The 101,129-nt window shown below is 63.0% G+C and carries 101 protein-coding genes and 4 pseudogenes; 58 read left to right on the forward strand and 47 right to left on the reverse strand.

What is annotated here, in order from left to right; genetic code table 11:
• Positions 1-181 precede the first annotated feature (181 nt).
• Positions 182-793, reverse strand: coding sequence for an LOG family protein (locus AC1D1L_RS28415; RefSeq protein ID WP_192256764.1), 612 nt, complete (start codon positions 791-793; stop codon positions 182-184).
• Positions 794-917: 124 nt separating this feature from the next.
• Here AC1D1L_RS28415 and AC1D1L_RS28420 point away from each other — a divergent pair, with 124 nt between their 5' ends.
• The 4 genes from AC1D1L_RS28420 (at position 918) to AC1D1L_RS28435 (ending at position 5,523) form a co-directional block, all read left to right on the forward strand.
• On the forward strand, positions 918-2,378 hold the full coding sequence (locus AC1D1L_RS28420; RefSeq protein WP_477344568.1) for a LysM peptidoglycan-binding domain-containing protein: 1,461 nt from the start codon (positions 918-920) through the stop codon (positions 2,376-2,378).
• 264 nt (positions 2,379-2,642) lie between these two features.
• On the forward strand, positions 2,643-2,978 hold the full coding sequence (locus tag AC1D1L_RS28425; RefSeq protein WP_477344569.1) for an ArsR/SmtB family transcription factor: 336 nt from the start codon (positions 2,643-2,645) through the stop codon (positions 2,976-2,978).
• 24 nt (positions 2,979-3,002) lie between these two features.
• Positions 3,003-4,883, forward strand: a complete 1,881-nt coding sequence (locus AC1D1L_RS28430; protein WP_477344570.1) for an ABCB family ABC transporter ATP-binding protein/permease — start codon at positions 3,003-3,005, stop codon at positions 4,881-4,883.
• A 292-nt stretch (positions 4,884-5,175) separates the two neighbouring features.
• On the forward strand, positions 5,176-5,523 hold the full coding sequence (locus AC1D1L_RS28435) for an antibiotic biosynthesis monooxygenase (RefSeq protein WP_477344571.1): 348 nt from the start codon (positions 5,176-5,178) through the stop codon (positions 5,521-5,523).
• Here the strand turns inward: AC1D1L_RS28435 and AC1D1L_RS28440 are convergent.
• Positions 5,502-6,380: an SMP-30/gluconolactonase/LRE family protein gene (locus AC1D1L_RS28440; RefSeq protein ID WP_477344572.1), complete on the reverse strand. Its 879-nt coding sequence runs from the start codon at positions 6,378-6,380 to the stop codon at positions 5,502-5,504. The genes AC1D1L_RS28435 and AC1D1L_RS28440 overlap by 22 nt on opposite strands.
• A 230-nt stretch (positions 6,381-6,610) precedes the next feature.
• On the opposite strand from AC1D1L_RS28440, the gene AC1D1L_RS28445 reads away from it, so the two are divergent.
• The 3 genes from AC1D1L_RS28445 to AC1D1L_RS28455 all read left to right on the forward strand — a co-directional run bounded on the left by AC1D1L_RS28445 (position 6,611) and on the right by AC1D1L_RS28455 (position 8,559).
• Entirely contained in the window at positions 6,611-7,309 is a 699-nt protein-coding gene (locus AC1D1L_RS28445; protein ID WP_477344573.1) for a phosphatidylserine decarboxylase, read from the forward strand.
• 2 nt (positions 7,310-7,311) lie between these two features.
• Positions 7,312-8,127, forward strand: a complete 816-nt coding sequence (locus AC1D1L_RS28450; protein ID WP_477344574.1) for a CDP-alcohol phosphatidyltransferase family protein — start codon at positions 7,312-7,314, stop codon at positions 8,125-8,127.
• A gap of 168 nt (positions 8,128-8,295) precedes the next feature.
• Entirely contained in the window at positions 8,296-8,559 is a 264-nt protein-coding gene (locus AC1D1L_RS28455; RefSeq protein WP_112560775.1) for a hypothetical protein, read from the forward strand.
• An 11-nt stretch (positions 8,560-8,570) separates the two neighbouring features.
• Here the strand turns inward: AC1D1L_RS28455 and AC1D1L_RS28460 are convergent, their stop codons facing one another.
• Together AC1D1L_RS28460 and AC1D1L_RS28465 are read right to left on the reverse strand one after the other, a co-directional pair.
• Positions 8,571-10,793 (reverse strand): AMP-binding protein, encoded by a 2,223-nt coding sequence (locus AC1D1L_RS28460; protein ID WP_477344575.1) that lies wholly within the window; start codon positions 10,791-10,793, stop codon positions 8,571-8,573.
• A gap of 167 nt (positions 10,794-10,960) precedes the next feature.
• A complete protein-coding gene (locus AC1D1L_RS28465) occupies positions 10,961-11,368 on the reverse strand; it encodes a tautomerase family protein (protein ID WP_477344576.1) in 408 nt (135 codons plus the stop codon).
• Positions 11,369-11,479: 111 nt separating this feature from the next.
• Here AC1D1L_RS28465 and AC1D1L_RS28470 point away from each other — a divergent pair, with 111 nt between their 5' ends.
• On the forward strand, positions 11,480-12,343 hold the full coding sequence (locus tag AC1D1L_RS28470; protein ID WP_477344577.1) for a LysR substrate-binding domain-containing protein: 864 nt from the start codon (positions 11,480-11,482) through the stop codon (positions 12,341-12,343).
• Positions 12,344-12,494: 151 nt separating this feature from the next.
• Here the strand turns inward: AC1D1L_RS28470 and AC1D1L_RS28475 are convergent.
• A pseudogene (locus AC1D1L_RS28475) lies at positions 12,495-13,384 on the reverse strand (DMT family transporter).
• Positions 13,385-13,765: 381 nt separating this feature from the next.
• On the opposite strand from AC1D1L_RS28475, the gene AC1D1L_RS28480 reads away from it, so the two are divergent.
• Entirely contained in the window at positions 13,766-14,197 is a 432-nt protein-coding gene (locus tag AC1D1L_RS28480) for a nuclear transport factor 2 family protein (protein WP_352585038.1), read from the forward strand.
• A gap of 10 nt (positions 14,198-14,207) precedes the next feature.
• Here the strand turns inward: AC1D1L_RS28480 and AC1D1L_RS28485 are convergent, their stop codons facing one another.
• On the reverse strand, positions 14,208-15,713 hold the full coding sequence (locus AC1D1L_RS28485; protein ID WP_477344578.1) for a S10 family peptidase: 1,506 nt from the start codon (positions 15,711-15,713) through the stop codon (positions 14,208-14,210).
• Positions 15,714-15,849: 136 nt separating this feature from the next.
• Here AC1D1L_RS28485 and AC1D1L_RS28490 point away from each other — a divergent pair, with 136 nt between their 5' ends.
• Positions 15,850-16,356, forward strand: coding sequence for an OsmC family protein (locus AC1D1L_RS28490; protein ID WP_352585041.1), 507 nt, complete (start codon positions 15,850-15,852; stop codon positions 16,354-16,356).
• A gap of 196 nt (positions 16,357-16,552) precedes the next feature.
• On the opposite strand, the gene AC1D1L_RS28495 is transcribed toward AC1D1L_RS28490, so the two are convergent.
• The 14 genes from AC1D1L_RS28495 to AC1D1L_RS28560 all read right to left on the reverse strand — a co-directional run bounded on the left by AC1D1L_RS28495 (position 16,553) and on the right by AC1D1L_RS28560 (position 31,001).
• Positions 16,553-16,774 carry a hypothetical protein gene (locus tag AC1D1L_RS28495; RefSeq protein WP_023689120.1) on the reverse strand — a complete coding sequence of 74 codons (222 nt, stop codon included), beginning with the start codon at positions 16,772-16,774 and terminating at the stop codon, positions 16,553-16,555.
• A 139-nt stretch (positions 16,775-16,913) separates the two neighbouring features.
• Positions 16,914-17,543, reverse strand: a complete 630-nt coding sequence (locus AC1D1L_RS28500; protein WP_477344579.1) for a hypothetical protein — start codon at positions 17,541-17,543, stop codon at positions 16,914-16,916.
• 79 nt (positions 17,544-17,622) lie between these two features.
• Complete coding sequence (locus tag AC1D1L_RS28505; RefSeq protein WP_477344580.1) at positions 17,623-18,378, reverse strand: SDR family NAD(P)-dependent oxidoreductase; 756 nt, start codon at positions 18,376-18,378, stop codon at positions 17,623-17,625.
• A gap of 220 nt (positions 18,379-18,598) precedes the next feature.
• On the reverse strand, positions 18,599-20,080 hold the full coding sequence (gene purF / locus AC1D1L_RS28510; RefSeq protein ID WP_112397309.1) for an amidophosphoribosyltransferase: 1,482 nt from the start codon (positions 20,078-20,080) through the stop codon (positions 18,599-18,601).
• Between the two features lie 129 nt (positions 20,081-20,209).
• Entirely contained in the window at positions 20,210-20,881 is a 672-nt protein-coding gene (locus AC1D1L_RS28515; RefSeq protein WP_477344581.1) for a CvpA family protein, read from the reverse strand.
• Between the two features lie 48 nt (positions 20,882-20,929).
• Positions 20,930-22,333 (reverse strand): DNA repair protein RadA, encoded by a 1,404-nt coding sequence (gene radA / locus AC1D1L_RS28520; protein ID WP_477344582.1) that lies wholly within the window; start codon positions 22,331-22,333, stop codon positions 20,930-20,932.
• A 230-nt stretch (positions 22,334-22,563) separates the two neighbouring features.
• Entirely contained in the window at positions 22,564-24,054 is a 1,491-nt protein-coding gene (locus AC1D1L_RS28525) for a replicative DNA helicase (protein ID WP_112560787.1), read from the reverse strand.
• 219 nt (positions 24,055-24,273) lie between these two features.
• Entirely contained in the window at positions 24,274-25,251 is a 978-nt protein-coding gene (locus AC1D1L_RS28530; protein WP_477344583.1) for a small ribosomal subunit Rsm22 family protein, read from the reverse strand.
• A gap of 2 nt (positions 25,252-25,253) precedes the next feature.
• Positions 25,254-25,577 carry a YnfA family protein gene (locus AC1D1L_RS28535; RefSeq protein WP_477344584.1) on the reverse strand — a complete coding sequence of 108 codons (324 nt, stop codon included), beginning with the start codon at positions 25,575-25,577 and terminating at the stop codon, positions 25,254-25,256.
• Between the two features lie 75 nt (positions 25,578-25,652).
• Complete coding sequence (locus tag AC1D1L_RS28540) at positions 25,653-26,981, reverse strand: class I SAM-dependent methyltransferase (RefSeq protein WP_477344585.1); 1,329 nt, start codon at positions 26,979-26,981, stop codon at positions 25,653-25,655.
• A gap of 177 nt (positions 26,982-27,158) precedes the next feature.
• A complete protein-coding gene (gene rplI / locus AC1D1L_RS28545) occupies positions 27,159-27,743 on the reverse strand; it encodes a 50S ribosomal protein L9 (RefSeq protein WP_142867758.1) in 585 nt (194 codons plus the stop codon).
• A 269-nt stretch (positions 27,744-28,012) separates the two neighbouring features.
• Entirely contained in the window at positions 28,013-28,261 is a 249-nt protein-coding gene (gene rpsR, locus AC1D1L_RS28550; protein ID WP_006203718.1) for a 30S ribosomal protein S18, read from the reverse strand.
• Positions 28,261-28,761 carry a 30S ribosomal protein S6 gene (gene rpsF / locus AC1D1L_RS28555; RefSeq protein WP_112560792.1) on the reverse strand — a complete coding sequence of 167 codons (501 nt, stop codon included), beginning with the start codon at positions 28,759-28,761 and terminating at the stop codon, positions 28,261-28,263. The genes rpsR and rpsF overlap by 1 nt, the downstream gene beginning before the upstream one ends.
• A 314-nt stretch (positions 28,762-29,075) precedes the next feature.
• Complete coding sequence (locus tag AC1D1L_RS28560) at positions 29,076-31,001, reverse strand: LTA synthase family protein (RefSeq protein ID WP_477344586.1); 1,926 nt, start codon at positions 30,999-31,001, stop codon at positions 29,076-29,078.
• A gap of 281 nt (positions 31,002-31,282) precedes the next feature.
• Here AC1D1L_RS28560 and fabD point away from each other — a divergent pair, with 281 nt between their 5' ends.
• From fabD to gmk, 9 genes are all read left to right on the forward strand, one after another.
• Positions 31,283-32,230: an ACP S-malonyltransferase gene (gene fabD, locus AC1D1L_RS28565; RefSeq protein WP_477344587.1), complete on the forward strand. Its 948-nt coding sequence runs from the start codon at positions 31,283-31,285 to the stop codon at positions 32,228-32,230.
• A gap of 87 nt (positions 32,231-32,317) precedes the next feature.
• A complete protein-coding gene (relB, locus tag AC1D1L_RS28570; RefSeq protein WP_477344588.1) occupies positions 32,318-32,539 on the forward strand; it encodes a type II toxin-antitoxin system RelB family antitoxin in 222 nt (73 codons plus the stop codon).
• Positions 32,523-32,789, forward strand: coding sequence for a type II toxin-antitoxin system RelE family toxin (locus tag AC1D1L_RS28575; protein WP_477344589.1), 267 nt, complete (start codon positions 32,523-32,525; stop codon positions 32,787-32,789). Before relB ends, AC1D1L_RS28575 begins: the two co-directional genes overlap by 17 nt.
• Positions 32,790-32,831: 42 nt before the next feature.
• Positions 32,832-33,569 (forward strand): 3-oxoacyl-[acyl-carrier-protein] reductase, encoded by a 738-nt coding sequence (gene fabG, locus AC1D1L_RS28580; protein ID WP_112560795.1) that lies wholly within the window; start codon positions 32,832-32,834, stop codon positions 33,567-33,569.
• Between the two features lie 221 nt (positions 33,570-33,790).
• On the forward strand, positions 33,791-34,027 hold the full coding sequence (locus tag AC1D1L_RS28585) for an acyl carrier protein (RefSeq protein ID WP_006203723.1): 237 nt from the start codon (positions 33,791-33,793) through the stop codon (positions 34,025-34,027).
• Between the two features lie 34 nt (positions 34,028-34,061).
• Positions 34,062-35,324 (forward strand): beta-ketoacyl-ACP synthase II, encoded by a 1,263-nt coding sequence (gene fabF / locus AC1D1L_RS28590; RefSeq protein ID WP_112560796.1) that lies wholly within the window; start codon positions 34,062-34,064, stop codon positions 35,322-35,324.
• Positions 35,325-35,527: 203 nt separating this feature from the next.
• Complete coding sequence (gene mltG / locus AC1D1L_RS28595; RefSeq protein WP_477344590.1) at positions 35,528-36,787, forward strand: endolytic transglycosylase MltG; 1,260 nt, start codon at positions 35,528-35,530, stop codon at positions 36,785-36,787.
• Between the two features lie 247 nt (positions 36,788-37,034).
• A complete protein-coding gene (locus AC1D1L_RS28600) occupies positions 37,035-37,925 on the forward strand; it encodes a YicC/YloC family endoribonuclease (RefSeq protein ID WP_477344591.1) in 891 nt (296 codons plus the stop codon).
• 6 nt (positions 37,926-37,931) lie between these two features.
• Positions 37,932-38,606 carry a guanylate kinase gene (gene gmk, locus AC1D1L_RS28605; RefSeq protein WP_162712060.1) on the forward strand — a complete coding sequence of 225 codons (675 nt, stop codon included), beginning with the start codon at positions 37,932-37,934 and terminating at the stop codon, positions 38,604-38,606.
• A gap of 207 nt (positions 38,607-38,813) precedes the next feature.
• Here the strand turns inward: gmk and rsmA are convergent, their stop codons facing one another.
• From rsmA to lptF, 6 genes are all read right to left on the reverse strand, one after another.
• Complete coding sequence (gene rsmA / locus AC1D1L_RS28610) at positions 38,814-39,653, reverse strand: 16S rRNA (adenine(1518)-N(6)/adenine(1519)-N(6))-dimethyltransferase RsmA (protein WP_477344592.1); 840 nt, start codon at positions 39,651-39,653, stop codon at positions 38,814-38,816.
• Entirely contained in the window at positions 39,650-40,678 is a 1,029-nt protein-coding gene (gene pdxA, locus AC1D1L_RS28615; RefSeq protein WP_477344593.1) for a 4-hydroxythreonine-4-phosphate dehydrogenase PdxA, read from the reverse strand. Before pdxA ends, rsmA begins: the two co-directional genes overlap by 4 nt.
• A gap of 13 nt (positions 40,679-40,691) precedes the next feature.
• Positions 40,692-41,621: a peptidylprolyl isomerase gene (locus tag AC1D1L_RS28620; RefSeq protein WP_477344594.1), complete on the reverse strand. Its 930-nt coding sequence runs from the start codon at positions 41,619-41,621 to the stop codon at positions 40,692-40,694.
• A gap of 76 nt (positions 41,622-41,697) precedes the next feature.
• Positions 41,698-44,142: an LPS-assembly protein LptD gene (locus AC1D1L_RS28625; RefSeq protein WP_477344595.1), complete on the reverse strand. Its 2,445-nt coding sequence runs from the start codon at positions 44,140-44,142 to the stop codon at positions 41,698-41,700.
• Complete coding sequence (gene lptG / locus AC1D1L_RS28630) at positions 44,142-45,224, reverse strand: LPS export ABC transporter permease LptG (RefSeq protein WP_112560802.1); 1,083 nt, start codon at positions 45,222-45,224, stop codon at positions 44,142-44,144. The genes AC1D1L_RS28625 and lptG overlap by 1 nt, the downstream gene beginning before the upstream one ends.
• A gap of 2 nt (positions 45,225-45,226) precedes the next feature.
• The gene (lptF, locus tag AC1D1L_RS28635) at positions 45,227-46,426 is read right to left on the reverse strand and encodes an LPS export ABC transporter permease LptF (RefSeq protein ID WP_477344596.1); all 1,200 of its coding nucleotides are present in this window, start codon (positions 46,424-46,426) and stop codon (positions 45,227-45,229) included.
• Between the two features lie 373 nt (positions 46,427-46,799).
• Between lptF and AC1D1L_RS28640 the strand changes: the two genes are divergently transcribed.
• The 8 genes from AC1D1L_RS28640 (at position 46,800) to AC1D1L_RS28675 (ending at position 55,039) form a co-directional block, all read left to right on the forward strand.
• Positions 46,800-48,290 carry a leucyl aminopeptidase gene (locus AC1D1L_RS28640; protein WP_477344597.1) on the forward strand — a complete coding sequence of 497 codons (1,491 nt, stop codon included), beginning with the start codon at positions 46,800-46,802 and terminating at the stop codon, positions 48,288-48,290.
• A gap of 8 nt (positions 48,291-48,298) precedes the next feature.
• Complete coding sequence (locus AC1D1L_RS28645; protein WP_477344598.1) at positions 48,299-48,748, forward strand: DNA polymerase III subunit chi; 450 nt, start codon at positions 48,299-48,301, stop codon at positions 48,746-48,748.
• A gap of 95 nt (positions 48,749-48,843) precedes the next feature.
• Positions 48,844-49,833, forward strand: coding sequence for a 3-oxoacyl-[acyl-carrier-protein] synthase III C-terminal domain-containing protein (locus AC1D1L_RS28650; protein ID WP_477344599.1), 990 nt, complete (start codon positions 48,844-48,846; stop codon positions 49,831-49,833).
• A gap of 2 nt (positions 49,834-49,835) precedes the next feature.
• Positions 49,836-50,834: an NAD-dependent epimerase/dehydratase family protein gene (locus AC1D1L_RS28655; protein ID WP_477344600.1), complete on the forward strand. Its 999-nt coding sequence runs from the start codon at positions 49,836-49,838 to the stop codon at positions 50,832-50,834.
• Complete coding sequence (locus tag AC1D1L_RS28660; RefSeq protein ID WP_477344602.1) at positions 50,831-51,655, forward strand: MBL fold metallo-hydrolase; 825 nt, start codon at positions 50,831-50,833, stop codon at positions 51,653-51,655. Before AC1D1L_RS28655 ends, AC1D1L_RS28660 begins: the two co-directional genes overlap by 4 nt.
• Entirely contained in the window at positions 51,652-52,908 is a 1,257-nt protein-coding gene (locus AC1D1L_RS28665) for a F390 synthetase-related protein (RefSeq protein WP_477344603.1), read from the forward strand. The genes AC1D1L_RS28660 and AC1D1L_RS28665 overlap by 4 nt, the downstream gene beginning before the upstream one ends.
• A complete protein-coding gene (locus AC1D1L_RS28670) occupies positions 52,905-54,038 on the forward strand; it encodes a GNAT family N-acetyltransferase (protein WP_477344604.1) in 1,134 nt (377 codons plus the stop codon). The genes AC1D1L_RS28665 and AC1D1L_RS28670 overlap by 4 nt, the downstream gene beginning before the upstream one ends.
• Complete coding sequence (locus tag AC1D1L_RS28675; protein WP_477344606.1) at positions 54,035-55,039, forward strand: Rieske 2Fe-2S domain-containing protein; 1,005 nt, start codon at positions 54,035-54,037, stop codon at positions 55,037-55,039. The genes AC1D1L_RS28670 and AC1D1L_RS28675 overlap by 4 nt, the downstream gene beginning before the upstream one ends.
• Positions 55,040-55,244: 205 nt before the next feature.
• Here AC1D1L_RS28675 and AC1D1L_RS28680 read toward each other — a convergent pair whose 3' ends face one another.
• The gene (locus AC1D1L_RS28680) at positions 55,245-56,402 is read right to left on the reverse strand and encodes an ATP-grasp domain-containing protein (protein ID WP_477344607.1); all 1,158 of its coding nucleotides are present in this window, start codon (positions 56,400-56,402) and stop codon (positions 55,245-55,247) included.
• 144 nt (positions 56,403-56,546) lie between these two features.
• Positions 56,547-59,822: a DUF6212 domain-containing protein gene (locus AC1D1L_RS28685; RefSeq protein ID WP_477344608.1), complete on the reverse strand. Its 3,276-nt coding sequence runs from the start codon at positions 59,820-59,822 to the stop codon at positions 56,547-56,549.
• A gap of 157 nt (positions 59,823-59,979) precedes the next feature.
• Between AC1D1L_RS28685 and AC1D1L_RS28690 the strand changes: the two genes are divergently transcribed.
• Positions 59,980-60,978, forward strand: a complete 999-nt coding sequence (locus AC1D1L_RS28690; RefSeq protein ID WP_477344610.1) for a glycosyltransferase family 2 protein — start codon at positions 59,980-59,982, stop codon at positions 60,976-60,978.
• Positions 60,979-61,028: 50 nt separating this feature from the next.
• Here AC1D1L_RS28690 and AC1D1L_RS28695 read toward each other — a convergent pair whose 3' ends face one another.
• The 3 genes and pseudogenes from AC1D1L_RS28695 to AC1D1L_RS28705 all read right to left on the reverse strand — a co-directional run.
• A complete protein-coding gene (locus AC1D1L_RS28695; protein ID WP_477344611.1) occupies positions 61,029-61,316 on the reverse strand; it encodes a hypothetical protein in 288 nt (95 codons plus the stop codon).
• A gap of 161 nt (positions 61,317-61,477) precedes the next feature.
• Positions 61,478-63,571 (reverse strand): glycosyltransferase family 2 protein, encoded by a 2,094-nt coding sequence (locus tag AC1D1L_RS28700; RefSeq protein WP_477344654.1) that lies wholly within the window; start codon positions 63,569-63,571, stop codon positions 61,478-61,480.
• A gap of 12 nt (positions 63,572-63,583) precedes the next feature.
• Positions 63,584-64,159, reverse strand: a pseudogene (locus AC1D1L_RS28705) (glycosyltransferase family 4 protein); the annotation flags it as partial.
• 235 nt (positions 64,160-64,394) lie between these two features.
• On the opposite strand from AC1D1L_RS28705, the gene AC1D1L_RS28710 reads away from it, so the two are divergent.
• From AC1D1L_RS28710 to AC1D1L_RS28720, 3 genes are all read left to right on the forward strand, one after another.
• Positions 64,395-64,913: a hypothetical protein gene (locus AC1D1L_RS28710; RefSeq protein ID WP_477344612.1), complete on the forward strand. Its 519-nt coding sequence runs from the start codon at positions 64,395-64,397 to the stop codon at positions 64,911-64,913.
• Positions 64,914-65,175: 262 nt separating this feature from the next.
• Complete coding sequence (locus tag AC1D1L_RS28715) at positions 65,176-67,665, forward strand: sulfatase-like hydrolase/transferase (RefSeq protein ID WP_477344613.1); 2,490 nt, start codon at positions 65,176-65,178, stop codon at positions 67,663-67,665.
• 229 nt (positions 67,666-67,894) lie between these two features.
• A complete protein-coding gene (locus tag AC1D1L_RS28720) occupies positions 67,895-68,470 on the forward strand; it encodes a DUF995 domain-containing protein (RefSeq protein ID WP_477344615.1) in 576 nt (191 codons plus the stop codon).
• 186 nt (positions 68,471-68,656) lie between these two features.
• Here AC1D1L_RS28720 and galE read toward each other — a convergent pair whose 3' ends face one another.
• Both galE and AC1D1L_RS28730 read right to left on the reverse strand, forming a co-directional pair.
• Positions 68,657-69,736 carry a UDP-glucose 4-epimerase GalE gene (gene galE / locus AC1D1L_RS28725; protein ID WP_477344616.1) on the reverse strand — a complete coding sequence of 360 codons (1,080 nt, stop codon included), beginning with the start codon at positions 69,734-69,736 and terminating at the stop codon, positions 68,657-68,659.
• Between the two features lies 1 nt (position 69,737).
• Entirely contained in the window at positions 69,738-70,775 is a 1,038-nt protein-coding gene (locus AC1D1L_RS28730) for a UDP-glucuronic acid decarboxylase family protein (RefSeq protein ID WP_477344617.1), read from the reverse strand.
• A 1,214-nt stretch (positions 70,776-71,989) separates the two neighbouring features.
• Between AC1D1L_RS28730 and AC1D1L_RS28735 the strand changes: the two genes are divergently transcribed.
• The 5 genes from AC1D1L_RS28735 to AC1D1L_RS28755 all read left to right on the forward strand — a co-directional run bounded on the left by AC1D1L_RS28735 (position 71,990) and on the right by AC1D1L_RS28755 (position 74,886).
• Positions 71,990-72,604 carry a hypothetical protein gene (locus AC1D1L_RS28735; protein WP_477344618.1) on the forward strand — a complete coding sequence of 205 codons (615 nt, stop codon included), beginning with the start codon at positions 71,990-71,992 and terminating at the stop codon, positions 72,602-72,604.
• 7 nt (positions 72,605-72,611) lie between these two features.
• Entirely contained in the window at positions 72,612-73,460 is an 849-nt protein-coding gene (locus tag AC1D1L_RS28740; protein WP_477344619.1) for a 23S rRNA (adenine(2030)-N(6))-methyltransferase RlmJ, read from the forward strand.
• On the forward strand, positions 73,442-73,564 hold the full coding sequence (locus AC1D1L_RS28745; protein ID WP_477344620.1) for a hypothetical protein: 123 nt from the start codon (positions 73,442-73,444) through the stop codon (positions 73,562-73,564). The genes AC1D1L_RS28740 and AC1D1L_RS28745 overlap by 19 nt, the downstream gene beginning before the upstream one ends.
• 158 nt (positions 73,565-73,722) lie before the next feature.
• Positions 73,723-74,175 (forward strand): hypothetical protein, encoded by a 453-nt coding sequence (locus AC1D1L_RS28750; RefSeq protein ID WP_477344621.1) that lies wholly within the window; start codon positions 73,723-73,725, stop codon positions 74,173-74,175.
• Positions 74,176-74,304: 129 nt separating this feature from the next.
• Positions 74,305-74,886, forward strand: a complete 582-nt coding sequence (locus tag AC1D1L_RS28755) for a TetR/AcrR family transcriptional regulator (protein WP_477344622.1) — start codon at positions 74,305-74,307, stop codon at positions 74,884-74,886.
• On the opposite strand, the gene AC1D1L_RS28760 is transcribed toward AC1D1L_RS28755, so the two are convergent.
• Entirely contained in the window at positions 74,858-75,010 is a 153-nt protein-coding gene (locus tag AC1D1L_RS28760; protein WP_477344660.1) for a hypothetical protein, read from the reverse strand. The genes AC1D1L_RS28755 and AC1D1L_RS28760 overlap by 29 nt on opposite strands.
• On the opposite strand from AC1D1L_RS28760, the pseudogene AC1D1L_RS28765 reads away from it, so the two are divergent.
• Positions 74,949-75,720, forward strand: a pseudogene (locus tag AC1D1L_RS28765) (EamA family transporter). The gene AC1D1L_RS28760 and the pseudogene AC1D1L_RS28765 overlap by 62 nt on opposite strands.
• 31 nt (positions 75,721-75,751) lie before the next feature.
• Here AC1D1L_RS28765 and AC1D1L_RS28770 read toward each other — a convergent pair.
• Positions 75,752-76,378, reverse strand: a complete 627-nt coding sequence (locus AC1D1L_RS28770; RefSeq protein ID WP_477344623.1) for a TetR/AcrR family transcriptional regulator — start codon at positions 76,376-76,378, stop codon at positions 75,752-75,754.
• 62 nt (positions 76,379-76,440) lie between these two features.
• Here AC1D1L_RS28770 and AC1D1L_RS28775 point away from each other — a divergent pair, with 62 nt between their 5' ends.
• A complete protein-coding gene (locus AC1D1L_RS28775; RefSeq protein WP_477344624.1) occupies positions 76,441-76,971 on the forward strand; it encodes a DinB family protein in 531 nt (176 codons plus the stop codon).
• 248 nt (positions 76,972-77,219) lie between these two features.
• On the opposite strand, the gene AC1D1L_RS28780 is transcribed toward AC1D1L_RS28775, so the two are convergent.
• Entirely contained in the window at positions 77,220-78,092 is an 873-nt protein-coding gene (locus AC1D1L_RS28780) for a hypothetical protein (protein ID WP_477344625.1), read from the reverse strand.
• 254 nt (positions 78,093-78,346) lie between these two features.
• Here AC1D1L_RS28780 and AC1D1L_RS28785 point away from each other — a divergent pair, with 254 nt between their 5' ends.
• On the forward strand, positions 78,347-78,943 hold the full coding sequence (locus AC1D1L_RS28785; RefSeq protein ID WP_477344626.1) for a glutathione S-transferase family protein: 597 nt from the start codon (positions 78,347-78,349) through the stop codon (positions 78,941-78,943).
• A 115-nt stretch (positions 78,944-79,058) separates the two neighbouring features.
• Here the strand turns inward: AC1D1L_RS28785 and AC1D1L_RS28790 are convergent, their stop codons facing one another.
• Positions 79,059-79,709 (reverse strand): outer membrane protein, encoded by a 651-nt coding sequence (locus AC1D1L_RS28790; RefSeq protein WP_192259000.1) that lies wholly within the window; start codon positions 79,707-79,709, stop codon positions 79,059-79,061.
• 412 nt (positions 79,710-80,121) lie between these two features.
• Between AC1D1L_RS28790 and AC1D1L_RS28795 the strand changes: the two genes are divergently transcribed.
• The 7 genes from AC1D1L_RS28795 (at position 80,122) to AC1D1L_RS28825 (ending at position 85,722) form a co-directional block, all read left to right on the forward strand.
• A complete protein-coding gene (locus AC1D1L_RS28795; RefSeq protein ID WP_477344627.1) occupies positions 80,122-80,886 on the forward strand; it encodes an SDR family oxidoreductase in 765 nt (254 codons plus the stop codon).
• On the forward strand, positions 80,883-82,961 hold the full coding sequence (uvrC, locus tag AC1D1L_RS28800; protein ID WP_477344628.1) for an excinuclease ABC subunit UvrC: 2,079 nt from the start codon (positions 80,883-80,885) through the stop codon (positions 82,959-82,961). Before AC1D1L_RS28795 ends, uvrC begins: the two co-directional genes overlap by 4 nt.
• Before the next feature lie 100 nt (positions 82,962-83,061).
• Positions 83,062-83,658 (forward strand): CDP-diacylglycerol--glycerol-3-phosphate 3-phosphatidyltransferase, encoded by a 597-nt coding sequence (gene pgsA, locus AC1D1L_RS28805; RefSeq protein ID WP_027034531.1) that lies wholly within the window; start codon positions 83,062-83,064, stop codon positions 83,656-83,658.
• 1 nt (position 83,659) lies between these two features.
• Positions 83,660-83,917 carry a molybdopterin converting factor subunit 1 gene (gene moaD, locus AC1D1L_RS28810; RefSeq protein ID WP_112560833.1) on the forward strand — a complete coding sequence of 86 codons (258 nt, stop codon included), beginning with the start codon at positions 83,660-83,662 and terminating at the stop codon, positions 83,915-83,917.
• Positions 83,918-83,936: 19 nt separating this feature from the next.
• Positions 83,937-84,398: a molybdenum cofactor biosynthesis protein MoaE gene (locus tag AC1D1L_RS28815; protein ID WP_477344656.1), complete on the forward strand. Its 462-nt coding sequence runs from the start codon at positions 83,937-83,939 to the stop codon at positions 84,396-84,398.
• Between the two features lie 86 nt (positions 84,399-84,484).
• Complete coding sequence (locus AC1D1L_RS28820; RefSeq protein WP_477344629.1) at positions 84,485-85,252, forward strand: YbaY family lipoprotein; 768 nt, start codon at positions 84,485-84,487, stop codon at positions 85,250-85,252.
• Between the two features lie 200 nt (positions 85,253-85,452).
• Entirely contained in the window at positions 85,453-85,722 is a 270-nt protein-coding gene (locus AC1D1L_RS28825) for a hypothetical protein (RefSeq protein WP_477344630.1), read from the forward strand.
• Between the two features lie 80 nt (positions 85,723-85,802).
• Here the strand turns inward: AC1D1L_RS28825 and AC1D1L_RS28830 are convergent, their stop codons facing one another.
• A complete protein-coding gene (locus AC1D1L_RS28830) occupies positions 85,803-86,279 on the reverse strand; it encodes a cupin domain-containing protein (RefSeq protein ID WP_477344631.1) in 477 nt (158 codons plus the stop codon).
• Positions 86,280-86,382: 103 nt separating this feature from the next.
• Between AC1D1L_RS28830 and AC1D1L_RS28835 the strand changes: the two genes are divergently transcribed.
• A complete protein-coding gene (locus tag AC1D1L_RS28835) occupies positions 86,383-86,799 on the forward strand; it encodes a MarR family winged helix-turn-helix transcriptional regulator (RefSeq protein WP_477344632.1) in 417 nt (138 codons plus the stop codon).
• 2 nt (positions 86,800-86,801) lie between these two features.
• On the opposite strand, the gene AC1D1L_RS28840 is transcribed toward AC1D1L_RS28835, so the two are convergent.
• Both AC1D1L_RS28840 and ndk read right to left on the reverse strand, forming a co-directional pair.
• A complete protein-coding gene (locus tag AC1D1L_RS28840; protein ID WP_477344633.1) occupies positions 86,802-87,413 on the reverse strand; it encodes a class I SAM-dependent methyltransferase in 612 nt (203 codons plus the stop codon).
• 130 nt (positions 87,414-87,543) lie between these two features.
• On the reverse strand, positions 87,544-87,966 hold the full coding sequence (gene ndk, locus AC1D1L_RS28845) for a nucleoside-diphosphate kinase (protein ID WP_192259008.1): 423 nt from the start codon (positions 87,964-87,966) through the stop codon (positions 87,544-87,546).
• Positions 87,967-88,257: 291 nt separating this feature from the next.
• Here ndk and AC1D1L_RS28850 point away from each other — a divergent pair, with 291 nt between their 5' ends.
• Positions 88,258-88,416 (forward strand): hypothetical protein, encoded by a 159-nt coding sequence (locus AC1D1L_RS28850; RefSeq protein WP_477344634.1) that lies wholly within the window; start codon positions 88,258-88,260, stop codon positions 88,414-88,416.
• 26 nt (positions 88,417-88,442) lie between these two features.
• Here the strand turns inward: AC1D1L_RS28850 and bluB are convergent, their stop codons facing one another.
• On the reverse strand, positions 88,443-89,078 hold the full coding sequence (gene bluB, locus AC1D1L_RS28855) for a 5,6-dimethylbenzimidazole synthase (RefSeq protein WP_477344635.1): 636 nt from the start codon (positions 89,076-89,078) through the stop codon (positions 88,443-88,445).
• Between the two features lie 114 nt (positions 89,079-89,192).
• The gene (locus AC1D1L_RS28860; protein WP_477344636.1) at positions 89,193-89,885 is read right to left on the reverse strand and encodes a glutathione S-transferase family protein; all 693 of its coding nucleotides are present in this window, start codon (positions 89,883-89,885) and stop codon (positions 89,193-89,195) included.
• A gap of 70 nt (positions 89,886-89,955) precedes the next feature.
• On the opposite strand from AC1D1L_RS28860, the gene AC1D1L_RS28865 reads away from it, so the two are divergent.
• A complete protein-coding gene (locus AC1D1L_RS28865) occupies positions 89,956-90,468 on the forward strand; it encodes a DinB family protein (protein WP_352585144.1) in 513 nt (170 codons plus the stop codon).
• Positions 90,469-90,527: 59 nt separating this feature from the next.
• Here AC1D1L_RS28865 and AC1D1L_RS28870 read toward each other — a convergent pair whose 3' ends face one another.
• Positions 90,528-90,974, reverse strand: a complete 447-nt coding sequence (locus AC1D1L_RS28870) for a hypothetical protein (protein ID WP_477344637.1) — start codon at positions 90,972-90,974, stop codon at positions 90,528-90,530.
• Between AC1D1L_RS28870 and AC1D1L_RS28875 the strand changes: the two genes are divergently transcribed.
• From AC1D1L_RS28875 to AC1D1L_RS28885, 3 genes are all read left to right on the forward strand, one after another.
• Positions 90,973-91,596, forward strand: coding sequence for a hypothetical protein (locus AC1D1L_RS28875; RefSeq protein WP_477344639.1), 624 nt, complete (start codon positions 90,973-90,975; stop codon positions 91,594-91,596). The two genes, AC1D1L_RS28870 and AC1D1L_RS28875, sit on opposite strands and share 2 nt — an antisense overlap.
• 274 nt (positions 91,597-91,870) lie before the next feature.
• Positions 91,871-92,659 (forward strand): GGDEF domain-containing protein, encoded by a 789-nt coding sequence (locus AC1D1L_RS28880; protein WP_477344641.1) that lies wholly within the window; start codon positions 91,871-91,873, stop codon positions 92,657-92,659.
• A 219-nt stretch (positions 92,660-92,878) separates the two neighbouring features.
• Positions 92,879-93,706 (forward strand): sterol desaturase family protein, encoded by an 828-nt coding sequence (locus AC1D1L_RS28885; protein ID WP_477344643.1) that lies wholly within the window; start codon positions 92,879-92,881, stop codon positions 93,704-93,706.
• Positions 93,707-93,740: 34 nt separating this feature from the next.
• Here AC1D1L_RS28885 and AC1D1L_RS28890 read toward each other — a convergent pair whose 3' ends face one another.
• The 3 genes from AC1D1L_RS28890 to AC1D1L_RS28900 all read right to left on the reverse strand — a co-directional run bounded on the left by AC1D1L_RS28890 (position 93,741) and on the right by AC1D1L_RS28900 (position 96,535).
• Entirely contained in the window at positions 93,741-94,043 is a 303-nt protein-coding gene (locus tag AC1D1L_RS28890; RefSeq protein ID WP_477344644.1) for a DUF982 domain-containing protein, read from the reverse strand.
• Positions 94,044-94,199: 156 nt separating this feature from the next.
• Positions 94,200-96,281: an ATP-dependent helicase gene (locus AC1D1L_RS28895; RefSeq protein ID WP_477344646.1), complete on the reverse strand. Its 2,082-nt coding sequence runs from the start codon at positions 96,279-96,281 to the stop codon at positions 94,200-94,202.
• A gap of 89 nt (positions 96,282-96,370) precedes the next feature.
• Complete coding sequence (locus AC1D1L_RS28900; protein WP_352558027.1) at positions 96,371-96,535, reverse strand: hypothetical protein; 165 nt, start codon at positions 96,533-96,535, stop codon at positions 96,371-96,373.
• Positions 96,536-96,674: 139 nt separating this feature from the next.
• Here AC1D1L_RS28900 and AC1D1L_RS28905 point away from each other — a divergent pair, with 139 nt between their 5' ends.
• Positions 96,675-96,848, forward strand: a complete 174-nt coding sequence (locus AC1D1L_RS28905) for a hypothetical protein (protein ID WP_477344648.1) — start codon at positions 96,675-96,677, stop codon at positions 96,846-96,848.
• A gap of 319 nt (positions 96,849-97,167) precedes the next feature.
• Here the strand turns inward: AC1D1L_RS28905 and AC1D1L_RS28910 are convergent, their stop codons facing one another.
• Positions 97,168-98,136: a LysR substrate-binding domain-containing protein gene (locus AC1D1L_RS28910; protein ID WP_477344650.1), complete on the reverse strand. Its 969-nt coding sequence runs from the start codon at positions 98,134-98,136 to the stop codon at positions 97,168-97,170.
• Between the two features lie 111 nt (positions 98,137-98,247).
• Here AC1D1L_RS28910 and AC1D1L_RS28915 point away from each other — a divergent pair, with 111 nt between their 5' ends.
• From AC1D1L_RS28915 to AC1D1L_RS28935, 5 genes and pseudogenes are all read left to right on the forward strand, one after another.
• Entirely contained in the window at positions 98,248-99,081 is an 834-nt protein-coding gene (locus tag AC1D1L_RS28915; protein ID WP_352585158.1) for a hypothetical protein, read from the forward strand.
• A gap of 49 nt (positions 99,082-99,130) precedes the next feature.
• On the forward strand, positions 99,131-100,057 hold the full coding sequence (locus AC1D1L_RS28920; protein ID WP_477344658.1) for a DMT family transporter: 927 nt from the start codon (positions 99,131-99,133) through the stop codon (positions 100,055-100,057).
• Complete coding sequence (locus AC1D1L_RS28925) at positions 100,050-100,271, forward strand: hypothetical protein (protein WP_477344652.1); 222 nt, start codon at positions 100,050-100,052, stop codon at positions 100,269-100,271. Before AC1D1L_RS28920 ends, AC1D1L_RS28925 begins: the two co-directional genes overlap by 8 nt.
• Positions 100,272-100,439: 168 nt before the next feature.
• A complete protein-coding gene (locus AC1D1L_RS28930) occupies positions 100,440-100,886 on the forward strand; it encodes a Ros/MucR family transcriptional regulator (RefSeq protein WP_477344653.1) in 447 nt (148 codons plus the stop codon).
• An 81-nt stretch (positions 100,887-100,967) separates the two neighbouring features.
• A pseudogene (locus AC1D1L_RS28935) lies at positions 100,968-101,129 on the forward strand (IS5/IS1182 family transposase); the annotation flags it as partial.

The raw sequence follows: 101,129 nt of genomic DNA on the forward strand, positions 1-101,129 counted from the left end.
CAGTAGGGCAGTAGGGCAGTAGGGCAGTAGGGCAGTAGGGCAGTAGGGCAGTAGGGCAGTAGGGCAGTAGGGCAGTAGGGCAGTAGGGCAGTAGGGCAGTAGGGCAGTAGGGCAGTAGGGCAGTAGGGAGAGGCTCGAGGCCTTCTAAACATACCGCCTTACTGCCGTACTCCCCTATTCCCTACATCTTATCAATCACCGACTGCACGCCTTCCGTCGGCGCATCGACCGACGATCCCGCCACCATGATGGCGGCGACGATGGCTTCGGGGTCTTCGATTACCAACGGTTTGACCCGCTGCGCGGTGTGAATGAAGCCTTCGCTCGACATATGGTCGAGCAGCGCCAGCATCGGATTCCAGAATCCTTTGACGTTGGCGAAGACGATCGGCTTGCGGTGATGGCCGAGCTGGCCCCAGGTCATGACTTCGACGATCTCCTCGACCGTGCCGATGCCGCCCGGCAGCGCCACAAAGGCGTCGGATTTTTCGAACATCTTGTGCTTGCGCTCGTGCATGTTGTCGGTGATCAGCAACTCATCGAGCCGGTCAAGCGCGGTTTCGGTCGCCTCCTTGTTGATGAGGAAGCGCGGAATGATGCCCGTTACCTTGCCGCCGGCCTTGAGCGCGCCTTCGGCAACGGCGCCCATAATGCCTTTGGTGCCGCCGCCGTAGACCAGTCGCAGGCCGGATTTGGCGAGCGAGCGGCCAAGCAGGTGTCCGGCCTTGGCGTAGATCTCATCGCGGCCCGGAGACGAGCCGCAGTAGACGCAGACGGATCGAATCGTGTTCATGCGTGATTGGTGATTGGGTCTGAATGCGGGGTCAAGCCCCAGAGGCTTCCAAGCCAGGGCTTTTTCTTGTCGGTTCCGGCAAAACACGCTAGACCGGCGTTAGGTGGCTAAGGGGCAGGGGAATATGGCTGTTAATCCATTGAAGGCGTTTCTGTTCGCGGCGGGTGGGACCGTCGCGGTCGTCGGAACGGCCTATGTATCGGGTGCACTCGACCCGTATCTCAATCCCACGCCGCCGGCGGAGATTGCGTCACTGACGCCGCCGGCCGACTCCGGGACCGAGGGAAGGCTGCCGCCGGCGCCTGCCGCCCCGACCGATGCCAAGGCTACGCCGGCACCGGCGCCTGCCGGCGCAACAGCTCCCGCGACAGCCCCGGCAGCCCCGGCAGCGCCGGCTGCGGCCGGCTCGGTTGTGCCGAGCTTCGATGTCGTGCGCGTCGAAAGCAACGGCTCGATCGTCGTTGCCGGCAATGCCGCGCCCAATTCAAAGGTCGAAATCCTCAACGGCTCGACGGTGCTCGGGTCGACCGTCGCCGGTCCGGACGGCGCTTTCGTCATCGTCCTCGACGATCCGCTGAAGCCCGGCGACTATACGATCGCGCTGCGCTCGACAGCCGGCGATGTCGTAACGCCTTCGGTGCAGACTGCCGTCGTTTCGGTTCCCAAGGATGCCGCCGGCCAGGTGCTGGCGATGGTCGAGGAACCGGGCAAGCCGGCCGAGCTGCTGACTGTTCCCGCGCCTGAGACCAAGCCTGCGGCACCGGCTGCCGGCGATCAGGCCGCTGCTCCTGCTGCTGAGGCACCTGCCGCCCCGGCTGAAACTGCGCCGGCCGCTCCGGCTCCGGCGACACCGCCGGCTGCGGCGGTGGCTGAACCCAAGATCGTCGTCGAAGCGGTCGAGATCGACGGCAACAAGATCTTTGTTGCCGGTCTGGCTGACGCCGGCCGCAAGGTGCGCGCCTACGCCAACGATATCCTGCTCGGCGACGCACTGACCTCGCAGGACGGCCATTTCCTGGTTGAGGCGACGCGCGACATCCCGGTTGGCAGCTACACCATCCATGTCGACGGTCTCGATGCTGACGGCGTGAAGGTGGTTGCCCGCGCCGCCGTGCCGTTCGAGCGCGAACCGGGCGAAGCGGTTGCCGCCGTGGCGCCTGCAGAGACCAAGCCGGCCGAGGCAAAGGCGGCCGCGCCAGCCGCATCGGCTCCGGCTACCACCGCACCGGCAGTTGCCGAGGCACCGGCCACGACGGCCCCAGCCGCACCCGCTGCCGAGGCTCCGGCCGTGGTCGCTGCAGCGACGCCCGAAGCGCCCGAGACGGTTGCACCGAAGCTCGAACATGCCGACGGCGCCGTCATCATCCGCCGCAACGACACGCTGTGGCGGATTTCGCGACGCGTCTACGGTCACGGCGTGCGCTTCTCGACCATCTATCTCGCCAACCAGGACCAGATCAGCAATCCCGACCGCATCTGGCCAGGGCAGGTGTTCAAGGTCCCGGAAAAGTCGAAGGAAGGCGAAGCCGCCGACCTCAAGGCGATGGGCGAGCAAGCGACGACGGCGCCGGTGAAGGCGCAGTAGGCGGAACTGCTAATCTCCCCCCTTGTGGGGGAGATGCCCGGCAGGGCAGAGGGGGGCGCTGTCCCGTCGACCTGTCGGTTGTTCCAAGACGCGTGCCACTTTTCGGATAGTCAGACTCTGCTGATTAGAGGCCGCGATCCTTCGCGCCCCCCTCTGGCCTGCCGGCCGTCTCCCCCACACACGGGGGGGAGATTAGCAGTTCCGCCCTTCTGCCCATCGGGTTAGCTTGCCCCGCGCCCGTTCATCGTCTATCGCCGATGAACGATGGCCGACTCTTTCACCGAACCAGACCACGCAAACCGCGCACCGCCCGAAAGCCGCGCGGTTGCCGCTCGCTTTGCAGCACTCTCACACCCGGCGCGCATCGAGATCCTGAAACATTTGTCGGCCAGCAATTCCTGCTGCTGCCGCGAGGTGGTCGATCATCTCGACCTGGCGCAGTCCACCGTTTCCCAGCATCTGAAGATTCTGGTCGAGGCCGGCCTGGTCCGCTTCCAGCCCGACCGCCAGCGCTCGCGCTATGAGGTTGACCGCGCAGCGCTGGCAGACGTTTCCGCATCTTTGACCGCGCTCGTCAATTCCTGCTGCTCCGGCCGCTGAACTCCCACCCAAAAGGCAAGACAAGTGGCAGAAAAAACCGTCTCCGATAGCTCGACCTTCGGCACCTTGCGCAATCTGTGGCCGTATATGTGGCCGGCCGACCGCGCCGATCTCAGGGCACGCGTCACTTGGGCGACGCTGCTTCTGGTCGTTGCCAAGCTGACACTGGTTGCCGGACCCTATTTCTTCAAATGGGCGACCGATGCGCTGGCAGGCGACGCCAAGTCGCCGCCGCCGCTACCGTCCTTCCTGCTGGCGCCGGTCATGCTGGTCGTCGCCTACAATGTCGTACGGCTGGTGCAGCTCGGCTTCAACCAGCTGCGCGACGCGCTGTTTGCCCGCGTCGGCCAATATGCGGTGCGCCAGCTCGCTTTCCGCACCTTCGTCCACATGCACCAGCTGTCGCTGCGCTTTCACCTTGAGCGCCGCACCGGCGGCCTGTCGCGCATCATCGAGCGCGGCACCAAAGGCATCGAGACGATCGTGCGCTTCATTATGCTCAACACGGCGCCGACCATTCTCGAATTCGCGCTGACTACCGGCATCTTCGCCTACACCTATGGCTGGAAATATGTGGTCGTGGTGGCGGCCACCGTCTGGCTCTATGTCTGGTTCACGGTTCGCGCCAGCGACTGGCGCATCTCAATCCGCCGCGACATGAACGACAGCGACACCGACGCCAACACCAAGGCGATCGACTCGCTGCTCAACTACGAGACCGTCAAATACTTCAACAACGAGGGTATGGAAGCCGAGCGCTTCGACCGGTCGATGGCGCGCTATGAGATGGCGGCGACACGGATCTGGACCTCGCTCGGCTGGCTGAATTTCGGCCAGGGCATCATCTTCGGCCTCGGCACCGTGATCGTCATGTGCATGTCGGCGCTGGAGGTGCAGGCCGGCACGCAGAGCGTCGGCGATTTCGTCTTTATCAACGCCATGCTGGTGCAGCTGTCGGTGCCGCTCAATTTCATTGGCTTCATCTATCGCGAAATCCGCCAGGGCCTGACCGACATCGAGCAGATGTTCGACCTGCTCGATGTGCCGCAGGAGATCACCGACAAGCCCGATGCCAGGCCGCTTGCCGTCTCGGCCGGCAAGGTCGAATTCCGCGATGTGCACTTTGCCTATGATCCGAGCCGCAAGATCCTGAAGGGCATCTCCTTCGAGGTTCCGGCCGGCAAGACGGTGGCCATTGTCGGCCCGTCGGGCGCCGGCAAGTCGACCATCTCGCGGCTGCTGTTCCGCTTCTATGACGTCCAGGGCGGCCAGGTGCTGATCGACGGCCAGGATGTCCGTGATGTGACGCAGGAGAGCCTGCGCGGTGCGATCGGCATGGTGCCGCAGGACACCGTGCTGTTCAACGACACCATCGCCTACAACATCCGCTACGGCCGCATCGGCGCCAGCGAGGAGGATATGCAGAAGGCCGCCGAGCTTGCTCAGATCGGCCCGTTCATCGAACGGCTGCCGGAAGGCTACCGCTCGATGGTCGGCGAGCGCGGGCTAAAACTGTCGGGCGGCGAAAAGCAACGCGTGGCGATCGCCCGCACCATTTTGAAGGCGCCGCCGATCCTGATGCTCGACGAGGCGACCTCGGCGCTGGACAGCCACACCGAACAGGAGATCCAGGCGGCGCTCGACCTGGTCAGCAAGGGCCGCACCACCATCGTCATTGCGCATAGGCTGTCGACGGTGATCACCGCCGACGAGATCATCGTGCTCAAGGACGGCCAGATCGCCGAACGCGGCACCCATGCCGAGCTGATGCGCCAACACGGCCTCTACGCCTCGATGTGGGACCGCCAGCGCGAAGCGACGGAAGCCGAAGAGAGGTTGCGTATTGCGCGCGAGAGCGATGAGCTCGGGGTGATCGTGCGGAGGCGCACTTCGGAGGTGAGTTAAGCGGTGGAGCGCCTTCCCCTTCTCCCCTTGTGGGGGAAGGTGTCGCCGCAGGCGACAGAGGGGTCGTTGCGCGTGGAGTGCTAACCTTCATCGCTCGCAAGAAGGTCGCGTCCAGCCGAACCGACCCCCTCTGGCCTGCCGGCCATCTCCCCCTCTCAAGGGGGGAGATTTGCAGCGTCTCTGCCGCGCCACCCTTCACCAAAAATTCTCTCTTGACCTCAACCTAAGTTGAGATCGCAAACCCGTTCCTGAGCCACCGAATCCAAGTCGTTCAAGAACGGAGACAATTGAAATGGATCAACTCAATCAACAGCTTGGCAGTGAAGCCGTGTTCAGGGTCGACAAATTCGTCGTCCCTACCGAGGCACGCGAAGAGATCCTCAGCAAAGTCAGGGCAACGCATGAATTGCTGCGCCAGCAGCAGGGCTTCGTGCAGGATTTCCTGCTTGAGCAGTTCTCCGGCCCGGGCGAGTTCAACCTAGTCACCATCGTCGAATGGGAGAGCCAGGCGGCGGTCGACAAAGTGGTGCCGATCGTCAAGGCGGCACAGGAGCGGGCAGGCTTCGACCGGCAGGCGACGCTGACCCGGCTCGGTGTTCGTGCCGATATCGCAAACTATCAGCGGATTCCGGGACTATAAGACGGCCAGCCCGCGCCAGGTGCAGGCGCTTCGGCGCTCAGCACCTGGCCGGTGCGCGCATCGCTGACCATGTGTTCGAAGCCGCGCCATTCGGCGGCGGCGATGAACAGCGTCGTGCCATCAGGTCCGCCCAGCATGCAGGCAAAGCAGCCGCGATCGACTGCAACGGTCTGCAGGACCTCACCACCCTCGCGCACCCGCACGCAGCGCTTGTTGGGAACATCCGCATACCAGGCAGCACCGTCGGCATCGAGGCAGATGCCGTCGGGAAAGCCATCGAGATCGGCCCATACGCGGCGGTTGGCAAGGCTGCCGTCCGCAGCGATGTCGAAAGCGGTCAGCCGGTTGGCATGCGATTCCGCGACGATCAGTGTCTTGTTGTCGGGCGTCACAGCCATGCCGTTGGCGAAGGCGATGTTGTCCGCCACCTGGCGGATTGTGCCGTCGGGCGTGATCAGCACGATGGTGCCCGGCCCGAAATGCTCGCCCGGCGCCGGCGCTGGCCCGCCGCCATTGACATAGATATTGCCGCGCCCGTCGACGACGATCTCGTTCCACGGGCTGTTCGACAGCGATCGAAGATCGGCATGGGTGGCAAGCGTTCCATCCGCCTCCTGCCGCAGCAGCAACCCTTCGCGCCCCGAAATGACCAACAGCCGTCCGTCCGGTAACCAGTCGATCGAATAGGGCAGGGTGGTCGATATTTTGAGCATGATCTCGCTGTTGCCATCGGTATCGACGGCGACGATCTCGCCGGCGCCCCAGTTGCAGAGCCACAGCCGTCCGTCATGCCAGCGCGGCGATTCGCCGAAAGCGAGGCCTTCAGCAATAAGCCGCATTTGAGTGGGGTTTTGCATTTGGGAAACTCCTTGTTGTGAGCGTCTTCATGGCAAGGACGATGATCGCTCACCAAGGACGGGCGAGGGGGCGGTTCGCCGACAGCAGGTTTACCGATTTTCGCTCGGGAAGAACGTTCCGGCTACTGCCGATGCAGCCTTGCCCAATGTTGCGTTGCGACGACGGAGCCTTTCCGGTATTGAGGCCGGACCTGAAACAGGGACCGCCCCCATCCTATGAGCCCCATCCGATGAGCCTCGTCGACTCGGTCAAGAATGCCTTCGTTCCGATCCATCGCGAGGGCTATCCGTTCATCGCCGCCTTCGGCGCGGGCACGCTGTTCCTCGGTTATTTCTCCTCGGTGCTGTTCTGGATCGGCCTGATCCTGACCGCCTGGTGCGTCTATTTCTTCCGCGATCCCGAGCGCGTCACGCCGGTCGACGACCGGCTGGTGGTCAGTCCCGCCGACGGCATCATCTCGGCGGTCGGGCCGTCGGTGCCGCCACGCGAGCTCGGCCTCGGCAACACCGAAATGACCCGCATCTCGGTGTTCATGAACGTCTTTTCCTGCCATGTGAACCGCGCCCCGGTGCGTGGTCGCATCACGAAAATCGAGCACCGGCCGGGCAAATTCCTCAACGCCGAACTCGACAAGGCAAGTTCGGAAAATGAGCGCAACGGCCTGGTCATCGACAGCCCCAATGGCACCGTCGCCGCCGTGCAGATTGCTGGCCTTGTGGCGCGGCGCATCGTCTGCTGGGCCGAGACCGGCGGCTCGATCGCCATTGGCGAACGTTTTGGCCTGATCCGCTTCGGCTCACGCGTCGACGTCTTCCTGCCTTCCACCGCCGTGCCGCGTGTCGCCGTCGGTCAGACCGCGGTCGGCGGCGAAACGGTGCTCGCCGAGTTCGGCGGCATCGCCGCAACCCCGCTCGTCAGGATCTCGTAAGCGTGGGCGCGCCGTTCAAAAAGTTCGAGGCTCACGGCAGCGGCGGCCCGCGCATCCGTGAAATCCCGATGCGCATGGTGCTGCCCAATCTGGTCACCGTGCTTGCCATCTGCGCCGGCCTGTCCGGGATCCGCTTCGGCTTCGAAGGCCGTTTCGAGCCGGCGGTGGTGATGGTGCTGCTCGCCGCCTTCCTCGACGGCATAGACGGGCGCCTGGCGCGCATGCTGAAGGCGACGTCCAAATTCGGCGCGCAAATGGATTCGCTCGCCGACATCGTCAATTTCGGCGTCGCGCCCGCTTTGGTGCTCTATGCTTTCCTGCTTGACCGCGCGGGATCGCCGGGCTGGATCGCGGTGCTGCTGTTCGCCATCGCCTGCGGCTTACGGCTCGCGCGCTTCAACGTGCTCGACGAGGACAATGATCGCCCTATCTGGCAAAGCGAATATTTCGTCGGCGTGCCGGCGCCGGCGGGCGCCGTGCTGGTCATGCTGCCGCTCTATCTGTCGTTCCTGCGCGTTGGCGTTGAGCCCAGCCGCCCGGCCGCCTTCGTCGCCACCGGCTTCACCATCCTGGTCGCCTTCCTGCTGGTCAGCCGGCTGCCGGTCTACTCCGGCAAAAGCCTGAAAGTGCCGGGTGACAAGGTGCTGCCGATCATCCTCGCGGTCGTGCTCTACGTGCTGCTGTTGATGACCTATCCCTGGTACACGCTGACCGCCTCGGTCGCGGGCTATCTCATCTTCCTGCCGTTCAGCGTGCGCGCCTATACGAAACGCGCCCTGCGCGAGGGCGAAAAGGTGCCGCCTTCGGATATTGGCTGACAGGCCCCTGTCGGAACCTGCCGGGCATCTTGACCGTTGTGTCTCAATGGGCGACCGGGAGAAGCCGTCGCGCTATATCGTAGACATGAGCGGCGAGGTGCGGCGTCGCCGAAACGCTAATCCCGCAAGCGACTTGCGTCAGGCAGGCCCTGGAGAAGAGGAGGAGAAATGGCTGTCATCCTCATCGGCGCGTTGCTCACTGTCGCTGGCGTCGTGTACATGGCGGGCGCGGTCATCGGGCGCGGGCGGCTCAGCGATCCGAAGTCCTCTCCCGCGACGCCGGATCGCCCAGCGCCAAATCTCGCAACGACAGGCCCGACACTTGAGCCGCGGCGGCGCGGGCTCGGTTTCTTCGGCCTGTCGCAGAACTGGCCGGGCCTGCTGATGATGGGGGTCGGTCTTATCATGCTGTTGTCGGCGGCGGTCTTTTAGACGAGGGACTCTCAGGCCGCAGCACTCAGCCCCAGCCGATCGATAGCCAATTTGCGAGTCGAGACATAGTCGGTCTTGCCCGAGCCCAGCACCGGGATCTCCTCGACCTTGACGATGTCGTTGGGCACCATCAGCTCGGCCGCGCCCGCCTTCTTGCCGAAGGCGCGCAGTTCCTCCGGATCGGCGTCGTCCGCGGTGGTGATCAGCACGATGCGCTCGCCGCGCCTCTTGTCGGGCACCGCCACCGCGGCGTGGCGCTCTTCCGGCCATAGCGACTGCACCAGCATCTCGACCGCGCCGAGCGACACCATCTCGCCGGCTATCTTGGCGAAGCGTTTTGCCCGGCCGCGAATGGTGATGAAGCCCTCGCGGTCGACCGAGACGATGTCGCCGGTGTCAAGCCAGCCGTCCAGCGGCTGCAATTCGCCGGGGCGGTCCGCCGTCATGTAGCCCATCATCAAATTCGGCCCGTCGAGCCACAGCCTGCCGGCGTCTTCGATGCCCTCGACCGGTTCCAGCTTCATGCGCATCGCCGGCAACGGCCGCCCGACCGTGCCGTCGCGGCCATGGATGGCGGTGTTGACGGCAACCACGGGAGCTGCCTCCGTCAGCCCGAACCCCTCGATGATCGAGGCATCGAAGCGCTCGCGGTAGACGCGGCGCGTCTCCGGCTTCACCGCTTCGGCGCCGGCAACGACGAAGCGCAGGCTGGAGAAATCGCCGTCCTTGGCGGTGCGGGCATAATTGGCGAGGAACGTATCGGTGCCGAACATGACGGTCGGCTTCACCTTGCGGGCGATCTCCGGGATGATCTTGTAGTGCAGTGGCGAGGGGTAGAGGAACAGTTTTACCCCAGTCACCAAAGGCAGGATGGTGCCGCCGGTCAACCCGAAAGAGTGAAACACCGGCAGAACGTTGAGCAGTATGTCGGACGGCGAGATGGTGATGCGCGCCTCAGCCTGCATGGCATTGGTGTGGAGATTGCGGTGCGACAGCACCACGGCCTTGGGCGTGCCTTCCGAGCCTGAGGTGAACAGGATCACCGCCGGCTTGGCAGCGTCCTGCCGTTGCAGCGGGAACCGCCACAGCACTGCGGCGGTGAGCTTTTCCAGGGCGGTGACGCTTGCGCGCACATCCTCCAGCCACAGCATTTTGGCGCCGCCGGCCTCGACCGCGGCGATGATGTCGGCAAGCCCGGCCTTCTCGACGAACGCGCGCGATGAGATGACGGTGCGGATGACCGCCGTACGCACCGCGGCGGTGACGCTCGCCGGCCCGGCGGTGTAGTTGATCAACGCCGCTATCCGGCCGGCCGAAAGCAGGCCGACAAAGGACAGCACCACGCCATTGGCGTTGGGCAGCAACACCCCGACCGCTTCGCCGGGTGCTGTCACCGCCTCGAAACGGCGGCCGAGCACGCGCGCGCCGATGAACATTTTTCGGTAGCTGAGCGAGCCGCTGATCACATCCTCGATGATCGGATGCGAGGCACCGGTGCGGTCCGCTGCATCGCGCATGGCCAGGAACAGACCGCGATCGAGGTTGCTGCCGAAAAGCCTGGCCTCGGCGATGCGGTCGAACAGCGCATTGGTGTTGGAAGCCTGGTCGGGATTGCGCGCCACCAGTTCGGCAATCGTCATCGGCTCCAGCACGCTGATCGACAGTTGTGGGAACCAGTGGCGGGGCGCCCGGTCCTTTGGCGTCAAGGACACCGGCAGGTCGCGTGCGCCGGCGACGAAGATCGGCACGATGGCGGCGTCGGCCTGCATGGCTATGCGGGTAACGGCACGGAAGAGGCGAAATGACTTCAGATCGGGCTCGACGTCGTCGGGCAGATAGACGGCAAGCCGGCCTTTGCCCTTCAGCACCCTGACCAGCCGGCGGCTGACGAACAGATGCTCGGCGTTGAAGGCAATGGTGCGGCCAAGCTCGCGCCATGGCTCGAGCCAGAGCGAGCGCGCCGAGGCCTCGTCCAAGATGTGCAGTGTGTCGTCAGGCAGCAGCGACAGCATCAGTGCCGGCTCGAAGCGCGACTGGTGCGAGACCACATAGATCACCGGCGTCGGCGCGTTGCGGGCAATGCGGATGCGCCGGTCCTCGATCTGGTAGGCAAGCTTGAACGGCACGTAGAGCAGCGCCTGGGTGAAGCGCAGGTCGAGGCGAAAGGTCTCGATCGCGGCAATCAGCAGCCAGGCCAGCACGAGGCCTGCAAGCAGCGCCAGTGTCAGGATCATGCCGCGTCTCTCCCAACGTTCCGGTATCGCGGCTCTTCGTCCGCTTCGCAGCAGAGGGTAACGCAATGGGGGGCAAGGTCAATGTCGAGCCTTTTTCCTTCTCCCCGTTCACGGGGAGAAGGTGCCCGAAGGGCGGATGAGGGGCGGCGCTACGCTCGTTGGCTTCCTCACGCCGCCTTCAACCGCCCGCTGATGAACCGGAACTCCTGGCTCCTGCCGCCATAACCGTAGGCAGCCGCTGGCACCTCGTGCACGAAGGCATAGCTCTCCTCGTGCACGCCACCCAGCAACTGGCCAAAGGCAGCAAAGATCGCCTTCAGATAGGCCTCCAGCTCCAGCTTGGTGTTGGTGCCGTCAACCACCTTGATGTCGAGCCAGAAGGTGTTGGCGCCGTGCTCGGCAAGTGACTTGCCGCCGGCGAACCAGTGCTGCGGGTCGACATAGCTGACGGCGACGGCGGTGATCGTCGGATCCTTGCGCAGATGGGTTGCGGTCAGGCCGGTGATTTCCTTGGCGATAGCGGCGGACAGCTTGGCGTCGGGCTTGCCGGTGACGCTGATGTTGATGAGCGGCATTTTTCTCTCCTTTGGTTGAGCGGCGTCTGTTTGCCGTTGGAGAGACCATGCCATCATCCTAGAATCAAAAAATCGAATTGTTTTGAACGAAAGGTTCTGTATTATCGAAGTATGCAAGCGCTCGATCCCGATCTGCTCAAAACCTTCCTTGCCTTTGTCGATGGGGGCTCGTTGGCACATGCGGCATCGAGCGTGGGCCGCTCGCCCTCGGCGGTGACGGCCCAGATGCAGCGGCTGGAGGAGATCGTCGGCGAGCCGCTGCTGGTGGCGCAGGGCCGCGGCCGGAGGCTCACGCTGGCCGGCGAGGATCTGGTCGGCCATGCCCGTCGCATCCTTGCCGTGCACAGCGAGGCCTGGCTGGCACTGAAAGGCGCGCGCGCCGCCGGCCGCGTCGCCATCGGCACCACGCAGGATTTCGCCGACAGCGGCTTGCCGGAGTTGCTGCGCGCCTTCGCAACCAGCCATCCGCGCGTCAGGATCGAACTGCGCGTCGGCCGCTCGGCCGAGCTTGGCGAGGCGCTGCGGGCCGGGCAGCTCGACCTGGCCATCATCATGCGCAAAACCCCGGCCAATGACGAAGTCGGGCTGTTCAGTGAGCCGATGCTGTGGCTGTGCTCGAAAAAGGGGCTTGCCGTGCGGGAAGAGGAATTGCCGCTGGCGCTGCTCGACCCCTATTGCGGCTTTCGCGAAGCGGCTCTCGCAGCCCTCGATGCAGCCGGCCGTCGCTATCGTATTGCCGCCGGCAGCGCCAGCCTTGCCGGCCTGCGCACCGCGGTCAATGCCGGCATAGCGCTGACCTTGCGCACCGCCCGCTTTGCCCATTCCGGCATCGTCGAAGCACCGCGCGAGCTCGGCCTGCCGCCGGTACCGATTGCGCAATTCGCCATAAGGCTCGGCCAGGGCGCCGAACGGCCGGCGCGCGACCTTGCCGCCTTGCTCAGCGACAATCTCGCTCTGCCCGGCCTTACCGGCTGATTTCCCCTTGCCGGCTGATATCCAAAGAAAAAGCCGACCTTTACGATCGGCTTTAAGGAGGACGGGTCGAGGGGTTTGGGGGGACTTGGGGGGTGACCCGTCGCACCAATAATGCCTGAGCCGAATGATGGTTCCATGACTCCGAAAATAATTACGGGGTTGCCGCCCTTTTTCTTGCCACCAGCCAATCACGCCCGGCATGGGCAAAACCGCGCACAGCACAATGGCGCCGCCGGCCAGGCTGGCGGTCGGCGCGATCTCGCCCAGGAACAGGAAGGCGAACAGGATCGCGAACGGCACTTCGGCGGCACCGAGCAGGCCGGATTCGGGCGCCGGGATCAGCCGCGAGCCTTCCGTCCACAGGATCGACGCTGCTGCAAACGATCCTCCGAAGGCGACGAGCAGCACCGCGTCGCGGGCCGAAACCGCCAGCGGGTCGGTGACGAACCAGCCGAACACGAACAAAAGGAAGGCCGACACCGCGCCCGCCCACACCACCGGCGTGTCGCGAAAGGCGCGCACCATGATCATGTAGAGCCCGCTGCCGGCGGTCATCAGCAGTGCGAGCCCATCGCCGAACAGATGGCCGCTGCCGAAGCCGGAACCGACCATGATCGCCACGCCGCACAGCGACACTGCTGCAGCAACAAGCGTCTGCGCCCGGAAAGGCTCGCGCACCAGCACGAAGGCGAGCAGCGCGGTGATGAAGGGCGCTGTGGCATAGATGACCGCCACATTGGCGACATAGGTGAACTTGAACGCCGAGATGAAGGCGATGCTGGCCGCCGCACCTTCAACCGCCAGCAACCAGCCGCGCCAACCGAGTCGCAAGCTTTCCCGCCCGCCGGAGCGGCGGCGACGCCACAGCACATAGACGGTGATCAGGATCGAGCCGACAAAGCCGCGCCAGCAAGTGATGGTCAGCGGGTCGGCATGGATGGATTTGGTCAAGACGCCGGTGAGCGCGAAGAAAGCCGCCGACGCCGAGACCAGCGCGATGCCGAGCGTGCGCTCGGCGGCGATGCTGGCCGCGCTGTTCATGAGCGTGTCGGGCTTGTCGAGGGAATCCGTCATGTCACCAGACTACGCTTGCTGTCCTGGCACCTTGCTGTCAGCAGGGGGCATCATCCCATGGCACAGCCGGCGCGCCTCTGCGCCAGCTTCGGGCTTACGTTGGGGCAGGGCCCGGCGGCATTCGCTGATGCTTACAAAGGGCTTTGACGCGGACAAAAGCCACTTAACAGTGGTCGCTGACGCTATTGCGCGCAGCGGCGGACGCGCATGTTCGGCGTCTTGCAATGCTGGACGGCCCCAGCCCAATCAGGTAATTTTGAGGCTCGCGGATTGATCGGCGCGGCTCACCCCGGCAGCGGACTACGGAGAGGGCGCCAATGCGTGCGCTGCATAAGCCCGGGAGTTTCGATGACCGAAGTGATCGATCGACTGGTGACGGCGATGAACGCGCATCATCTCGACGCTGTCACCGCTCTCATCCACGAGAACTATCGGAGCGTACAGCCGGCGCACCCGGGCAGAGCCTTCGTTGGGCGTGACCAGATGCGCGCCAACTGGGAGGCCATGTTCACGGGAATACCTGACTTCCACGCGGCGGTCACGCGCTCGGTCCAAGACGGTGACACGACCTGGATCGAATGGCATTGGTCAGGGACTCGCAGCGACGGGCAACCCTTCGAGGTGCGCGGGGTCACGCTGTTCGAGATCATCGACGGTCAGATTGTGGCCGGGCGATTGTATCTGGAGGACGTCGAGCGCCAGGTTGTCGGCATCGAAGACGCGGTTGAAGCCCTCTCCGGGCGCCGTCCGCCAACGGCCAGCAGTGGAACCGGTTCGTGACCTCGCCACCTTACTGCGTTACCTGGTAGAGCTCCGCAACGGCCTCCTTCAGCGCGCGCCTTCCGTCCGGCCTGAAATACATCATGTGGCCGCCTTCGACGACGTCGAGACGGATGGGTTTTGCGCCGCCGAGCGTCGGAAGCTGGTTGACCAGATAGCGCGAGGCGAGATAGGGCGTGACCAGGTCGGTTTCGCCATTGACGATCACCACGCCGAGCGCCGGGTTCAGCGAACGTGCGCGCTGCAGATCATCCATCACCCCGGCATAGCCTTGCCGGGAGCCGCCATAGTCCCAATTGTGGGTGACGTCGCCATTGAGCAACCGGTAGCTGACGTCGGTGCGAAAATTCAGCTCGTCGCGTGCATAGGAGACGAAGGCCGAGGTCAATGCCGGCACGCTGCGGTCGAGCACCGGATCCGGGCCGGCGATGCGCGCGCTCTCCGGCGCGATATCGCTGGTGGCGATCGTGCCGTCATAAGGACTGAGCACCTTGCCGCCGGCGCGTTGGAATTCGCGCGCGAAAAGGCTGGTCGGGATGCGAGCAAAATTGCGCTGCACGAGGTCGAGCGGCAGGCCGGTGATCTCGGCCACGCGCTGGCTGGCCAGCCGCCCGCCCTGTTCGAGGCCGCTGGTCAGAGCGGTGAGATAGTCGCCCAACGCATAGTGCTCGATCTCGGCGAGTTTCTCGCGCAGCGCCTCGCCGCTGACGCCTTCGCTGCGCAGCCGCACCGCCGCCAGCGAGGGCAGTTCCAGCGCCCAATGCAGCGGCTGAAACTCGTCCGGCAGCACCAGCGTGAATTCCAGCGCCGGCGAGATCAGCACGATGCCGTTCGGGCTCAGGCCGACATCTTCCTGCAGGGTTCTGGCCAACAGCGCTGCTCGGAACCCGCCATAGCTTTCGCCGGCAAGGAAGAGTGGCGATCCGGTGCGGCCATTCTGGGCGAGATAAAGCCGGATGAAGGCGCCGATAGAACTGGCATCCTGGCTGACGCCCCAGAAATCTTTCGTGTCCTGGCCGGGTGCCTCGCGGCTGTAGCCGGTGCCGACCGGATCGACAAAGACGAGATCGGTCATATCGAGCCAGCTGTCGGGATTGTCGATCAGCTTTTGCGGCGGCGGCAGGAATTGCCCGTCGGCCCCGGTCGCGATGACGCGCGGGCCGAGTGCACCGAGATGCAGATAGGCGGACGCCGCGCCCGGGCCGCCATTGAAGACGAAGGTGATGGGACGAGCCTTCTCCGCGCCCGCCGCCGGCGGCAGCGTGTAGGCGACATAGAAGATTTCCGCCGTGACCTCGCCCTTGCCGGAAAGCAGCGACAGCGTCCCGGCCTTTGCCTGGTAGTCGAGTTTGCGCCCTGCAATCGTGATCGAATGGCTGGTGATCTGCGGCGCCGGCAGCAGCGACAGCACACCGCCGGCAGGGGCGGGGCGCTCGGGCGCTTCGGAGAGGCCGGGCTGCGCGAAGGCGACAAGCACCAGGAGAATTGCGGGAATAAGCTTCAGCTTGGCACGCATGACACCTCCGGAATGGCTCCCGCATAGGTATGGTCTGGGCGGTCGAAGTCAAAGTAACTATTCGCGACGTCGTGGCCCCTCTGTCCCGCCGGCATATCAGTGCTATCAAAGTGTGAAGGACTCGAAAGGACAGATCATGGACGCCACCGCACTCAAAGCCATGCAGGCGCCGCTCAAGGAGGCTTATCGCGGCGATGCCGCGCAGGCGCTGATCACGCTTCGCGCCAGGGGTTCGATCGACGACCAGTCGATCGCCTGCAAGGTCGAGACGGGCAGGGCGCTGGCCGTGGCCGGGCTGCACCCGGCAACCGGCGGTTCCGGGCTCGAACTTTGTTCGGGTGATATGCTGCTCGAGGCGCTGGTCGCCTGCGCCGGTGTGACGCTGAAGGCGGTGGCGACGGCGCTGGAGTTCAGGCTCGGCGCGGCAACCGTCGAGGCCGAGGGCGATCTCGACTTTCGCGGCACGCTGGGTGTGGCCAAGGATGCCCCGGTCGGCTTCCGCGCCATCCGGCTGAATTTCAACCTCGACACGGATGAGCCGCAGGAGCGCATCGATTCGCTGATCAAACTGACGGAACGCTATTGCGTGGTATTTCAGACGATCAACAGTAAGCCGGAGCTTGTGGTTTCAGCGCAGCGCTGAAGCTGCTGATCTCCCCCCAAGTGGGGGAGATGCCCGGCAGGGCAGAGGGGGGCGCTGTCCCGCCGGCCTCTCAATAGACCCAGGCAAATCGTTCATAAGCTCGCGTTCAAAGGCAGCCAAGGTTGGCGTTCCTTCGCGCCCCCCTCTGGCCTGCCGGCCATCTCCCCCACTTGGGGGGAGATCAGGAGCGTCGACGCTACTGCGCCGCGGGCTCTTCCGCATCACCTTCGTCGGTGAAGGGCGAGGCGCTCGGCACGCAGTTCACCGCCCAGCCGGCCGGGGTCGGCTGCTTCTGATATTCGGTGATGGCGTTGGTGCATTGTTCGCGGGTGTCGAAGGTGCTGGGCAGCACCACCATGCCGCCTTGCGGGCCGGCGATCACCAGGTACCAGACCAATGCTACGCTGGGAGCAGCCATGGGAATTCCTCGCTTTGCTGGATGTCGGATTCGGATCGAACCCTAGCAACTCCCGGCTGATGGCGAAAGCAGGGCGAAGGGGGAGCGGCCCGCCGGACCATCACAGACCCGTGAGCGAACCACGCCCCTTAGCTTGCGCTCAGTTCGTGGCAAAGCAGTAGAACAGACCGTCGCCGCCGGTGCCTTTCAGCGCCTCCTGGCTGCAGCCGCCGCGCGAGGCGTGCGAGGAGTTCCAGGATCTCGCCGCCGCCGACTCATCAAGGCCGGTGCGGTCGTGATGGCCCATCATCGCCGCGCCCTCCGCGCCACTTAGCGTCCAGTCGCCGCAAGTCTGGTCGGCGATCTTGGTGCCGTCGGGCTTCGAGCCGGTCAAAATGTCGTGCCGGTTCGGCTTGTCGCCACGGCCGTTGACCACTTCGCCCTTCTCGTTCAGTGCCGTCTGCTTGGTGATGGCGTTGGTGTCGCTGTGCAGCGAGGCGACGTCATCGGCGATCTTTTCGCCCTTGGCGTTGACCCACGGACCCTTGCCGATGCGGTCGCGCGCATCGACATCGGCGGTCGAGAGATAGGCGTGCCATTCCTTGCCGGTAACCCCGGCCGCTTCCGCCAGCGACGCGCAGTGGGCGTCCGCACCCTTGAGACCGCCGAGATCGGCGCCTTTGCCGGACCCGACACTGGTGACGAAGAAGCTCATCTTGGCGTCTTGCGCGAAGGCTGCGCCAGCTGTGGCTGCAAGCGCTGCGGCGGCAACGAGAAGAAGTCTGCGCATGTCCGTCCTCCGGTTTCGAATGTCCTACATTCGAAGAAACGTAACTGGAGGCCTGTTTAATCCCGCTTCAGCCCAGCTTTTATTCCGGCTGCCGGTAAGCGACGAAGCGCTGGTTCCTGGCTTGGAAGATCAGCCCTGTCTCTTTCAGCTCGGGGCTCGCCAGCGGCACGATGCGCTTCGCAATTTCTGAGGGATGCGGCAGCGTCTCCGGATCCTCGCCGGGTGCCGCCTGCGCACGCATGGCGGTGCGGGTGGCGCCGGGGTCGACGGCATTGACGCGCAGCGGCATGCTTTGCGTCTCATGCGCCCAGGAGCGCATCATGGCTTCCACGGCCGCCTTCGATGCCGCATAGGGCGCCCAGAAGGCGCGCGCCGAATGCGCGGCTCCCGAGGACATAAGAATGGCGCGGCCGGCGTCGGAGAGCCTGAGCAGCGGGTCGACCGAGCGGATCAGCCGCCAGGTCGATGTGACGTTGATGGTCATCACCTTCTCGAAGGTTTTCGCCTCGACATGGCCGATCGGCGAGATGACGCCGAGCACGCCGGCATTGGCCACCAGTATGTCGAGCTTGCCCCAGCGCTCATGAATGGCAGCGCCCAGCCGGTCGATGCCGACCATGTCGGCAAGATCGAGCGGCACCAGCGTCGCTTCGCCCTTGCCGGTTTTGGCGCGTTCAGCCTTGATCTGGTCGTCGAGCTCTTCCAGCCCGCCGACGGTGCGGGCAACCGCGATGACATGCGCGCCGGCGGCGGCAAGTTCTTTCGCGATGAAATAGCCAATGCCGCGCGAGGCGCCGGTAACGACCGCGACGCGGCCGGAGAGGTCGAGGGTCATATGAAAGCTTCCGTGAGTTCGGCGCGAGACACCCCCCTCTGCCCTGCCGGGCATCTCCCCCTCAAGGGGGGAGATTGGCTCTCACCGGGCTCAGCGCTCGTTCTGCGCCCGTCGCTATTGGCGAAGGCCGACGGTCTAGCTGATCTCCCCCCTTGAGGGGGAGATGTCCGGCAGGACAGAGGGGGGTAACTTGGCGAAGGCAAATGCTGGCTTGGCAACCCTACGCCCCGTTGTTCGCCAGCAGCGACAGCGTGCGCACATTGTCGTGGCCTTCGAAGTCGAGCAGGCGGGTCGGGTACTGGCCGGTGAAGCAGGCGTCGCAGAATTGCGGCTGCTCATTGTCGCGGCCGGCTTCGCCGACGGCGCGGTAAAGCCCGTCAATGGTGAGGAAGCCGAGCGAATCGACGCGGATGAATTCGGCCATTTCCTCGATCGACATGCGCGATGCCAAAAGCTTCGACTTCTCCGGCGTGTCGACACCGTAGAAGCACGACGCGCTGGTCGGCGGCGAGGCGATGCGCATATGCACTTCCCGGGCGCCGGCATCGCGCACCATCTGCACGATCTTCTGGCTGGTGGTGCCGCGCACGATGGAATCGTCGACCAGCACCACGCGCTTGCCCTCGATCATGCGGCGGTTGGCATTGTGTTTGAGCTTGACGCCCATGTGGCGGATGGAATCGCCGGGCTGAATGAAGGTGCGGCCGACATAGTGGTTGCGGATGATGCCGAGCTCGAAGGGAATGCCGGCAGCCTGGGAAAAGCCGATCGCCGCCGGCGTGCCGGAATCCGGCACCGGCACGACGATATCGGCCTCGACCGGACTTTCCTGCGCGAGCTCGGCGCCGATGCGCTTGCGCACCTCATAGACGTTGCGGCCTTCGACCGAGGAATCCGGACGGGCGAAATAGACATATTCGAAGATGCAGAAGCGGGTCTTCTGCGGCTCGAACGGAAACAGGCTCTCAATGCCTTTCGAGGTCACGACGACCATCTCGCCGGGCTTCAGGTCGCGCACGAAGCGGGCGCCGATAATGTCGAGCGCGCAGGTTTCGGAGGCCAGGATCCAGGCGCCGTCGAGGTCGCCGAGCACCAGCGGCCGGATGCCGAGCGGATCGCGGCAGCCGATCATCTTCTTGGAGGTCATCGCCACCAGCGAGAAGGCGCCTTCGACCTGGCGCACGGCGTCGATAAAGCGCGAATTCAAATCGCGCTCCTTGCTGGTCGCAACCAGGTGCAGCAGCGTCTCGGTGTCGGAGGTCGACGAGAAGATCGCGCCCTGCTTCTGTAGCGCGCGCTGCACGGTCATGGCGTTGGTGAGGTTGCCGTTATGGGCGACGGCAAAGCCGCCATCGGCGAGTTCGGCGAAGAACGGCTGGATGTTGCGCATGCCGGCGCCGCCGGTGGTGGCGTAGCGCGTGTGGCCGATGGCGCGGTTGCCTTGCAGGCTGTCGATGACGTGCTGTTTGGTAAAGGTGTCGCCGATCAGGCCGACATGGCGTTCGACATGGAACTGGGTGCCGTCATAGGAGACGATACCGGCTGCTTCCTGGCCGCGATGCTGCAGTGCATGCAGGCCAAGTGTGACGATGGCCGCGGCGTCCTGCCGGCCGAAAATGCCGAACACGCCGCATTCGTCGTGAAAATGATCGTCTGCTTCGGCGGAAAGCACGTCGTCTGCGTCTGCCTTCGAAACTGCCATGGGGCTCAAGCTCCGCTAAAATGGCCATATAAGGCGAGAGCGCCGCGAAAGCAACGCACTCCGTGCGCCGTTCACACCATAGTCAGCTCATAAATGGCGCCCGCCCAGTGGGCGCCATACCGTTCCAGGTCAGTTTGCTGGCGCGGCCGGGGCCGGAGGGGCGGGCTGTGCCGGCGCATTGTCGGCTGGAGCGTCGGTCTCGTCGTCGGGCGCGGGCGCATCCTCGCCGGCTGCCGGCGCATCCGCCGCCGGTGCATCGGCTGCCGGGGGCGTCTCGGGTGCTGCCGGCTGATTCGGGTTGAGCTTCTTCAGGATGGCGTTTTCCGGATCCTCGGGCAGCAGGCTTTCCAGCTTGGCGCCGATGGTTTCGAGCAGCGGCCTCGACTTGGCGTTGGCGATCCAGGCCGGAGCCTTGGCGCCGGCCAGCCAGTTGAAGAACAAGAGCGCCACCGCGACGACGAGGATGCCGCGCGCCGCGCCGTAGAGGAAGCCCAGCGTACGGTCGAGCGCGCCGATCCTGGAATCGATGATCCAGTCGGCAAGCTTCATGGTGATGACGGAAACGACGATCAGCGCGATGACGAAGACGATGCCGGCGGACGCCGCCATGGCGATCTTGTCACTTTCGACATAGGGCTGAACGTAAGGCAGCACCGGCTTGTAGAAGAAGAATGCCGCCGCGGCGGCAGCGGCCCAGGAGACGACGGACAGGATTTCGCGAGACAAGCCGCGAACCATGGCGAGCATCGCCGAGACCAGGGTGAAGCCGACGAGAATTCCGTCAAGCAGCGTAATCGGCATGTTGTTCGCCCCACTCCGATTGTCTTTTCACGGCTCGAGCGAGCCGCGTCATTCTTCCTCGTCGACACGGCTGCGCCGTGAGCCGGCTATGCGCGCCACGAGATCGGCAAGTTCGGTTGGCTGGAAAGCGCCGGCCCCGATCCCCCCGACAACCTCCTCGCTGCCCAAAGGCAGAACCGCACTTCCAAAACCCAGCTTTTCGGCCTCTTTAAGGCGCTGTTGCGCATGCGCAACCGGCCTCACCGCGCCCGACAGGCTGATTTCGCCGAAATAGACGCAATCGGCGGGAAGGGCAAGACCGGTGAGCGACGAAACCAGTGCAGCGGCGACCGCCAGATCGGCGGCCGGCTCCGAAATCCGGTAGCCGCCGGCGACGTTGAGATAGACATCGTGGGTGCCGAAGCGGACGCCGCAATGCGCTTCGAGCACGGCCAAAATCATCGACAACCGCGCACCGTCCCAGCCGACGACGGCACGGCGCGGCGTACCCAGCGAGGACGGCGCCACCAGCGCCTGGATCTCGACCAGCACCGGGCGAGTGCCCTCCATTCCGGCGAACACTGCGGCGCCCGGCGACTTCGCATGGCGTTCGCCGAGAAACAGCTCCGACGGATTGGCGACTTCGCGCAGGCCCTTGTCCGACATTTCGAAGACGCCGATCTCGTCGGTCGGCCCGAAACGGTTCTTCACCGTGCGAAGGATGCGGTAGTGGTGGCCGCCTTCGCCTTCGAAATAGAGCACGGCGTCGACCATGTGCTCGACGACGCGCGGGCCCGCGATCTGGCCTTCCTTGGTGACATGGCCGACCAGAACGATGGCGGCGCCCGTGGATTTGGCATAGCGGATCATCGCCTGGGCGGCGGCGCGCACCTGGGTGACGGTGCCGGGCGCCGAATCGGCCATGTCGGTCCACAGCGTCTGGATCGAATCGAGAATGACGAGGTCCGGCCTTCTGCCGTTGGCGATTGTTGCCAGGATGTCCTCGACATTGGTCTCGGCGGCGAGTTCGACCGGTGTGTCGGCGACGCCAAGCCGCTGCGCCCGCAGCCTGATCTGCGCAACCGCCTCTTCGCCCGAGACATAGACGATGCGATGACCTTTTGACGCCAATGCTGCCGCGGCCTGGGTGAGCAGCGTCGACTTGCCGATGCCGGGGTCGCCGCCGACCAGCAGCGCTGAGCCGCGCACGAACCCGCCACCGGTGGCGCGGTCAAGTTCGCCAATGCCGGAGATGATGCGCGGCGCATCCTCGATGTCGCCGGACAGGCTGGTCAGCACCACGGCGCGGCCCTTGCGGGCATTGCGCGTGTTGGCCGGCCCCGAGCCAATGCCCCCCGACGTGCCTTCCTCGACGAGCGTGTTCCACTCGCCGCAAGCATCGCATTTGCCGGCCCAACGCTGATGCACCGAGCCGCAATTCTGGCAGATGAACTGAACGCGGGATTTAGCCATGGAGTGATGCTGCTCGCAAATGACCGAAGGAGGGTGATCCTGCACACCCCCCTCTGTCCTGCCGGACATCTCCCCCGCAAGGGGGGAGATTGGCTGCCGTCGATGCTTTCGCCACTCGCCACCGTCGCAAGGCGAGCGCCACCCGCGAAGCTCCTGATCTCCCCCCTTGCGGGGGAGATGGCCGGCAGGCCAGAGGGGGGTGTGACGGAGCGCTGCGGTAGGCCAAAAAGCTACTCAAACCTCTCCGCGATATGATGCTCTTCGGCGAGGTCGGAAAAGCGGGTGAATTCGCCCTGGAAAGCGAGGCTGACCGAACCCGTCGGGCCGTGGCGCTGCTTGGCGACGATGACTTCGGCCTTGCCGCGCATCTCGTTCATCTCGTGTTCCCACTTGATGTATTCGTCGGTGCCGGGCTTGGGTTCGCGGTTCTTCAGATAATATTCCTCGCGATAGACGAAGATCACCACGTCGGCGTCCTGCTCGATCGAGCCGGATTCACGCAGGTCGGAGAGCTGCGGGCGCTTGTCTTCGCGGCTTTCGACCTGACGCGACAGCTGCGACAGCGCGATGATCGGCACTGAGAGTTCCTTGGCCAGCGCCTTGAGGCCGGTGGTGATCTCGGTGATTTCCTGCACACGGTTCTGCGAGGCCTTGGCGCTGGAACCCTGCATCAGCTGGATATAGTCGATGACGATGAGGTCGAGGCCGCGCTGGCGTTTTAGCCGGCGCGCCCGGGCGGAAAGCTGCGCGATCGAGATACCGCCGGTCTGGTCGATGAACAGCGGGATCTTCTGCATGGTCTGCGAGCAGGCGACCAGCTTTTCGAAATCCATCTCGGAAATCTCGCCGCGGCGGATTTTTGACGATGGAATCTCGGTCTGCTCGGAAATGATACGGGTCGCCAGCTGTTCGGATGACATTTCCAGCGAGAAGAAGCCGACGACGCCGCCATTGGCGGCCTTGAACGATCCGTCGGCCTGCTGCGCCGGCACATAGGCCTCGGCGATGTTGAAGGCCATGTTTGTGGCGAGCGACGTCTTGCCCATGCCGGGACGGCCGGCGATGATGATCAGATCGGAGGGCTGCAACCCGCCCATGCGGCGGTCGAGATCGCGCAGGCCGGTGGCGACGCCCGAGAGATGGCCGTCGCGCATATAGGCAGCGTTGGCCATGTCGACGGCAGTCTTGACGGCGTCGGTGAAGCTCTCGAAGCCGCCATCGTAGCGGCCGGTTTCGGCCAGTTCGAACAGCCGCCGCTCGGCATCCTCGATCTGCTCGGACGGCGCCATGTCGACCGGTGCGTCATAGGCGATGTTGACCATGTCCTCGCCGACGGTGATCAGCGCGCGGCGCGTGGCGAGGTCATAGATGGCGCGGCCATAGTCGGTGGCGTTGACGACGGTGACGGCTTCGACCGCCAGCCGGACCACATATTGCGCCACCGTCATGTCGCCAACCTTCTCGTCGGCCGGCAGGAAGGTTTTTAGCGTGATCGGCGTCGCCACCTTGCCCATGCGGATGAGTTCGGCCGCGACCTCGAAGATCTTCCTGTGCAGCGGCTCATAGAAATGTCCGGCCTTGAGGAAGTCCGAGACGCGGTAGAAGGCATCGTTGTTGACGAGGATGGCGCCGAGCAGCGCCTGCTCGGCCTCGATGTTGTTTGGCGCCTCACGATAAAGCGGTTGCTCCGCCACGCCGAATTTTCGTGCTGCCTCTGCCATGATGTCCCCGATTTCGATCCCGGCTTCTCGATACCAGAACGCGAAAGATCCGATGCTGACTTATATGCATCAGTTGCGTCCAATCGGCGTTGATGCCCGCTGTCCACAGGGGACGGCAAACCGTCCACAGGACAGAATTCCCGTGCTGTGATTCCGATTGACTCGCCAAGTGGTGATTGTATTGGTTCGACAGGAACGAAGCAAGAACAATCTCGGCGGCTATCCGCTTCTCTCGTCCAACGTATCGCCCCAGTCCAACCGCCGCGCTTGCTTGAACAGCTCGCCGTCGCGCTTGGTGAAAAGCGTCTCGCCGGCGCTGCCGTCCGGCCGGCACAATTTGAGCAGCACCTTGCCGGAGCCGGCTTTCGGCGGCGCAATGACGCGCGCGGCGCGGGAGGCCGCGGGCTGCCGCGACGCCGCGACGTAGATGAACTTCTCGTCCTCCCAGGGCACTTCGGCATCCTTGGCCAGGCGATGCAGGCGCGAGCGGGCGACGCGGCGCGAAAAATGGCACCAGTCGGGCGGCTCAAGCGGGCAGGGGGCGTCGTGGGGGCAAGGGGCCAGCACATTCGCGCCGGCCTCCAGCAAATGCCGGCGCACGGCCAGGATGCGCTGCCAGCCTGCCGGCGTGCCCGGCTCGACAATCAGCAGCGTGTCGGCGGTCAACTGCCAGAGCCGGGCGACAAGCTTCGGCAGCGATGCCGGCGCGATCTCGTCCAGCACATAGGCGCAGGTGACGAGATCGGCAGGCTTGAGATCGGCAAGATCGATGGTGACGTCGCCGGCGCGCCAGTCGATGCTCGCGACAATGGTATCAAGAGCGAGCGACTGGCCGACCTTGCGCACCGCGGCGCTGGCCTCAAACAGCACCGCCTGTTCGAGGTCTGGCCAGAGGTCCGTGGTGGCCCAAAGCACCGTACCAGGACCGGCGCCGACATCGAGCAGGGTTTTTGGCTGGAAATCGGGCCGTGCGTCGGCGAGCGCGTCGAGGCTGGCGCGCGCGGCCGCATAGGTCGCCGGCAGCCGCGTCGCCAGATAGGCCTTCACCGCCATCTCTTCAGCCATGTGCAGGCGGCCGTCGCGCAGTTCGGCACGGTAGCGGTCCGACAGCGTCTTCGCCGCCTGGCGCAGCGCCGGCAGCGGTATCGTTTCGAGCAGGCGCTCGACGCCTTGTCTGAGCGATGCTGGCAGTTCCACGCTCAGGCTCCGTGCGGTGCGAACAGGATGACAGAGGCGCCGGCAATGCAAAGCGCCGCGCCGGCAAGATCCCAAAGGTCTGGGCGCACGCCTTCCACCAGCCACAGCCAGCCGAGCGAGGCGGCAATGTAAATACCGCCGTAGGCGGCGTAGGCGCGGCCGGCGGCATTGGTGTCGACCAGCGCCAGCAGGAAACCGAATAGCGCCAGCGAGACGAGGCCGGGCGCCAGCCACAATGGTGACTTTTCAAGCCGCCACCAGGCCCAGAAGGAAAAGCAGCCGGCGATCACGGCCAATGCGGCGGCGATGTAGAGGAGGTAGGTCATGAAAAAGGTCTCACTATAGCGAGACCTTTTTCATGTTTGGGCTGGCGATGGCAAGACCGATGGGCCGCCGCCGGGCTACTCGCGATCCGCCACCTTGCGGCGGCGCGCCGGCTTGGCAACCACTGACCTTGTAGCAACCGACTTGGCAACGGCAGGCTCGGCGGCTTCCTGGCGATGCCCCATCTCGCGCATTTCCAGCGCCTTTTCACATTTGGCCATGTAGTCGCGCGTCATCGGCAGCGTGTCGTTCTTCTTGGCGATCTGGATCTGGAAGATCACCAGGTCCTGCCAGCGGAAGGCCGCTTCCGAGGCGGCCAGATAGAACTCCCACATCCTGCAGAAGCGCTCGTCATAGATGGCCTTGGCCTTGTCGCGGTTGGCGGCAAAGCGCTGGCCCCAGTGCTTCAGCGTATCGGCATAGTGCAGCCGCAGAATCTCGATGTCGGTAACCACCAGCCCCGACTTTTCGATTGCCGGCATCACCTCCGACAACGAAGGGATGTAGCCGCCGGGGAAGATGTATTTGCGGACGAAGGCACTGGTCGCCCACGGCACGCCGGAGCGGCCTATTGTGTGCAGCAGCATGACGCCGTCCGGCTTCAACAGCGTCGCCGACTTCTCGAAGAAGGTGCGGAAATGGTTGACGCCGACATGCTCGAACATGCCGACCGAGACGATGCGGTCGAAGCGTTCGTTGAGTTCGCGGTAGTCCTTCAGGTCGAAATGCACTCGGTCCTGCAGGCCTTGCGCATGCGCCCGGTCGGTGGCGACGCCGTGCTGCTCGGTCGACAGCGTCACGCCCTGCACGTCGACGTCGAAAGCCTTGGCGAGGTAGAGGCCAAGCCCGCCCCAGCCGGAGCCGATGTCGAGCACGGTCTGGCCGGCCTTCAGCCTGAGCTTGGCGGCGATGTGGCGCTTCTTGGCGACCTGCGCCTCGTCGAGAGTCATGTCCGGCTGTTCGAAATAGGCGCAGGAATACTGCATGTCCTCGTCGAGGAAGAGCCGGTAGAGATCGCCAGACAGATCATAGTGGCGCTGCACGTTGCGGCGCGAGCGCGAGGCGGTGTTGATCTGCTGCAGGCGGCGGAAGGCGTGGCGCAGGCCCTCGATCGCCTTCGACCAGGTGGCGTCGATGCCGCCGCTGCCCATGTTCTGGAAGGCGATGCGCATCAGGCCGAGAACGCCGCCCTCAAGGATGTCGAGTTCGCCGTCCATGTAGGATTCCGGCACCGCCAGCATTGGATCGAAGGTGATGGCGCGTTCGGCATGCTTGGTCTTGATGTGCATGTGCACCGGCTCGCCGCTGCCGTCGCCGAACACATGCGTCGAACCCTTCGGCCCGGTGACTTTGAGATTGCCCGTGCGCACCAGGCGGTCGAGAACGCGCTTCAACAGAATATTCATCACCAAATGTCCCCTCACGGTCAGACTGGCGGGCTAACTCTGCAACAATATATAGGGGTTCGAAAAGTTCCATTTGGTACAAAAATGCCCGGGCGAGAGGCCCGGGCATTGGTCCACAAAGGCTGGATGACGACAATGTGATTGGGGAGCGTCGCTCCCTCACTTGTCGTTAGGCGATTAGGCGTTGTCTTCGCCGCCTTCGAACTCGGTGTTCGGGTCGAAGAAGTTCTCCGGCCGCGCATTGTCGTTGATGTCGTCGCCATAGATGGCTTCGGCGGTGGTCAGCGTTTCGCCCTTGGCCTGACGCTCGGCTTCATCGGCCGTGCGGGCGATGTTGAGGCTGATGGTGACCTCGACTTCCGGATGCAGCGCGATCGCCACATTGGTGACGCCGATGGTCTTGATCGGCTGGTTGAGCTGGATCTGGTTGCGGTTGACCGAGAAGCCTTCCGCCGTCAGCAGATCGGCGATGTCGCGGGTCGACACCGAACCGTAGAGCTGGCCGGTCTCGCCGGCCGAACGCACGGCGATGAAGCTCTTGCCGTCGAGCTTTTCGGCAACCTGAGAGGCTTCCGACTTGCGTTCGAGGTTGCGGGCTTCGAGCTGGGCGCGCTGGCCCTCGAACTTCTTCTTGTTGGCTTCGTTGGCGCGCAGCGCCTTGCCCTGCGGCAAGAGGAAGTTGCGGGCAAAGCCGTCCTTGACCTTGACGGTATCGCCCATCTGGCCGAGGCGGGAAACGCGTTCGAGAAGAATGACTTCCATGGTTTTGTTCCTTCGTCTGGGCACCGATCACAAGGTCGGCACCGAATTGAGTGGAACAGGTCAGGAAGCTCTGAGCGCCTTGGCGCCGGTGTCGCTGTCCTGCCTGTCGCGGCAGTTAGAGGCTTTTCACCTCAACTCGGGATTTCAATGCATGCCGCCCAAAAGCGGGTCCCGGTTTTGGGACAACGACATGCATCATCAAAATACTCCCTGCGGCGCCCGTCGCCGTGGGAGAATAGAGCGGGCGGCGAACCGCCCGCTCGAAAGTCTTAGCGAACCACGTAGGGCAGCAGGCCGAGGAAGCGGGCGCGCTTGATCGCCTTGGCGAGTTCGCGCTGCTTCTTCTGGCTGACGGCGGTGATGCGCGACGGCACGATCTTGCCGCGCTCGGAAATGTAGCGCTGCAGCAGACGCACGTCCTTGTAGTCGATCTTGGGCGCGTTGGCGCCGGAGAACGGGCAGGTCTTGCGGCGGCGATGGAACGGGCGCCGGGTCGGGATTTGATTGATGTCGACCATTATTCTGCACCCCCTTCAACGCCTTCGCGCGGACGGCGCGGACCCCGATCGCCACCGGCGTCGCCAAATGAGCGCGGCGGACGATCGCCACGGTCGCCGCGATCACGATCGCCAAACGAGCGCGGACCACGATCGCCACGGTCGCGGTCGCCGAAGCCGCCGCGTTCCGAGCGCTCTTCGCGCTTCTGCATCATGGCCGACGGGCCTTCCTCATGCGCCTCGACCTTGACGGTCAGGAAACGCAGCACGTCTTCGGACAGACCCATCTGGCGCTCCATCTCGTTGAGCGCTGCCGGCGGGCAGGTGAGGTCCATAAGCGTGTAGTAAGCCTTCCGGTTCTTGTTGACCCGGTAGGTGAGGGACTTCAGTCCCCAGTTCTCGACCCGGCCGACGGACCCGCCATTTGCGGAGATGACGCCCTTGTACTGTTCGACAAGCGCATCGACCTGCTGCTGCGAGAGGTCCTGCCGGGCAAGGAACACATGTTCGTATAGAGCCATAGTGGTTCAATGCCTTTCTTCGTTTCTCTCCCGGACCCTCGCGGCAAAAGCCTCTGCAACTTCTCTGACCCGCTGGTCCCGAAGGGGCGGGGAAGAAAGGAGCATTTCGAGACGGTCGAGAGCGGAGACACGGGAGGCGGAAGCGCTTCTGGCTTCACACGCCGCTTTCCCTAGGAAAACAACGGCCCTCCGTTCAGCCCCCAGCAAGGACCGGCAGATTGCGGGCGTCTATACAGCAATTTGGCGGGAAGGCAAGGGTAGGACGCCGTTCCAGACAGCATCCTTGGCGTCGCAGGATCGAAAAACGCCGGGCGTCAACTTGTATGGGCGAGCTTGTCCACCGTTTCGGGGAAGAAGTCGGGCGCGGCCTTACGCTTGCCGAACATCATGTCGTATTGCAGCAGGCGGAAATCGTTGATCGCCGGATCGATGTCCTTCTGCCGCGCCCAGTCGGGCGTCGCTTCGCCTGACGGCGTCAGCAGGAGATTGCGATCGACGACGCGGTAGCGTTCGCGCAGCGCGCCGAGGAAGCCGGTGTAGTAGGGATGCGTGATCCCGGCTGTGGTCAGGATGTGGTAGGGCAGGAAGGCCGGGCTGACCGCGCCCATATCCTGCGCCGGGCCGGTGCGGTTTGACCAGATAATCAGCGGCGTCTGGTGGTGCTCAAGTGCTGCCTCCGGCGTCGGCTCCTTGCGCGGCGCGACATTGTCTTTGAGGAAGCCGGTCTCGACATAGACGGGTCCAAGCGGCGGCAGATGGTCGCCGAAGAAGGCAATGACCGTCGGCCGCTCGCGCTTCTTCGCCCATTCGATCAGCCGTTCGAGGCCACGGTCGGCATCGGCCGAACCCTCGGCGTAGCTGAGCAGCGATTCCCGCGCCCATGTGCTGATGGGAGCCGCGACCTTGTGGGTCGGGTTGTAATAGCGGTACGGCTCGTAGGGGCCGTGGTTCTGCAGGCTGACGGCGAAGAAGAACACCGGGTCCTCGCTGGCGTCGGCCTCTGCGATGATCTCGTCGGTCATTGCCGCGTCGGAGGCCAGCGGCCCGCGCTTTTCCAACGGCGGCAGCGTCTCTTCCGAGCGGAAATCGTTGAAGCCGAAATCGGCATAGACCGCGCCGCGGTTCCAGAACCAGTTGGTGCCGGGGTGGATGGCGCGCGCCCGATAACCTTCACTTTTCAGGAAGGTCGCCAGCGACGGCGTCGGCGTGCGGACATATTGCTGATAGGGGATTGAGCCCGCCGGCAGGAAGGCATTGGAAAAGCCGGTCAGCGCCTCGAATTCGATGTTGGCGGTCATGCCGCCGAATTCAGGCGAGAACATGTAGCCCGAGCGCAAAGCGCGCGCATTGGGGATCGGGTCCGGCGTGATGGTGACGCCGGGCAGCTTGGTCGGATCCCAGAAGGATTCGCTCATCACCACGATGATGTCGGGTTTCTCATCCGGCACCGAGGCCGTCACATCCGGTCTGTCGATCGCATCGATCGCCTTGTCGGAATAGCCCACTGGCGCCGAGACATGCGCCATCGGCACGTTGAGCGCGAAAGCCAGCGCAAACCCGTTGGAGGCATAGTTTTCCTTCTGGTCCCACATGATCGGGATGATCTGCAGCCGGTCGCGGGTCCACGAGAAGGTGGCGTAGTCCATGATCGAAACGAAGAAGGCGAGCAGCGGCACCGCCAGCGTCAACCGCGCCAGGCGCCCCTTGCGGCTGAGGATCAGCACCTTGCGGCGCCACAGTCGCCAGCCATAGATCAGCAGCGACAGCCCGGCGACGATGCCGACCGCCATGGCGAGCGCCGTCCAGGGCCGCTCGCGCACCAGAAGCGGCATCAGCGCCATGATCTGGCGCGAATAGAGGAAATCGGTCGGGTAGAGCGGATCGCCGAGATAGTGCGACTTCTGGTGCCCGACAAAGGCCAGCGCCAGCGTCAGCGGCGCCACGATCATCAGGCTTTGGTGGCTACGGCCAAGCACGGCGTCCAGTCCGATCAGCACCAGCGCAAAGACGATGATGGTGGTCCAGCCCGGCTTGAAGGGTTGCAGGAAGAAGTCGACCGTGCCGAAAAAGTCGCCGCGCACGATCCATTCGATGGCGAACACCAGGACGGCGGAAGCAAGCAGCGTGACCAGACCGTAGCGGATCACAGGCCATCTGCGCCCCGGCAGGTAGCCGGTGGACGGATCGTCTTCCAAGAACTGTGGCGCGGGTACTGCTGCGCCCTTCCTGATCCTTGCCACTTCTCTTCTTCCCCCGGCCCAAGCAACGCGTTTTTCCACGCGCGTCACCGTTCTGTCATAGAACTGTCATGCAAAAGCTAGCGCCTGTGGCGGAAATAAGAAGAGCCAGCAAACGATTCGTGAGCGGTTTTCATCAGGAGTGATCGGCAAAAAGCCTTTCAGAACAGGGACTCGAGGTCGGCTTCCGGGTGGAACGAGGGCCGAAATGCTGCTCGCGGGCTTGACTTGGCGGTCCGCCTTGCGTCACAGGCAGGAAAAATCATGCGCTGGAGAGAGCCCAAATGGCCGTTGCATTCACCTTTCCGGGACAAGGCAGCCAGGCTGTCGGCATGGGCAAGGATCTCGCCGACGCCTTCCCCGAGGCGCGCAGGGTCTTCGAGGAAGTCGATGAGGCGCTGGGCGAAAAGCTGTCGACATTGATCTGGGAAGGCCCTGAAGAGACGCTGACCTTGACCGCCAATGCCCAGCCGGCGCTGATGGCAGTGTCGCTGGCTGCGGTGCGGGCACTGGAAGCGCGCGGTTTTTCGCTGAAGGACAAGGTCGCCTACGTTGCCGGCCATTCGCTCGGCGAATACTCCGCCCTTGCCGCCGCCGGTTTCGTCTCGGTCGCCGATGCCGCCCGGCTGCTGCGCATTCGCGGCAATGCCATGCAGGCGGCGGTGCCGGCCGGTGAGGGCGCGATGGCGGCGATCATCGGACTGGAACAGCCTGACGTCGAAGCCGCTTGCACTGAAGCGGCAGCCGGCTCCGGCAAGGTCTGCCAGATCGCCAACGACAATGGCGGCGGCCAGCTGGTGATCTCCGGCGCCAAGGCGGCGGTGGAACTCGCCGCGAAACTGTGCACCGAGAAGGGCGCCAAGCGGGCGCTGATGCTGCAGGTCTCCGCCCCCTTCCACTCGGCGCTGATGGCGCCGGCGGCCAATGTCATGCGCGAGGCGCTGGCCGGGGTAGCCAAGCATGCGCCGGTGGTTCCAGTCGTTTCCAACGTTACCGTGACCCCGACCAGCGATCCCGATGAGATCGCTCGGCGGCTTGTCGAGCAGATCACCGGCCGCGTGCGCTGGCGCGAAACGGTGGAGTGGTTCGGCGCCAACGGCGTCGCCACGCTCTACGAGATCGGCGCCGGCAAGGTGCTGTCGGGCCTGGCGCGGCGCATCAACCGCGACATCGCTACCGCAGCCGTCGGCACCCCGGCCGATATCGAGGCCGCGCTGGCTGCGCTTGGTTGATCAGAGCGTCCTCGTCGGCGACGCTCGAGGGTTGAGTTTCTGGCTTAGCCGCTGTACATGAATACATGTATTCACCTGGAGGGCGATATGCCAACCTCAATCCGACTGGCTCCCGAAATTGAAGAACGCCTGGATTTCCTTGCGACCAAGACCGGTCGCAGCAAGGCCTTCTATCTGCGCGAACTCATCGAGCGCGGTCTTGAGGACATTGAAGACTATTACCTCGCAGCCGAGGTCTTGGAGCGGATCAGGAGCGGCGAGGAGGACGTTGTGAAGGCCGAGGAATTCTGGCGTGGCCTGGACGCTTGAGTATGCCCGCTCGGCGCGCAAATTCATTGAAAAACTGGACCCGCAGACACGTCACCGCATCCGGGATTTCATCGAAAATCGCATCGCCGCACTGGACAACCCGCGCGAAGCAGGCAAATCGCTGAAGGGGCCTCTGGCGACTTTTTGGAGATATCGGGTTGGGGATTATCGGATTATCTGCGATGTGCAGGACAAACGGCTCGTCATTCTGGTGGTGACGATAGGCCATCGCGGCGACGTCTACAGATAACCAAAATGCTCCGACCGCCCGACTCGAGAAGAGGATTGAAAAATGTTCGAACTGACCGGCCGCAAGGCGCTTGTCACCGGCGCATCGGGTGGCATTGGCGAGGCGATTGCCCGGGTGCTGCATGCGCAAGGCGCCATTGTCGGCCTGCACGGCACCCGCATCGAGAAATTGGAGACCCTGGCAGCCGAGCTCGGCGACCGGGTAAAACTGTTTCCAGCCAATTTGTCGAACCGCGACGAGGTCAAGGCGCTTGGCCAGAAGGCGGAAGCCGAACTCGAAGGCGTCGATATATTGGTCAACAATGCCGGCATCACCAAGGACGGCCTGTTCGTGCGGATGTCGGATGCCGATTGGGACAGTGTGCTCGAGGTCAACCTGACCGCCGTGTTTCGGCTGACCCGTGAACTCACCCATCCGATGATGCGTCGCCGGCATGGCCGCATCATCAACATCACTTCAGTGGTCGGTGTCACCGGCAACCCAGGCCAGACCAATTATTGCGCTTCCAAGGCCGGCATGATCGGCTTTTCCAAGTCGTTGGCGCAGGAGATCGCCACCCGCAACATCACCGTCAACTGCGTCGCGCCGGGCTTCATCGAATCGGCCATGACCGACAAGCTCAACGACAAGCAGAAAGACGCGATCATGGCGGCGATTCCGACGCGCCGCATGGGCACGAGTGTTGAAGTGGCGTCTGCCGTCGCCTATCTCGCCTCCAACGAAGCCGCCTACGTCACCGGCCAGACCATCCATGTCAACGGCGGCATGGCGATGATTTGAGGGGAGATGGCCGGGCAATAAGAAGACGTGGCCGGCTTGTGAAAAGAGACCATTTCGCCTTGGACCTTAGCCAATTTTCGTGTAATGCGGCCCGCAACCCGGCGGTTCGGGCAAAAACTGGTCCGGTGCCGTTGCGTTTCCGGCAGGACCATCTTTCAGCTTGATTAGCGGCATTCTGCCCGCTAACGAAGACAGACAAACAAAAGACGAGGATGCCCCAAATGAGTGACACCGCAGAGCGCGTCAAGAAGATCGTCATCGAACATCTTGGCGTCGATGCCGACAAGGTGACGGAGCAGGCGAGCTTCATCGATGATCTGGGCGCGGACAGCCTCGATACGGTCGAACTCGTCATGGCGTTCGAAGAAGAGTTCGGCGTCGAGATTCCGGACGATGCGGCCGAGACCATCCTGACCGTCGGCGATGCCGTGAAGTACATCGACAAGGCTTCGGCCTGACGCTATCCGCAGTCATCACCGGGGAGGACCTGCGATGAGGCGTGTCGTCGTCACGGGCCTTGGCCTGGTTTCGCCATTCGGCATGGGCTTCGAGCACAGCTGGAAGGAATTGCTGACCGGCCGCAGCGCTGCCAAGCGCGTCACCGAGTTCGAAGTGGAAGATCTTGCCTGCAAGATCGCCCACGTCATTCCACGCGGTGACGGCACCAACGGCACGCTCAATCCCGAAGCCGTGCTTGAGCCGAAGGAACTGCGCAAGATCGGCGACTTCATCCTTTACGGGATCGCGGCCGCCGACGAAGCGCTGAAGGATTCCGGCTGGGAGCCCGGCACCGAAGCCGAGCGTTGCGCCACCGGCGTCATGATCGGCTCCGGCATTGGCGGCCTCGAAGGCATCGCCGAAAATGCGCTGATCCTGCACGAGCGTGGACCGCGCCGCATCAGCCCGTTCTTCATTCCTGGAAACATCATCAACCTGGTGTCCGGTCAGGTGTCGATCCGGCACGGGCTGAAGGGTCCCAATCACGCCGTCGTCACTGCCTGCTCAACTGGCGCGCACGCCATTGGCGATGCCGCCCGGCTGATCATCTTCGGCGATGCCGACGTGATGCTGGCCGGCGGCGCCGAATCGCCGGTGACCAGGCTTTCGCTAGCCGGCTTCGCCGCTTGCCGGGCACTATCCACCGACCGCAACGACACGCCTGAAAAGGCCTCGCGCCCCTATGACCGCGACCGTGACGGCTTCGTCATGGGCGAGGGCGCCGGCGTCGTCGTGCTGGAAGAGCTCGAACACGCCAAGGCGCGCGGCGCCAAGATCTATGCCGAGGTCACCGGCTACGGCCTGACCGGCGACGCCTATCACATCACCGCGCCTGCCGAAGACGGCGACGGCGCCTTCCGCTGTATGACGGCGGCGCTGAACCGGGCCAAGCTGACGCCCGCCGATATCGATTACATCAACGCGCATGGCACCTCGACCATGGCCGATACGATCGAGCTCGGCGCCGTCGAGCGGCTGGTCGGTAATGCCGCCTCGAAGATCTCGATGTCGTCGACCAAGTCGTCGATCGGCCACCTCCTGGGTGCCGCGGGGGCCGCCGAGGCGATCTTCTCGATCCTCGCCATCCGCGACAACATCGCTCCCGCCACCATCAATCTCGACAACCCGGAACGCGAAACCGCGATCGATCTTGTACCCAACACGCCACGGCATCGGCAGGTCGACGTGGCGCTGTCCAACTCCTTCGGCTTCGGCGGCACCAACGCTTCGCTGGTCTTCCAGCGCTATATCGGCTGATTGCGGTATCGACCGGCGCGCCAGCGGTCTGTCGTCAATTTTGCCATATTCGAGCCTACTCTGCCGCTGGGGATTCGTCGCATCGGCCTGAAACCGAAGGCGCTTTTTTTTGAAAGCACGATGCGTAGGCTTGAAATGTTAGGGCACGCTGGGCGTCCAACCGGACGCATGGGCGCTCTAAGAGATCAGATGGTAGGGCGCTTATGAACACCAATCCGGGCGGCAGCGGACAATTCGGACAAAACCAGCAGACCGGCCCGATCGTGCCGAAGACTGCGGCCGAGGCCTTGCGGCCGGAAGCCGGAACACCGCCGCCGAAGCGCTCGCGCGCCTCGCGCAGCCAGGTCGTGGTGTTCATGAACTTCGTCATCTCCGCGGTGATGTTAATGATCCTCGCCGCCGGCGTTTCGCTTTATTTCGGCAAACAGGCCTTCAACGAACCTGGTCCGTCCGCCACTGGCGACACCTTCCTGGTCAAGCCGAGCACCGGCGTCCAGGATATTGCCGACCAACTCGAACGGCGTGGATTGATCAGCGACGCCCGCATCTTCCGCATTGGCGTGCGCGTCTATGGCAATGATTCAGCGCTGAAGGCCGGCGAATACGAAGTCAAGCCGCGCGCCTCCATGCGCGACATCATGGAGCTTCTGAAGAGCGGCAAGTCGGTGATGTATTCGCTGACCATTCCCGAGGGGCTGACGGTCGAGCAGGCGCTGCAGCGTGTTGCCGAACAGGATGCGCTGACTGGGGACATGCCGGCGACCACGCCGGCCGAGGGCAGCCTTGCCACCGATACGTTGCGCTTCACCCGCGGCGCCACGCGCCAGCAGATGGTCGACAAGCTGCTCGCCGACCAGAAGAAGCTGGTCGACGAAGTCTGGCAGCGGCGCGCGCCCGACCTGCCTCTGGCCAATGTCGACGACTTCGTCACCTTGGCCTCGATCGTCGAAAAGGAAACCGGCCGGGGTGACGAGCGCTCGCGCGTTGCCGCCGTCTTCCTCAACCGTCTGGCCAAGGGCATGCGGCTGCAATCCGATCCGACCATCATTTACGGCCTGTTCGGCGGCAAGGGCAAACCCGCCGACAGGCCGATCTACCAGTCGGACATTGAGAAGCAGACGCCTTACAACACCTATCTGATCAACGGCCTGCCGCCGACGCCGATCGCCAACCCGGGCCGTGCCGCACTCGAGGCCGTCGCCAACCCGTCGAAGACCGACGATCTCTATTTCGTTGCCGACGGCACCGGCGGTCACGTCTTTGCCACGACGCTTGCCGAGCACAATGAGAACGTGGCTCGCTACCGGGCGCTGCAGAAAAAGCAGGCTGAAGACGTTGCCAAAGGTGCCAAGACCCCGGGCCAGACCGATGCGCCGGCGGATGGCGACGACAGCGGTGACGCTAGTGGCGATGCCGGCGGCAACAGTGGGGATGCCGGCGGCGATGCGGGTGCCGCCCAATAGCAGGCCGGCGCTTTTTGGCAGAGTGACCTTGCGCCTTGCGGACATGGGCGACGCGCTGCTGCTTTGAACGCGCAGCGCGGTTCGAAGCCTTGCTCCGAGGCCTCTGCAGATTTCGGCACTGCGAGATCAAAACGACACCGGAAATCAACACCTTGCCGGTATTGCGATTCTGACATTCGCCCTCCCCGTGATATCGAACGCCAGCAGGATTTCCGAATCGGAACATCAGGGAGACACGAGCCGCATCATGAATTTGCAGAGCATGACCGGATTTGCACGCGCCGTCGCCGAGCACGACGGCGCCTCGATCGCTTGGGAGGTCAAGTCGGTCAACGGCAAGAGCGTCGAGGTCAGGCTGCGGCTGCCGCAAGGTTTTGAGCGGCTGGAGCCGGCGGTCCGGCAGACGCTGCAGAAGCGCTTTTCGCGCGGCAATTTCCAGGCGACGCTGACCGTCAGCCGTGCCGCCGGCCAGCAGGTGCAGCCGGTGGTCAACGAAGTCTTCCTCCGGGATCTGGCCGGCTTGGCCAAGCGGCTGCAGGACCAGTTCGGTGTCGCCCCGGCGACCGCCGACGGCCTGCTTTCCCTGCGCGGCGTGCTGGACATCCCTGAAAGCAACGAAACCGAGGAGGTGCGGACAGCGCTCGACGCGGCAATCCTGTCATCGCTCGAAACCGCACTTACCGGTCTCGAGCAGGCGCGCCAAAGCGAAGGCGAAGCGCTGCGCTCGCTGCTTTCCGGTCATATCGACGCCATCGAGGCGCTGACGCGCAAGGCCGAGGCCGACCCGTCGCGCGAACCGGCGGCAATCCGCGAGCGGATCGCCGAACAGGTTCGGCTGCTAATGGATGCGTCGGCCAATCTCGATGCCGTTCGGCTGCACATGGAAGCGGCGTTCCTGGCCACCAAGGCCGATATTCGCGAAGAAATCGACCGGCTGAAGACACATGTTGTGTCGGGCCGGGTGCTGCTGGCAAATGGCGGCGCCATCGGCCGCAAGCTCGATTTTCTGGCGCAGGAATTCAACCGCGAATCGAATACTCTGTGTTCGAAGTCGAACGCCGCCACCGTCACCGCCATCGGGCTGGAGCTCAAGGCGGTGGTCGACCAGTTTCGCGAACAGGTCCAGAATCTGGAGTAACCCAAAATGGGTGCCAAGGAGCCGATGGTTGCCAGGGATCTGGGGTCGCGCATTCGCCGACGCGGGCTGATGCTGGTCCTGTCGTCGCCGTCCGGCGCCGGCAAGTCGACGATCGCGCGCAACCTGCTGGAAAGCGACGGCAGCTTGGAACTGTCGGTCTCGGTCACCACCAGGCCACGCCGTGGCTCGGAGATCGAAGGCGTCCACTATCATTTCCGCACCATGCGCGAGTTCGAGCGGCTGCGCGATTCCGACGCGCTGCTGGAATGGGCCGAGGTGCACGGCAATTGCTATGCGACGCCGCGTGAGCCGGCCGAACTGGCGCTGGCGCAAGGGCGCGACATGCTGTTCGACATCGACTGGCAAGGCGCCCAGCAGCTCAAAGAGAAGATGCGCGCCGACATCGTCTCGATCTTCATCCTGCCGCCGTCGATGAAGGAATTGAAGGCGCGGCTGAAGCGCCGCGCCGAGGACCAGGAACAGGTGATCGAGACCAGGCTGAAGAACGCCCGCAACGAGATCGAGCACTGGAAGGAATACGACTTCGTCATCGTCAACGACGATCTCGACCGCGCCTTCGCCGAAGTGCGCGGCATCGTGACGGCAGAACGGCTTCGGCGCGACCGCCGGCCGGGTTTGTTTGATTTCGTCTCGGGGCTGCTGGACGAGAAGACGGAGTGAGGCGGTGGAGCGCCAATCTCCCCCCTTGTGGGGGAGATGCCTCGGCAGGGCAGAGGGGGGCGCTGTCCCGCCAGCAGTTGCAGTAATCAGCATCACTCTGGCAGGCCGAATATCAACAATTCTCTGATCAAGACTCCGAGGTAGGCATTCCTTCGCGCCCCCCTCTGTCCTGCCGGACATCTCCCCCACGAGGGGGGAGATGGCAGCTCAAACCGCGTTCGTCAGCCGCACGAATTCCTCGACGCTGAGCGTCTCCGCCCGCCGGGTCGGATCGATGTTGGCGCGCATAAGCAGTGCCTCGCCCCCCAGGCTCTTCACGCTCTGCCGCAGCATCTTCCGGCGCTGGCCGAAGGCGGCTTCGGTGACGCGGCCGAGTTTTTTCACGTCGGCCGCCAGCGGGCTGGCACGCGGCACCAGATGCACCACCGAGGAGGTCACCTTGGGCGGCGGCGTGAACGCTTGCGGTGGCACGTCGAAGGCAATCCTCGCTTCGGTCCGCCAGCCCGCCAGCACGCCGAGCCGGCCATAGGCGTCGCTGCCGGCGCCGGCGACGATCCGCTCGGCCACCTCGCGCTGGAACATCAGGGTCATCGATTGATAGAAGGGCGGCCAGTCGGTGACGGTCAGCCAACGGATCAACAGCTCGGTGCCGATATTGTAGGGCAGGTTGGCGGCAATCCTCACCGGGCCGCCGCCTTGCGACGCGGCATTGGCAAGAGTGGTAAAATCCGTCTTCAGCGCGTCGCCGCTGATCACCTCAAGCCGGCCCGGATAGTGGTTGGAGACCTCGGCAAGCGCCGCCAGGCAGCGTTCGTCGCGTTCGATGGCGATGACGCGCCGGGCACCGGCGGAGAGCAGCGCCCTGGTCAGCCCGCCGGGGCCGGGGCCGACCTCGATCACCGTGCTGTCGCTAAGGTCACCGGCGGCGCGCGCGATCTTGCCGGTCAGATTGAGGTCGAGCAGGAAATTCTGACCAAGTGCCTTCTTTGCCTGCAGCCCATGGCGTTCGATCACATCGCGCAGTGGCGGCAGCCCATCAACGCTCATGCGGCTGCGACCTTTATACCGGTATCGGCCAGCCGGCGCGCCAGCTTCAGCGCCGCGATCAGGCTGTCGGGACGTGCGATGCCTTTGCCGGCGATGTCGAAGGCTGTGCCGTGATCGGGCGAAGTGCGAATGAACGGCAGGCCAAGCGTGACGTTGACGGCCTCGTCGAAGGCCAGCGCCTTGGCCGGGATCAACGCCTGGTCGTGATACATGCAGATCGCCACGTCGTACCCGGCACGGGCGCGCGCATGAAACATCGTATCGGCCGGCAGCGGCCCGAAAGCGTCGATGCCTTGCGCGCGCAGGATCTCGACCGCCGGACGGATGATGCGCTCATCCTCCGTCCCCATGGCGCCGCTTTCGCCTGCATGCGGATTGAGGCCGGCAAGCGCAAGCCTCGGCCTGGCGATGCCGAAGCGGCTTGCAAGATCGGCGGCGGTGATGCGCGAGATCGCAACGATCAGCTCCGTCGTCAGCACCTTCGGCACCTCGGCCAGCGCAATGTGGATGGTAACCGGAACGGTGCGCAATTCGGGGCCGGCGATCAGCATCACCGGGGTTACCGCGCCACCGGTGTGGAGAGAGGCCAGATGCGCCAGATATTCGGTGTGGCCGGGAAAGCCGAAGCCGGCATCGTAAAGCGGCTTCTTGGCGATCGGACAGGTGACGACCGCGGCCGCGTGGCCGGCAAGGCAGTCGGCGACGGCGCGGTCAATGGCCTCGATGGTGCCGGCGGCATTGGCCGCGTCAGGCCGGCCGGGATCGTCGGTGAAGCGCGCCGCCAGCGGCACCACGGGCAAAGCGTGTTGAAAGACATCAGCTGCTTGCGCCGGCACCGTCTCCGCGATTGCCACTTCGGCGCCGATCCGGCGTGCCCGCGCTGTGATCAGCGCCGGGTCGGCGAGAAGATAGAAGGGTGCCGCATCCGAATCGTGGGCGCTCTGCCACGCGGCAATGGCGATTTCCGGCCCGACGCCGGACGGATCGCCGACGCTCAGTGCCAGCGGAAGCTCTGTCTCACGCACGGCCAGGCCGGTTTCAGCGCGTGACGATCTTGGCTTTCGCCTTCAGCTCCTCGACATATTTGGCCGAGAGGTCGTCGGCGTTCTTGTCGCCGGTGCTTTCGCTCTGGAACACCATCTGGGCAGCCTTGTCGTCGGAGACCTCGCGCGACGAGCAGATGCCGATGAATTCGATGCCGCGATCGGTCTCGCGCACGGCCGTGGCGCCGCCCAGCTTGGTGGCCTTGATCTGCTCGGCCCAGTCCGGCGGCAGTTGCGGTGCCAGCACCCTGGGCAGATCGCGAACGGTGACGTCGATCAGGCCCTTGGCGAATTCGCGCGTGGTGGCGCAGCCGTTGAAGCGGGCGCGCATGGCCTCGGCCTCACGCTTGCGCTTGGCGAGTGTGGCGCTGCGCTCGGCCTTCGGCACCACGAAGATCACCTGCTGCAGCATGTACTCGGTGGCGCTCGGCTTGGCGCCGCCTTTTTCGAGCATGTGCTTGACCAGATCCTGTTCGCTCATCTGTCCGCCGCCGCCGCTATAGCGTGCGCTCAGCGCCTGGTTCCACGCCATCTGGGCGCGGATGAATTCCTTGAAATGCTCCTTGGTCACGCCGGACTGCGTCATGACGCCGTCCAATTGCTTGAGCTGCATCTTGTTGTTCGAGGCAAAGCGCTGATAGGCGGCCTCGACCTGGGCGTCGGTGATGCGGATGCCAAGGCGCTTGGCCTCGGCCGTACGCAGCGTCTGGTCGATCATCTCCTGGCCTGCGTCGCCCTTCTTGCGCTGCAGTTTCAGGAAGGCAGCCCGGTGCGCAATGTCGCCGCTGGTGATCGGTATGTTGTTGACGACATACTTGATTTCACTGGCGAAGGCCGGCGGCATCATCATGGTGACTGAGATCGAGGTCGCCGCTATCAGGAGCGCGAATCCTGCCGAAAACAGGTATTTCCTCATCGAAAGCATCCCAATTCTAAGCCCGGTTTTGGATGACCGAAACCCGTGCCCGCTTTATACGGCAAAACGATGTCGTCAGCCGGCTCTACTGGATGGTGTCGATCGAGTTTTGTGACGAGCCGAAATCGCCGAGCGTGCGGAACGACAGATTGAAGCCGACATTCTGCGACACTTCCTTGGTGTTGATGTCGCGCGATTCCGAGAACGTCATCAGATAGGTGAAGCAGGAATCGTTGTAGGCAAAGCCGACGCCGTCCTTGACCAGCACGCTTTGCTGTAGGTCGTAGGTGCCTGTGCCGAAGACGCGCCAGTTTTCGGCCAGGTGCGTCGAGGCGCCGAGCGTGACTTCGTGGCGATCGGTGGTGAAACCGTAGAGCGGCTGCGCCTGGATGAAGGCGTATTTGGCGCTCAGCGAAACCGGCAGGCCGGAATAGGCGGCCTTCACCTCGGCGCGGCGAACTTCGAAGCTCTGCTCGTCGAAGCGGCCGCTGAACGAGCCTGAGAAGCCGCTCGGGCTGCTGAACCCGATAAGGCCGACATAATCGGAGGTCGAAGTCTCCAGGCCGGAATCGGCACCCGCATTGACCAGATCCGGTGAATCGAACGAATTGCGTCCGCCCAGCTGGTAGGACTGGCCAAAGATGGCGTTGGTGCCCCAGCCATTGTCATAGGCGCCCGAATAGCGGAACCCGACATTGGCGCGGCTGCCGCCTTCGACGCGGTCGTAGCCGGAGAACTTGTCGCGCTCGAACAGCGTCGTGGCGTCGAAGACGAAGCTCTGTGCATCCTCGTTGGGAACGGCCAGGCCGCCGACATACTGTTCGTTTGGGCGCATGAAGACCTGCGCCATCGGCTCGACGACATGGCTGGAGCCGGTCATCGAGAACAGCACCGGCCAGCGCATTTCAAGTCCGGCGGTCGCCATGTAACGGGCAAAGGAGGACCGCATGTCGGCGGTGGTGTCTATTCGAGGATCGGCGGCCATCGCATTAATGGCAGCGAGCGAACCTGAGGATGCATTGAGATAGTCGACGTCACCCTGCAGAGCCAAGAGAGGCGTCAGTTGCAATCCGCCGTCCGTGGTGAAGGTGCGCTTCCACTCTGCCTCGGCGGTGAAGCGGCCCGACTCGCCCTCAATGCCGCGCACGCGCTGGACGCCCGAGGCCGGCACGTAGGGGGTAAAATAGGCCTGATCGAGATCGTCACGGCGGATGACCCGCGCATTGACGTTGAACGACAGTTGGCCGCCGGCTACCGACATGTCGGGGATATAGGCATAGTCAAGCGACGGCAGCACCCAGGGCTGCTTGTCGCTGCGCGACGAGATGTTGCTGTCCAGCGCGTTTTCCTGAACCTGGAAGCGCATGGCGCGCACATCGAAATAATTGCGGCCGTTGAGGCCGGTCAGGTAGACCGACGATTGATGCACGGCGTCGTTGTAGCCGTCGATCGTATAGGTACGCGAGAAATTCTTGTCGCTCTGCAGCAGGATGTCCCAACCGAAGTCCCAGCGCGGATTGATGGCGAACTGGCCTTTGGTGCCCATCATGCCGCGAAACTTGTTGGGATCGCCGACATCGCCCGAATTGACATTGTGGCCAGCGCTAGTGGGGAAAGCGGAGCCGTCGATGAAGGCGTTGGGGTCTTCCTGACGGATGCCGGCGATCTTCAGCGTGTACTGGCCATTGTTGAAGCGCTGGCGCCACTCGGCCTCGCCGAGGAAACCCTGCTTGGTATAGCCGCTGCCGGTGACGGTGAGATCGTAGGTCGGCGACAGTGCGAAATAGTAGGGGACTTTGACGCCGACGCCGAGTTCGTTGTTGAAGGCGATGCTGGGGATCAGGAAGCCGCTTTTGCGCTTGACCGTCGGGTCGGCGATCTCGAATGCCGGCAGATAGGCCAGCGGGAAGCCGAAGAATTCGAAATTCGCGTTCTCGAAGCGAACCGTCTTCTTTTCGCCGTTCCAGATGATCTTCCTGGCTTTGACCCGCCAGGTCGGCGCCTTGTCCGGCTTGTCCTCGCAAGGCTCGCAGGCGGTATAGACGCCGTTGTGGAACGTCGTCAGCACGCCGCCCATGCGTTCAGCGCTTTCGGCGGCGAAATAGGCCTTTTCGGGGGTTTCGACGCGCAGCGCGTTGACGAAACCGTCGGCGAAATCGTCGGTAATATCGATGTGCTGCGAGTTGATCTTGGTGCCGTCGCTGTTGACGATCTCGACATTGCCGCTGGCGACGAGCCGCTTGGTGTTGCGATCATACACGACACGCTGGGCGACGAGCTTGTTGCCGCCATAGTCGATCTGGACGCCGCCGATGGCGGTGACCGTCTGGTTGTCGTTGTTATAGACGAGCGTGTCGGCCGCCAACAGCATCTGGGTGCCGGAGGGAACCTTCGTTGCCACGTCGGTGACATCCTGCGCCAGCGCAGGAGCCATCGGCACGCCGCAAGCGAGCAGACATGCCAAGGCGCTCGCCGAATAAAGGCGCGCCAAACCAGCCTGCCTATGGCTGCGCAAAGCCGCCTCCCTCACTAGCCGTCTTCCTTGTATAGCAGGAATGTCACCCCAAAGAACATAGCCACGACAACCGGAACCCATGCAGCCACGGCTGTGGGCACGAATCCCGCCACGCCGAATGCCTTGACCAATACCGAAACGACATAAAGCAGAAAGCCGGCGAGGACGCCACCCAGAATCATCGTTGCCGACTGCCCCATCCTCGCAAATCGCATTGAAACTGTTGCCGCAATCAGCGTCATGGCCACAAGCAGGAACGGTAACGCCACCAGCGAATCGAACTGCATGGCGAAGGCATTTGCCTTGAGGCCGAAGGAGCGGGCAACCTCAATCTTGCCGGGAAGCTCGTAAAACGGAATGGTTTCGGGACGCGCCAGCCTTTCCTGCACGAACTCCGGCTTGAGGTTGGTCGGCAACTGGTCCGTCGTTTCCGAGCGGATGTTGCCGTCCTTGAACACCTTGACGTCCTGCAATTCCCAGTAGCCGTCGCGCAGGAAAGCCCGCGCCGCGTCCTTGCGCTCGACGATATTGCCGTGCGGATCGAGAACGAAGAACACCGCGTCGGCCATTTCCAGGCCCTGGTTGAGGATGGCGCGGGCGCCGATGATGGTGTCCCCGGTGGCGGTTTTCTGGCGGATCCACGGCGTGGCATCGGCCGCCACGGCGTTCGAATTGCCGGACCGCAGCTGGTTTTCCATCTGCTCCGACCAGGAAAAGCCGTGCGCGGCAATCGGATTGAGCACGCCGACCGACAGCGCGCCGAATAACAACGCACCGATGCAGCAAGGCAACAGGAACTGCCAGGCCGACACGCCGGCCGACCGCGCAATCACCAGCTCATACTTGCGGTTGAGCGACACCAGCGTCGCCATCGCCGAAAACAGGCCGACAAACGGCACCGTCTGCAGCATGATCATCGGCATCCTCAGCGCCGAGATGGCGACCGCCGTGCCGTAGGTAAAGCCCGGCAGGCCGGTGATGCGGCCGGACAGTTCGGTGAAGTCGATCAGGAACACCAGCGCCAGAAGGCCGATGAAGAACCAGATCGTGATCGACACGTAGCGAAAGAAGAAGTAGCGGCCCAAGGTCCAGCCCATCGTCAGGCTCCCTGGCCGGATGTGTAGCGCCGGGCGAGGCGTAGCTTCAGCGCCTTCCAGCCATCGGTGACGCGGCCGGCGAAATTCGTCAGCCAGTCGGCCCAGCTGCCGGGCAGTTCCATGCTTCGTGAGGTGACGATGAACCAGATGGCGACCGCCGACGCGACGATCGGCACGCCATAGACCATGTAGGTATATTGCGGGATCTTATCGGCTTTCCCGGCGGCAAAAAAGCCCAGCCAGCGCACGAACAGCGCAATGGCAATGGCTGTGATCAGCGGATGGATGCGCGCCTCGCGGTGAGAGCGCGCGTCGCCTGCCACGGCCAACGCGATCAGCGCGAAAACCAGCGAGTACGACCATTCGGAAAAGCGCTGGTCGAGCTCGGCCTTGTAGGCGCCGGGCCTGCGCTGGAAGATCTTGTCGTTGGCGTCCGGGTTGAGCAGATACTGCGTCGTTCGGTCCTTGGGCAGGAGCAGGATGTCGTTCGCCGCCGACATGAAGGCGGACAGATCGAAGGCGTAAGAGGTGAAGCGGATGACCGACAGGTCACCGGTCAGCGTCTTGCGATGAATGACGCCGTCATTCATCATCAGCACCTTCTCGTCACCCTTTTCGACGACGCTGCCGCTCTTGGCATAATAGATCAGATTGGCGCCTTCCTCGCGCGAATCGGCGACGAAGATGCCGCCAAGCCGGTTGTCCGGCAGCCGCTCGCCGATCTGCAGGAACAGCCCGTCGTCGATCTTGCGGAATGTGCCTTCCTGGATGATCAGCGACAAAAGATCGGCGCGCGAGGATGCGATCAGCTGGCGGTTCTTCTGCCTGGCATAAGGTTCGACGCCATTGTCGACGGCGAAGGAAAGGACACTGGCCGCCAGAGCGATCAGCAGGACCGGCCGAACGATCGTCCAGCGCGAGGCGCCGGCGGCGTTGATGACGGCCAGCTCCGAATCGGAATTCATGACGCTGAGCGTCTGGGCGACCGCCACCACCAGAGCGAACGGCACCACGATCGGGATGATTGTGGGGATGATGAGGGCCGCGACCTCGAAGAAGGTCAGCGCCGACTGGCCGCTGTCGGTAACGAGATCGATCCGGGCGAGCACCTGCGTCGTCCAGACAATGGCCAGCGTCCAGATCAGCGCAGCGAGAAACACCGCCAGCGCGCGACGCATGATGTAGCGTTCAACGACCTTCATGTAAGGCTTTTCTCGATTTGCCGAACGGCATCATGCCCGCAGACAAGGTAGTAGTCCGGCTGCGCCTGTACAACAGGGTCTGTTAGGCCTTTCCATCTCAGCGGATCGATCCGATTCCCGTCCCACATCGCCCGTCCCGCAGGCCGGAGTGTCGGCGGCAATGGATAAGAAAGCGAGAACATCGATGGTTAACAACAGGTTGCGGCAGGAAAGCGGGGCCGTGCCGCGACGAATCGTCATCGATTCCACAGCGCGTATGGGCCTCGATTCCGGCAAAGTCTTGCCAAATGAAGGAAAACGACCAAATGTCGCGCATCTTCCCTGAAAACGCATTCTCCCTGAAAATCTGAGCCGTTTCCGAAAGCAGGACCTGATGACTTTGAGACCATTGATCGCCTTCGCCAAATTTGCCGCGCCTAAAAAGGGCAGCGTCTTCGTGCTGGCGGCCGACGATGGCGGTCTTGGCGAGCCGGCAAAGGCCTGCGATCCGGATGGGACGCTGGCGCGGGCGTTTCCGGTGGCGGACTTTTCCGGAAAATTTGCCGGTGTCGTCGAAGTGCTGGCGCCACAGGGGACATCGCTCGACCGGCTGGTGGCGATCGGCGCCGGCAAGGTTGCCGCTCTCGATGACTTTGCCTGGCTGAAGCTTGGCGGCACTATTGCTGCATCCCTGCGCAAGGCGACCGAAGTGGCCATCATTCTCGATGTGCCGGGCGCAAAAATTGGCGGCAAGCAAGCTGCGAACCTGGCTGCCGGCATCGTCCTGCGCAGCTACGCCTTCGACAAATACAAGACCAGGAAGGACAAGGACGACGCCGAGCCGAAGAAACCGGTCAAGGTCACCATCCACACTGCCGATCCGGCCGCCGCGAAAAAGGCCTTCGCCGACGAAGTGGCGGTGATCGACGGCGTGCTTCTCGCGCGCGATCTGGTCAACGAGCCGGCCAATGCACTCGGTCCGGTCGAATTCGCCGCCCGCGCCAAGGAACTGGAAGCACTCGGGGTCGAGGTCGAGATCCTCACCGAGAAGGAAATGAAGAAGCTCGGCATGGGCTCGCTGCTCGGTGTCGCGCAAGGCTCGCCGCGCGGCGCCCGCATGGCTGTCATGCAATGGAAGGGCGGCAAGGCCAAGGATGCGCCGGTCGCCTTCGTCGGCAAGGGCGTCACCTTCGACACCGGCGGCAATTCCATGAAGCCGGCTTCCGGCATGGAAGACATGAAAGGCGATATGGGCGGTGCTGCCGCAGTCACAGGGCTCATGCAGGCGTTGGCGGCGCGCAAGGCAAAGGCCAATGTCGTCGGCATCATCGGGCTGGTGGAAAATGCCGTCGACGGCCACGCCCAGCGCCCCGGCGACATCGTCACCTCGATGTCGGGCCAGACCATCGAGGTGCTCAACACCGACGCCGAAGGCCGCCTCGTGCTGGCCGATGCGCTGTGGTACTGCAACGACCGTTTCCAGCCGAAATTCATGGTCAATCTGGCGACGCTGACCGGCGCCATCATGGTCGCGCTTGGCCAGCACTATGCCGGCCTGTTCTCCAACAATGACGAACTGTCGGACAGGTTGACGACGGCCGGCCAGGCGACGCAGGAGCGGCTGTGGCGCATGCCGCTTGGGCCTGAATACGACAAGCTGATCGATTCCAAGAGCGCCGACATGAAGAACATTGGCGGCCGCTATGGCGGCGCCATCATAGCGGCGCAGTTCCTGCAGCGCTTCGTCAAGGAAACGCCGTGGGCGCATCTCGACATCGCCGGCACCGCGATGGGCTCGCCGCCGAACGAAATCAACCAGTCCTGGGGCTCGGGTTTCGGCGTAAGGCTGCTCGACCGCCTGGTGCGCGACAATTACGAGGGATAGAGCCGGATATGGCCGACGTCCTTTTCTACCACCTGACCGAATCGACGCTGGAGGATGCGCTGCCCGGCCTGCTCGAGCGCAGCGTCGATCGCGGCTGGCGCGCCGTGGTGCAGACCGGGACAGAGGAGCGGCGCGACGCTCTCGACCAGCATCTGTGGACATTCAGGGACGATTCGTTCCTGGCGCACGCGACCGACCGCGAAGCCCATCCGGCAGAGCAGCCGATCCTCCTGACCACGAGCGAAGCCAATCCGAACCAGGCGCAGATCCGTTTCCTCGTCGATGGCGCGGCACCCGCCGATCTCGCCGGCTACGAACGCGCCGTGTTCCTGTTCGACGGCCATGACGCGGCCCAGGTCGAAGGCGCCCGCACGCATTGGAAGACGTTGAAAGAGGCCGGCCACGCCGTGACCTACTGGCAGCAGACGCCCGACCGGCGCTGGGAGCGCAAGGCTTAGAGGGTTGCGCGGGCGCGTCTTGAAAACGACGCTGTTATCTCCGAACGATCCGATCTAAGGATTGCGAAAAGCGCAACTCACGCGGCGGGCTGAGAATGCGGGTCAAGATCATCGGAACCGGGCGAGCCGTGCCGGCTCAATGCGTGACGTCGCGCAGTCTCGACGCGCGGCTGGGGCTTGGCGATGGCCATCTCGAAGCTGCCACCGGAGTAATTGAGCGCTATGTCTGCGGGGCCGAATCGCAGGTCGATCTCGCCTGTGCGGCGGCGCGCCTCGCACTCACCGATGCCGGCATCGATGCCAGCAGCGTTGATCTGGTGATCGGCGGTTGCGGCGTGCCTTACCAGCCGCTGCCGTCGACCGCGCCGCTGGTCATGCAGCGTCTCGGCCTGGCGGATGGATCGGCCGCCGCCTTCGACGTCAACAGCACCTGCCTCGGCTTCCTCACCGCATTCGAGACGGCGTCGCGCCTGATCGAGGCCGGGCAATGCCGCACCGCGCTGGTGTTTTCTTCCGAGATCGCCTCGCGCGCTCTGCCGTGGCAGGATCAGCCGGAAATCGCGGCCTTGTTTGGTGATGGCGCGGCGGCCGCGGTGGTGCAGCAGGCAGCGCCCGGCGAGGGCAGGGTGGCGGCCAATCTGATGCGCACCTATCCCTCAGCCTATGAAGCCTGCAGCATCGGCTCCGGCGGCACGCGTTTCGACTTTCACCGTCAGCCGGAGGAATTCGCCCACCACAGCCTCTTCCACATGGACGGCAAGGAACTGTTCCGCGTCACGTCGCGCCATTTCAACGGCTTCGTTGCCGAATTGCTCGATCGTGCCGGCTGGCGGCGGGACGATGTCGATGTCGTCGTGCCGCACCAGGCGAGCCCGTTCGCGCTCGCCCACATGGCGCGTCAGACCGGCTTTGCGGCGGAGAAGCTGATCGATATCGCGGCGCGCTACGGCAACCAGATCGCCGCTTCGATCCCCTTTGCGCTCGATGTCGCACGCCGCGAACGCCGCGTCGCGCCGGGCGTCAAATTGCTGTTCCTCGGCACCTCGGCCGGCGTGTCGTTCGGCGGCATGGCGCTGGAAGCCTGACCATGGGGCGCGTGCTCGTCACCGGCGCCAGCGGTTTCCTCGGCTCGCATGTCCTGGCGCGGCTGGCGGCAATGGGCACACCGGCGCTCGGCCTTGGCCGCGATGCCGAGCGTTGTGCGGCGCTCGAAGCCGCCGGTCACGAGATCATTCGCCTCGATCTGTCCAAACCGTTCATTGCCGCTGCCGAACACGATCTCGGAACCGTCGATGCGATCGTCCATTGTGCCGCTCTTTCGGCGCCCTTCGGCAGGCTGGCGGACTTTGAGACGGCCAATGTGACAGCCACCCACAACCTCGTCGATTTTGCCCGCCGGCACGGCGTACGCCGCCTCGTCCACATCTCCAGCCCTACGGTCTGTTTTGCCTATCGCGACCAGCTCGGCGTCAGCGAGGACGCCGGCCTGCCGCCGCCGGTCAATCACTATGCCCGCACCAAGCGACAGGCTGAGGAAATCGTTCTGGCTGCGCCTGAAATCGGCCCGGTGCTGCTGCGTCCTCGCGGCCTCTACGGCCCGGGCGACCGCACGCTGCTGCCCCGCCTGCTGCAGGTGGCCCGGCAGCGCCCGCTACCGCTGTTCCGCGACGGCCAGGCGCGCATCGATCTCACTTACATCGATGACGTCGTCGATGCTGTGCTTGCCGCCCTGTCCGCTGGCGGCACTGCCGAGGGGCAGATCTTCAACGTCTCCGGCGGCGAGGTGGTGCCGGTGCGGCGCATTGCCGAGGCGGCCTGCGCCCGCGCTGGCGTGCAGCCGCGCTGGCGCAAAATGCCGCTTTTGCCCGCAATGCTGGCAGCCGGGTTGGCGGAGATGGTGGCTGAACTTCTGCCCGGCCGGCCCGAGCCGCCGGTGACGCGCTACGGTCTTGGTCTGTTCGCCTACGCCCAGAGCCTCGACATTGCCAAGGCCTGCCGCATCCTCGGCTGGGCGCCGAAAGTGTCCTTCGATGAAGGGCTCGATCGGACCTTCGGCAAGGCTGCGGAAGATCGGAGGTCGGCGTGAAGATCGTCTTCGCCAACAGCGCCTCTGTCAGCGCGGCCGAGCGCCTGATTTTGCGCGGCGGCAGCTGGGCGAAGGTCAGGCTGCGTGTCCGCTACGGGCTGATCCTGCATCCGCAGTCGGGTCCGGTGCTGATCGACACCGGTTATACACCGCACGTGACTCGAGGGAGCGAGCGCAGCACCGCGCTGCGTCTCTACTGTGCGATCCTCCGGCCCGAGCTCAACGAGGCCGAGCAGCCGCTGCCGGTTTTGGCGCGCTTCGGCCTGTCGCCGCAGGATGTGCGAACCGTTATCGTCACCCACTTCCATGCTGACCACATGTCGGGCCTGTCGCTGTTCCCCCACGCCCGCTTCATCGCCAATGACGCCGCCTGGGCGCGCGCCAAGGCCAAGACAGCTCGGCAGAATCTGCGCCACGGCGTTTTCAAGGAACTGTTTCCGCCGGATTTCGAGGCACGGCTCGACGGACTGTCGTCGAAGCGACGTGTCGAGCCACGTGGTGATGTGCCCGGCGGTGCCGACCTGTTCGGCGACGGCAGCGTCGTCGCCGTCGATCTGCCCGGCCATGCCGATGGCCAGTTCGGACTGCTGTTTCCCAATATGGAGCGGCCGCTGCTCTACGCCGTCGATGTGCAATGGCTGATCGAAGCCCTTGTCGAAAACCGGACGCCCGGTCTGCCGGCAACCCTGCTGGCCGAGGACGCCGCCGCGCTCGATCCGACCAGCGCCACGGTGCGCCGGTTTCTGGCAACTGGCGGCGAGGTCGTGCTTTGCCATGATCCGGCGTTGACGTCCCACGATCTTGCCGGAGAAGGCGCATGAACGGGCCGGCCGAAGCGGTTCGTGCGTTTGCGCTGACGCAATGGCTCTCGCGCAAGAGCCGCGGGAATTTCGGACGCTGGCAGGCGCATGCCTTGCGCCGCTTTCTCGACCGCGACCTGCCGCGCGCTCCGTTCTATGGCAAGCCGCCGCGTCATCTCGGCGACCTGCCGGTGATCGACAAGGCGACGGTGATAGCCAATTTCGAGCGCTTCAATATCAATGGCGTCTCAGCCGCCGAAGCCTGGAAGGCGCAGGCCGGCGATGGCCGGATCGGCGAACTGACGGTCGGCGCCAGCACCGGCACGTCGGGCAATCGCGGTCTGTTCGTCATTTCCGAAGCGGAAAAATATCGGTGGCTGGGCACGATCCTGGCCAAGGCCGTGCCCGATCTCATCTGGCGCCGGCAGCGCGTGGCGGTGATCCTGCCGCAGAACACCGGACTCTACGAAAGCGCGCGCAAGTCGCGGCGCATCGATCTCGGCTTCTTCGACCTGACGAGCGGGCCGGAGAGCTGGCGCGCAGCGCTTGAGGATTTTGCACCGACGGTGATCATCGCACCGCCAAAGATGCTGCGGCATTTCGCGGCCGAGAACTTTCGGCTCAAGCCACAGCGGGTCTTTAGCGCTGCCGAGACGCTCGACCCGGTCGACCGCCCGATCATCGAAAAGTACTTCGAGCGCCCACTCGACCAGATCTACATGGCGACGGAAGGGCTGTTCGCCGTCACGTGCCGAAAGGGCGGGCTGCATCTGGCCGAGGATTCGGTGTACTTCGAGTTCGAGCCGGCGGGCGACGGGCTGGTCATGCCGCTGGTCACCGCCTTTCGCCGCCAGACCCAGATCATGGCGCGCTACCGCATGAACGATCTGTTGCGGCTCTCCGAAACTCCATGCCGCTGCGGCTCGCCGCTGCGCACGGTGGATGAGATCGTCGGCCGCATGGACGATGCTTTCCGGCTGGCGTCGCCGCATGGGCAGATTCTTGTGACGCCCGACATCCTGCGCAATGCCGTGCTCAAGGCTGACAGGCGCATCGACGATTTCCGCCTGGTCCAGACGGCTGCCGATGCGATCGAGCTCAGCCTCGCGCCCGAGCTTGCCGACGAAGCGGCTACTGCCGCGTATGCGGCGGTGCGGACACTGCTGGCGGGGCGCAAGGCGACGGCGACGATCAGACTGTTGCGAAAGAATTTGCCGTTGGAGACTGGCCGCAAACTGCGCCGCGTCGAATGCCGGTTGGGAGCGGGGCCGTGAACCGGCCTTCCGCGCTGGCGCTTGAGCAGGTCGACCGGGTTGAGAACAACCCGCGTGAGGTCGAGGCCTTCGTGCGGCTTTTCAACGACGTGCCGGTGCACGACCTCGTCCGCAATCTGACGGTGGCCGTCGAGGCTTTCGAGATCGCCGGCCGTTGCTTTCCGCTGACGCTGAACGACAGAAGCGAAGCGCCGAACTGCTACATCTGCTGCCCGTCCAGCGCCTATGTCGACTATGCCATCGACGAGACCCGTAATTTCGTCTCATCGCCCTTGTTGCAAAAGGCGATCCGGATGCTGATCGGCCTGTGTGCGCCGCTGGTCAGGGCGAGTGGCCTCGACCATCAGGTGCAGGTCAACAACTGGCTCTATTCGACCAATCCGGTGCCGCTGCTCGATCCCCAGGCGATCGCGGCCATGCGCGACGATCTCACGGTGCGTTTTCCCGACCGCTCCATTGTCATCCGCTCGCTGAACGAGATCGCCGATCCCTCGACCATCGCGGCGCTGAAGGCGGAAGGGTTCCGTATGCTGGCGGCGCGGCAGATTTACATCTTCGCCAACCGCGGTTCGGCAATGACCAACGACATGAAGCGCGACCGCAAGCGGCTGCGCACGACGCCTTTCGAGGAGGTCGGCGATGCCGATTTCATCGAGGCCGACTATGCCCGCTGCGAGGCGCTCTACCGGATGCTCTATCTCGACAAATACACGCCGCTCAACCCGCATTACACCGCACGCTATATCAGCGAGATGCACCGTCGCGGCATTCTTCGGCTGGCGGGCCTGCGCCGTCCCGGCGGTGAACTGGTCGCCGTTACCGCGCTGTCGAAAAACGGCAGAACACTGACGCAGCCGATCGTCGGCTACGACACTGGCCTGCCGGTGAGTGAGGGCCTCTACCGCATGATGATGGCGCTGGCGCAGGATCATGCCACGGCGCATGGCCTGTTCTTCAACATGAGCGCCGGTGCCGCCGCCTTCAAACGCTTGCGCGGCGCCGTGGCGACGGTGGAATACAACGCCGTCTATGCCGGCCATCTGCCGCGCCGCCAACGCATGGCAGTGCGGATCATGGAATTTGTGCTCGCGAAGATCGGCATTCCCCTGCTCAGGAGATTTGAACTTTGAGCGAAGCCCAAAAACACAAGCCCAAGCATCATTGGCAGGCGGTGGCGCTTTCTGCGGACATCAAAGCCAAGCCGAAGCGCATCCTGTTCGACGGCGCGCCGCTGGTGCTGTTCCGCTCGGCGCAAGGGATCACTGCCCTGTTCGACCGCTGTGCTCACCGGCTGGTCGAACTGTCGACCGGCAAGGTCATTGGCGGCGAGATCGAATGCCCCTATCATGGCTGGCGCTACAATGGGGAAGGACGATGCACCGCCATCCCCGGCCATGTCGGTGACATCCCGCACTATCGCGTCCGCCGCTACGCCGCGATCGAACGCGACGGCGTCGTCTTCGTCTCGTCAGGCAAGCCCGAAGTCGAGCCCTATCTCCACTGCATGCAGGGCAAGGATGTCGTGGTGAAGCGGGTGCGCAGTTCGGCGCAATCGACGGTGCTCGACGCGGCCGAGAACATTCTCGACGCCACCCACACCCACTTCACCCACAAGGGCGTACTGCGCGGCCTAACCGCAAAACGCCATCTCGTGCGCGTCGAGGTGACCGGCGGCGAGGGCTGGGTCGAAAGCTGCTACACTGGCGAGGACCGGCAGCAGGGACTGGTCAGCCGTCTCCTCGAAGGCGAGCGCGCCAGGACCATCGGCCGTTATCGCCATCCGGGCATTGTCGAACTGGAATATTGGGGCAAGGGTGGCCTGGCGCTGGCGACCACCTTCCATTTGCGCCAGGCGGACGAACGGACCGTAGAAGGCGTCGGCTGGCTCATCGGCCCACGCCAGGGCCTGTTCGGAGAGCTCAGGGCGCTGGCCTTCCGGCCGCTCTTTGCCTTTGCCCTGCAGCAGGATCGCCGGGTGCTGAAATCGGCCAGCGACAATGCCCGCATCCCGCCACAAGTCCAGCCGGCGATCGGCCCGCTGGACTTCCTGCGCCGCGACATAGCGGCGATCATGAACGGTAAGATGCCGTCGGCGGCGGCGGGGCCGCGGGTGTACCAGATCGAGCTTTAGTGCAGGCTCGGCTTAGGTTCGCGCTGCCCCTCATTGCCCTGCCGGGCATTTCTCCCCGTATAGTGACGGGGAGAAAAACGCCATCACCGCCGCTTTCGCCAATCATCAACGTTGCAAAGGGGAGCGCCGAGGTCGTGGTAGCTTCCTTCTCCCCGTCACTATACGGGGAGAAGGTGCCGGCAGGCGGATGAGGGGCAGCGCCAACTCAACGAGAGTTTGGCCCGTTCCACTCGATATCCCGCGTCGACGCGGCTTGCAGGCTGATGCGCTGGCGCCGCGCGGTGCCGGCGATCTCGGCCAGCGCGCGCCATTGCGCTTTTCTGGGCGCGGAGTCGCCCGGCCAGTCGAGCAGCTCATCGGCCTCGCGCATAGTTTGGCGGAAGCGGCCAAGACCGCCCGATCGCAGCGCCGCCGGCAGTCCGTAGATCCACATCGCCAGCCGCACTGTCTGCAGCCTGGCGACATCAGGCTTCACCTCCGGACCGTCGTCCAGCACAGCGTCGGCAAAGCGCTGCGGATCGCGGAAGAAATGCAAGCCGCTCACGGCGCGCGGATTGCACTCCAGCGGCATCACCGTGCCGTCCTTCTCGCGCATCAGGTCGAAGGAGATCTGGCCTGTCCAGGCGGTGCCGGCGACGAAGATTTCGACAAAGCGCCGGGCAGCCGCATCCTCGGCCGGCTCGAAGCAGATACCGGCGCCTTTGCCGGCGCGATAGAGTGACCGGTAGAACGCCAGCGCCTTGAGCTTGCCCTCAGTCGCCACCACATAGGCACTGATCTCGTCGCCGGCGATGAAGCGCTGCGCCACCCACGGGGCGGCGGGCGAGGGGCGGACGGCGTTGAGTTCGCCCGGCGATGGCCGCAGCAGCACGTCACGGGCGAAACGCGACCACACCGGCTTGAACACCAGCTCGCGCGAATGGCCGCGCACGCTTTCGAGATCGGCATCGCTTTGCAGCAGCGCTGTATCCGGTACGTCGAGGCCGAGGCTTTGCGCCAGCCGGATGAAGGCATGCTTGTCGTGGACGCGGGAAAGCATCGCCATGTCGGGCGCGAACAGGCGGACCGGCATGGCGCGGTCCTGCCACAGGCGGCCGAGATAGAAGACCTCCTCGCAGGTCGGGATGACCAGTTCCACACCTTCGGTCCGGACGAGAGATGCGACGGCCTCTGCATAGGCATCAGTGGCAAAGCGCGGCGGCGGCAGGCGATGGTAGGCGGCGCATGCCGTGCTCGCCGCAGCGATCGGCCGGGCCGGACTGTCGGCCAGGATCACCCGCCGCCCGGCGCCGTGCAGCAGCTGCGCCAGATGCAGCGCCACCGGCGCGCGGGCGCCGGTGACCAGCACGGTGCTACCTGCCATCGAAGACCTGCATCAAGCCCGCCCGCCCATCGCCACTCTCTCAATCAGGCTTGCGCGAAATCGGCGGTGTTGACAACGTCCCCGATGCTACCGCATTCAGTGCTTCGACAAGGTAACGTTCTTGCGATCGACAACGCGTGCCTGTCAGTCCCACACCAGCAACAACTTGCGCCAGAAAGCATTGGACGGCATCGGCTTCGAACCGCGTGGCAGCCGGATTGCCAGATAGATCGTCAGCCACTTGCGATCGATCTCGCGGATCGAAACTTTCAAGTCATGCAGTTCGAAAGGTCTCGAGACGCGCGTCCATCCGGAGAATGACAAGGCGCCGACAGGAGCATCGTGTTTCCACACGAGTTTTTCTTCCTGCCTGCCCAGCGCCATGGCGAACTCGAATGGGGATGCGTCATCGTGAGCGATCTCCACCGTCGCGATGACGCTTCTGGCAAAGGCCGGAAAGGCCGAATTGAGGGCGGCAACAACCGGGCCATGCGTGTTCGGCCGCAGGAAGATGCCGCTATTGTCACCGGCGATGAGCAGCGTCGGCAGCTCGGACGGATAGTCCGTCACAAGCGTCGCACGCTTCATCTCATCATTGGTCATTCGACGCATGCGTTGGCGCTGTTGCGGTGCGTTGAGGCGCGGGCGCCGCGCGTCGGTCGAAACGACATGGCGGATCTGGACGCTCGAAAAGCCGCCAAGTACGCGCGCGTCCGGGCGGCTGCCGCCGCATTTGACTGCAAACAGCAAATCGCGTCGGCCGGTTGCCGGCGAACTGACGGTCGCCCCTATCTCACGCGCCTCGTGCTGTCGGCTGACATCGGCCCAACCGCTCCCGCTCTCATCCTCAAGCAGCTGGGCGAGATTGCTCAAGGTCTGGTTTTCTGCGTCCACGATCGCGAGCTGAAACTGCGCAGAGCCCGTCAGCTCCTCGTCGAGGTAAACCCAACAACTCGCGCCTATGGCGCCCGGCGGGCAGACGCCTTTCAGCAAAGCCATGGTGACATTGCTGCCCTTGGCTTCTAAGAACAACTGGTCCGGCGATTGTTCCACATAGCTCAACAGGTCCGGATCGGCATCCGGATACGAACTGACATGAGCCAGGCGCATGGGCTCGGCGGAAAGATACTGCTCGCGGTAAAGTGAGGAATGCAACTCCGGCACGGTCTCTTCGGTCGCCGCGTTGAGTATTTCAGCCACACCCAGGGCGAAGTCGGTTCGCCCTGCATGGGCGAGAAGCGAAATTGCGGTATCCGCCCTGCCTTCGCGTGCCGCGATCTCGGCCAGCAACTGCATTGCGTCCGCGGTATTGGCGGGACCCGTACTCAATCTGAGATACCGCTCGTCATTGACGCGCAGCTCTAAATTCCAGAGGTTGAGCTCCTTCTCATGATCGTCGGTGTTCGAGCTGATGCCGAGTTGCACGAACATGTCCGTTTTCGTGAATCTGTGCTTTCGAAAGACAGCGATGATCGGCTTGCGATTCCTCAGCCACTCGGCATTTCGATTCATGCCCGTCGGTGCCGACCGGTACCAATAGAGCGGCTCCGGGACGGGGACGATCTCCATGCCTGCCAGGTCCGCGCGAAGGAAAAATTCCCAATCGCTTGCGGAAAACCCCCGCTCTTCATTCAGGTAACCTATCTTGTCGAACACCTCACGCCGGAACATCGCATTGGCGTCGCCATACGGATTGTTGAGCAAGGCGATGTCCGTAGGTCCGCCGACCGGGAAGTAAAGCATGTAGCCGCTCTTGGTGTCCGGCGGCACGAAGGGCTCGTTGAGCCACTTGGCGAAGGTCGTGCAGATATCGGCGCCGGACTTTTGCATGCCGGCGACGAACGTACTGACGGCGTTCGGGAACAGCACGTTGTCGTCGTCCAGGAACAGGATCAGTGAACCCTTGGCAGCGCGGATTCCCGTGTTGCGCGCCTTGCCGAGAAAGCCGTTCTTCTGCCGGATGATCCGCCAGCCTCGCTGCTCGAACTCCGGTTCGACCTCCGCCAACAATTGGATTGCATCTGGATCGGTGCTGCCGTCATCGACGACGATCAATTCGATGTTGGGATAGTCCTGGCGTCGAACCGAGGCAATCGCCTGAGGCAACAGGCGCGCCCGGTTGTAGTGCGCAGTTATGATCGAAACGAGCGGCGGTCGGCTCCGGCTGCGACTGAAGACCTTACCGGGTTCACGGGAGAATTTTGCATGCAGCCTGCTCCAGGTTTTCTCACGCGCGTCCCGCTTTTGCAGGGGCTTTGCCGGACCAAACGATGGGCTTTCCAGCACAGACGCAATTTTGGCCGCGACGGCGGACGCGGACGCCTCCATCATAACGGCGTCAGCCGACTTCGGATGGAGCACGTCACGTATGCTGCCGACATCTGTCGCGACGAACGGAATCTCTTCGTCGAGGCACGTCATCACTTCCAGCGGAAGCTGAGCCGCTGAGTGTGTCATCGCTACCAGCGCATGACTCTGCCGCAGGTATCTGTAGATATCAGGCTCATCGCGAATGGGCAGGAGCTTCAATTTGAACGGCCATTGCCGCGCACGCCGAACGATCATGCCACCCGAATGCTCACCCAGGACATGACCGAACGCGCCGACAACCGTCACTGTCAGATCGGTGACGCCGCTGTCGGCCAGATGATCGAGCGCATCGCAGAACAGCGTCAGTCCATCACGCGCCTCTGTGCCCGAGAAATGAACCACTTCGGCGGCGGGCCGCTCTCTCGGCCTGTAGTGATCGACAGCGAAGTTCGAACGCCACTCCTCCGGCTCGAGAGGCGCAGCAATGTGACGGCTGGTGGGCAGCTTCCATACCGCCTTGGCCATCCAGTCGAGCAGCGACTGGCCAGCGATGACAAGATGGTCGCACATTTCCGCCGACATCTTTTCCATGTGCGCGACGGTCATCTGCTCCTTTCGTTCGACCGCCCGGGAATTGGCTTCCAGCTTCCACATAAGCGGCTCATGCGCGAGCACGACGATCGCGGGCGGGTCGGGAAAGACGCCTGTGCGCTTCGCAAGGTTAGAGAAATGCGCCAGTCCGCCTTCAAGCGCAAAATAGACGACGTCGAATGCATTCTGCTTGAGGTAGTGGTAGACAGCCAATGAGTTCTTGTCGCTGGAATCCATGCCGCGCAGCAACTCCGGCGACGGCGGCAGCAATTCGAGCCGCACCAGGAAATTGTCGAAGCACCATTTGCGTAGCCTGGCGATTTCCTGATCATCGGGCTGGCTGCCGAGCGGGCTCGGCGCCCAAAGCAGCGTCACGGTGTCACCGGTTCCCGCCAGATGCTGCGCCAGCGCGTAGGTCACCGACCCGTGATCGCCAGTCACCGTCGAGCCGAACTCAACCTCCGAAACGACACACACATTGCGCGGCTTCTGGCTTGCCTGTCGCTTGCCCTTGGGCATAGCGCCTGCCTTGGAACCAACGCTCAATGAGTCCCCCTTGTCAGCCCGCTTCGCTCGAAACAGTCTTGCCAACAGTTGGATAATACTTCGATAATCGTCTCGCGGGGCTCACCATACCGCACCTGCCTTTCGCGTAAACAGGTTTGATGACGTTCGGATGGTTGAACTTCGATCCCCAAAACATCTCGCGCGACTGGACGACCGGCCGATTGACGTGACCGATGGTGAGATCTTGTGCTTTGTCGGACTGCGCAATGAAGCGACGCTGCTACCGCAACTTCTCGACCATTACCGGGGCCTCGGCGTCGATCGGTTCTTCTTCCTGGACAATGGTTCCACGGACGGGACGCGTGAACTGATCCTGGAGCAGCCGGACAGCCACTGCTTCCACACGGAAGGATCGCATTTCTCTGAAAACATCGATCCGCCGCGATGGATCAACACGCTCATGAATGTGTTCGGCACCGGCCATTGGTGCCTTTCGATCGACGCTGACGAGCTTCTCGTCTATCCCGATTTTGAGCGAGCGAACCTGCGGCAGCTTTGCAGCTATCTCGATTCGACCGGCGCGGACGCTGTGATAGGCTCCATGATCGACATGTATGCCGACGGTCCGTTGGCCGAATACAGCTATGATGGCACGATCCCGCTTGTTGAAGCTTCACCCTATTTTGACCCGGAGCCAGGATGGCTGCGCGCCCGCGACGGTATGTATCCACCGGAGCAGATGTTCGGTGGCGTGAGGGAACGGGTCTTCTGGCACGGCCGGTTCAAGCAAACCTTTCCCCCGTGCCTGACAAAGGTGCCGATCGTAAAATGGGGGCGGGGCACGCATTATCACGTCGCGCAGCACACGATCAGCAAGGTCCGATTCAGCGAACTGCGCGTCGCATTGCTGCACTTCAAATTCGTCTGGGGATTTCGCCAGAAATCAGCGTCGTCTCTGAGTGAAAATGCGCAACTCAAGGAAAAGACGCTTGAGGAGCGCGCCGCCTACATGGAAGCCTTGGAGCGCGATCCGAAACTGGCGCTCCGTAACCATAGGTCTGTCCGCTATCGCGGAGACGCCGCGCAACTCGTGGACCTCGGCTGGATGAGAACCTCGGATCGCTATGCCGAATTCGTTTCTACCCTGGACACCGCAACATCGCGGTGACGCAGCCACCTGAAATGGCGAACTATTGAATGGGGAAAACCGGCCGATGCTTATCCGCCGTAGCGGTGGCCACCATCACCAGGGTTTCCGTCCCCATCTTCTGGCCCAAACTGGGACAGACTGTTGAGAGCAAGCGCCTTGCAGGCTGACGGAGCATTCGGGTAACGGTGCAGATAGTCCTCAAGCGCCTCGATGGTGCCGGTTTTGAGGGCCTGCTCGCAAGCAAGCTCGGCTTCCTTGACGCCAACGTCGATTTTCGCCTGCGCCGCGCCCGAGAAAGCGACGCTCAAACCCAGCAGACTAAGTCCGCCCAAAAGCAGCGAATGAACCTTGCGCATAACACACCCCACACACAAAACAACCCACTGAAAATATTAGCATCTGTTAATGTTTTGTCAACCATTTCGGCAAGGTTGTGCCAACATGGTTAACGCGCGCAATTGATCGGAGCGGGGCCTCGCTTGCGCTCGCGGGTCTCTCCTGCTTTGTCGGATCACCGCTAGTCGCCGAACAGTGTCAGCCTGCGGAAAAAAGCATTGGTCGGAGAACCATTGGGCGTTTCAGCGAAGCGAACGGCGAGAACGATCGAAAGCGGCATCTTCCGTCGTGCGCGCAGCTCTGCCACCAAGGGATGGCGCACGAATTTGTCTTCGATGCTCACCCAGCCTGAAAAGGCGATCGCCTGCGCGCCGATGTCCTGTTGCCAATCTATGGTTTGATCGGGTCGAGAAAGGGCGAGAGCAAAATCTATCGACGGCGCGTCGGCATGAGCGATTTCAACGATTGCTTCCACCTTCCGGAAGAAGGCTGGAAATTGGTGGTCAAGCGATGCGGCGACCGGGCCGTCCGCATGCGGACGCAAGAACAACCCGCCGTCATCCGGTGCGACAAGCAGCAGCGGGAGAGCCGAGACGCGCGGTGTAAGCAACCGTGCGCTCCTCAGTATGTCGTAGTCGAGGATGATCGAACTGCCGCCGACATCAGGACTGTACGGGGCATTGTGGTGCGTGGCGGCGGGGCGTCCAAGCAAGGTGGCAGCCGTATCGGGGCGACCGATCGACACAGCAATGCTCGCAAGCTTCTCTATGGCTGCATCGCTGTTCGGTTCGATGTCGCACAGCTCCAGATATTTTCGATTGCCGGGGGTGTATTTCAGGTTTTCGCGGGCACTTTCAATTTCGGACCGGTGCGTGTTCTGGGCGACGGCCAAATGATGCAGCAGGCGGAGGTCATCAGGTTGGCTCGACCTGAACGCCTCCAGGACGGGAAGCTGGTTGTCGTACCAGTTCGACGTCCGAAACATTCCATCCGGTCTCGAGCGATACCAGTATAGCGGCTTTGGAATCGTCCTGATCTTGAGACCTGCGAGAGAGGCTCGCGCAAAGAACTCCCAGTCGTGCATGGCGTAGCCGGGCTTTTCGATCAGGAACCCGATCTGAGAGAACACAGATCGGCGCATCATAGCATTCGCGTCACCGTAGACGTTGTGGATCAGGCCGAGCGCGTCGGGACCACCCAGTGGCAGGTACTGGATCAGCCCGTCAGCGCGATGCTCAGGCACCAAATCCTCGTAGAAGATCAGTTGGAACGCAGTGCAGATGTCAGCGCCCGATGTTGCAATCGCACGCACGAAATGATCGACGGCCTCCGCAAACAGCGCGTTGTCATCGTCGACGAACAGGATCAGCGCGCCTTGCGAAGCGCGGATGCCGGCGTTTCGCGCCGCGCCGAGATGCTCGTGCGGTCGGCGCAGGATCTTCCATCCGCGCTGACGGAAGGTCGGTTCCAGCGTATCCAGCAATCGCCTGGCTTCGTCCAGGTCGCTTCCGTCGTCGACCAGAACCAGCTCCAGGTGATCGTAGGTTTGCGCCTCGATCGCCGCGATTGCCTGTTTCAGATAGAGCGGCCGGTTGCGGTGGGCCATGACAATGGAGACCAGTGGTGACGACCCGACACTTTTGTCGACGCGCCTGCGCTTGGCCGGTGTCGGCAAATTGCGCGTATCCAGCCACGATTGCCGACTTTGGCGCAGCCTGTCGACAGGCAGTGGGCGAGGCGGGTCATTGAGCGCCGCCGAAATCGCCTGCGCCAACGCGGCAGCGTCAGGATCGACCAGCCGCGGTTGCCTCGCCTGCGCATTCCAGCGCTCGGCGTTCGCGTCGACATTGGTCGCAACGAAAGGCAATCCCGCCTCGATACATGCGGCAACAGTGCCGCCCGTCGATGCGGCGCGGGCGGGGATGACGGCAAGCGCACCGGTCCGCGCGACGTAGTCGAGCTTTGCGGCGGGGCTTGCGTGCGCCAACAGGTTGAGCTTGAACGGCCACCGCTCCGCGCGTCTCAGAAGCAGTCCACCGCTGTGCTCGCCCATGATCTTTCCGAATGGGCCGAACGCGGTGACCGTCAGCTCTTTTGGCGCTGTTGGCGCGATGATGTCGAGCGCGTCGCAAAGCAGCGTCAGGCCATCGCGGAAGCGCCACCCAGCCAAGACAGCAAGTTCTCCGGCGCTTCCCGTCACGATCGACGGCCGCGCTCCGGCTGGACCGAGACGATCCTGCAACGGCAACATCGGCGTCACGATCGCCTTCTTCACCTTCCAGCCCTTCGACAACATCCACTGTCGCAAGGCTGCCGACACACAGATCGTCCTGTTCGCCATCTCGGCGCAGTATTTCTCCATGTAGGCGACGGCAATCGCCTCGGTGCTGTCCATGAACGCCTTGTCGGCTTCATGTCCCCATTCTTCCGGAGCGTGGGCGACGACCACGATCGGCGGCGCGGCAAAGGCCGCAGTCTCGACCGCCAGCAGCGCGTAGTAAGGCAAGCCGCCCTCAAGGGGCGCGTAGACCAGATCGTGGCCGGACCGTTCGAGATAATGCAGCACGGCGGCGGACCGGCTCTCGGGCGTCGTCAGCGAAGGAAGCAACTGATCGGATTTGTCGAGAATTTCCAGTCGCACCGAGGCCGCCTCCAGGTCGCGGTGGCGCGCTGCCTCCTCCGCTGGAGCATCCCTGCCTGGAACCCATAGCAAGGTGACGTCGTCGCCATCTTCGGCGAAAAGCCTGGCAAGCTCGACCATGGCGCCGTCTTCGCTCCCATGATCGATTGCATTTGTCACGACGCAGACGCGGCGAGGTTTGCTTTCCTTTGACGGCCTCCGCTCCGTCCCACCAACGGCCATCCGATTTCCTCTGATCCAATTCCACCGAGTGCGCTCCGCAGCACAGTCGATCTGCAACGATGCCCGCGCCGGGTTTACGTTTCAGTGATCATCCTTCTGCGCCATTGGTAAACCAAATCGTCAATCAGGTCCTAAAACAGCTGCACAATCAATCAACTGATACAACTTTAGCGACGCGGAATATTCAATCTTTACGCCTCCCAGCTAGTCATTGACGGCATAGCAGGAGGCGCAAATGAAAACGATAATGAAGTTTCTCGGTGCGCTCGGTTTGATGGGGGCACTGGTCTCGGCAAGCTCCGCAGGAGAATTGCTGCGACCGCGCGTCAGCCTGGGGACGGCCAACGTCAAGACGATCAGTGGCGATCGCGGTGGCTATGTGATCGACTATGCCATCCGTGCGCTGAAAATGCGCCGCAGCGGCACCTTTGTGCGGTTCAACGGTTCGTGTGACTCGGCCTGCACGCTTTATCTGTCGATGCCCAAGAGCAAGGTGTGCATCACGCAGAATGCTTCGTTCGGCTTTCACCTGCCATATGGCGTTTCTGCGCGGGGCAATCAGGTGGCCGCTAATTTCATGATGAAAAATTACCCAGGCTGGGTTCGCGGTTGGATCGCCAAGCGTGGTGGGCTGAAGAGTTCCATCGCGAAGATGACATACGCGGATGCGAGCCGCTTTCTGCCGACGTGTCCTTCCCAACAGCGGGGCATGACCGTCGCGAGCCTGAGCCCGACGCGTCTGCGTGGCGGCTGACCGCTGACGCAGTACTGAAACATCACGGCGGTGGGTGCTCGACAGCGCCCGCCGTCGCCGATTCATACGGCGGTGCACAGTTGTTTGAACGGCTCACTTGGCCAAAACACAATGCGTTCGGTTAACCAGTTCTCAAGAGACTTGGTTAACGCAAACTTGATTTTGTTGACTCTTTTTTAGCGCAAGCCGATTCTGCGGGTGGGGGTTTGACCGCTATCGGCCGTGGCTTGGGCCGAAGCGCAAGCTGGCGGCGGGTAGTTGTATGAGCATCGGCGGCAATACGAGGTCGGCGAGCCGACCTGAGAGCAGCCTTATGGAATCGAAGGCGGGGACGGCTTCGTCGAAGGACATGCGCTTCCGGCGCATGAGCCAGCGGATCATTTGCACGGGCCTGCTGTCCTGGCTGCTTTTGGGTGTCTACCGCAGCGCAATCGTTGATCCGCAAACCACGTTTCCAGGCCTTTTAGGGGCCATCCCCAAGGGATTGGCATCGAGCTATTACGACTTGATTGTCGTTACCTCCCTGACCGTGGTGACCCTGATCCTGCTGTTCCTGGCAAAGGCCAGCCGTCTCGGCACAGTAATCGTCGTCTTCCTCTTCTATGTTGCTGTCGTGGTCTCTCTGGGCTGGGGATTTGCCAACATCAACCTCGTCAAGATGCTGGGCGAACCGTTCACGTTCCAGTGGCTGGTCTATGGCGACTTCCTGCAGAATGCCGATGCCAGGAACGCGATGGGCGACGCGCTCAACATAAAGGACTTCGCGACGCTTTCCGGGTCCGTCATTCTGGTGCTCATCCTTGGCTATGTCGCGGCCAGTTTGTGCCAGCGGCTGAGCGCCGCTGGCTACGGGGCCTTTCTGGGCGTGCTCGTTGTGTGTGTCGGCGCGGCCATCGCTGGTACCGGGTACCACGTGCGGGTGGAGGCGCTGCCGGCGGCCAAGATCGACAATCCGATCCTGTATTTTGTTGAATCGGCCGTGCTCAATCCAACGCCGGTCGTGCTGGCAATGAACGCCAACGCCAATGACGCGGATGTCGCGAGCGTCGGCGAGCGTCCGCCGGAGACGTCGACCTTCAAGGCGCCGACGCCAAACCCGATCAAGAACGTGCTGATTTTCATCATGGAGTCGGTGCCGTCCAAATACATCGAGACGTATGGCGGCAAGTATCCGATCACACCAAATATCAAGAGTTACGCAAAGGACTCCATACGATTCGACAGCATATATGCGCACGCGCCTTCCACGCATTACTCGGTGTTTTCTCTGCTCACCTCTATGTATAACGATATTTCATACTATGGCATGACCACCAGGTATCCATATCTGCCTCTGGACACGATCTCCAACACCCTGTCCAAGAACAATTTCCGCACAGGGTTTTTCTGGAGCGCGGATTCCCGGTTCCAACGGGTCGATGAGTTTCTGCTGAACAAGGGGCTGGATGTGATCCAGGACTACCGGGGGCAGAAATGCAGTACCCCGACTTTCAAGCTCAGCTCCGAGCAGTGGAAGAACATGGACTACAACAGCGATCTTTGCACGGCGCAATCGATCATCGACTGGATGAACAAGGACGCGGGAAAACCCTTCTTCGGCATAATGTTCACGGCGATGACCCATTATCCCTACATCACCGACAGCCCGATGTTTTCGAAGATGGCGCCTTCCTCCGATGGCGACACGCTGGTCCACTACTCGGATGATCAGAAATTCAATGCTTATCTCAACGCCCTGAAGGTCGGCGATACAGCGCTTGGCGAGATCCTTGAATCGCTCAAGCAGTCCGGCAAGCTCGATTCGACGCTCGTGGTCATATTGGGCGATCATGGCGAGGCGTTCGGGGAGCATGGCGACTATATTCATGCCAGCGCGATCTACGAGGAAAACATCCACATCCCGCTCATCATGATCAACAAGCATCTCTTCCATGACGAGGTTGCGCACCCGGTCGGCGGCATCGTCGATATCGCCCCGACGATCTTCGACATACTCGGGCTTCCGCTGCCGAAGCAGTGGCAGGGGCGCAGCCTGTTCAGCGAGCAACGGCCAAACAAGACCTTCTTCTTCAATCCCTGGGCCGGTTTCCTGTTCGGCTATCGCGAGAACGATCGAAAGATCATCTTCAACGCGACCACCGGCAAGGTGGAGGAATACGACCTCAAGGCCGATTCCGGTGAACGAACCAACCTCTTCACGGCCGAGACCGGCGACCGAAACGCCCTGCTGCAGCCCATCGCCGGATGGGTGCAATCGCAGAGGCAGCGCGTGGCCGACCTGGTGGCCGCCGCCGCGAAAGACACAGGACGTTGCTCCATCACCAGTCTGGAGGTCGATGCTGCCGGCATTGATCTCCAAGGCGCGCCTCGGTTCGACGTCCTGGTCGACGGAAAGACCGTCGCCGAGATCGACGTCCCGGGCAAGGAAAGCGTTGCATCGACGCCCGAAGCCGCCGTTGCGGAGCTAATGCAGGCGTCAACCGAGGCCAAGCCGTTCCACATCGATCTCAGCAGCGTTCCGAACCCGAAGACGATCGAGCTTCGCTATGTCAACGACCTGTGGGGCGGAGAGGGCAAGCCAGGTGATCGCAACCTGTTCATCAAGAGCATCAAGGTGAACGGTCAGCTGGTGCCAACCACCAGGCTGCATGTCGACGAGCAGTCTCACGGCTACACCGACGACAACGGGACCGCCATGTACAGCAACGGCTCGCTATGGGTTAGCGGCCCCTTCGTCGAGGGATGTGTATAATGTCCCGCGTGCCTGACCGTCGCCCTCGATTTGCAGCCCGTGCGCGCTCCGACAGATACTGTCGGCCCTCCCGGTTGACATCTTCGCGCGGCAGTCAATAGCATGCGAAATACTGATGGTTGTGGCGTGGAGCCAATTATCAGCGCGGGACGGACCGGGCCCGTTCTTGCGGTATGCTCGGCTGGTCGATGCCCGCTTGGGAAGCAAACATCGAATGCGATCGCTCGGCATGACGACCCAGACCGGATTGCCATCTGAATCGGCGAGCGGGGTGAGGCGCCATCGACTTGCCAGGCGTGTCTCCCTGGCGCCCCTCCTGGCCATTTGGTGCCAGATGGCGCTTTGCGGAGCCGCGCACGCAGCTGCGGCTAAAGACAGCGGACCTGCAGATGCCGTTACCGTCCCGACGGCTTTCGAACTTCAGCTTGTTTATGCTGACCGCACGTGGATATGGGATAACGGAGCGGCCTATTTCGGACAGAAGGATCGACCGGTCCGGGCCTGGACCTCCGAGCAGGACACGGTTTCTGTCGGCGAAGGCAGATGGCATCTGAGCAACGATGGCAAGATGTGCATGGATCTCATCTGGCGGTCCAAGACCTACGCCGCAGCGCCGATTCGCACGTGTTTCAGCCACCGCATCCGGGGTGGGACCCTCGAGCAGCGCAAGGATCCGGACGGTCTCTGGTACAGTTTCAGGCACTCTCTGGAAGACCCTTCCGACGAGCAACGGAAATTCGAGGAAGGCGATACAAAGGGCGCGCAGTTTGACAAGGTCCGTGGCCTGATCGATTCCAAGAGTTGATGCATGCGGCCCAAGTGCGCATGCTATTTTGGGACACGGCATGCATGAAGACAGGGATAAGCGCATTGACGCGCTTCCGTCGCGAGAGAGCTCCACGATTTCCAGGGCCGGCTTTATCAAAGGCTCGCTGAGAAGCCCTCACCCACCTCAGCGAGCCCACGTCCCGACACACAACAAACGGGACGACTACCAGCTTTGCGAGCTGGTATTGCTTTCCGATGCATTTGACATGTCTGGCGCAGTTGACTGGCGGCGCTTCGCCGTAGGCATCGGAATTGTGGACGCGGCGGCCTCCAGTCCGAAGAATGGGGCGGCTGTCCTGACGATCGTATCGATGTCGGAAAGTTCCGGCATGAAACCCAGATGTTCGCGTGCGCCGGCCGGGTCGGCGTAGAGCTCTGCCGGGTCTCCCGGGCGCCGGGGCCTGAAGACCGCGGGAACCGATTTTGACGTCATCCGGGTGACCGCCTGGAGAATCTCCTTGATCGAAACCCCGCGTCCGGTGCCGAGATTGACAGACAGGCTTTCGCCACCCGCCTCAAGATGCATGAGGGCCCTCAGATGCGCGCGGGCCAGATCGCTGACATGGATGTAGTCGCGCACGCAGGTGCCATCCGACGTGTCGTAGTCCGCACCGAAAATCTCGATCTCGTCGATCGTGCCGGATGCGGCCATGAGCACTCGCGGGATCAGGTGCGTTTCCGGCGTATGCCATTCGCCCAGCTCGCCCTCCGGATCGGCGCCGCAGGCGTTGAAATAACGCAGGATCGCATATTTCATTCCGTAGGCGGAGGCATAGTCCCTGATGATCTGCTCGCCCATCAGTTTTGTGCGCCCATAGGGGCTGATTGGATTTTGCGCCGAGGTCTCGCGAATGGGCAGTGTTTCGGGCACGCCGTATGTCGCGCAGCTGCTTGAGAAGATGATGTTTTCGATCGAGCTTGCGCGCGCCGCATCCAGCACCGCGATGGTACCCGACACATTGGTCGAATAATATTCCGCGGGCTCATGAACAGACTCGCCAACATAGGCCAGCGCTGCAAAGTGGATTATCGCCTTCGGCTGATAGGTCCTGATCGCCTGCTGCAGCACTGTCCGGTCCCGGATATTGCCGACGACAAGCGGTCCCCAGGCAACCGATCTCTCGTTGCCGCGGCTTAGATTGTCGAAAACGACGGGCAGGTAGCCGGCAGCCGACAACAGCTTGCAGGTGTGGCTGCCGATGTAACCGGCCCCACCCGTCACAAGGATTGCCGGGCGGCTCATTTTACATCGCAGCTTCTTTGACGGGCCGGCTCGAGTAGAGCAGGGCGTCAAAATACGCCGTGGTATGCGCGAGCCCCTGGCTCAGGCTGATCTTTGGCTCCCAGCCAAGTTTTTCCCGGGCAAAGGAGATGTCCGGCTTGCGCTGTTTGGGATCGTCGACGGGCAGCGGCCGATGCACGATCTTCGACCGCGAGTTGGTGTATTCGATTACCTGCGTCGCCAGTTCCAGAATGGTGAATTCGGCAGGATTGCCGAGATTGACCGGGTGCTGCGGCGCGCTCGGTGCGTTCATCAGCCGGATGAAGCCTTCGATCAGGTCGTCCGCGTAGCAGAATGAACGTGTCTGCTGGCCGCTGCCGTAGACGGTCAGAACGTCACCGTGCAAAGCTTGGACGATGAAGTTCGACACGACGCGGCCATCGTCCGGCTGCATGCGGCGGCCATAGGTGTTGAAGATCCGCGCGACGCGGATATCGAGGCCGTACATTCTCGAATAATCGAAGAACAGCGTCTCGGCCGAACGCTTGCCCTCATCATAGCAGGATCGCGGACCGTGCGGATTGACGTTGCCGAAGTAGGCTTCCGGCTGCGGATGCACCAAGGGGTCGCCATAGACCTCGGACGTCGAAGCCTGAAATATCTTGGCATTGTTCCGTCGCGCGAGTTCGAGCAGGTTCAGCGAGCCAAGCACGCTTGTCTTGAACGTATGGATCGGATCAGCCTGGTAATGCGGCGGGGAGGCCGGGCAGGCGAGGTTGTAGATTTCATCGACCTGAAGATCCGAAGGCAGTGCGTCGACAATGTCGTGCTCGATGCACGTAAATCGCGGATTGCGCAGGATGGCATTGAGATTGTACCTTTTGCCGGTGTGGAAATTGTCCAGCACGACAACGTCGTATCCATCCAGCAAAAGACGCTCGCACAGATGCGAGCCCAGAAATCCTGCCCCGCCGGCAACCAGGGCGCGGCCCCGATTGATGTTGGCGCGCCTTCGGCTGTTCCCGGACTCGAGTTTCAGAACGTTGACAGTTCTACCCATATTCCACCCCTTCGCCCTTACGCACTGCGCACGCTACCGCCCGGGCATAGCGTTGCCCGGCCACGCCCCTGCGGACGTCGCAAACCCTCCGCTTCTGCGGAATCGTCACTCCTGATGTCTGTTGACTGCTTTCTGAGGTCGCTGGGCGACGCTATGCGGCTATTGGTTGCCGTTCAGCATTCGATTACGCCCCGAAATCGCGGTTACGCGTCTGGTGCCACCATCGCCCATTGCTCGCCCAAATTGCATATCCCAACGTATCAAAAATATACCTGTGGAAATCATAGTCAACTAAATTAGCAAATCCTTAACTGTAATCGTTGGGGAGTGGTTAATCATGAGGTTGGCAGCGTCTGCCGCTTCAACTCGAGCGATGATCGAAAAATGGCAATATACCGGTAGAAAATAATAATATTAATGGGATTTTGCGATAGCAAAAAGCCCAAGTATGACAAAGAAATGTCAGATATAGAACGAAAACGCCCAATCGAAAGCTCGCAATGGCTCTATATATCGCATCGTATATTTGAAAATATTTCGATTTATGAAATATCAAAAATATGGTAACACTACGCTTCGTCCGCAAATTCTTAGAAAAAAATGCGACCGGCGCCCGAAACGGCTCGGGCCAGAAATGTTCGTGGCGTTCCGAATGTAGGGGTCTAGGTTCATCCCGTCGGTTGGATAAGGCGCGTTCGCTATCTTTATTTCATGGTCAGATATTCAGATTACAAAAGTGATATTCTATGATACAGTGAGCGACAAACAGTATTGACTCATTAATTGCGGAAGTTTGGTACTCGACTATAGTTAAAATTAAACTCATTGATGTGGCTATATGCACGAATGCCTATACCAAAGACATTTCGGCTTGAAATATGCGCCATCTTGCTTCTTGTAGACTTTTGGGATCGAAACCCCCTCGGGCACAATATGCCTCTCAATAATCAAAATCGTGGAAGGTCCTGGCACCATCCATTTATATAGACATTAGCGATGGCTTATGAGCGCATAGGTAGAAATCCTTTAGCGTTGCGACGCGGCCAATGACGCCGATGCAATTGGACGGCGGGCAACTCGCTTGGCCAAATCCGCGCAAACATTCATTTGGCTATTATCTTTGTCTTGGAGGGACGAGGCTCGCTACGCAGGCCATCGCCTTTTGATCCTTGGAGCGCTATTGGCAAGCTGGTCGAACACTCGGGTTATTCTCAATGCGTTTTCTGTTTGTCCTGATCCTGCTCGCCGGTATCGCCATCGGCCTCGTCTACCCCTGGGCGATGACGAATTTCTCCGGCCATGAGGTCGGCAGCTACAGGGTCTACGAGCAGGGCCGCTTCAAGCCGGTGACGGTGGCGCTCTCGTCAAGCGACGCGCCGGTCAGGGTGCTGGTCGACCTGACAGCGCGGGCCGAGCGCATCGTCTCGCAGCAGCGCACTATCTTGACGTTGACCGCGGCAACCGGTGGCAAGACTGTGCTCGCCTCGACGCTGCAGTTCAACCACTCAGACAATCCGCGCCAGGTCAGCCCGCAACTGCCCGACAAGATCTTTCGCGACGAGGCCGGCGTGATCGCGACCGTCAGCCCCGGCTCCTATCTCTTCACCGTCGGCCCGGGCGATGCCGATGATATCCCGATGCGGGCGGTGGACCTGGTGCTGCGCGCCGGTACCGGCGAGATCGACGGCCGCGCCCGGCCGGTCGGCTATGGGTTGATCGCCGTCGGCCTGATCGGCTTCCTGCTATCGTTGCGTTTCGGCAGCAGCCGGCCGGAGAACCCCAACTCGAAGCCGCCACCGCCGCGCTGGGGCAGGGGCTCCTCGACGTGAGTGCAGCATGAATTACCGTCACGCCTATCACGCCGGAAATTTCGCCGATGTCGTCAAGCATGTCGTGCTCAGCCTTCTGCTCGACTATCTAAAGCAGAAGGACAAGGCGTTCCGTGTCATCGACACTCATGCCGGCATTGGCCGTTATGATCTGTCGTCGACGGAAGCGCAAAAGACCGGCGAATGGCAGGGCGGCATCGGCCGCCTGATCGACGCCCCGTTGGACAAATCGGCGGCTGCGCTGCTTGCCCCCTATCTCGAAGCCGTGCGTTCGCTCAATCCCGATGGTGGCGTGAGGAAATATCCGGGCTCACCACTCATCGCCCGCCATCTCATGCGCAAGCAGGATCGGCTGTCGGCGATCGAACTGCATGGCGATGATGCTGCCAGGCTGAAGACCCTGTTTGCCGGCGATTTCCAGACGAGGGTGATCGAGCTCGACGGCTGGCTGGCCCTCGGCGCGCATCTGCCGCCGAAGGAAAAGCGTGGGCTGGTTCTTATCGATCCGCCCTTCGAGGAAGCCGGCGAATTCGACCGCCTCGTCGACGGGATGCAAAGAGCACACAAGCGCTGGCCGGGTGGCATCTATGCGCTGTGGTATCCGATCAAGGACCGCAAGGCGATTATCGCCTTCCGCAAGGCTCTCAAGCAATCCGGTGTCGCGAAGCTGCTCGACATCGAGTTCGAGATCCGGCCTGCGTCGCGAGACCCGAGCCTCGACGGCAGCGGCATGGTGGTGGTCAACCCACCCTTCACGCTGGAGCGAGACCTGCGCATCGTGCTGCCGGCTCTGCACACACTGCTGGCGGTCGAAAAGCCGGCGCACTGGTCGCTGGAATGGCTGGCCGGGGAATAGCAACGCTTCGCTTGGGGGCGCCGCATGCGCCCGCAACCTCCAGCGAAGTCATGCTTGCCGTGTCCAGCGACAGCGCGCCGGCTACGGCAGGCCGCTTTCCCTAAGACAGGGAAGGCGGGTTCTACAAAGGCTCAGGGCGAAGGTTTCTCAGCTTCGCATCGGCAAAACCGGTTGCGAAGCGGGAAACCATCGTCTGCGCAACCGCTTGACCGCGCGCCGTCGAATCCGCACAGTGCGCGCAGTCGACCTTTGAGAGGCTGCCATGACTCGCTTTGCCAAATCCGCTCTTGCTGCCCTGATTTCGCTTTGCACGCCGCTGGCCGCACCCCTTGGCATCACCCAGACGGCGCAGGCTGCCGACCTTTCCGTCTATTCCGACGAGGATAGCGGTGTCTGCGGGCAGGCTTGGGTGCTGAACAAGATCTCCAGCCGCTTCTCCTATCAGGTGCATCACGTGCCGCATCTGCCTGATGTCTCGATCACCGATTTCCAGCGCATTCACCAGCATCGGTACCTGCCAGCCAGTGAAGAATGGCCGATCGGCCGCCGCTATTGCGGCGCCACCGTCAGCCTCTCCGATGGCCGTGCCCGCACCATCTGGTACCTGATCGAGGAAGGCCAGGGTTTTGCCTCGATCGGCGACAATGTCGAATTCTGCGTCTCGGGCTTCGACCGCTGGATGGTCTACAACGGCCGCTGCCGCGTCCTGCGCTGAGCGCAGTACCTTTCTCCACCTTTAACGCCTGCGGCGAGATCCCCAGGCGTTTTCGTTTGGCGTGTTGACAGCCGGCCTGATTGGTCTCATAAATACTAGACAGACCTGTCTCACCACTGGTGGAAGACCATGACGCCATCGCCTGCGATCGACAAACGCCAGCACGTCGTCGAAACAGCCTACACCCTGTTCAAGCGCGCCGGCTTCCATGCCACCGGCATCGACCGCATCATTGCCGAGGCCGATGTGGCGAAGATGACGATGTATCGCCACTTTCCGAGCAAGGACGAACTGATCGTCGAGGTGCTCGACTATCGCGCCCGCCGTTTCGAGCGTCAGCTCGACCAGCTTGCGCAAGAGGTCGCCACGCCGGAGCGCCAGATCGCCAAGATCTTCGACTGGCATGAGCGCTGGTTCAGAAGTCCCGATTTCCACGGCTGCCTGTTCGCGCATGCACTGGCCGAGTTCGGCGATCGCGGCCATCCAGTGTTCCAGGCCGTCGCCAGGCAGAAGAACGGCCTCAAGCGGCGCATGCAGGCGATCCTCGAGGCGGTGATGCCGTCAAAGCGGGCCGAGGGCGCTGCGGCGGCGCTGCTGATGCTGATCGAGGGCGCGACGCTGATGGCGCAGATGGGCGAGGCCGAAGCCGCCATCGATAGCGCCCGCAAGGCGGCCGATGCCGTCATAGCCAGCGCGCGTACAGCGCAATGAGCGCGACGGTCATTGCGCTCGCGCTGTTCGCGGCCGTTCTGCACGCCGGCTGGAACGCCTTCCTGCGGACCGGAGCCGACAGGCTATGGACGGTCACCGTCATGAGCTTTTCGAGCGCGCTCATCGCCATTCCAATGGCGCTTTTCCATGCGCTTCCCGCGACCGGCGCCTGGCCCTATGTCGCGCTCTCGGCCGGCCTCCAGGTCGGTTACAGCGTGTTCCTGGTCGCCGCCTACCGCTGTGGCGAACTGGGGCAGGTCTATCCGATCGTGCGCGGCAGCGTACCGCTGCTGGTTACACTCGGCGGTTTCGTGCTGGCCGGCCAGCAGCTCACAAGGCCCGAGATCGTCGGCGTCACGCTGGTCGCCTGCGGCATCATGGGCCTGTCGCTCGGCAGGGGCAGGGCATCGACGACCTCGATCCTTTACGCACTGGCGACCGGCGCGATCATCGCGGCCTACGCGACGGTCGACGCCATCGGCGTGCGCGTGGCGGGCGACAGCGGCCGCCTACACCGCCTGGGTGCTGCTGATCTACGGCGCCTTGCTGCCGGCGACCTTCATCGTCCTGCGCGGCAGGCTCGTCGTCAACTTCAGCGCGCCCGAAACCCGCAAGGCTCTCGCCGGTGGCTTGTTCGCGCTGCTTGCTTATGCCGTCGTGGTCGCCGCTTTCGCACTCGGCCCGGCCGGCCCCATCACCGCCATCCGCGAAACCAGCGTTGTCTTTGCCGCCTTCATCGGTCGGCTCTTCCTCGGCGAGCAACTGACACCGCGGCGCATCAGTGCCTGCGCCGTCGTCGCGCTTGGCGCCATCTGCCTCGGCTATCAGCCATGAGCGGTGAGGGATCTCGATCGCGCTATTCTGCTCATGCGCTGCGGCCGGAACCCGACACATAAGCGCAGATCAGCTCGACGAGTTGCTTCTGCAACTCCGGCGCATCGAGCATGTCGCGCCGCGCGGCATTGTGGATGACGCCTTCGACCGCCGAGGACAGCACCCGCGCCACGGTCTCATTGTCCTTCCTGCGCCGGCGATACTGCGCTACCGCCGCCGTATAGTGGTCGAGATAGCGCGACTGGAACGAGGCATGAGCGGCGCGCGAGCCGCGATCGCCCGGCGCCTCGTCGAGCAGCACCTGATGTAGGGTCGGATGGATGCTGTGCGCCTCGATCATGCCGCGCACCAGCTCCTGCGCGAATCGCTTGAGCGGCTTGTCGCCTTCTGCTGATTCGGCGATCACCGACAACACTTGGTCAAAATGTCGCCGGCGAATTGCCTCGACCAGCGACAGCTTGTCGGGAAAATATTGATAGAGCGAGCCGATGCTGACACCGGCGGCTTCGGCCACCTTGTTGGTGGTGAAGCCGGCCCAGCCGAGCGCGCTCAGAACATGAGCGCCGGCTTCGATGATCGCTTCGACAGTTGCGCGCGAACGCGCCTGGCGCGGCTGCTTGCGCATGCGCGAGCGCGGCTTTGCAATGCGAGTAGACATGTCCGCTCCATCAGCCAAGAATATGGACAACATACTCACATTTTTTGGAAAGGATACGATCCATGAGCGCGCTGGATCTGCTTCGCAGTCTCTTCGTCTATCAAGCCTGGGCCAATGGCGAGTTGCTTGAGAAGCTCGCGAGCCTGGATCAGCAGAAGCATGCGAAGGAACGTCATGCTGCGATCCGTCTGCTCAACCACAATCTCGTCGTGTCGAGAATATTTTCGGCGCATCTTTCCGGCACGCGTCATGGCTACGCGTCCGACAACACCGAGACCACGCCGTCGCTCGATGAACTCGGCGCCGATATCGCTGCGATGGACCGCTGGTATCTCGACTATCTGGACGCTGTGCCGACAGAACTTCTGTCGCAGCCTGTGCCCTTTGTCTTCACCGACGGCGACAGGGCGATGATGTCGCGCGAGGAAATGCTGACCCATATCGTCACCCATGGCGGCTACCATCGCGGTGAGATCGGGCGGATCATGGTGCAGATTGGCGTCACACCGCCATGGGATACGTTTGCCGTCCACCTCCACCAGACAGAGCCCTCGCGGCGATTGCAGGTGATACGTGAGCCCGTTGGGGTGTAGTGCCTGAAAGCCTTACAATCCAAGGGAAGTGCGGCTACGCCGGACAGACGTAGTGATCCGCCATACCCCCCTCTGGCCTGCCGGCCATCTCCCCGCAAGGTGGGAGATCAGCAACCTCGGCGCCTCGCTCATTCTTGCGACGCGGGTTGATTGCCGAAGGCCGACGCGACATCCAATCTCCTCCTTGCGGGGGAGATGCCGGCAGGGCCGAGGGGGTGCTGTCCCGCCGGCTTCAGGTTTCCGCTTCGTCACGGATCCGAATCGTTCGCCGGGTTAGGTGCCCACATCTCGCTAAAAATAAATGCGAGCAAGAAGCTTACATATAGTTTCGTGCTGTTTTTGTTGTCGCCTTGATCAAGCAAGATCAGTCGAGGGAATGCGATGGTTTTCGCAGCCCGACAAGCCGCTGATGACCACGCGCGATCGGCGCCGCCGCAAGAGACTGTGAGCTTGACGAGAAGATCGCATGAGTCGCAACGCTCAGAAATTCTTCTGCAAAAGTTCGCTGTGACGCGCGAAGAATCTTCGCCGCTTTCGCTGTCGATCAGCGCGGACATGCTCTCGGTGTAACCGAAATTTAATCTGCGTAATGCTTCGCTGGCTAGACACGCGCGAGTCAGATATGCATAGGCTCGCCGGGTCACTAACGGCCAACGGCACAAACGCAAGGGGCATCGCATGGCTAAGACGTCATCCAAAGCGCCGGCATCCAAGGCACCGGCAAAGAAAGCACCAGTAAAGGCAGTGGCGGCGAAAGCGGCAACTGCAGTGAAGAAGGCAGCACCTGCTGCCAAGCCGAAGGCGGCAGCGCCCAAGGCAAAAGCGGCACCGGCTAAGAAGCCGGCTGCGAAGGCTGCGGCGAAACCCGCAGTGAAGAAGGCAGCACCGGCCAAGGCCAAGGCTGCACCGGCAAAGAAGGCGGCGCCTGCCAAGAAGCCGGCTGCCAAGGCTGCGGCGAAACCCGCCGCGAAGAAGGCACCTGCCAAGGCTCCGGCCAAGGCCGCCGCTGCGAAGTCTACCGCAGCCGTGAAGAAAGCAGCGCCTGCCAAGAAGGCAGCGCCTGCGAAGGCCGCGAAAAAGTAATCGCGTTTCTTCGCGCGCCGGGGACGATGCCGGGACATGAGAGCGGGCGCCTTGGATACGCCGCGCTCTCCGCCTCGGTGTTATGGCGCACGAAAAGAGGGGCGAACGTACTCTATCTTTCGCAGCTCCCAGGACTTCGCCTCACGGCGAAGTCCGGCGGGGCTTTTTTGTTGCCCTGAGCAGACCACACTCTCGATAACTGTTCCTCTGGCGGCCAGTTTTTCTTCCGCTGGCATTTGCCTGTAGATGTCGATCGGTAGAAACTCGCTGTCTGCGAAACAGGGAACCGATCATGCCGAAGCTGCTCTACGCGTCCTCATCCCCTTACAGCTCCAAGGTGCGCATGGCGGCACTCTATGCCGGCATCGCTGTTGACCTGGTGCCAATCAAGACCGAGGACAAGCCGGCCGAATTGATATCGGCCAATCCGCTCGGCAAGATCCCGGTGCTGGTGCTCGACGACGGCCGCTCGATCCACGACAGCCGCGCCATCACCCAGCACCTCAACCGCGCATCGAAGAATCTGTTGTTGCCGCGCAATGCCGACAAGCGGCTCGAAACCGAAGTGCTGGAAGCGCTGGCCGACGGTATCTGCGACTGCGCGCTGTCGATGGTTTATGAGCGGCGCACGCGGCCCGACGAGATGGTCTATCAGCCCTGGCTCGATCGCCAGTGGACGAAGATCACCGCCGCACTCGACCTCCTCAACGCCAATCCGCCGAAACTGCCGAAGAAGATCACGCTCGGCCAGCTGGCGCTGCGCGCCTGCCTTGGCTATCTCTCGCTGCGCTTCGCCGGCAAATGGGAAAAGGGCCGCGGCCGGCTGACCCGCTGGGCTGCGCGCTTCGACGATAAGTTTCCGGAGCTGAAGGGGTCCGCGCCGGCGTGAGGTGCCGGGGGGAAGGTGGCCTCGCGAAGCGAGGTCGGATGAGGGGAGAAGGCAAGAGCTACAAAAAAAGCCGGGCGCGAGGCCCGGCTTTCTTGTGTCGTGGCTTGAACGACAGTTAGAACTTCATACCGACGCCGAAGGTGACGCGGTTGTCGCTTTCCTTGACCTTGGTGCCGACACTGTCGAAGCTCTTGGAACCGAAGTCGGTGTAGCGGTACTCGACACGGCCGAACACATTGTCGGTGATCTTGATGTCGGTGCCGACGCCGGCCGTCCAGCCAAGCATGGTGTTGCTGTCGCTGTCGCCCGGAACCGAGATCTTCTGGTTCTTCAGGGCGCCACCGCCAGTGCCATAGAGCAGGATTTCGGGGGTCACAGCGTAGCCGAGACGGGCGCGCAGCGAGCCTTCGAAGCCGCCCTTGGAATTGACGCCGCCGCTGTCACCCTTGACGCCGTTGTAGCCGAGATCGGCTTCAGCACCATACACGAAGTTTTCCTGCTGCCACTGATAGCCGCCGAAAACGCCGCCGACAAAGCCCTTGGTCTTGATGTCGGGGCCGCCGTCGTGGACCTTGGCATGACCGCTGAAACCGTAGCCGGCGCTGATACCGGCGTAGGGACCGGCCCAGGAAGCGACGGGGAGTTCGGCAACCGGGGCAGGTGCCGGGGGCTCTTCCGAGACGACGTCAGCGGCAAAAGCAGTGCCGCTGAGGGCGAAGAGCCCGAGCGCGACCGCGATTGGCGCGAATTTGAGATTGGCTTGCATTGTTGTTTACTCCTTAAGCCACAAGACACGTAGGCTTGTTTGTCTTGAACGCCATCAACCCGTCCGGGGGATGAAACGGATCTGGCACTCAACGGTTCCGAATGTCGTGTCAAAATGCGGCGGCAGCGAACCTGAAACTGGGTCATTCCCCGGCGCGAATGAGGCTGAAGCTTGACGTTGCATCTTCGCAACAGCGAAATGTCAGCACGCTTGCGATGCTGCACTGCACTCGGCTTGGTGCAAGGAGTCCAGCGTCCTATATTGCGGTCCTGCCGGCCCGAATCCGGACGGGTCCAGGCGCTGAAAAAGCCGTTTCGCCACATTCCTGCCCCAGGTGGAAACGGCATTTAACCCCTGGACGCGTCACAATGTGCCGGCTAGCGGAATTGGGGCGCAGATTGAGGATTGACAGATGATCGAAGCCACAGGTGTGGCGCTGGTGACGGGCGGGGCAAAGCGGATCGGCAAGGCGATCGTCGAGGATCTGGCCGCGCATGGCTTTGCCGTCGCCATCCATGCCAATCGCTCGGGCGCCGAGGCTGACGCGCTCGCCGCGCACATCAGGGGCGAGGGCGGCCGCGCCGCCGTGGTTGCCGCCGACCTGACCGACATGGCCGCCGTCGGCGATCTCGTCGGCCGCGCCGAGGCAGCGCTCGGCCCGGTCACGCTTCTGGTCAACAACGCGTCGCTGTTCGTCGACGACAGCGTCGAGGACTTCGACTGGACCGCCTGGGACCGCCATTTCGCCATCCATGTGAAGACGCCGGCGCTGCTGGCACAGAACTTCGCCCGTGCCTTGCCGCAAGGGCAGGAGGGGCTGATCGTCAACATCATCGACCAGCGCGTCTGGCGGCCGACGCCGCGCTATTTCTCCTACGCGCTGTCGAAGTCGGCTCTGTGGACGCAGACCGAGATGCTGGCGCAGGCGCTCGGTCCGCGCATCCGCGTCAACGCCATCGGCCCCGGCCCGACCCTGAAGAATGCGCGCCAGGAAGATCACGATTTCGACAAGCAGGTCGACGGCCTGATCCTGAAGCGCGGCCCGCAACTGGCCGAATTCGGCGCCACCATCCGCTATCTCTGGGAGGCGCGCTCGGTGACCGGCCAGATGATCGCGCTCGACGGCGGCCAGCATCTTGCATGGCAGACGCCGGATGTGACAGGCATGGTGGAATGAGTCCCGCAGACCAGAAACACAAGACGCGTGCCGGCGCCGCTGACGATATGCCGCCCGACATCGACCTCGAGGACGAGGCGGCCGAGGAGATCGTCGAGCCCGAGGCCGCCGGCCCCGATGTCGCCTTCACCGCGATCGACTGGGCGCCGCATGCCGGCGACGCCGACGGCATGGTCGGCGCCGAGGTCATCCAGACGCTGGTCAAGCGGCTGCCCAATGCGCCCGGCGTCTACCGCATGATGAACGCAGCCGGCGACGTGCTTTATGTCGGCAAGGCGCGCAGCCTGAAGAAGCGGGTGACCAACTACGCGCAAGGCCGGTTCCACACCGCCCGCATCGGCCGCATGGTGCGGGAGACGTCGACGATGGAGTTCGTCGTCACCCGCACCGAGATCGAAGCGTTGCTGCTCGAAGCCAATCTTATCAAGCGCTTGCGGCCGCGATTCAATGTGTTGATGCGGGATGACAAATCGTTCCCTTACATCCTGTTGACCGGCGATCATGTCTCGCCCGGTATCTACAAGCATCGCGGTGCGCGCTCGCGCAAGGGCGACTATTTCGGCCCGTTTGCCTCGGCCGGCGCCGTCGGGCGCACCATCAATTCGCTGCAGCGCGCCTTCCTGCTCAGAAGCTGCACCAACTCGTTCTACGAGAACCGCACGCGGCCGTGCCTGCTCTACCAGATCAAGCGCTGTGCCGGTCCTTGCACCGGCGAGATATCGCACAGTGACTATGCCGAGCTTGTCGCCGAGGCGAAGGATTTTCTGTCCGGCCGCAGCCAGAAGGTGAAGACCGAGATCTCTGAAGCCATGCAACAGGCGTCGCAGGAGCTCGATTTCGAGCGCGCCGCCATCTATCGCGACCGGCTAGCGGCGCTGTCGCATGTGCAGAGCCATCAGGGCATCAACCCGGCAACGGTCGACGAGGCCGATGTCTTCGCCATCCACCAGGAGGGCGGCCAGGTCTGCATCCAGGTGTTCTTCTTCCGCACCGGCCAGAACTGGGGCAATCGCGCCTATTTCCCCAAGGCCGATCCGGCGCTGGAGGGGGCAGAAGTGCTGGGCTCGTTCCTGGCGCAGTTCTATGACGACAAGCCGACGCCGCGGAACATTCTTCTGTCGCGAGCCGTCCAGGACCAGGAACTGCTGGCCGAGGCGCTTTCCACCCGCGCCGGCCGCAAAGTGTCGATCTCGGTGCCGCAGCGCGGCGAGAAGAAGGATTTGACCGACAACGCGCTGCAAAATGCCCGCGAGGCGCTCGGCCGACGGCTGGCCGAAACCTCGACGCAAGGCAGGCTGCTCGCCGGCTTTGCCGAGACCTTCGGCCTGCCGAAGCCGCCCGTGCGCATCGAGGTCTACGACAATTCGCACATTATGGGCACCAATGCCGTCGGCGCCATGGTGGTGGCCGGGCCGGAAGGTTTCGTGAAGAACCAGTACCGGAAATTCAACATCCGCTCGACCGAGATCACCCCCGGCGACGACTTCGGCATGATGCGCGAGGTGATGGAGCGGCGTTTTTCAAGGCTGCTTAAGGAGCATGGCGATGTCGCTGTGGCCGACGATGCGGCCGCAGGCGAGGCGGCCGACGATATCGAGGACGACATTTCCGGCAGTTTCCCGGCCTGGCCCGACGTCATCCTGATCGATGGCGGCCAGGGCCAGATGAGTGCGGTGCGCAAGATCCTCGCCGATCTCGGCATCGAGGACCGGGTCGTCGCGATCGGCATCGCCAAGGGCCAAGACCGCGATGCCGGCCGCGAACGCTTCTTCGTCAAGGGCAGGGACTCTTTTTCGCTCCCGGTGCGTGACCCCGTGCTCTATTTCGTCCAGCGGCTGCGCGACGAGGTCCACCGCTTTGCCATCGGTTCGCACCGCGCGCGGCGCAAGAAGGAATTGGTCAAGAGCCCGCTGGACGAGATCGCCGGTATCGGTCCCGGCCGCAAGCGCGCCTTGCTGCTGGCCTTCGGCACCGCCAAGGCGGTCAGCCGTGCGGCAGTCGAGGATCTGGTCAAGGTCGACGGCATTTCCGAGCAGGTGGCGAAACTGGTCTACAACCATTTCCACGAAAGCTGACCGCCGGGGTGCTATTTTCGTCTGGCCAATCGAATCTCGGCTGTTGACCCCCTACATCCGGTTCTGATTTGAGTACGCAGGCAGAAAGAGTCCCTCCGATATGGCCAAGCGCGCGTTCAACCTGCCCAACATGCTCACCTACGCCCGCATCGTCGCGGTGCCGCTGGTGGTGCTGTGCTTTTTTCTCGAAGGGCATCTGAAATCGAGCGACTTCGCCCGCTGGTCGGCGCTGATCATCTTCCTGCTGGCCTCTGTCACCGATTATCTCGACGGCTATCTGGCGCGCGCCTGGCAGCAGACCTCCAACATCGGCAAGATGCTCGATCCGATAGCCGACAAACTGCTGGTCGCAACCTGCCTGCTGCTCTTGGCCGCCGACACCGACCGCCACGCCGGCATCGCCGGCTGGTCGCTGTGGGCGGCGATCATCATCCTGTGCCGCGAGATCCTGGTCTCGGGCTTGCGCGAATATCTGGCGGCGCTGAAAGTCTCGGTGCCGGTGACCCAGCTCGCCAAATGGAAGACCGCCATCCAGATGGTCGCCATCGCTTTCCTGCTTGCCGGACCTGCCGGCGACAAGATCTTCCCGCTGACCACGCAGACCGGGCTGGTGCTGCTGTGGATCGCCGCACTGGTCACGCTCTACACCGGCTACGACTATTTCCGCGCCGGCCTCAAGCACATCATGGACGAGTGAGATGACCACGCGGCTCATCTATTTTGCCTGGGTGCGCGAACGGATCGGCAAGCCTGAGGAAGACGTCGAATTGCCCGCCGGCATCGAGACGGTGGCCGACCTCTTGCGCTGGCTGAAATCCCGTGGCGAGGAGTATGAGCACGCGCTGCAATATCCCGACGTGATCCGCGTCGCCATCAACCAGGAACATGTCGAGCATCGGGAAAAGGTCGCCGGCGCGCGCGAGATCGCGCTGTTTCCGCCGATGACCGGGGGCTGACACCGTGTCCGGTGTACCGATGGTGCGCATCCAGCGCGAGGATTTCGACGTTGCCGCCGAGATCACCAGGCTGACGCAGGGCCGCGCCGACATCGGCGCCGTGGTGTCTTTCCAAGGCCTCTGCCGTGACGAGCAGGGCCAGCTGTCGGCACTCGAGCTCGAACACTATCCCGGCATGGCCGAAGCCGAGATCGGCCGCATCGCCGCCGAAGCCATAGCACACTGGCCATTGCAAGGGCTCACCGTCATCCATCGCCACGGCAAGATCGCACCCGGCGAAAACATCGTGCTGGTGGTGGCGGCCTCCGCGCACCGGCAGGCGGCGTTTGAAGCGGCGAATTTCCTGATGGATTTCCTGAAATCTCGCGCGCCGTTCTGGAAGAAGGAACATCGCCTGGACGGCACCGACGGCGGCTGGGTCGAGGCCAAGGACGCCGACGACCAGGCTGCGGCGCGCTGGACACAGTCGCCGCCGGACTGATCCGCAGCCGGAATAATGCCATGCAGCCGCCTTCCATTGACCGCATTCGCCTAGCCAAATCGCATCTGGCAAAAGGGAGCAAGGGCATGCTGGGCAGGATCTCTGAATTCTTCGTCTTCGGTTTTGTGCCGCTGGTCGTCGGCATGCTGGCCGTTCCCGAAATGTCGGTCGCCGCCGAGAAAACCCTGAAGGGCGAGGTGATGTATCGCGAGCGCATCGCGCTGCCGCCTAACGCCGTACTTTCGGTTCAGCTGGCCGATGTGTCTTTGGCCGATGCGCCGGCCGCCATTGTCGGCGAACGCAAGGTGGCGCCGGCCGGCCAGGTCCCGATCAAGTTCGAGATCAGCTTCGATCCAACGGTGATCCGGCCCAACACGACCTACGCGCTGCAGGCGCGCATCACCGCCGACGACAAGCTGCTGTTCATAACGGACACACGCTATCAGGTCGATCCGCTGAGCGACGCGCGGCAGACCATCGTGCTGAAAATGGTGGCGCCCAGCGACACGCCGACCTCCGCCTCGCTGTTCGATCAGAGCTGGCTGGTCGAATATATCGACGGCATCGGTGTGATCGCGCAACCGAAGGCGACGTTCAGGGTCAGCGAAGCCGGCAAAGCCGGCGGTAGCGGCCCTTGCAACGCCTATTTCGCCACCGCCAAGGTCGACGGCTCAACGATCGCCGTCAGCGACATCGGCTCGACCTACAAGGCCTGCGCGCCGGAGGTGATGGCCGAGGAAAAGGCGCTGTTCGAGGCGTTGGTCAAGGCGGCGTCGTACCATATCGATGCTGGCAAGCTCACCATCGCCGACAAGGACGGCCGCGAGATTCTGCGGTTCAACGCGGCAAGCTGACGTCGACGGACTGGGCGTGGCGGCGGCGTGGGAATCGTCTTCGCGACTTTTCCGACCCGGATTACGCGACAGCCGGGAATAGTCCGGCCGCGCGAAGCGTTAACTTCCCATATGGCGGGTAGGCAAAAGGGACATGTCCCTTCACTGAAGCCGCCAGACCGAATGCGGCTCGATCTGGCCACTCAAAAAGGAGTCCAGACATGAAAAAGCACGCGCTTATCCTTGCCGCCACAGGCGTATCGCTGATTACCTTCGCCGGCTTTGCCAGGGCCGACGACCATTTGTTCAATGCACTTCAGCATGGTCTCAGTCCTGACAGCCAACCCTTCCAGACCAACAAGGCCGGCCATAGTGGCGACCTGGCGCCTGGGCAGGGCAGTCCGTTTGTCGGCGCCGACACCAAGACACCGGCCACCGACACCGAAGCGGCGAACGATCATGCAAATGTGAAAGAGCGCCAAGCGAAGTGACAGGAAACCCGCCGCGAGGGGCGGCGGGAACTCTTGTTCGTCCAATACGCCGCGCCGCCAGTTGACCACTTTGGAGAGCATCACGCCTGCGGTGGCGGCGGTGCCGGCGTCAGGCCGAACCGACGCATCAGGTCCATGAGCCTGGCGCGGTCGGGCGGGCCGCCGGCGCCAAAGATGGCGAAGGCCTCGCGGAAATAGTCCGGACCGATCGCCGCCGGCGTAACCACGCAAAGCACCTTGGCGTTCTCGGCGGTGTCGTTGTCGAAGCGGTGAACCGCGCCGCGCGGAATGCACAGTGCCTGGCCGGGCCCGATATCGTGCCGGTGTCCGTCGACGGTCAGCGTCAGCGTGCCTTCGATCCCGTACATCGTCTCTTCATAGTGGTCGTGGCTGTGTGCCGGGGCGGGCAGGCGCTGCGAGCCGGCGACCGTCAGTTCGAAGGCGGCGATGCTGCCGTTCGATTGGTCGCCGGTCAGGAGGAAGCGGACGGCAAGGCCGCCATGGCTGATTGTCTCCTCCGCAGGATTGACGCGAACCTGGCCGGCTTTGTCTAGCATTCCATCCTCCAATGTGGTAAATCGAATTTACCGAAACGAGTAAACTCAATTTACCCGAGTGTCAATACCGTCATCCACGGAAGATCTGCCAAGGAAGCCACCGTTGATCGGTGCGCTGCTGCGCGTGCCGGCCATGGCCATTCACCGCAAGCTGATTAGGGATCTCAGGGCATCGGGTTTCGAGGATCTCAGCCCGCCACACATGGCAGTCATACAGTATCCTGGTCCGGATGGAATGCGTCCTAGCGCGCTTGCCGAGCGCGCCGGGATGAGCAAGCAGGCTATGAACCAGCTGCTGAAGACACTGGAAGCGATGGGTTACATCATCCGCTCGGCGGCACCCGACGAGAGCGGCGGGACCATTGTCCATTTCACCGACCGTGGGCGCGCCGCCTACCAGAAAATGGCCGACATCTTGCTGGACGTCGAGCGCGAATGGGCCGAGGAGCTTGGGCAGAAGCGTTTCACGGAACTGAAAACGCTGCTCGGCGACCTCTGGGACACGCCGCTCATTCGTTGAGCTCAGACCGGCTTCGCCTTCTCGAACCGCGCCCCATAGTGATAGGGCGGCACCTCGACCAGTTTAACAAGCTTCAGGCCGCCGGCTTCGACATCCGCGCTGGTCTGTCGCGGCGACAGCCTGAGTTCGGTTCGCGGGCCGCGCGGCTCGCCCAGCACCGTGGTCGTCTCGCGCGGGTGCTGGTGCCAGTTGACGATGGCAAAATGTCCGCCGGGGGCGAGCGCTTCGCACACGGCACGTGCCAGCCGCGGCCGGTCGGGCACGCCGTGGAAGGCGTTGGCCATGAAGACGAAGTCGACTGGGCGGGACACCAGGCTCGCGAGTTCGTAGGCGTCGCCGGCGACAAATTCGCAATTGGCCACGCCGGCGCCGATCAGCCGTTGTTGCGCGGCCTCCAGCAGGTCGGCATCGATATCGATGGCTATGACACGGCGGGCGACGGCGGCGATCGGCAACGTGAACCAGCCGTCGCCGCAGCAGAGGTCGACCACCTCCATGCCCGGCTTCAGCCCGGTTGCCGCAAGCACGCCGGCGGGATCAGGCCACAGCGCCTCCCACCAGCCGCTCGATGGCATCTCGGTACCCTGGAAGAAACCGGGGATGGCACTGGTCATGGTCGGGTCCGCTGGTGCGTGATCCGACCTTAGCGCAGGCCGATCTTCGGGGGGAGTGCAGCGAGGTCCGACGCCAAAGAAAAAGGCCGGCGAAACGCCGGCCTTTTGCATGCATTCCGTTCGCGTCGGCTCAGCCGACGATCTCGGTGTCGGAGAACCAGTACTTGATCTCCTGTGCGGCGGTTTCCGGCGCATCGGAGCCGTGCACCGAATTCTCGCCGATCGACAGCGCGTGGACCTTGCGGATGGTGCCCTCGGCGGCGTTGGCCGGGTTGGTGGCGCCCATCACTTCGCGGTTCCTGGCAATGGCGTTTTCGCCTTCCAGCACCTGGACGATGGTCGGCGCCGAAGACATGAACTCCACCAGCTCACCAAAGAACGGGCGATCCTTGTGGACGGCGTAGAAGCCTTCCGCCTCACGGCGGCTCATCCACACACGGCGCGAAGCGATGACGCGCAGGCCGGCCTCTTCCAGCATCCTGGTGATGGCGCCGGTAAGGTTGCGCCGCGTCGCGTCCGGCTTGATCATGGAAAAGGTGCGTTCGATCGCCATTGGTCGTCCTTGTGATGAAGAGAGGAATTGGGTGATGAAGAGTGGAATTGGGAGTGGCGGGCTCTATACAAGCCGCCCGGCGCATTGCCAAGGGGAGGCGCTCGACCCGGCTATTGCGCCGCGACCGCCTACGGATCGTATTCCGGTTGGTGCCCTGGCAAAGGGCGGAATTGTTGCAAGTAAGCCCGATCCGAAGGAATATCGGCTAAACAGCGAGCGCGGCGGCGGAGTATCTTCGACGAAATGAACCGGCACAACCTTAGACCTAGGGATGTCAAAGGCGTCCTGTTGATGGTTGGGATATTTGCCGCCGTCGCGCTTGTCATGTTGTTCTTTCCCGGGCTTGGGAAGAACACGAATTTCGGCTTCGGCCCGGAATGGCAATGTACGCCGATGCCGAAAGGCGACCCGATCTGCGTCAGGCTCATCGCCAAGGATGAGGCGAAGTGACTTGTCGCCAAAGAAAATGATCGGCCCTACCGCCTGATCAGCACGAGCGGTTGCCGGCGCTCCCAGCCTTCACGCTCCAGCGTCGGCACATCGTGCTCCTCGCTGGGATAGCCAAGGCAGAAATAGCCGATCAGTGTCCATTCGGGCGGTGTGTCGAGGATCTTGGCCATCTCGGCCGCGTCGAGGATCGACACCCAGCCCATGCCGATGCCTTCTGCCCGCGCCGCCAGCCACAGAGTGTGCACCGCCATGACGGCCGAATAGTCGATGGTCGCCGGCATGGTCATGCGGCCGAGCCCGTGGCCCTGTTCAGTTGAGCGGTCGGCGAAAACCGCGAACTGGCAGGGTGCTTCATTGAGACCGGCAAGCTTCAGCCGGGCATAGAGCGCTGCGCGCTCGCCCGAAAAGCATGTGAGCGCCTCGGCATTGCAGCGCTCGAAAGAGCCTCTCACGGCAGCGCGCCGTTCGGCGCTGTCGACCACAACGAAGCGCCATGGCTGGCTGAGCCCGACGGACGGCGCGATGCTGGCAAGCTCCAGCAGCCGTTCCAGCGTCCCCTCGGGCAAAGCCGTCCGTTCGAAGCGCCGCACATCCCTGCGCCAGCGCAGCAGCGTAACGAACCCGGCGCGAAAATCGGCGGTGAAATCGGGGGGCGACGGCATGGCGGTCTCGCTAGGGAGTAAGGCAGTAGGGCAGTAGGGCAGTAGGGGAAAGGTTTAGTTGAGGCAATCCGAGCACCGTAACCTACTGCCCTACTGCCTTATTGCCCTATTGCCTTACTGTGCCGCCTCCACCGTACGGCCGAGGCCGTCATGAAGGTCGAGGCAGCGTTCGAACCATTGCGCAACGAGGTCGCTTTCGTCGAGCAAGTGATAGGGCGAGGTAATGCGCGCCCATTGCAGCGCACCGAAGACGATGTAATCGGCAAAGAGCGGCAAGGCGCCGCCGATGAACGGCTGATAGCCGAGCATCGAACGCAGCGGCTCCAGCGCGGCACGGAAGCCGGCGAGCCCGGCATCGCGGGCGGCCGTCACCGCTTCCAGTGGCTTGCCGAAACGCTGCTCGCGGCTGGAGCGGAAATAGGCGGCGTTCTCGTCGTCCTGCATGGCGTGGATGTCGAGCAGCGCGGCCGTGGTGACATAGGGATGGATGGTGAGTTGCGACCAGCGCTCGATGAAACGCGCCATTGCCTTGCCGCCGTCGCCGGCAAACAGCGTCGGCCGCTCGGGGTAGGTCTCGTCCAGATAAAGCGCGATGGCGAAGGAATCGGCCACCACGCGCTCGCCGTCGCGGATCACCGGCACGGTCGTCGAGACACCGCCCTCGACCTTGGGCACGTCGAGAAAGCGGGTCGGCAGGCTGGATCTGTCCAGACCTTTATGTGCAAGCGCCATGGCAACCTTCCAGCAATGCGGGCTGAACGGACGGGTCGTGTCGCGTCCGACGAGTTCATAGAACAGAATGGTCATTGGCGGCTGCGTCCTCGCGGTCTAATTAGGCGCCTGCGGCTGAAGCGAAACTCGTCGGCGGGAAGAAAAGATGAAACAGCATTTCATGATGTTTGCGGCCTACAATCAATGGGCCAATGGCCGCATCTACGGTGCCGTCGCCGATCTCGTGGACGAAGAATTCGAAAGGGACGTCGGCGCCTTCTTCGGCTCGATGGCCGGCACGCTCAATCATCTGCTGGCCGCGGACCGCGTCTGGATGAAGCGCTTCACCGGCACGGGCGACGCACCGTCGCGAACCGACGCCATCCTCCACCGTGCTTTGCCTGTCCTGTGGCAGGCGCGCGAGGCGGAGGACAAGAGGATCATCGGCTGGATCGACGGCATGAGCGACAAGGCGCTTGCCGGCCGCTTCTCCTACATGACGCTTTCCGATATGCGCACGGTTTCGCAGCGACTGGCGCCGGCGCTCAGCCACTTCTTCAACCATCAGACCCATCATCGCGGCCATGCCCACATGATCCTGACCGTGCTTGGCCGGCCATCCGTGCCGCTCGATCTGGTGCTGTTCCAGCGCAGCGAGGAGGGCCGCGCCTACGCCTGATCTCCTGGCCGCGTTTCGGGTTTGGAGACACTGGAGCGACACTGGAGTGGTTCACCGTTTCACGGAAACGCCGAACCGCTCCGCTCTTCGTTAGACTGACAACCGTCACATTCGTGGATTCGCTGGGGCTGCCCTGCGGTCGGTGCATATGCGCCGGTTGTCGATGCCCCGACGACGAATAACGTCAGGCTCTGAATCCCTCGGTTTTCAAGGCGCAACGCCGTCCGGTGACTGGCTCCGCCCTTCCGTGGCGCAGATACTACCCGAGCCAACTTACAGTGGAGTTTTTGTTGATAGAATTCAACAAAGTTTAAATATTGAAACAAAACCATATTTTTTTTAGAAAGAAGATGCACGCATTGAGAACTACGATCTTTCTTCAAAGAAAAACAAAGAAACTGAAAGGACGCGTCGTACGTGGCTCTAGATGCATAAGCATCTGCCTGCTTCGATTTGCTGGCATGTTGCATTGCACAAAGTGGAATGGCAACAAAGGAGAGTGTCATGGCTATCACCAAAAAAATCGCTAGAGCCCTAGCGGCAGGTGCGATTATCGTTGTTTTTGCCGCTCCCGCGAATGCAGGAGGCGGAATTGGCCTCGGTGCTGGCGCATCCATCGGCGGTGCTGGCGGTGTCAATGCCGGTCTTGGCGCCTCGGTTGGCGGTAGCGGCGGCATCAATGCCGGCGCTGGCGCCACCGTCGGCGGCAGCGGCGGTGTCAAGGCCGGTGCCGGCGCCCAGATTGGCGGCAGCAGCGGCGTTACTGCGGGCCTCGGCGCCTCGGTCGCCGGTAGCAGCGGCATCAATGCTGGTGCTGGCGCCAAGGTTGGTGACGGCATCAATGCCGGTGCTGGCGCCACCGTCGGCGGCAGCGGGGGTATCAATGCCGGTGTTGGCGTCAATGTCGGCAACGGCATCAACGTCGGTGTCGGCGTCGGCATCGGCAACCCGAACAACCCCAACAACCCGAATAACCCCAACAATCCGAACAACCCGCCGTCGGTCGTCGCCAGCATGTCGAGCAGCCAGCTGACACGCATGAAGAAGCGCTGCATCGATGTGCTCAGCAGCGAGGGCACCTACGACCGCGACCTGCGGCAGCTGTGCCTGATGATTTCCCGTCGCTGAGACGGGTTTCGCCGGGAGTGTCGAACCAGCCGTGAGGCTTTACGGCACTCTCCTACCGCATGCCCCGGACTTCCCGAGGGACATGCGCTGACGAGAAGCCTCCGGCCAGTCGGAAAGCCCGCCACGCGAGTGGCGGGCTTTTTGTGACCGTCGGCATCTGCACGGCGATGGCGGTGCTTTCGACGGGCTGTTAACCACATTACAATTGAAGGCGAGGTTTTAGGATTTCATTTGTGTTCCTGCTGCTAAATGGTGGACACGGTGGGAGAATGGCATGCGGATCGATCTGTCGCCCACGAGTTGGGGCAGGGTCATAACGGTCACAGTTGTCGGCACGGCGATCTGTATCGCGGCTGCCTTCTTCGTCGATTCCTACAATTTTTCGTCGCTGTCGCCTGATGCGTTGCGCTGGGCGCAACTCACCGACCTGTTGCTGCCGCTTGTGCTGGGTGGATCGTTCTTCTCTTTCCTGATGTACAAGATGCGTCAGCTGGCCATCGCCCAGAAAGAGCTGAGCATCGTCGCGGCGACCGACAGCCTGACAGCGGTGTTCAACCGCGGCGCGTTTTCAATGCTGGTCGAAGCCTATCTCGACCAGGCGCGCAGCCAGGCCGTCGTCAATGCCGGCGCCTTACTGATCGTCGACGCCGACCATTTCAAGACCATCAACGATCGGCTGGGTCACGATTGCGGCGATCAGGCGCTGAAGCTGATCGCCGAGACGATCAAGGCCCAGCTGCGCGGCGCCGACATTGTCGGACGCATCGGCGGCGAGGAGTTCGCCGTTTTCCTGCCCGGCGCCGACCCGTCGCAGTCCTGGCTGGTCGCCGAGGGGATCCGGCGGCGCATCCGCGAGGTCGAATTTGCTCCGGGTGGACGACCTTGTCCGCTCTCGGTGAGCATCGGCGGCGTCGCCTTCAGCGGGCCGACAACCTATGCCGACATGTTCCTGACGGCCGACCGGCACCTCTACAAGGCCAAGTCGAACGGGCGCGACCAGGTCAGTTTTGAGACAACCGGGCCGCGCGGCCTGCTGACCGGCGATCCGGCAACGTTCCATTGAGACTGGGGTCGGAGCAGGCCTGATCAGGCGGATGGCTGCAACGCCGACCTGACAAAGCGCAGTGGAGCTGTTGCCGTCCACGATGTCGACTGCAGCAGGCCTCATTCCTTGTCGTGAGCGTCTGAATCTGCCGGTTCACGGCGCGGCCCGTCAACAATCCGTTCATCCCTTGGCTATTAATCTCTGGCGAGCCGATCTCCGGCTGCAGCGAGGGCAGGGGTGTCCGATCTCGTAGACCTCAAGGCGGTGCTGGTCATCGCGCTTATCTTCATTCCGCTGGAGCGGCTGTTGCCGCTGCATGCGGAGCAATCATCGACGCGCCGGCATTGGCTGAACGACGTCGTCTACCTCCTGTTCAACGGCATTATCATCAAGGTCGGCCTGCTCATCGTGATCGGCACAGCCATGCTGGTGCTCCACCAGTTTGTTCCGGCCGGGCTTACGCAGGCAGTGCAGTCGCAACCGGTCTGGCTGCAGGCGGTGGAGGTTCTGGTGCTGGCCGATACCGGCTTCTACCTGGCGCATCGCGCCTTTCACGCCGTTCCGTTCCTGTGGCGCTTCCATTCGATCCACCACAGCATCGAGGAGATGGATTGGCTGGCCGCGCACCGCGTCCATCCTGTCGACCAGATCCTGACAAAATCGGCCTCGTTCGTTCCGGTTTTCGCGCTCGATTTTTCGAGCATCGCCATACTGATCTTCACACTGATCTATCAGTGGCAGTCGCTGTTCATCCATTCGAACACGCGCATCAGGGTCGGTCCGTTGAAATGGCTTCTGGCGTCACCGCAGTTTCATCACTGGCATCATGCCAATGAGCGTGAAGCCTGGGACAAGAATTTCGCCGGGCAGCTGCCTTTGCTCGACATGCTGGGCGGCACATTGTTCATGCCCGACAGGATGCCGCAGAAATACGGCACCGATGACCCGGTCCCGCCGCTCTACCATCAGCAGCTTGCCTATCCGTTTGTCGGCAGCACCGAACAGCTCCCACAGCCGGCGAGGCTGGCCGAAGCCTCACCGACGTCGGCCGGCAAGTCCGATTGATCTTTCTCTGGTCAGGTTTGGTCCAGCAGCCGTCTCAGGCGGCGTAGCCACCATAGCCGCGCGCGACCGGCTTGACCGAGATGATCGGCTGGACGGGTGGCCAGAGGATGCCCGCCGTCACCGCAAAGGTGATCAGCGCATCGCGCGCGGCCTCAGTCGAGATTTTGCCGGCACGTGCCGCCTCGCAGGCCTTTACCGCGGCGCCGTAGCTCAGGCGCCGGCGCGACGGCGGAAATTCGGTCAGGAAATCATGCATTTCGAACAGCGAAGCGAGCATGCGTTTGTGGCCGGCGCCAACGCTGACGGCTACCGGAGTGAAGAACATTGCGTCGTGCATTCTGGCCTCTCTGGATGGGCGGAGGTGACGGCGCCTGCCGCCCTCCGATCACGGGTTGGACGCCAGAAAACGCGACCGGCGGCCTGAGGTTCCCTGCGAATTTCGGTTTGGATGGCGCCCCCTGAGTGCGTCCCGCAATCGAGCGCCGCTCGCCGGCTATTTCCACATGCCGCGCATGCGGGCGCCGAGGTCGACCCGCACGTCAGGTCTGTGGCGCGGATCGTCCTTTGCGTGAACGCTCGCCCACGAGGTCTGCTCGAAGGCGCCGAGGATCGAGGCCGGGATGAAGCGGCTGCGCGAGGCGTAGACGTTGCGGTCGCCGCGCGCCGGCTGGTTGTGCGGATAAAAGCGCTGCGGCGTCACCAGGTGCAGGCCGTCCTTGGCCCGCGTCATCGCGACGTAAAGCAGCCGGCGCTCCTCCTCGACGTCTTCCTTGGTGCCAACGCCGAGATCGGCCGGGATGCAGCCGTCGACGGTGTTGAGTACGAAGACGTTCTTCCACTCCTGGCCCTTGGCCGAATGGATGGTCGACAGGATCAGATAGTCCTCGTCGCGATGCGGCGGCCCGGCCTGGTCGCTGGTCGCATCCGGTGGATCGAGCGTGAGTTCGGTCAGGAATCGCTCGCGCGAGGCATAGCCGGAGGCGATTTGCTCGAGCTGCATGAGGTCGGCTCGCCGCGTCGTGGCGTCCTCATGTATGCGCTCCAGATGCGGCTCGTACCAGAGCCTGACCTGTTCGAGATCGGCCGGCCATTTGCCTGACCTGGCGCGCAGGCCGGAAAACAGGGAAACGAATGCGGGCCAGTCCTCCGCAGCGCGCTGCGGCGGCCGGAAGCGGGCCAGCCCCATCGCTTCGTCGAGCGATGTCGCCATGGTCTCGACGACGGCGCTGGCCGCCGAAGGGCCGATGCCGGGCAGAAGCTGCAGCACGCGAAAGCCGGCGACCCGGTCGCGCGGGTTCTCGGCAAAGCGCAGCACCGCCAGCACGTCCTTGACATGGGCCGCGTCGAGGAATTTCAGCCCGCCGAACTTGACGAACGGGATGTTGCGGCGCGTCAGCTCAATCTCCAGCGGCCCGCTGTGATGCGAAGCGCGAAACAGCACCGCTTGCGATTTGAGCACCGTGCCGGCCTCGCGCTCGGCAAGGATCGCCTGGCAGACATAATTTGCCTGTTCGGCCTCGTCACGCACGCTGACCAGTTTCGGCTTTTGTGAAGATTTGCGCTCCGACCACAGATTCTTGGTGAAGCGCTCCGACGCCTCGGAAATCACCGCATTGGCCGCCGCCAAAATGGTCTCGGTCGAGCGGTAGTTGCGCTCCAGCATAATGACGTCTGCGGCTCGCGCGAATTGCTGGGGGAAATCCAGGATGTTGCGCACCTCGGCGGCGCGGAACGAATAGATCGACTGCGCGTCGTCGCCGACCACCGTCAGTCCGGCGCCGTCCGGCTTCAGCGCTGAAAGGATCGAGGCCTGCAGCCGGTTGGTGTCCTGGTATTCGTCGACCAGCACATGATCAAAACGGGATGAAAGATGCGTGGCGATTTCAGGCTCGACCGCCATCTGCGCCCAGTAGAGCAGGAGGTCGTCGTAATCGAGCACGTTCTGCGCCTGCTTGGCGTCGACATATCCGGCGAACAGCTCTTTTAGCTGTTCGGCCCAGCCCGAGCACCAGGGGAACGCCGCGCCCAGCACCTCGCCGAGCGGCGCCTGCGCGTTGACAGTGCGCGAATAGATCGCCAGGCACGTGCCCTTGGTCGGAAAACGGCTTTCGGTCTTCGAAAAGCCGAGCTCATGCCGGGCAAGATCCATCAGGTCGGCGGAATCCTCCCGGTCGTGGATGGTAAAGGCCGGATCGAGGCCGATCGTCAGCGCATAGTCGCGCAGCAACCGGGCGCCGATGCCGTGAAACGTGCCCGCCCAGGCCAGCGCGTCGGCGATGACGGACGCGTCGCGGCCCAGCACCTCGCCGGCAATGCGTTCGACCCGCCTGGCCATTTCGGTGGCGGCGCGGCGCGAGAACGTCATCAGCAGGATGCGCCTCGGATCGGCGCCCTTGACGATCAGGTGCGCAACCCGGTGGGCCAGCGTGTTGGTCTTGCCGGAGCCGGCGCCCGCGATCACCAGCAACGGTCCCGCGATCTGGCCGTCGCCATGTTCAACGGCCAGCCGCTGCTCGGCGTTGAGCTTGGCGAGATAGGCGGGTTGCAAGGTCGAATCATTGATGGCGATGGTCATCGCTCATCAAGCATCGTTTCTGCTTTGTTCGCAACGGGCTAGCGCAGCCCGGCCTCTACCGGGCTTTTATCCCTGTGGAGATGGCTGGCCTACCTCCGCGGAGCGACTCCCATTGCCGCCGACTGGCGTCGCAAGGTGCGTTCATCGCCGGGCATCGGCAGCGGATCGAAATCGTCAGGCACCTCGTCGATGACTTTTCTGGCGGCACGATAGGCCGCATAGGCGACAAGGCCGGTTATGAGCAGACGGATCATGGCGCGATCTCCTTCGGGCAACCAACCCCGGGGGCGGCATTTGGTTCCAGCCGGCGGGAGGCGTCGCCTGCGGGCGTGCAACCAAAGCCGAACCACCTCGTTGCCCTTACGAAGGAGAGGGCAGACCTAGGAGGTTGCCATGAAGAGGCTTCTGATTCTGTTTGCCGCAGGCCTGGCGCTCGCGGCCTGCGACAGCGACATCCAGCCAACCAAAGCCCCCGGTGCTCGATCAAACGCCGCAGACGGATTCGGCGCCAAAGCCGGCAACCGGTGGCGAACAACCGTCACCGGCGCAATAATCGTCTCAAAATAGGGTGAAGCGGAACAGCGTCTGAGTGAAGAAGGCCGGCGCTGCTCGGGAGGAAGCTGGAAGCGCCGGCGAAGCGGGAAAACAGGCCCGCCGCACGACCGAAGATAGCTGAGTCTTTCCTCTGCGTCATGAGGTGAGCGCACAAGTCTCCTGGGCGGCCCGGCGCAACTGCAAAAACCAACAGTAGAACCTGAAATTTTTGCCGGAAATCATCGATCCGGTCGGACAGCTTTGCGAAAATACCCGAAGCCGTTGGTAGGAAACTATGGTGAAGTGCGAGAAATAATAGTGAGCTGAGCAATAACTCTCAGTAGGAACGACCTCAGGCCATCGCCTGCCGCAGCACCGGGCCGCTGGCGATCTCGGCATCCAGTTGGCACTGCGTCAGCGCCGCCTCGGCCATGATCCACTGCTTGAACAATTCCACCTTGCGCGCGTAGGGCGCGGTGACCGGGCTGACGAAATACCAGCCGGCGGTGTTGGGGTGGTGTACGGCAAACGGCGCCACCAGCCGCTCGGCGCGGATGTCACTGGCCATATAGGCGCGGTTGGCAACTGCAAAGCCCATGCCGGCATTAGCCGCCTCGTAGGACATCATGCAGGAATCGAAATAGATGCTCTTGGCCTCGCCGAGCACGGAACTCGCGCCGGCAAAACCCAGCCACGACTGCCAGTTCTGCGTGCAGGTGTCGGAATGCAGCAAGGTGAAATACCTGAGGTCGTCCGGCGTCACCTTTGACAGCGGCCTGTCGCCGAGAATCTCATGGAACAGCCTCCTGCTGCATACTGGCGTCAAATCCTCCTTGAACAGGAGGTCCGCCGTCAGGTCGGGAAAGCTGCCGTCTCCATAGCGGATCTCCAGGTCGAACTCGGAGGTGGCGAACTCATTGGTGGCGTACGACGTCGAGACCCGCATCTCGATTTCAGGATATTGCCGCTGGAACAGCGGCAGCCGCGGAAACAGCCAACGCGCGGCGAAAGTCGGCAGCACCGAAATCTTCAGCACATGCGCCTGCGACTGTCCGGTCGCTTCCATGCTGGCCGCCACGATCCGCTCCAATGCCTCGCGAACGCGCGACACATAGGTCTCGCCCTCGGGCGTCAGCGAAACCGCATTGCCGCCACGCTGGAAGATCTTGAAGCGCAGCTGGTCCTCGAGGCTTTTGACGCGCTGGCTGACCGCGGAAGCAGTAATAAACTGCTCTTCGCCGGCGCGCGTAAAGTTACGGTGCCGGGCGGCACTTTCGACAATCTTCAGCGAATTGAGGTTGACCTGACTGAGCAGACGCACGGGTTTCGACCTTAAGCTGGGCTTACACTAGCACCAGCATTCCTAATTTTACAGGGGTGGGCGAATTAATCGACTGTTTACCAAGTGATGCCCCCACCCTGGAGAAGTAGAATGAACGCCCATACCATTCCCGATTTGCGCTGTGCGATGAGCCGTGAAGCCATTATCGGTCACGAAACAGCCTGGAAAGTGTCGAGTTTTGGCGTTGCGCAGTATCTGCACGGCTACGACCCGGCGTTGCTGGCGGCGATCGAGGAGGCGGCGTTGAAGCTCAAGTCCAGCCACGCCGTGCACAAGCATCTCGATCTGACCTTCATAACCGGCGCCGATCGCTTCATCCCGGAGATCAAGGAACTGCTGCATGACAAGCTGCGCCTGGAACGGCTGTCCGACATGATGGGCACAAAGCTCGAGCCTTACCCGCTGTCGATCGTCGGCTCAACCGTCACCTTCATGAATCCGAAGGACGGCGCGGTCGACTGGCATTGCGACGGTGTTCCGGTCACCGAACTCATTCCGCTGTCGATCAGCAATCCGCTGGTTGGCGGCCATCTCGAAATCTACTGCGACGATTCCGAGACCGGCCGCGCCGTCCTCGAATCCGGCCGCGAGATCCCGCGAAACCGCATCATGCGCATCGACCATAAGATGAACTACGCGACGCTCGGGCAGTTTCTTGGCGTTCTGCACCGGACGGCACCGATCCAGTTCGGTGAGCGCGTCACGCTGGTGCTCAACCAGCGCTCGGTGGCCAAGCCCTATGTCGATGACAACCGCATGTTCTATCTCGCAGCCGACAATGATCATGATCGCGAATGGGTCAACGAGCTGGCCGAAGACGTCTGGACAAACCAGCTGCCGGCCTATCGCCGCTTCGAGGAAGAGCGTCTGGTTGCGGTGGCGGCCGATGCGCCGTTCCCGGGCGGCTCAAGGGAATCATGGTAGCCTGAGCATAGAAGTGGACACCGGTTTGACCGTCGGTTCGGAAGAAATCATGGTCGGCGACGGAAACAGGGCGCCATCCCGGCGGTTCCGGGATGGATCGGGCTCGCCATCGGCCCTGGTCTTCGCCGCCGGCGCGGTCGCGCTGTGGTCGACCAACGCACTGGTCGGCAAATCCCTGCTGGCCAGCCACCCGGTGTCGCTGGTGCAGTTGCTGCAGTTTTGCGGAGCGGCGCTGGTGTTCGCCGTCATCCATCTGGCGAGCCGCAAGGACACGGCGCCGGAAAACGCAGCCACGGGTGCTCGGGCGGTCGCGGTCGGCATCATCGGCCTGGTCGGTACCATGGTGCTGCAATACATCGCCTTTGCCTCCATGCCGGTGATCGAGGCCAATCTCGTCGCCTACACCTGGCCGCTGATGGTTGCGGCGGCGGTCATCGTGCTGGGCAAGCCGCAGCGCCCCGTGCTTCTTGGCTTGACTGCCGTGCTCGGCTTTGTCGGCGTGGCGCTGGTGATCTCGGGTGGTCGCGGCCAGCCATTTCTCCAGGGCAGCATCGTCGGCTATCTCGCCGCCTTCGGTTCAGCACTGTGCATGGCGTTCTATTCGATCGCGGTCGCTCGCCTGGCCACACCGTCGGAACGTTTGCTCTTGCCTTCGGCACTGGTCGGTGTCGGCCTGACCTTGCTGTGGTGTGTTCACGACGGCGCGGCCTGGCCATCTGGCGCGGACGTCCTGCTTGGCCTCTATCTCGGCGCCGGTCCGATGGGGCTTGGCTATTATTTCTGGTCGCGCGCCTTGAAGCTCGAAGGCGGCGGCAAGGTTGCGGTTGTCGCCTATTTGACGCCGATCGCCTCGACGCTGCTGCTGACGCTGTCCGGTGAGAGCCTGACGCTGACCGCGATTGCCGGTGCGGTCCTCGTCATCGGCAGTTGCATTGCGGTGGGCATAGAACGCTCGGAGGCTGGAAGCCATGCTTGACGACGATGAACGCCTCGCCAGACAGGAAGCATACTGGCTGATCAAGGAGTTCGGCGCCGAGGCGCCGCTCTATGCCGCGATGAAAGCCGAAAAGGCGATCGAGCAAAAGGATTTCGGGCGGTGCGCCCGCTGGAAACGTATTCTAGAGATATTGGCCGACTCCAGACCCGTCAGCTCCGCAACAACGGCGAAATCGGCCGCGTCGAAGTATTAGATTTTCTAATTTGCAACGTTGCAACCGGATGTGGAAACATCCTCCTGTACCGATTCTTGATGATTTACTCACGCTTAACGACCCGCTGGGGGGTGCTGTTAAGTGGATACATCGAGAACACTCTTCAAAAAAAAGCCGGCAACTGCATCACCGGCGGGAGAAAACAAATTGCAAACTCTCGACAACAAGACTGCTATTGAACTGACCGCCGACATTGTATCGGCCTATGTCGGCAACAATCCATTGCCAGCTTCTAGTCTACCGGACTTGATCGCAAGCGTCAGCGCTTCGGTTCGTAAGTTGGGCAGTGCCGCCGCCGTGGAGAGCCCTGTGCTTACCCCGGCCGTCAATCCGAAGCGTTCGGTGTTTCCCGACCACATCGTCTGCCTCGAGGACGGCAAGAAATTCAAGTCGCTGAAGCGCCACTTGATGACCGATCATGGCCTCAGCCCGGACGAGTATCGCACCAAATGGAGCTTGCCGCCGGACTATCCGATGGTGGCGCCGAACTATTCCGCGACCCGTTCGGCATTGGCCAAATCCTCGGGCCTCGGCCGCAAGCCGGCTGTTCCGGCCGCCACGGCCAAGGTGACGAAGCGCAAGACGAAGGCCTGACCTAGCAGGCTGTTGAAGAAGTGCTGGCGCGGGTGTTTGGGTCGTGATTCACTGATCCCGAGATGATTTGGGGATTTTTGGATGCGCGGCTCAGACGAACGGACAGGTTCGCTGTTTTCGTATGTCGACCTTGAGGCGCGGGTTCGCCGCGACCATCCGTTGCGAGTGATACAGGAGATCGTGAACGCGGCTCTCGTTGCGATGGACCGAGATTTTGCTGGGCTCTATCGGCCGGGGCTCGGC

It is taken from the genome of Mesorhizobium sp. P2_D6 (assembly GCF_056404315.1).

Excerpts from the sequence above, each read along its gene's own strand:
- AC1D1L_RS28415 (WP_192256764.1), bottom strand. The coding sequence starts at position 793 with ATGAACACGATTCGATCCGTCTGCGTCTACTGCGGCTCGTCTCCGGGC.
- AC1D1L_RS28420 (WP_477344568.1), top strand. The coding sequence starts at position 918 with ATGGCTGTTAATCCATTGAAGGCGTTTCTGTTCGCGGCGGGTGGGACC.
- AC1D1L_RS28425 (WP_477344569.1), top strand. The coding sequence starts at position 2,643 with ATGGCCGACTCTTTCACCGAACCAGACCACGCAAACCGCGCACCGCCC.
- AC1D1L_RS28435 (WP_477344571.1), top strand. The coding sequence starts at position 5,176 with ATGGATCAACTCAATCAACAGCTTGGCAGTGAAGCCGTGTTCAGGGTC.
- AC1D1L_RS28440 (WP_477344572.1), bottom strand. The coding sequence starts at position 6,380 with ATGCAAAACCCCACTCAAATGCGGCTTATTGCTGAAGGCCTCGCTTTC.
- AC1D1L_RS28445 (WP_477344573.1), top strand. The coding sequence starts at position 6,611 with ATGAGCCTCGTCGACTCGGTCAAGAATGCCTTCGTTCCGATCCATCGC.
- AC1D1L_RS28455 (WP_112560775.1), top strand. The coding sequence starts at position 8,296 with ATGGCTGTCATCCTCATCGGCGCGTTGCTCACTGTCGCTGGCGTCGTG.
- AC1D1L_RS28460 (WP_477344575.1), bottom strand. The coding sequence starts at position 10,793 with ATGATCCTGACACTGGCGCTGCTTGCAGGCCTCGTGCTGGCCTGGCTG.
- AC1D1L_RS28465 (WP_477344576.1), bottom strand. The coding sequence starts at position 11,368 with ATGCCGCTCATCAACATCAGCGTCACCGGCAAGCCCGACGCCAAGCTG.
- AC1D1L_RS28470 (WP_477344577.1), top strand. The coding sequence starts at position 11,480 with ATGCAAGCGCTCGATCCCGATCTGCTCAAAACCTTCCTTGCCTTTGTC.
- AC1D1L_RS28480 (WP_352585038.1), top strand. The coding sequence starts at position 13,766 with ATGACCGAAGTGATCGATCGACTGGTGACGGCGATGAACGCGCATCAT.
- AC1D1L_RS28485 (WP_477344578.1), bottom strand. The coding sequence starts at position 15,713 with ATGCGTGCCAAGCTGAAGCTTATTCCCGCAATTCTCCTGGTGCTTGTC.
- AC1D1L_RS28490 (WP_352585041.1), top strand. The coding sequence starts at position 15,850 with ATGGACGCCACCGCACTCAAAGCCATGCAGGCGCCGCTCAAGGAGGCT.
- AC1D1L_RS28495 (WP_023689120.1), bottom strand. The coding sequence starts at position 16,774 with ATGGCTGCTCCCAGCGTAGCATTGGTCTGGTACCTGGTGATCGCCGGC.
- AC1D1L_RS28500 (WP_477344579.1), bottom strand. The coding sequence starts at position 17,543 with ATGCGCAGACTTCTTCTCGTTGCCGCCGCAGCGCTTGCAGCCACAGCT.
- AC1D1L_RS28505 (WP_477344580.1), bottom strand. The coding sequence starts at position 18,378 with ATGACCCTCGACCTCTCCGGCCGCGTCGCGGTCGTTACCGGCGCCTCG.
- purF (WP_112397309.1), bottom strand. The coding sequence starts at position 20,080 with ATGGCAGTTTCGAAGGCAGACGCAGACGACGTGCTTTCCGCCGAAGCA.
- AC1D1L_RS28515 (WP_477344581.1), bottom strand. The coding sequence starts at position 20,881 with ATGCCGATTACGCTGCTTGACGGAATTCTCGTCGGCTTCACCCTGGTC.
- radA (WP_477344582.1), bottom strand. The coding sequence starts at position 22,333 with ATGGCTAAATCCCGCGTTCAGTTCATCTGCCAGAATTGCGGCTCGGTG.
- AC1D1L_RS28525 (WP_112560787.1), bottom strand. The coding sequence starts at position 24,054 with ATGGCAGAGGCAGCACGAAAATTCGGCGTGGCGGAGCAACCGCTTTAT.
- AC1D1L_RS28535 (WP_477344584.1), bottom strand. The coding sequence starts at position 25,577 with ATGACCTACCTCCTCTACATCGCCGCCGCATTGGCCGTGATCGCCGGC.
- AC1D1L_RS28540 (WP_477344585.1), bottom strand. The coding sequence starts at position 26,981 with ATGAATATTCTGTTGAAGCGCGTTCTCGACCGCCTGGTGCGCACGGGC.
- rplI (WP_142867758.1), bottom strand. The coding sequence starts at position 27,743 with ATGGAAGTCATTCTTCTCGAACGCGTTTCCCGCCTCGGCCAGATGGGC.
- rpsR (WP_006203718.1), bottom strand. The coding sequence starts at position 28,261 with ATGGTCGACATCAATCAAATCCCGACCCGGCGCCCGTTCCATCGCCGC.
- rpsF (WP_112560792.1), bottom strand. The coding sequence starts at position 28,761 with ATGGCTCTATACGAACATGTGTTCCTTGCCCGGCAGGACCTCTCGCAG.
- fabD (WP_477344587.1), top strand. The coding sequence starts at position 31,283 with ATGGCCGTTGCATTCACCTTTCCGGGACAAGGCAGCCAGGCTGTCGGC.
- relB (WP_477344588.1), top strand. The coding sequence starts at position 32,318 with ATGCCAACCTCAATCCGACTGGCTCCCGAAATTGAAGAACGCCTGGAT.
- fabG (WP_112560795.1), top strand. The coding sequence starts at position 32,832 with ATGTTCGAACTGACCGGCCGCAAGGCGCTTGTCACCGGCGCATCGGGT.
- AC1D1L_RS28585 (WP_006203723.1), top strand. The coding sequence starts at position 33,791 with ATGAGTGACACCGCAGAGCGCGTCAAGAAGATCGTCATCGAACATCTT.
- fabF (WP_112560796.1), top strand. The coding sequence starts at position 34,062 with ATGAGGCGTGTCGTCGTCACGGGCCTTGGCCTGGTTTCGCCATTCGGC.
- mltG (WP_477344590.1), top strand. The coding sequence starts at position 35,528 with ATGAACACCAATCCGGGCGGCAGCGGACAATTCGGACAAAACCAGCAG.
- AC1D1L_RS28600 (WP_477344591.1), top strand. The coding sequence starts at position 37,035 with ATGAATTTGCAGAGCATGACCGGATTTGCACGCGCCGTCGCCGAGCAC.
- gmk (WP_162712060.1), top strand. The coding sequence starts at position 37,932 with ATGGGTGCCAAGGAGCCGATGGTTGCCAGGGATCTGGGGTCGCGCATT.
- rsmA (WP_477344592.1), bottom strand. The coding sequence starts at position 39,653 with ATGAGCGTTGATGGGCTGCCGCCACTGCGCGATGTGATCGAACGCCAT.
- AC1D1L_RS28620 (WP_477344594.1), bottom strand. The coding sequence starts at position 41,621 with ATGCTTTCGATGAGGAAATACCTGTTTTCGGCAGGATTCGCGCTCCTG.
- lptG (WP_112560802.1), bottom strand. The coding sequence starts at position 45,224 with ATGGGCTGGACCTTGGGCCGCTACTTCTTCTTTCGCTACGTGTCGATC.
- lptF (WP_477344596.1), bottom strand. The coding sequence starts at position 46,426 with ATGAAGGTCGTTGAACGCTACATCATGCGTCGCGCGCTGGCGGTGTTT.
- AC1D1L_RS28640 (WP_477344597.1), top strand. The coding sequence starts at position 46,800 with ATGACTTTGAGACCATTGATCGCCTTCGCCAAATTTGCCGCGCCTAAA.
- AC1D1L_RS28645 (WP_477344598.1), top strand. The coding sequence starts at position 48,299 with ATGGCCGACGTCCTTTTCTACCACCTGACCGAATCGACGCTGGAGGAT.
- AC1D1L_RS28650 (WP_477344599.1), top strand. The coding sequence starts at position 48,844 with ATGCGGGTCAAGATCATCGGAACCGGGCGAGCCGTGCCGGCTCAATGC.
- AC1D1L_RS28655 (WP_477344600.1), top strand. The coding sequence starts at position 49,836 with ATGGGGCGCGTGCTCGTCACCGGCGCCAGCGGTTTCCTCGGCTCGCAT.
- AC1D1L_RS28665 (WP_477344603.1), top strand. The coding sequence starts at position 51,652 with ATGAACGGGCCGGCCGAAGCGGTTCGTGCGTTTGCGCTGACGCAATGG.
- AC1D1L_RS28680 (WP_477344607.1), bottom strand. The coding sequence starts at position 56,402 with ATGGCAGGTAGCACCGTGCTGGTCACCGGCGCCCGCGCGCCGGTGGCG.
- AC1D1L_RS28685 (WP_477344608.1), bottom strand. The coding sequence starts at position 59,822 with ATGCCCAAGGGCAAGCGACAGGCAAGCCAGAAGCCGCGCAATGTGTGT.
- AC1D1L_RS28690 (WP_477344610.1), top strand. The coding sequence starts at position 59,980 with ATGGTTGAACTTCGATCCCCAAAACATCTCGCGCGACTGGACGACCGG.
- AC1D1L_RS28695 (WP_477344611.1), bottom strand. The coding sequence starts at position 61,316 with ATGCGCAAGGTTCATTCGCTGCTTTTGGGCGGACTTAGTCTGCTGGGT.
- AC1D1L_RS28710 (WP_477344612.1), top strand. The coding sequence starts at position 64,395 with ATGAAAACGATAATGAAGTTTCTCGGTGCGCTCGGTTTGATGGGGGCA.
- AC1D1L_RS28715 (WP_477344613.1), top strand. The coding sequence starts at position 65,176 with ATGAGCATCGGCGGCAATACGAGGTCGGCGAGCCGACCTGAGAGCAGC.
- AC1D1L_RS28720 (WP_477344615.1), top strand. The coding sequence starts at position 67,895 with ATGACGACCCAGACCGGATTGCCATCTGAATCGGCGAGCGGGGTGAGG.
- galE (WP_477344616.1), bottom strand. The coding sequence starts at position 69,736 with ATGAGCCGCCCGGCAATCCTTGTGACGGGTGGGGCCGGTTACATCGGC.
- AC1D1L_RS28730 (WP_477344617.1), bottom strand. The coding sequence starts at position 70,775 with ATGGGTAGAACTGTCAACGTTCTGAAACTCGAGTCCGGGAACAGCCGA.
- AC1D1L_RS28735 (WP_477344618.1), top strand. The coding sequence starts at position 71,990 with ATGCGTTTTCTGTTTGTCCTGATCCTGCTCGCCGGTATCGCCATCGGC.
- AC1D1L_RS28740 (WP_477344619.1), top strand. The coding sequence starts at position 72,612 with ATGAATTACCGTCACGCCTATCACGCCGGAAATTTCGCCGATGTCGTC.
- AC1D1L_RS28745 (WP_477344620.1), top strand. The coding sequence starts at position 73,442 with ATGGCTGGCCGGGGAATAGCAACGCTTCGCTTGGGGGCGCCGCATGCG.
- AC1D1L_RS28750 (WP_477344621.1), top strand. The coding sequence starts at position 73,723 with ATGACTCGCTTTGCCAAATCCGCTCTTGCTGCCCTGATTTCGCTTTGC.
- AC1D1L_RS28755 (WP_477344622.1), top strand. The coding sequence starts at position 74,305 with ATGACGCCATCGCCTGCGATCGACAAACGCCAGCACGTCGTCGAAACA.
- AC1D1L_RS28760 (WP_477344660.1), bottom strand. The coding sequence starts at position 75,010 with ATGAGCGCGCTCGAAAAGCTCATGACGGTGACCGTCCATAGCCTGTCG.
- AC1D1L_RS28770 (WP_477344623.1), bottom strand. The coding sequence starts at position 76,378 with ATGTCTACTCGCATTGCAAAGCCGCGCTCGCGCATGCGCAAGCAGCCG.
- AC1D1L_RS28775 (WP_477344624.1), top strand. The coding sequence starts at position 76,441 with ATGAGCGCGCTGGATCTGCTTCGCAGTCTCTTCGTCTATCAAGCCTGG.
- AC1D1L_RS28780 (WP_477344625.1), bottom strand. The coding sequence starts at position 78,092 with ATGTCCCGGCATCGTCCCCGGCGCGCGAAGAAACGCGATTACTTTTTC.
- AC1D1L_RS28785 (WP_477344626.1), top strand. The coding sequence starts at position 78,347 with ATGCCGAAGCTGCTCTACGCGTCCTCATCCCCTTACAGCTCCAAGGTG.
- AC1D1L_RS28790 (WP_192259000.1), bottom strand. The coding sequence starts at position 79,709 with ATGCAAGCCAATCTCAAATTCGCGCCAATCGCGGTCGCGCTCGGGCTC.
- AC1D1L_RS28795 (WP_477344627.1), top strand. The coding sequence starts at position 80,122 with ATGATCGAAGCCACAGGTGTGGCGCTGGTGACGGGCGGGGCAAAGCGG.
- uvrC (WP_477344628.1), top strand. The coding sequence starts at position 80,883 with ATGAGTCCCGCAGACCAGAAACACAAGACGCGTGCCGGCGCCGCTGAC.
- pgsA (WP_027034531.1), top strand. The coding sequence starts at position 83,062 with ATGGCCAAGCGCGCGTTCAACCTGCCCAACATGCTCACCTACGCCCGC.
- moaD (WP_112560833.1), top strand. The coding sequence starts at position 83,660 with ATGACCACGCGGCTCATCTATTTTGCCTGGGTGCGCGAACGGATCGGC.
- AC1D1L_RS28815 (WP_477344656.1), top strand. The coding sequence starts at position 83,937 with ATGGTGCGCATCCAGCGCGAGGATTTCGACGTTGCCGCCGAGATCACC.
- AC1D1L_RS28820 (WP_477344629.1), top strand. The coding sequence starts at position 84,485 with ATGCTGGGCAGGATCTCTGAATTCTTCGTCTTCGGTTTTGTGCCGCTG.
- AC1D1L_RS28825 (WP_477344630.1), top strand. The coding sequence starts at position 85,453 with ATGAAAAAGCACGCGCTTATCCTTGCCGCCACAGGCGTATCGCTGATT.
- AC1D1L_RS28830 (WP_477344631.1), bottom strand. The coding sequence starts at position 86,279 with ATGCTAGACAAAGCCGGCCAGGTTCGCGTCAATCCTGCGGAGGAGACA.
- AC1D1L_RS28840 (WP_477344633.1), bottom strand. The coding sequence starts at position 87,413 with ATGACCAGTGCCATCCCCGGTTTCTTCCAGGGTACCGAGATGCCATCG.
- ndk (WP_192259008.1), bottom strand. The coding sequence starts at position 87,966 with ATGGCGATCGAACGCACCTTTTCCATGATCAAGCCGGACGCGACGCGG.
- AC1D1L_RS28850 (WP_477344634.1), top strand. The coding sequence starts at position 88,258 with ATGGTTGGGATATTTGCCGCCGTCGCGCTTGTCATGTTGTTCTTTCCC.
- bluB (WP_477344635.1), bottom strand. The coding sequence starts at position 89,078 with ATGCCGTCGCCCCCCGATTTCACCGCCGATTTTCGCGCCGGGTTCGTT.
- AC1D1L_RS28860 (WP_477344636.1), bottom strand. The coding sequence starts at position 89,885 with ATGACCATTCTGTTCTATGAACTCGTCGGACGCGACACGACCCGTCCG.
- AC1D1L_RS28865 (WP_352585144.1), top strand. The coding sequence starts at position 89,956 with ATGAAACAGCATTTCATGATGTTTGCGGCCTACAATCAATGGGCCAAT.
- AC1D1L_RS28875 (WP_477344639.1), top strand. The coding sequence starts at position 90,973 with ATGGCTATCACCAAAAAAATCGCTAGAGCCCTAGCGGCAGGTGCGATT.
- AC1D1L_RS28870 (WP_477344637.1), bottom strand. The coding sequence starts at position 90,974 with ATGACACTCTCCTTTGTTGCCATTCCACTTTGTGCAATGCAACATGCC.
- AC1D1L_RS28880 (WP_477344641.1), top strand. The coding sequence starts at position 91,871 with ATGCGGATCGATCTGTCGCCCACGAGTTGGGGCAGGGTCATAACGGTC.
- AC1D1L_RS28890 (WP_477344644.1), bottom strand. The coding sequence starts at position 94,043 with ATGCACGACGCAATGTTCTTCACTCCGGTAGCCGTCAGCGTTGGCGCC.
- AC1D1L_RS28895 (WP_477344646.1), bottom strand. The coding sequence starts at position 96,281 with ATGACCATCGCCATCAATGATTCGACCTTGCAACCCGCCTATCTCGCC.
- AC1D1L_RS28900 (WP_352558027.1), bottom strand. The coding sequence starts at position 96,535 with ATGATCCGTCTGCTCATAACCGGCCTTGTCGCCTATGCGGCCTATCGT.
- AC1D1L_RS28905 (WP_477344648.1), top strand. The coding sequence starts at position 96,675 with ATGAAGAGGCTTCTGATTCTGTTTGCCGCAGGCCTGGCGCTCGCGGCC.
- AC1D1L_RS28915 (WP_352585158.1), top strand. The coding sequence starts at position 98,248 with ATGAACGCCCATACCATTCCCGATTTGCGCTGTGCGATGAGCCGTGAA.
- AC1D1L_RS28920 (WP_477344658.1), top strand. The coding sequence starts at position 99,131 with ATGGTCGGCGACGGAAACAGGGCGCCATCCCGGCGGTTCCGGGATGGA.
- AC1D1L_RS28925 (WP_477344652.1), top strand. The coding sequence starts at position 100,050 with ATGCTTGACGACGATGAACGCCTCGCCAGACAGGAAGCATACTGGCTG.